The following is a 109,350-nucleotide window of genomic DNA, read 5'->3' as shown; positions in this document are numbered from 1 at the left end:
GGAGGCCCGCGGCGGGGAAATTAGTATAGTGTCCCCGAATTGATGGTCATCATGCGCGCGTTCCGGAGCGGAGCAGATTTATGGCGATCCTCGAAACTTCAGGCAGGCGGGACCAGCCGGGGTTCTTCATCACGTTCGGGTCGTTCAGCCACGGAAGTCTCTGTTCGATCTGTCGCGTGATCGGTGTGTTTTCCGGAACGACGTCCAGGCGCACGCGCCGCAGGGCGTAGCCGGCCCCAAAGACCTCGGCGATCTCATCGATATGAATTCCTATCTCGCGCTCGCCCGCTCCGTCGGCGACCCTGCCTATGGCCCTGCCGTAGACGACCCGCGCCGAGGCGGGATCGGCCGGCCGCTCGAACGTGGCCAGGGACGGGATCTGTTCGACCGCCAGGTCGGCGCCGCCTTGCAGCTTTTTGCCCGAGGCCTGCAGCTTCCGCATCTGCCGGGGGCCTGACGTGTCGGGGAAGAAGACGTCGGCGGGCATAAACCGCTGATCGTAGGCGCCGCTGAGCAGCAGGGGGTGCCCGAGGACCGCGATCATGTGCCGTCCGTCGCCCAGGTCGACGAACACCGCCTCCCCGTCCAGATCCACATCGGCCTGCTGGCCGCCGCCATTGAAGTTATGGGAAACGCCGTAGCGCACCTGCATGACGCTGGAGCCGACGCGAACGCCGCGCGGGGTGTCGATCTCGACCGTCAGGCGGAAGCGATAGAGGCCGATGGTCTCGCCGCACCCGGCCAGGCCCAGCATCGCCAAGCCCGTGGAGAGCCAGAGCAGACCGCGACGCGACATCATCGGGACGGCCCTCGGAGCCGTCGACGCCTAGGCCCAACCGTGTTCACCACGCCCACCGTAAACCTGCCCACCCCGACGCGCGCACGCCAACCGTCCTCGCGGATTTCTATAGGTTGAGCGCCTTGCCACTCACAAGCTATCCAGAATTTCGGGAGAATTTCGGGGACACTATACTAATTTGACTCCCCTACCCCACCAGACCAGGCTCCGCCCATGGCAAGGCTTGCTCGAGTCGTCGCGCCCGGCGTGGCGCATCACGTGACGCAGCGGGGCAACCGCCGCCAGACGACCTTCTTCTCCGACGCCGACTACGCGGTCTATCGCGACCTGCTGGCGGAGGGTTGCCGCGCGGCGGGGGTGGAGGTGTGGGGCTACTGCCTGATGTCCAACCACGTCCACCTGATCCTGGTCCCCGCCAGCGAGGACGGCCTGCGCGCGGCGCTGTCGGAGACGCATCGGCGCTATTCGCGGCGAGTCAATGAGCGCGAGGGCTGGACGGGCTATCTGTGGCAGGGGCGGTTCGCCTCGGTCCCCATGGACGGGGCGCACCTGCTGGCCTGCGCGCGGTATGTGGAGCTCAATCCCGTGCGGGCGGGGCTGGCGGGCGCGGCGGCGGACTGGCCGTGGTCGAGCGCCCGGGCGCACCTGGCGGGGCGAGACGACGGGCTGGTGGCGACGGCGCCGCTGCTGGGCATGGCGCCGGACTGGTGCGAGTTCCTGGGCGCGGGCTTGAGCGAGGTCGAGCATCGGGCCATCCAGCGCGGCGAGCGTACCGGCCGGCCGCTGGGCTCGGCCGAGTTCACGGCGGATCTGGAGCATCGGCTAGGCCGACCCCTGGCGCCTCGGAAGCGCGGGCGGAAGCCGGCGGCCGCGAAATTAGTATAGTGTCCCCGAATTAGTCGAATTGGTCCCGCCGGTGGCCGCTGGAAGGCCCTGGCCGACTTCGCCCCGCGACCTGGAATTGGCGCCGCGCAACTTGGCGTAGGGCGTTGCGCGGTAAGGCCTGGCAGACACCGGTGTCGCCTGCGACAGAACGGCCGAATCGCCCGCGGTTTACGATCGGACAACACTGCCGCTTCAGCGTGGCGGAAACCGGGGGCGTTGCGTTGGGGCCGACTATCACCGAGGGGCAGAGGGCCGTCCGCCAGCTGGTGACGATCGGCGTGGCGGTGATCCTGCTGGTGATCGCCGGGACGGCGGGCCTGCTCACCTTCGCCTCCCACGCGCTCGACGAGCTGCAGGCCAGCGAGGACCGGGCGCTGATCTCCAACACCCTGCATCGCTCGCTGGCCGGGCTGGCGAGCGACGTGACCACGGCCACGGTCTGGGACCAGGCCTATGAGGAGCTGAAGCCCGGCGGCGACCAGGTCTGGGCCGACGAGGAAGTCGGCACCTACTACGCCAACAACCGCGGCCACGACGCGACCCTGGTGCTGGACCGGTCGGACCGGCCCTTCTACGCCTGGACCGCCGGCGAGCGGACGGACGCCGCGAACCTGGCGGCCCTGCAACGCGACGCCGCCCCGCTGCTGCGCCGCGTGCGGGCCTTGGAAGCCTCGCGCAAGCCGCCGTCGCCGAGCCTGCGGGCCACCGATCCGGCCCTGGCCGAGACGGCGAGCGGCGTGGTGCGCTCGCAGGGCGCCTATTACCTGGTGGCGGTCTCGACGGTGACCCCGGAGAACGCCCTGTCGCCGCGCGCGCCCGGACGGGGGACGATCGTGATTTCCGCCCAGCGGATGGATCGCCAGCTGCTGCGCACCCTGGGCGAGATGGGGATCGGCGGCCCCCGCCTGGCGGCGCGCGCGCCGGCGGAGGGGCAGGCCATTCCCCTGACCGATATCGACGGCAAGGCGGTCGGGAGCCTGGCCTGGGACGCCAAGCAGCCGGGGGTGCAGGTCCTGCGGACCGCCGCGCCGCCGCTGCTGCTCGGGTTCGGCCTGCTGTTCATGGCCGCCGGGGGCCTGGCCCTGCTGGTGCGCCGGGTCACCGGGCGGATGGACCTCCACGAGGCCGCCCACCGCCAGGCCATGGGCGAGGTGATCCTGGCGCGCAACCGGGCCGAGGACGCCAACCTCGCCAAGTCGCAGTTCCTGGCCAATATGAGCCACGAGATCCGTACGCCGCTGAACGGGGTGCTGGGCATGGCCGACGTGCTGTCGCGCAGCTCGCTCACGGCCGACCAGCAGGACAAGCTGCATGTGATCCGCGACTCCGGCGAGATCCTGCTGGCGGTGCTGAACGACCTGCTGGACCTGGCCAAGATCGAGGCCGGCCGCCTGGACCTCGACATCCATGATTTCGACCTGGCGGCGGCGGTCAATTCGGCGGTGCGTCCCTTCGCGGGCCTGGCCGCCCAGAAGGATGTCGGCTTCCGTCTGAGCCTCGGCGAGGGCGTCGCGGGGCTCTGGCGCGGCGACGCGGTGCGGCTGCGGCAGGTGCTGGCCAATCTCGCCTCCAACGCCGTGAAGTTCACGTCCGAGGGCGAGGTCGAGCTCTCGGTTTCGGTGGCGGGCGAGGGCCTCGCCTTCGCCGTGCGCGACACCGGTCTGGGGATCCCGGCCGATCGGGTCGGCGACCTGTTCGACAAGTTCACCCAGGCCGACGCCACCACCACCCGCCAGTTCGGCGGCACGGGGCTGGGCCTGGCGATCTGCCGCCAGCTGGTGGAGCTGATGGGCGGGGCGATCTCGGCCATCAGCGAGCTGGGCGTCGGATCAACCTTCAGCTTCCACGTGCCGATTCAGCGGATGGGCGACGTCGCCCAGGCCGCCGACGCGGGCCTGGAGGCGCAGGCCGAGATGGCGCCGCTCCGCGTCCTGGCGGTCGAGGACAACAAGACCAACCAGCTGCTGCTCACCGCCCTGCTCGGCCCCATGGGCCTCGACATCCAGCTGGCCGGGGACGGCAGCGAGGCCGTCGTCCTGTTCGGCGAGGCCGAGTGGGACCTGATCCTGATGGACATCCAGATGCCGCTGATGAACGGGATCGAGGCGACCAAGGCGATCCGGCTGCTGGAGCGCAGCCAGGGTCGTCGGAGGACCCCGATCCTGGCCCTGTCGGCCAATGTGATGCGCGACCAGGTCGGCGAGTATCTCGCCGCCGGCATGGACGGTTTCGTGGCCAAGCCGATCAACGCCGCCGAGCTGATCCGGGCGATGCAGGCGGCGCTCGCGCCGGACGAAGCGGCGCATGCGGCGGGCGTGGGCTAGCCTATAGACCGCTCATCCCGTCGCGCGCTGAGGCAGGGCGAAGTGGCGGATGTAGGCCCAGAGCTCGGCGATCTCCAGGGCGGCGACCGGATCGCCCGCCTCCTCGGCGGAACGGCCGTGCTCCAGCGCGCTCTGATAGACCATGCGCGAGCGGATGAGGGTCGGCGCGATCGGCTGGCCCAGCACCGCCAGGGCGCGCAGGGCGCGGCGGACGGCGGGGGACTCGACACCGTGGCGGGCCGGCGGCGCCTGGTTGACCACCAGCAACACCGGCTTCTTCAGGCGGCGGATGATGGCCACCGACTCGATGGCCGCCGCCAGGTCCAGGAAGGCCGGGCGGACCACCAGGAGGCAGAGGTCGGCGAGCACGATGGCGCTGGCCTGCTCCTCGGTGACGCCGGCGGCGGTGTCGATGACCATGACGTCGGTCCCGCGGCGCACGGCGCTCATCTGCAGGTCGTAGAGCTTGCTGCCGGCGATGGCGACGCGGTCGGGGCCCAGGCCGTGGCGCGAGCGCAGGGCCTCAATGGCGGAACGCTGCGGATCGACGTCGGCCAGCAGGGTGTGCCAGCCGCGCAACCAGGCCGCCAGGGCCAGGTGGACGGCGAGCGTGGTCTTGCCCGAGCCGCCCTTGCGGGCGACCAGCGCGATGGTGAACATCGGGCCCTCCCTCCCTGGGAGGGTCCTGATTAACGGTCGGCGGGGGCGAAGCGTTGCGCTAGGCGGACCGCCGTCCCCTCTACGGCATGATCCGCATCCGCCGCAGGACGAACCAAGCCCCGCCCACGACCGCCAGGCAGAGGGCCGAGGCGACGACGAAGCCCGCGCGGTCGTCGGCGAACGGGATGCCCGGCAGGTTCATTCCGAAGGCCCCGACGATCAGGGTGGGCGGGATCAGCAGGCTCGACATGACGGTGAGCGCGCGCATGCTGCGGTTGGTGGCGCTGGTGATACGGGTGTCGAGCTCCTCGTGCAGCAGGCGGGCGCGCTCCTGCAGGCTGACGGTCTCCCGATCGAGGTCCTCGGCCTCCTGGGCCAGGCGCGAGAGCTGGACGGGGAGGACGGCGACCTTATGGGCCTCGCGCGGGCTCATGGCCCGGTGCAGGGCGCTGCGCAGGCCGAGATATTCCCGATGGTCGCGCGACAGGCCCCTGCGCAGAGGGCCGAGCTTGACCCCGTCCAACTCGCCCGCATCGGCCAGCATGCGGTCCTCGATGCGGTCCAGGGCCTCGGCGGCGGCGTGCAGGCGGGCCTCGGCGACGTCCACATAGCGTTCGACGAGCCGGATCACCGCCTCGGCCGGCGAGGCCAGGCGCCCGCCCCGCTCGAGGTCGCGGCGCACATCGTCGACCACGCAGAGGGCCTGGCGGCGCGCGGTTATCAGCCGCCGCGGCCCCATGGCGAACATCAGCCGGCCGACTCCAATAGCGGCGCCGTCCAGGTCGCGCTCGAAGTCCGGCAGGACGCCATAGGCCCAGTCCCCGGCGAACTGGATCTGCACCCGCTGCTCGGCGCGCAGGATCAGTTCGAGGGCGGCGGCGGGCGGTTCCTTGAGCTGTTCCAGATGGAGCCGGGCGCGCTGGTCGCTGAGCGGGAAATGGGTCCAGACCCAGTCCTGGGCGGCGAGCGCGGGGGCCAGGGCCTGATCGGTCAGCGCAGCGGCCGCGCCGTCGCGGAAGGCATAGGCCCAGAGGAAAGCGCCCGTCTGGGCCATGATCAAGTCCCCCGCCGCATGGCGAAGACCCATCCTGCCGGGGTTCTGTGACGATCCGGCGTCGGACGATAGCGCCGGCGCCGCATGAGGCGCTATGACCGGCGAGTTCAGCGAAAGATCCCGCCATGCACACCGGTTCTTGCCTCTGCCGCGCCGTCCGCTTCGAGGTTGCGGGCGACCTCGCGCCCATCCAGCTCTGCCACTGCGGCGACTGCCGAAAGGCGCAGGGCGGAGCGTTCGCGACCAATATCCCTGTGGCCACGGCGGACTTCACCCTGCTGAGCGGCGAAGGCGAACTTCGCGCCTACGAGTCCTCGCCGGGCAAGGAGCGGGTGTTCTGCGGTCGCTGCGGGGGCCCGGTGTTCAGCCGGCTGGCCAGCAAACCCGAGGTGGTGCGCCTGCGCGCCGGGACCCTGGACGAGCCGGTGGAGGCGGAGATCGGCTTCCACGCCTATGTGGCCTCGAAGGCCAGTTGGTGGCCGATCACCGACGACGCGCCCTGCTACCTCGCCGGCCGGCCGGCCTAGGCGCAACCACCCCGGCGGCTATTTCGACGCCGGACTGAGCCGCGCCGCGCCGCCTTCCGGCAGATGGGCCTCATAGGGGCCGAAGCGCGGATCGGGCCTCATGTAGTCGGTGGAGACGTACTGGGCGCCGGCGGCGAAGGCGGCGTCCTGGCGGCTGCGATCATTGGTCCGCGCCTCGGCGGTGTCGGCGTCGGCGCGCGTGCGGACGATGAGGCCGGCCCTGACCGCCGCGGCGATGCGGTCGGCCTGGTCCTTCGGTTCGTTCAGGGTGATGTAGGCCGCCGCCGGCGAGGTCTCGTCGATATTGACGAACATCACCCGGCCCTCCAGCGACTTGCGCGCGCCGCGATAGATCTCGACCTGCTCGATGGGGGCGTCGAGGGCGAACATCACCTTGCCGCGCCCGGCCTTCAGCTTCGGCCAGGCGTGGGCGAAGGCGGCCTCGCGCAGGGTGGCGCGGCGACCCTGGACCTGGTCGGGAGTGATCAGCTCGCCGGGCTGGAAGACCGAACGGATCTCGGCGTCGACGGCGTCCATGGCCGCGGCGTCGAAGGGCTGGGCCAGGACGGCGCCCGGCAGGTCCAGCTTGCCCTCCTTGAGGTTCAGCAGGATCAGCAGCGGCACATGGTCGGGGTGGGCCTTCGACCAGGCGCGGATCTCCGCCAGGCAGCCGGTGAACAGCGGGCAGTTGGAGCGGTAGTCCAGGTCCTGGACGTGCATGACCTTGAAGCCGGGGCCCTTCAGGGGCGTGAGGTCGTAGGGCAGATCGTCAGCGAATTTCTTGACCAGGGGATCGGCATAGCGCCCGCCCTGCGGGTCGTAGAGGATGTCCAGCTCCAGTTGCCGGGCGCCGGCGGCAAGCTGATCGGTCAGGGGCGGATGGGCGTAGTCGAGGCCGGCGGCCTCCTTCGGATTGGAGCCGCGCAGCAGCTTCATCTGGGCCGGCGAGATCGCCTGCTTGTAGGAGTTGTGGGTGCCGATCGCCTGGATCTGGTTGATCTTCAGCGCATCGACCCGGGCGCGCGTGCAGCCCGGTTCTCCCGAGGGCGCTTCCAGGTCGCAATGGGCGGCGATGGCCAGGGCGGCGGCGAACAGCGATGCGATCATGGAGCGTGCCTAGGTTTCGTGTTCAACACTCTAGCTCGTAGTTCGGTGTCCTTCTCCCCTTGCGGGAGAAGGTGGCAGGCGAAGCCTGACGGATGAGGGGTCGAGAGGCCTATCCGGTTAATGGCGGCGAAGCCGCGAAGGCCCGAGGATAGAGGAACCACAAAGGACACCAAGGACACGAAGGACCACGAAGTTCATGAGGACGCGGATGGCGCGAGGCTCTGACGCGGCCCCTTGGTGCTCCTTTGTGTCCTTGGTGTCCTTCGTGGTTCAATTCGGCTTCGCCGATCTAACCGGCACGTTCTGAGCGACCCCTCATCCGACCGTTCTTCGAACGGCCACCTTCTCCCGCAAGGGGAGAAGGAACGCGAATTAGCGCGTCCTTGCGACAGTCTCGCCTAGGTCTTGACGCGCGTCACGGTGATCTCCAGCGGCGGGTCGGGATAGACCCCCGCGGCGATGCCGGGGAACAGCTCGAGGAAGCGCTCGGGATAGATGCGTTCGGTCAGCCCCGCGAGTTCGACCGGGGTCCACCAGCGGATGTCGTCGATCAGGTCGGTCTCGTAGTCGGCCCAGCCCGCGCGGGAGGGCTCGCCGCCGGGGCAGCGGCCGACAAAGTAGTGCTCCTTGAACAGCACCCGCTCGCCGGTGACCAGGTTCCCGGCCCCGGACCGGGTCCAGACCACCGGGCCGAGGTCGACCTCGGTGAAGCCGGTTTCCTCAGCGACCTCGCGGCGGGCGGCCTCGATCAGGGTTTCGCCGGGATCGACGCCGCCGCCGACCGTGTGCCAGGCCGAACTGCTGGCCGGACGGCCGGGCATCCGGCCACGCAGCAGCAGGATGGCGCCGGCGGGGTCGAACAGCAGCACACGGGATGTCAGGCGCTCGCGCATTGGGCGGGTATAGCGTCAAAGGGTCACGGCTGGCGACAGCAGGGCGATCGCATATGGCGCTTTCACCTCCTCTCCCCATTCATGGGGAGAGGGTAGGGTGAGGGGACGCGGCGCGAAGCGGCGCAATCCGGTCTCTCAACAAGCTCTGTGCGGCGGAGACGCCCCCCTCACCCTACCCTCTCCCCCCGAAGGCGGGTGGAGAGGAGGCCAGCGCCGCAGCCTCCGAGCCATATGCGATAGCCCTACTGGCGACAGGGGGCCGTCCGGGCGTCTCAACGCCAAATTAAGCTCAGTGGTTACAAGATGTTGGTCGCATCTATTGGAGAGTCGCCTTGCAACTCAGTCCGCAGCGTCTGCTCGGCTTCGCGTTCGCCAGCGCGGACCTTCTCCTCGAGATCACCGCCGAAGGCAGGATCGGTTTCGCCATCGGCGCCAGCGAGGCGCTGTCCGGTTCGGCCGAGACCGCCCTGGTCGGCCGCGCCTGGCGCGACTTCATCGATCCCCGCGACCGCCCGATGGTCGAGGCCCTGCTGGGCGGCCTGAACGAAGGCGGGCGTGGCGGGCCGGTGGTGGTGACCCTGGCGGGTTCGGCCGGCGCCAGCGAGCGCGGCGCCTCGTTCACCGCCTTCCGCATGCCGGGCAATGAGGGGGCGATCTCCTGCGCCTTCAGCCGCGCCGCGGCCAAGGTGATGCACGGCCTGCACGACAAGAGCTCCTTCGAGACCGCCACGGCGGCGCTGATCGAGACGGCCAAGGCCACCGGCCAGGAACTGGAAATGGCCCTGGTCGAGCTGGGCGGCCTGGGCGCCCTGCGCAAGCTGCTGGGCCCCGAGGCGTCCAAGGACCTCGACGACCGCCTGGCCGGCGCCCTGCGCGCCCAGTCGCACGGCGGCGGCGCGGCCGCCAACCTCGGATCGGACCGCTTCGCCCTGGTGCGCCCCAAGGGCGACAGCGTGGACGCCCTGGTCCAGCGGCTGATCCAGCTGGTGGCCATCGACCCCAAGCACGGCGTCAAGCCGGACGCGCGGACCATGAGCCTGATGGGCGACGCCTCGCCCGGCCAGATCCTGCGCGCCCTGCGCTACTCGCTCGACAACTTCATCAAGGACGGGATGGACGGCAAGCCGTCCACGACCCTCAACGAGGCGGTCAGCCGCTCGGTGCAGCGCACGCTGGTGGAGGTCGGCGCGCTCGGCGAGGCGGTCAACGAGAAGCGCTTCCGGCTGGTCTACCAGCCGGTGGTGAACCTCAAGGCCAACGCCGCCCTGCACCACCATGAGGTCCTGGTCCGTTTCGGCGACAACGCCAGCCCCTTCCCGATGATCCGCATGGCCGAGGAGCTCGACCTGATCGAGGCCCTCGACATCGCCGTGGTCGAACAGACCATCGCCAAGCTGGCCTCCGATCCGCAGCTGAAGCTGGCGGCCAATATCTCCGGCCGCACCATCACCAGCCCGGCCTTCGTCCAGGCGACCAAGACCATGCTGGCCGGGACTCCCGAGGCCTGCGGCCGGCTGCTGTTCGAGATCACCGAGAGCGCGGCCATCGACGACCTGGCCTTGGCCGACCGCCACCTGAAGGCCCTGCGCTCCGAAGGCTGCATGATCTGCCTCGACGATTTCGGCGCCGGGGCCGCGTCCCTGGCCTACCTGCAGCAACTCACCCTGGACATCGTCAAGATCGACGGTCGCTACATCCGCGAGCTGCAGCACGGCGGCCGCGAGAGCAACTTCATCCGCCAACTGGTGACCATGTGCTCGGAACTGGGGGTCAAGACCCTTGCCGAGATGGTGGAGAACGCCAACGCCGAGGAAGCCGTGCGCCGGGCCGGGGTCGACTTCGCCCAGGGCTGGTTCTACGGCGCGCCCGCCGACACCCCCGAGCAGCCGACAGGGGCCGCCGTCGACACCCTGGCCCACGTGAAGCCCGCGGCGCGGCGGATGGGGTCGGTGGAGGGCTGGGGCTAGGCCCTATGGCGGCGATCCGCGCCTGAGCATGGCGTAGGCCAAGCCCGGGGCGAGGCGAAGGAGGTGGGGCAAGAGGCCGGCCTTTCCCACCGCGATCTCCGATCGTCCGCGACGGACGCCCGCGAGGATTTCGGTCGCGGCCTGCTCGGCGGTGATCTTGCCCCGCCCGCGGCCGGCGGTCATGTCCGTCTCGACCAGCGGCAGCAGCACGTGGTGCACGGCGACCGGAAGACCCGCGTCCTCGAGTTGATAGCGCAAGGCCCGCGAATAGGTCCGCAGGGCCGCCTTGGTGGCGCAGTAGACCGGCGCGCTCGCCTTCGGCGCCAGCGCCAATCCGCTGCCGATATTGACCACCGCGCCATGGGCCTCGACCAGGTGGGGCATCACCGCGGCGGTGAGCGCGACGATGCTCGTCAAGTTGGTGGCGATCTCGTCCTGGGCGGCGGCCAGCACCTCCGCGCCGTTCCCGTCCAGATGGGACATGTTCACCTGCACGCCCGCGTTGTTGATCAACAGGTCCAGGCCGCCAAGTATTTCGACCGCGCGCTCGCCGAGCTCGAGCGCGCCCTCGGGATGGGAGAGATCGCAAGGCGCGGCGACGGCGCCGAGCTGGGCGGCCGCCGCCTCCAACCGCGCGGCGTCGCGACCGCAGATCACCACCTTGGCGCCGGCATCGCAAAGCGCCTGGGCCAGGGCGCGCCCGACGCCCCTGCCCCCTCCGGTCACCAGAGCTCGCATCATGCCTCCTGAGCCTCGAACGCGCGGAAGCCCTCTTCCACGCTCATCACGATTTCGACGACCTCGAAATAGGGCGTGCTGAACAGCCGGGAGTCCCTCAGGCGCTCGACCACGCAGTAATAGGCCCAGATGTCCTCTGTCTCGAAGAGGGCGATGTCGGTGCAGCGTCCGTGGAACGCCTCGGCGTCGAAGTACCGGAAGGCCACGCCCGACCCGGCCAAGGCCCCCGCGAAGGCCGGCGTGGCGATGTCGCGACGCGCCTCGCGCGAAAGCGACAGCCAGGCCGGCGTGGTGCGCAGATGCATGAAGATGGCGTAGCCCATCCTATTTGCCCCCGCCGGCGACCGTCTTCGGCCAATGCGCGCGCCAGGGCCGGGCCCGCTCGAGTTCGAAGGCCAGGTTGAGCAGCGTCGCCTCCTGGCCGAGACCCGCGGTGAACTGGCTGCCGATCGGCAGGCCGACGGAACTGCGGAACAGAGGGACCGACATGGCCGGGACGCCGGCCACGTTCTGCCAGGGCGTGTAGGTCGCGTAGGCCACCATCCGGTCCCACAGCTCGTCGAACGGGACGGTCGGGGCGAGATGGCCGATGGGCACGGACGGCTTCGCCAGAACCGGCGACAGAAGGACGTCGAACTGTCCGAAATAGGCGTGGCAGGCCTGCTCGACGCCGCCCAGATGGGCCAGGGCCGCCGGCAGGCGGTCGGGGGCCTGGGCGGCGAAATACCGGGCGAAAGCAAGCGTGAAGGGTTCCAGCACGGTCTCGTCCGGCTCGCGGCCGGCGCGCGCGCGGTAGCCGGCGACGACGCCCGCGGCGCCGGCGGACCAGACGACCTTGAAGTGGTCGAGAAACGCAGCGCCGCTGAACGGAAGACGGCTCTCGACCACCTCGTGCCCGAGATCGGCGCAGAGCCGGGCTGTCGCCCGGATGGCGCGCGCAACCTCGGGATCGGGTTGGCGGCCCGACATGTCGGTCAGATACCAGCCGATGCGCAGGCGCCGCTTCGACGGCCCCGAGACTAGTCCCACGGACGGCAGGCCCGCGCTCGAACCCACGGCCTCGGTCAAGGCCAGCAGCGTCGCGCTGTCGCGCACCGAGCGGCTGAGGCAGTGCTCGACGGAAAGGTCCGGCGTGCGCGTCTCCCGGCGCGACGGGGGTTGTCGGCCGCGCGACGGCTTCAGTCCAAACAGGCCGCAGCAGGACGCTGGAATGCGGATGGAGCCGCCACCGTCGCTGGCGTGGGCGAAGGCCACCATCCCTGACGCCACGGCCGCCGCGGAGCCCCCGCTGGACCCGCCCGGCGAATAGGCGATGTTCCACGGGTTGCGCGTGGGGGGACCCAGCAGCGGTTCGGTCGTCGGAATGAGCCCGAACTCAGGGGTGGCGGACTTTCCAAGCACGATGAGCCCCGCCGCGTCTGTGCGGGCCATGTAGTCGGAGCGAAAGGAGCTCGCGACCCCCGACGTCATCCGCGACCCGGAGCGATGCGGCAGGCCGGGATATTCCACCAGGTCCTTGATCAGATAGGGCACGCCGCCGAAGGGGCCGGCGATCGACGTCGCCGCCCGCGCCCGGGCCTGGTCGAAGCCCCTGGAGACGACGGCGTTGAGCACCGGATCGAGGCTTTCGATGCGCGCGATCGCGGCCTCCACCAGTTCGGCGGCGGTAACCTCCTTGCGTCGGACAAGGGCGGCCTGGGCGGTGGCGTCCAGGTCGGAGAAGGGCGCGGCCGGCGCCGCGGCGGCGCGCCAGGCTGGCGTGCTCGCCAGGACAGCGCCCGCTCCGAGCGCCAGGCTGCGGCGGGTGACGGCAGGGAACGGCATCGCATCCTCCTCGTACGCCGCGGACGTGGCGGCCCACCGAAGAGATGCGAGATGCACATTTCAGGAAACTCAGATAATTTGAGGTATTCCGTTCGGATTATCTGGAGGACTGTCCGTGCACGCAAACCTCCTGGACCAGCTGCGGATCTTTTCGCTCATCGCCGAGCTGGGCAGTTTTTCGAAAGCCGCGCGCCACCTCGATCGTCCGGTCTCGGCGGTGAGCTACGCCATCGTCACGCTGGAAACCCACCTCGGCCTGAAGCTGTTCGACCGCGCGCCGGCCGGGCGCGGCCTCACCGACGAGGGTCGCACGGTGCTGCAGGACGCCGAGGTGATCCTGCGGCGCGTGGCGCAGTTCGATTCCCGGGTGCGGGCGATGCGCGAGGGCGAGAACACCGACATCGCCCTGGCGGTGGAAACCTCGTTCCCGGACGGGCTGCTGTCGACGGGGCTCGCGGCCTTCTCGTCGCTCTACCCCTTCGTCTCCGTGTCCGTGACCCGGACGACCGCCAAGACAGTCGGGATACGGGTGGCCGAGGGTGAGGGGGTCCTGGGCGTCACCCTGCTGGACGCCGGCCTGCAGGGCGGACGCCTCGACGGGACCCAGATCGCGGCGGATGTGATCGTCATCGTGGCCAGTCCGGCCCACGCCCTGGCTCGGATGGAACGGCCGATCGCCATGCGCGACCTGGACACCCATCGGCAGATCCATCTCCATGACGGACCGCTGGACCGCCGCGACTTCGACTACCGGGTCCATGGGACCGACGTGTGGCTGGTGGACAATCTCGGCGAGCAGGAAGCGTTCGTCCGCCGCGGGATCGGCTGGGCCTTCATGCCGCGCGGCGTGGTCGGACCGGCGCTCGCCGCCGGCGCCTTGGTGACGCTCGACTGCGAGGACGTGCGAACGCCGCCGCTACGCCGGTTCGCCGCGATCTGGCGTCGCGACCAGGCGCCCGGAAAGATCGGGCACGACCTCATCGGCCAGCTGGCGGACACCGCATCGGCCGAGAGCGCGGCGCGACCTGGCTAGGCCCGCGCCACCCATTCTCCCAGGTTCCGCTCCAGCACGGTCAGCGGCATGGAGCCCGAGAGCAGGGCCGCGTCGTGCCAGGCTTTCAGGTCGAACTTCGGGCCCAGCTTGGCCTTGGCCTCCTCGCGCAGGCGGGCCCAGACGGTGTGGCCGACCTTGTAGCTGGTGGCCTGGCCCGGCGAGCAGCAGTAGCGGTCGATCTCGCGCAGGGCGCGCGAGCGCGGATAGCCGGTGACGCTGACCATGTAGTCGGTGGCCTGGTCGCGGGTCCAACGCTTGTGGTGCAGGCCGGTGTCGACCACCAGGCGCGAGGCGCGGAACAGGAAGGACTGCAGGTAACCCGCCTCCCCCCACGGGTCGCCCTCATAGACCCCCATCTCGTTGGCGAGCTGCTCGGCATAGAGCGCCCAGCCCTCGGTGAAGGCCGAGAAGCCGCCGCCGGTGCGCCGGATGATCGGGATCTTCGTGCTCTCCTGGCTGAGCGCGATCTGCAGGTGATGGCCCGGCGTAGCCTCGTGATAGACCAGGGTCGGCAGGTTGTACTTGGGCCATTCGTGGGTGTTCTTCAGGTTGATGAAGAAGGCCGCCGGGCGCGAACCGTCGAGCGCCGCGCTCTGGTAATAGCCGTTGGACGCGCCGTCCTGGATGAAGGCCGGCACGCGCTTGACCGTCACCTCGGCCTTGGGAAGCGTGGCGAAGGCCTGGGGCAGGCGCGCGGCGATGGCGGCCACCTGGACATTAAGGTCGGCGATCAGGGCCGCGCGGCCTTCGTCGGTGTTGGCGTAGAGCTGTTTGGGGTCGGCGTTGAGCGCGGTCAGCCGCTCGGCCACCGTGCCCTTGGTCATGCCCTGGCCCTTGAGGATCACGTCCAGGCGCGCGGTGATGTCGGCCACCTGATCGAGGCCGAGCTTGTGGATCTCCTCGGCGGAGAGGTCGGTGGTGGTCGAGGCCTTCAGGCCCCCGGCGTAGTAGGCCGCCCCGTCCTTCAGCTTCCAGACCCCGGCGTCGGCGGTGGCGATGGCGCGCGCGGCGGTCATGGCGGCGATCTGGCGGTCCAGGGCCGGGAAGATCTCGCCGGCGACGATCTTGGTCGCCGGTCCTGCATAGTCGCCCGGCAGGTTGGCGGCCTTGGCCTTGCCGGCGATGGAGGTGACCATGACGGTCGCCTCGGGCGCCTGGTCGCGCAGGGCCCGCATCTGGCCCAGCGCCAGGTCGCAGATGAAGTCCGGAGGCACGACGCCGGCGGCCAGGTCGGTCTTCATCCGGTCGAGGTCCTGGTCCAGGGCGACGGTGAAGGCCTTGAGGCGGGCCATGTAGGCGTCGGCGTCCGCGGCGGTCACCACCCGGTGCTGGTTGTCCAGGAAGTCCGGGATGTCCTGGTAGACCCCGGTCTGCTGGCTGACCACATAGGGACTGAAGCGACCGCCCACCGAGCCGAACTTGAAGCGCTCCCCGGCCGCGAGCGCGTTCTCCTGGCCGTAGAGCACCGTGTCGAGGTCGACCTTGGAGGCCGGCGACAGGGCGGCCCGCTCGATGGCCTTCAGCTTGGCCACCCGGTCGCGGGTCTTGCCCAGGCGCTTGACGCGGCCGGCCTCGGAATAGTCGTCGAGCTGGCTCTTCAGGGCCGCGCGGGGGCCCTTGTCGAGGCCCAGGCCGGTGGCGCGCTCGGGGCTGTCGTCGACCATCTCCTCGAACATGGCGTCGAGCAGGGCGTTCAGCCGCGCGTCTTCCGACCCCTGGGCCAGGGCGGGCGTGGCCGCGACGAGGGCGCCGGCGGCGGTGGTCGCCAGGAAGGCGCGACGGTCGAACATGGTCATGGATCAGGCCCCGGAGCTACGATGTGACGGGACCCTATGGGGCGGTATGCGAGGGCGGCAAGACGACGCCGTGGCGCGGCGGGTTAATTCGGCGTAATGCAAGCAGAGCGCCGTAATGGGCCTGTCGCAGAACCACCCCAATCTGCGCGTAGCTTTCGCCGCGACCTCATTTCCTGGAAGTTACTCCGACGTGACCGAGACCAAACCCGCCGACTGGAATCGCAAACTCGCCGCCTATAGGCGCCCCGACTGGCGCCGCAGCCTGTTCGAGCTCGTGCTGACCGCCACCGCGCTCGGCGGCCTCTGGACCCTCGGCTGGGTGGCCATGCATTTCGGCCTGTGGTGGCTGGCCTTGGTGCTGACCGTGCCGGCGGCGGCCTTCCTGGTGCGACTGTTCATGATCCAGCACGATTGCGGCCACGGCTCGTTCTTCGCGGCCAAGGCGGCCAATGACTGGGTCGGCCGGGCCATTGGCCTGCTGACGCTCACGCCTTACGAATACTGGCGCCACACCCACGCCATCCACCATGCCACCTCGGGCAATCTGGACCGCCGAAGCCTCGGCGTGATCGAGATGCTGACCGTGGACGAATATCTGGCGCTGAGCCCGCGCCGGCGGCTGGCCTACCGGCTCTACCGCAATCCGGCGGTGATGTTCGGCCTGGGACCGAGCTTCGTGTTCTTCCTGCAGCAGCGCCTGCCCTTCGGCCTGATGAAGGCCGGCTGGAAGCCCTGGCTGTCGACGCTCGGCAACACCGCCATCATCGCCGTCGGGGTGGGCGTGATGATCTGGCTGCTGGGCCTGGCGCCGGTGATGCTGGTCAACTTCACCACCATGGTGATCGCCGCCACCATCGGGGTCTGGCTGTTCTTCGTGCAGCACCAGTACGAGGGCGTGGCCTGGTCGCGGAACAAGGACTGGAAGCGCGGCGAGGCGGCCCTGCTCGGCTCCTCGCACTATGACCTGCCCCAGCCCCTGCGCTGGCTGACCGCCAATATCGGCATCCATCACGTCCACCACCTGTCCAGCCGCATCCCCTTCTATCGCCTGCCCCAGGTGCTGAAGGACCATCCCGAGCTGAAGGACATGAGCCGCATCGGCCTGGTGGAAAGCTTCAAGAACGCCCGCCTGGCCCTGTGGGACGAGGCGAGCCAGCGGCTGGTCTCGTTCCGCGAGATCCACGGCCGGGTCGCGGCGGGCTAGCCACCGAAGATGCTCCCCTTCTGGGGGAGCTGTCGGCCGAATGGCCGACTGAGGGGGACTTTGACTCGCTTCGGCGGGCTTCAACCCCCTCCGTCTCGTCGCGAAGGGGCGACGATCCACCTCCCCCAAATCGCGCTGCGCGCTGGGGGAGGATCTATGACCTTCCGCGCACGTCAACTGCCCTGGCGTCAGGGTTGACCGAGGCGCGGGCCTGACCGCCAACTGGCTCCCACAAAACAAGAAATGTGGGAGGAATCCGGTGACCGCTTGGATCTTCGCCGACGTCTGGGAGGCGATCGCCGCCGCGCAGCCGGAGCGCCCGGCCCTGATCCAGGGCGAGCGTGTGGTGAGCTGGGGCCAGTTCGACGCCCGCGCCGACGCCCTGGCCGCGCATCTTGTCGCGAGCGGGCTCAGCCCCGAGGCCAAGGTCGCGGCCTATCTCTACAACGGTCCCGAATACATGGAGACCTATTACGCGGCCTTCAAAGCCGGCCTGGCGCCGATCAACACCAACTACCGCTATGGCGGCGACGAGCTGACCTACCTGTTCGACAACGCCGACGCCGAGGCGGTGGTGTTCCACGCCAGCTTCGCCGGCATGATCGAGACGATCCGCGGCCACCTGCCGACCGTGAAGCGCTGGGTCGCCGTGGCCGAGCCCGGCTGGCCGGTCCCGGCCTGGGCCGACGACTATGAGAGCGTGGTCGCCAAGGTCCCGGCGCAGCGACCATTCAAGGCGCCCTGGGGCCGCTCGCCCGATGACCTGCTGCTGCTCTATACCGGCGGCACCACCGGCATGCCCAAGGGCGTCATGTGGCGGCAGGACGACCTGTTCAACGTCATCGGGGCCGGCGGCAATGTGCTGCAGGGCGTCCCGCCCCTCACCAACGCCCAGGAGGCCGCCGAGCGGCTGACCGAGGAGCAGCGGCGGACCTTGGTCTGCTGCCCCCTGATGCACGGCACCGGCCAGTTCTCGGCCTTCATCACGCTGAATATGGGCGGCACGGTCGCCACCCTGCCCTCGCGCCAGTTCAACGCCATGGAGCTGTGGGACGAGGCGGTGCGGCTGAAGGCCGACGGGATCGTCATCGTCGGCCTGGCCTTCTCCACTCCCATGCTGGAAGCGCTGGAGGCCGATCCCGGCCGCTGGAACCTCGACCACGTCAAGACCATGAGCTCCTCGGGCTCCATGTGGAGCCAGGAGAACAAGCGCGGCCTGCTGTCCTTCGCCAAGAACGCCATGATCATGGACAGTTTCGGCTCCTCCGAGGCGGTCGGCCTGGGGGCCTCGGCCTCCGCGCCGGGGGCGGAGGCGGCGACGGCGGCCTTCATGCTGGGCCCCAACTGCGCGGTGTTCGCCGAGGACGGCCGCCGGGTGGAGGCGGGCTCCGGCGAGCGCGGCCTGGTGGCGGTCACCGGCTTCCTGCCGGTCGGCTACTACAAGGACCCGGAGAAGAGCGCCAAGACCTTCAAGACCATGGAGGGCCAGCGCTGGAGCGTCCCGGGCGACTGGGCCGAGGTCAATGCCGACGGCACGCTGAAACTGCTGGGCCGCGGCAGCCAGTGCATCAACACCGGCGGCGAGAAGGTCTTCCCCGAAGAGGTCGAGGAAGCGCTGAAGACCCATCCCGGGGTCCGGGACGCGGTGGTGGTGGGCGTTCCCGACTCCCGGTTCGGCGAACGCATCTGCGCGGTGGTCGAGGGCGACGCCGCCGCCCTGACGCTGGAGGCCATGGCGGCCCATGTGAAGTCGAGGCTCGCCGCCTACAAGGCGCCGCGCGAACTGGTGGTGGTCGACTCGATCGGCCGCGCGCCCAACGGCAAGGTCGACTACAAGGCCTCCCGCGACCGGGCCCTGGCGGCGCTGGGCGTCGGGGCGTAAGGCGGCATCGGGCCATCCAATTGCTCCCCCTCTGGGGGAGCTGTCAGCGAAGCTGGCTGAGGGGGACTTTGACTCGCTTCTGCGCGCTTCAACCCCCTCCACCGCTTCGCGGTCCCCCTCCCCCAAATCGCGCTGCGCGCTGGGGGAGGAATTGGCTCGACCAATTCCTTCATGCCGTTGGGCGCAGGGTGCCTCCGAACGAGGAACCACTCGATGGCCGACACGCCCCAGACACCGGAAGCGGTGGCCTACCAGCTCATGCGCGACGTCATGGCCATCGAGGGCGCCTCGGCGGCCCTGCGCGAAAGCGGCGGCCCCGATCGCGCCTGGCTGCTCAGCACCTATGCGGAATGCCTGAAGGTCGTGCGCCCGGACGCCAAGTCCGCGCAGATGCGCAGCTTCTAGCTAGGCCGCCGCGCGGCGCGCACGCGCGCCCAGCCGGCCGGTGATCAAGGAGATGGCGGCCAGGGCCGCCAGCGGCAGGGCGACCTCCGGCCGCGCCAGGACCGTCAGCTCCGCGGCCCGCCCCGCCAGGACCGCCTTGCCCAGGCCGGCGCCCAGATAGCTGTAGATCAACGAATAGGGCACGGCCCCGACCGCCGTGGCGGCGACATATTTGCGCACCGGCGCGCGGGCGACCCCGGCGGCCACATTGACCAGGCCGAAGGGGCTGAGCGGCAGCAGACGCAGGGTCAGCAGGTAGGCGAAGGGGCTCTGCTCGAACCCGGCCATAAGTTTGCCTAGCCGTCCGGCGGCCAGGCGGTTGCGGATCGTCTCCCCGGCGGCGAACCGGGCCGCCAGATAGGCCATCACCGCCCCAAGGGTCGAGCCGACGATGGTGGCCACCGTGCCGGTCAGCGGCCCGAACAGGAAGCCGCCCGCCAGCATGAGCACCAGGCCGACGGGCACGAAGGCGGCGGTGGCGACGGCGTAGAGCCCGGTGAAGACCAGCAGGGCGAGCAGGGGCGTGGCGACGATCTCGGCCCGCAAGCCGATCTCATTGGCCCTGAGATTGCCTAGCGAGATGTCGGTGGCCAGGCCGCTGGCGTAGAGAGCGACCGTGGCGGCGATCAGCAACACCGCCGGCGCCGCACGGCCAAGCAGTTTCAAGCGTCCCCGCAGGGACCCGGCGACCCTATCCGTCATGCGCTCTCGCTTCTCACGACGCGTGCGACCTGGAACGCTCCGGCGAGCGTTCGTATCCAAGGCTAGTCCCGAATTTGCGACGCCGGCAAGGCGCCCCGCGGCTACTTGGCGCGCTGGTCGTTGGACTTCTTCTTCCAGGGCGGCTTGCCGGCCTTTGGTCCGGGCGCGCCGAGCGGAGCCTTGGGAGCGAAGCCCTTGGTCGGCGGCCCCTTGCGGTGCGGCGGCTTGCCGTCGTTCGGAGCGCCCTTGCCGTAGGCCGGTTTGAACTTCGGGCGCGGCGGCGAGGTCGGGCCGCCCGGAGGCCCGGAGGGCTCGATCTTGATCTCTTCGTCGGCCGTGGCCTTCACGGCCTGGGTGAACTTGGCCGCGACGGCGTTGGTGATCTCGAACTTGGTCTCGCGGTCGAAGATCTTGATGGCCCCGATATCGGGTTTTGTGACATGGCCCAGGCGGCAGATCAGCGGGATCAGCCACTTGGGGTCGGCGTTCTTCGAACGGCCCACCGTCACCCGGAACCAGGTGACCTCGTTGGGGTCCAGGCGCTCGGGCTTGCCGAAGGGCCCATCGCGCTCGCCACGCTCGGGACGGTCGCCACGGTCGGACGGGTCATAGGTGCGCTTCGGGCGCCCCTGCTCGCGGACCTGGCTGTCGCGCATGCGCGCGTCGTCATAGAGCTCTTCCGGCGAGGGCAGCCGGGCGCGGTGGATGCGGATCAGGGCCGCGGCCACTTCCTCGGCCGTGCGGTTTTCCAGCACCAGCTTGGCGAGCGCCAAGTCTTCCTCGGCCATGGGCTCGGTGAGGATCGGGTCCTCCAGCAGCCGGACCTGGTCCTTGGCGCGGATCTCGTCGGCGGTGGGCGGGCCCTGCCAGACGGCCTCGATCCCGGCCGAGGCCAGGAGCTGTTCGGCCTTGCGGCGCCGCGTGTGGGAGACCAGGAGGACCGAGGTCCCCTTGCGGCCCGCCCGGCCGGTGCGGCCCGAACGGTGCAGCAGGCCGGCCTTGTTCACCGGGATGTCGGCGTGGATGACCAGGCCCAGTTCCGGCAGGTCCAGGCCACGGGCGGCGACGTCGGTGGCGACGCAGACCCGGGCATGGCCGTCGCGCAGGGCCTGCAGGGCGTCGGTGCGGGCCTTCTGGTCCAGCTCGCCCGACAGGCCGACCACGGCGAAGCCGCGTTCGCGCAGGGCCGCATGCATGTGCCGCACGCCCTCGCGGGTGTTGCAGAACACCAGGGCGCCGGGAGACTCGAAGAACCGCAGCACATTGACCACGGCCAGTTCGATCTCGTTGGGGGCCACCCGGACGGCGCGGTACTCGATGTCGCCGTGCGGCTCGTCGCGGCGGCTGGTGTCGATGCGCAGGGCGTCGCGCTGGTAGCGCTTGGCGAGCGCCACGATCTCGCGGGCCAGGGTGGCCGAGAACAGCAGGGTGCGGCGGCCGACCGGGGCGGAGTCGAGGATCTCCTCCAGGTCTTCGCGGAAGCCCATGTCCAGCATCTCGTCGGCCTCGTCGAGGACGACGACCTGCAGGGCCGACAGGTCGAGATTGCCGCGCTCCAGATGGTCCTTCAGGCGGCCCGGCGTGCCGACCACGATGTGGGCGCCGACATTGAGCGCCCGTTGTTCGCGGCGCGGGTCCATGCCGCCGACGCAGGTCTCCACCCGCGCGCCGGCCGGGGCGTAGAGCCAGGTCAGCTCCTTGGCCACCTGGATGGCCAGCTCGCGGGTCGGCGCGATGACCAGGGCCAGGGGCGAGCCCGGCTGGCCGAATTTCTCGGCCTCGCCCAGCAGGGTCGGCCCGGCCGCCAGGCCGAAGGCGACGGTCTTGCCCGAGCCGGTCTGGGCCGAGACCAGCAGGTCTCGTCCGGCGGCGTCGGGCGCCAGAACGGCGGCCTGGACGGGGGTGGGTTCGGCATAGCCTTGGCTCGCGAGCGCGCGCGCCAGGGCGGGGTGGATTTCGGGGAAGGCCATTTCAGTCCGTTTCGCAAGCCGCAACGAAAAGAAAACGCGCGGTTGCGCCTTAGAGGGCAAGCGGGCCGCCGCCGCAAGCCTTGCGACGTCGATTTTATCCACAGCGCGCACGCGCCGCAGTCGCTCAAGAGGCGAATGGGGCGAAAATCGCCGGTTCTTGGGGGTCAAACGCGCGACGGCTGGCGAAAGTGCGAGGGCCCCGCTAGAGCGCCATCCGCTCCGACAGGGTCGGAGCGGCGCTCTAGTTTCTTGCTTTGTCGCGCTTTCCGACGGCGAACCGGTTTCCACTTCGCCGGAAAGCGCTCTAGCGTCCGCCCATGGAAAAGTCCCCCACCCCGCGCCGCCTGCGCGACCTGCCGGGTATCGCCGAGCTGGAGCGCAAGGCGCTCATGAAGCCGCGCTACGCCGACGTCGACGCCGCCTACGAGTTCCCGGAGATCAACGAGGCCTCGCGGGCCATCTTCGGCCTGACCGCCGAGGAGGCCGACGACGTGGTCCGCCCGGACGGCTGGGACCATATCGACCGCAAGCCCGAGCGCGACCAGGTCATGGCCTTCGAGGCCGAGGGCTGGGACGTGACCGGCGAGAACCGCCGGCCGCTGCGGATGCTGGGGCATTTCAGCCAGCAGCTCTGGCTGGCCCTGCGCGGGGTGGCGGGCGAGCTTCCGTTCGTCCCCGAGGACGACGAGCCCGACCCGATGAAGTCGTCCCTGGCCAAGGAAGCCGCGGCGTTTCGCAGGGACCGGCGGTAGGGGCGAGGCCGATAGCCCTATCCGATTGGCGGCGGCGAAGCCGCGAATGCCCGAAGACAGAGGAACCACAAAGGACACCAAGGACACGAAGGAGCACCAAGAGTCCGCGTCAGGGCCTCGCGCCATCCGCGTCCTCACGAACTTCGTGGTCCTTGGTGTCCTTGGTGTCCTTCGTGGTTCAATTTGGCTTCGCCGATCTAACCGGCGCGTTCTGAGAGACCCCTCATCCGACCTTGCTTCGCAAGGCCACCTTCTCCCGCAAGGGGAGAAGGAACGCGTGCGGCCCGCCAGCACGCTTGAGTTTGTACTCCCCCAAAAAAGAGAGCCGGGCGTCGCCGCCCGGCTCCCAAGGCGGGGGATAAACTAGAAGGTCTTGCGCAGGCTGACGAAGACCTGGCGGGGGGCGCCCGCCAGCAGGGTCTGGCTGTCACCGCGCAGGGGGAAGCCGTTGGAGTTGATCGTCGAGATATAATCCTCGTCGAACAGGTTGGTGACGTTGAGCTGCAGCTCCAGCCCCTCCAGCAGGGGCGTTCCCGAGAACCGATAGCCGACGGCGAGCTCGGCCAGGGTCTGGGACGGCACGCTCTGGTCGTTCTCATAGGTGAAGAAGCGGCTGCTCAGATACGAGAGCGAGGCGCGGCCGAACAGGGCGCCGTTGTCGTAGGAGATCTCGGCCTTGAGCAGGTTCTCGGGCGTGTCGACCGTGGTCTTGCCCGCGGTCCGGGCCACGACCACGCCGTTGCCGTCCACCGTGTCGTCGTCATAGGTCGAGTCGTTGTAGGCGTAGGAGGCGAACAGCGACCAGTCGGGGGCGAAGTCCCAGGACCCTGCGGCCTCGAAACCCTGGGCGGTCACGCCGCCGACATTGGACAAGGCCGAGGGGTTGCCGACGATCCCGGAGCCCACCGGCACGCCGAACAGCCGGTCCTTGAACTTGACGTGGTAGACGGCGAGCACGCCCTGGAAGTCCGGGGTCTTGTAGCGCCAGCCGGCCTCGAAGGTGTCGGATATCTCCGGCTTCAGCTTGCCCTTGATGGCGTCGAAGCCGGCCTGCGAGGCCGAGAACGGCCCCGAGGTGCCCGAACTCGGGAAGGCGCGCATGCTGCGGGCGAAGGAGGCGAAGAGCTGGCTGTCTTCGCTCAAGTCGAAGCGGACACCGGCCTGGGGCAGGAACTCCTCCTTGGCTTCGATCTTGCCGGACTTGTTGGCGCCGATCAGGGTCTTGGCCTCGTTCTCCACCGACAGCGACTTGAAGCCGAAATTGACCGCCAGGACGTCACTGACCGTCCAGGTGTCCTGGACGTGGAACTGCCAGGTGGTGGTGGTGAAGTCGTATTCCCACTGAGTGAAGAAGGCGCCCGATTGCATCTTCAGGCTGTCGCGCTGCGGAGCGGCGCGGTTCAGGCCATAGAAGCGGCGGGCCTGGTTGAAGCTGTTGTCCTCGTACCAGACCCCGGCGTTGATCGCGTGGCCGCCGAGGGTCAGCGTCCCGCCGGCCACCACGCCGTAGCGCTGCAGATCGTATTCCGTCGTGCGGATGGAGATCGGCGCGTCGTTGCTGGTCGCGCCGGCCACCCCGTAGTTCGGCGACGGCACATAGGGCGTGTACCACAGGCCCTGTCCCTTGTTGTCGTGGCCGTAGACCGTGGCCTTGACGTCGAAGGCCTCGCTCACGGGAAGGGCTAGGGTGATCGCCCCGATCAGGTCGTCGCGCAGGCCCGAGGCGTTGAAATAGGCGTCATCGACCGAGGTGATCGGCGCCGGATAGGTCGTGCCGAACGACGGGAAGCGCGGCGGGACCCCGGTGTCGCCGCGGTTATTGCCGATCTCGGCGATCTGCACGGCCTGGGCCCAATTGCCGGAATTGTTGTCCCAGTCCGAGCCCAGGCGCTGGATCATGCCGAGCGACAGGTCCTGGTAGTCGTTCTCGCGGCGCTTGGACCAGTTGGCCCAGCCGGTCAGCGAGCCCTCGCCGATGGGTTGGACGACCTTGAAATTGATCTGCTGCTGGCGCTGCTCGCCCACACCCTTCCACTTGTCTGCGGTGTTGTAGGAATAGCTGAGATAGCCGCGCGCGCCGCTGGGCAGGGCGCCGCTCTCGAGCCGCAGGAAGCCGCGATAGGTGCTGTCGGAACCGGCGGTGACCGCCGCCAGGCCGCCGAACTCGGCCAGCGGATCGCGGGAGATGAACTTCAGCGTGCCGCCCAGATTGTTGGCCGAGGCGGTCTCCAGGGCGCCGGCCCCCTGGGCCAGCTCCACCTGACCGACATTCTCCCCGGCGATGGCGCGCGAGATGTGCAGGCCGTTGTGGTTGCCGTAGGTCATGTCGCCCAGCGGCACGTCGTCCAGGGTGAAGCCCAGCTGGTTCTGGTTGAAGCTGCGGATGGTGATCCGCGCGGACCACTCATAGGCGCCGAACGGGTCGGCGGACTGCAGGTTCACATTGGGCAGTTTCTCGACCAGCTTCAGCGGGCTGGCGCCGGCCACCTCCAGCTGCAGTTCCTCGCCGCCCACCGTCTGGACCTGACGGGTCTCGCCGCGGCCGAACACCACGAGCTCGTCGACCGACGAGGCGTCGGCCAGGGCCGCCGAACCGGTCGCCGCCGTCTGCGCGCCCGCCGCGCTCGCCCAGGCCAGAGTCAGCACTCCAAGCGCCACGCCAGTGAGAAGATGGATCTTCATGATTATGCCCCCGGGTCCGGCGCCGCCCCTCGCGGTCGCCCGACCGGGGCGTGGGGTAGCAGCGCTCCTTGAAGGCTAGGCCAAGCTTTCATGACGACTTGCCGACACGGAGCACGGGCAAGGCGGCGATTTACCCACGGCTCATAAAGTGGGCGTAGAAAGCTAGGCCATGGACCGCCGCACAGAACTCCCGCCCGCCGAACGACTGGCCGAACTCGACCGCCAGATCGCCGAGGGCCGCGACACCACCGGACTGCTGACGCGACTCCGACGCGTCACCGAGGCCCAGGTGGAAACCATGAAGATCGTCGGCCGCCGGGCCGAGGATAAGGCCTGACGCCTATCTAGCCGGGGGCTCGAACAGCTCGATCGGGTTGCCCGAGGGATCCTCGATGAGGATCTGCTTGCCGCCATTGCCCTGCACGATCTCGTTGCGGAAACGGCCTCCCGCGGCCTTGAGCCGCTCGACCTCGGCGGCGAGGTCCCCGACGTCGAGCTGGATGCGGTTCCAGCCGCCCGGCGCGGGCGCCTCGCCGTTCGGCATGCTCTGACCCGCGCCGCCGGCGCCGGGGCGGTTCAGCAACAGCCGCAGCGGCCCACGGCTGAGCATCGCGAAGCCCGGCCCCGCCTGCATGTCGATCTTGAAGCCCAGCAGGTCGCGATAGAAGGCGACCGCGGCGTCCACGTCGGCCACGATGTAACGCACGCTTACGGTATCCATCGGCTTCTCCGGTTCAGTCTTCCCCCCGAGGGAGGGACTCGACATGGGCCTGCTCGCGGTCGAGCAGCAGGCTCAGGGTGACGACATGGTCGTCGCGCCGCTCGACGGTGGCGAAGGGGGTCTGGTGGAAGGTCTGGATCGTCGCGCCCTTGCGCTCGGCCAGGGTGACGGTGACCAGCGTCTCCGCCTCGCTGGCGGGGCCCAAGTCCCAGGCCATGGTGAAGACGATCCGCCTGTCGCGTTCGATCTCGCGATAGACGCCCCCCTGCCACTGCTCGCCGTACTGGGTCGAGCTAATGCAGGCGCGCCAGGCGCCGCCCTCGCGGAACTCATGGGCGAAATGGGTGCAGGTGGATGCGCCCGGCCCCCACCAGGGGGCGCGATGGGCCGGGTCCTCCCAGAGGCGGAAGACCAGGGCGACCGGCGCGGCGAAGGCGCGGACGATGTAGATTTCGTCGTCGGCCAGCGGAGCGCCGTGCGCCGGGCGGCCGATCTCAGTGCTTGCGGCCATCGGGCTTTCCCGTGGTGAGCTTGGCCAGGTAGGCGTCCATCTTGTTGAAGCTGCCCTCCCAGAAGCGGCGGTAGTGTTCGAGCCAGCCGGCGACGTCCTTCAAGGGCCCCGCCTCCAGCCGGGCGGGCCGCCACTGGGCCTCGCGACCGCGCGAGATCAGGCCCGCGGTCTCCAGGACCTTCAGGTGCTGCGACACGGCCGGCAGGCTGATGTCGAACGGTTCGGCGAGCTGGCCGACCGTGGCCTCGCCTTCCGCCAGCCGCGCCAGGATCGCCCGGCGGGTGGGGTCGGCCAGGGCCGAGAGCGTCGCACTCAACGGGTCGGTCGCCGGCCTCATTTAATGATATCCTTAATTAAGTCATCGATTAAATAAGCCCGAGTGCGAGGCCCGTCAAGCCAGGTCAGCCGAGCGTCCGATTTCCGAGAGAAGAACGGTCGCACCTAACCCCGCAGGCGGCGGACCAGGTTGCGCCGCGGCTTGCGGGCCGGGGCGGCGGGCTTGAGCTTCGCCTTGGGGGTGGGCGGCAGCGGCGTGTCGGCGCCGTCGGCCAACAGGCGGGCGGCCAGCATCAGGTCGGCCTTGACCACCGCATAGTCCTCGCGCTCGACCCAGGCGCGGACCACGGCCTCGACGAAGGCCTCGGACATGCCCAGCACCTCGGCCATCGGGGCGGGGTCGGGCAGCACCAGGGGATTGGCCTCGGCGCGGGCCTTGAGCCCGGCCAGCAGGGCCGGCACGTCGCGCTTGGTGTCGACGCGGAAGATCGCGTCCACGCGGCGCCTGGGGTGGTGGCTGGTGTTGACGATCACGTCGCCGAACACCTTGGCGTTGGGCATGACCACCTTGATGTTGTCGGGGGTGGCCAGTTCGGTGACGAACAGGTCCAACGCCTTGACCGTGCCGGTGCGCCCGGCGATCTCGACCACGTCACCGACCCGGTAGGGTCTAAACAGCAGCAGCATGACCCCGGCCGCCACATTGCTGAGCGTGCCCTGCAGGGCCAGGCCGATGGCGAGCGAAGCCGCCCCCACGACCGCCAGGATCGAGGTGGTCTGGACCCCGACCTGTTGCAGCACCGCGATCAGGCCGACGATGACGACCACATAACGGGCCGCCGAGCCGCCGAAGGTCTGCAGGGTGACATCGGGCGGCCCGTCGCGGTGGACCCTTCCGATCAGGCGGCGCACCAGGCGCGAGGCCCAGCCGGCCGCCCAGAACGTGACCACCAGGATGATGGCGGCCACGACCAGGTTCACGGCCAGGTCGCCGGCGGCGTCGATGAACTTGTGGATCACGTCCTCGTCGGCGGCGATGGTGTCGCTCAGCCGGCGGCTGACCTCGCGTTCAAATCCCTGCATGCGCTCCATTGCAGGCAGGCCCTCAGGCCGCCTTCTGCAATTCCTGCTTCACCCGTTCGGCGAGCATCTTGATATCGATGGGTTTGGGCAGGAATGAGATGTTCTCCTCGCCCTCGAGCAGGTTGGAGAACTCCGCCTCGGCATAGCCCGAGATGAACATCACCGGCGCGCCGCACAGGAAGACGCGGGCCTGCTTCAGGAGGTCGGGGCCCTGCATGCCCGGCATGACCACGTCGGAGATCATCAGGTCGATGGAACCCGCGTGCTGCTCGGCCAGTTCCAGGGCTTCCTCGCCGGAGGCCGCCTCGATCACCTCGTAACCGCGGGCGCGCAGCAGTTTGGCGGCCACCCCGCGCACGGCGTCCTCGTCCTCGACGAACAGGATGCGCCCGGCGCCGGAGAGGTCGCGGGCCTTGGGCGGGGCCTTGACCACCGGCGCCAGGGCCGGGGCGGCGGCCGAGGGCACGTGGACCGGCAGGAAGATGCGGAACGCCGCGCCCTCCCCCGGCTTGGAATCGACGCTGATCCAGCCGTCGGACTGCTTGACGATGCCGTAGACCGTGGCGAGGCCCAGGCCGGTTCCCTCGCCCACCGGCTTGGTGGTGAAGAAGGGGTCGAAGATCTTGTCCATCACGTCGGGGGGGATGCCGGGGCCGTCGTCGGACACCTCGATCAGGGCCTGGTCGCCCTTGGCGTCGGGATAGCCGAGGCCGGCGGCCTCCTCCTGCGTCACCCGGGCCAGCCGGATGGTGACCACGCCGCCGCCATGGGCGCGCACGGCGTCGCGGGCGTTGACGGCCAGGTTCATGACCGCGGTCTCGATCTGGCTGCGGTCGGCCCGGACGTGCGGCAGGTTGCGGCCGTATTCGGTCTCGAGTTTCACGTCCTCGTAGAGCACCCGGCGCAGCAGCACCTCGGACTCGCTGATCAGCTCGCCCAGGTCCAGGGTCTCGCGCTGGACGGTCTGTTTGCGCGAGAAGGCCAACAGCTTGCGCACCAGGTCGGCGGCGCGCGCCGAGGTCGACTTGATCTCGTTCAGACCCTCATAGGACGGGTCGCCCACCGGGTGGCGGGTAGCCAGCACGTCGAGCTGCATGAAGATGGCGGTCAGCAGGTTGTTGAAGTCGTGGGCCACACCGCCGGCCAGCTGGCCGATGGCTTGCATCTTCTGGCTCTGGGAGAGCTGCAGCTCGATCTGCTTCTGCTCGGAGACGTCGACCAGATAGGCCACCCAGCGGCCGTCGCTCTTCGAGAGATAGAGGTGAGCGATCTTGGCCGCGTCGCGGGCCAACCGGACCTCCAGCGCGCCCACATGGCCGTCCTTCAGCTTCTGGGCCGCGTCGATCCGCGACGACGGCTCAATCAGCTCGCCGAACACCTCGCCGGCCCGGCCGCCGCCGGCCACGGCCGCCAGGCTGTGATTGGCCTCGACGATGGTGGCGGCGAAGGGGTCCTCGCCCTCCAGCAGGGCCGCGCCGAACGGCGAGGCCGCGGCGAAGGCGTCCAGCACCTTGGGCGGCGGGGGCTTGGCGGCGTTGAAGGCGGTCAGCACCTCCATGGCGCCGGCCGGCAGGGCCAGGGTCTCCGTCGGCCGGTCGTCGAGGCGCACCAGGAAGCGGCGCTCGCCCAGCGGCGAGACGGTGGCGGCATGCTCCGAGCCGTTGGTGCGGATGGCCGCCCGGCCGGTCTCGCCCCGCCGCGCGGCGGTGAGCGCCGAGAACAGGCTGGCGGCGGAGGGTCCGCCCTTGGGCAGGCGCTGGGCCGCGCCGAGCGCCGCGCGCCATGGCGCATTGGCCGCGTGGATGCGGCCGTCGGCCGCGGCGATGGCGGCGGGTTCGGGCAAGGCGTCGATCAGGGTGTCGACGCCGGGTTCGCTCTCCGGGTTCGCCTCGACGGCGTTGCGCAGCGCGAAGAGGCCCAGGCACGCCACGCCGAAGAGGCCGACCAGCAGCATCACGCCCGCCCGGGTGGAAGCCCCGGCGTTGAAGGCCGGCACCGCGGCGAAGCCCACGGCCGCGAGGAAGCAGACGGCCGCGAACCCCATCAAGGGGTCGAAGCGGCGCCGCGCACCTTCGCGGGTCGTTGACTTGGCCATGGGGCGGCCCCGGTTGACTGAGGAGGCCAGGGCCTCCGACGAATCACTCACAGCGATACTCTCACGAATCCGTAGTGTTTTTTCGGGGTTAGGCCGCGCCGGCGGCGCGCCGTCCCGTCTGCATGATGAAGCCAATCAGCTTGGCCACGGCTTCGTAGTGGGTGGCGGGAATGAAGTCGTCGAGCTCGACGGCGGCGTAGAGCGCGCGCGCCAGGGGCGCGTCCTCGATGACCGGCACGCCGGCGTCCTCGGCGAGCGCGCGAATCTTGAGCGCCACGGCGTCCATGCCCTTGGCGACGCATTGCGGGGCGGCGGTCTCGCCGGGTTCGTACTTGAGCGCCACGGCGTAGTGGGTCGGGTTCATGATCACCATGGTGGCCGTCGGCACCGCGGCCATCATCCGGCGACGCGAGCGCTGGATCTGGATCTGCCGGCGCTTGGCCTTGATATGGGGGTCGCCCTCGGTGTTCTTGAACTCCTCCTTCAGCTCCTCCTTGGTCATCATCATCTTCTTCATGAAGCGCTGGCGCTGCCAGAACCAGTCGAAGCCCGCGATGACCAGCATCAGCCCGGCCACGGCGAAGACCAGCTTGCGGAGGATCTCGATGACGAAGGGCAGGATCGCCGCCGGGTCCATGGCCGACAGGCCCTGCATCGGGGCGACATAGGGCTTGACCACGACATAGCCGACCCAGGCGACGATGATGATCTTCACCAGCGATTTGAAGAACTGCATCAGGCCGTCCGGACCCAGCATCCGCTTCAGTCCGCCCATCGGCGAGACCTTCTTCCAGTCGGGCTTGAGCTTGTCGGGGCTGTACATGAACCCGGTCTGGATCAGGTTGCCGCCGGTCCCCAGCAGGGCCGCCACCACCAGCACACTCAGCAGGATCGGGGCGGCGGCCAGCATGGCGTGCCGGGCGATCTCCACGCCGCCGCCGTTCTCCAGGCTCATGTTCTGCGGATGGGCGATGAAGGGCAGCAGGGCGTTGGCCAGGTTGTTCGACATCCAGCCGCCGGCGATGGCCAGCACGCTGGCGGCCCCCGCGAACGAGGCCAGCAAGGCGAGATCCGGCGTCTTGACGACGTCGCCCTTCTCGCGGGCCTTCTGAAGCTTGCCGGGTGTCGGCTCTTCTGTTTTCGAGGCTGCGTCGTTCTCTTCGGCCATGTCAGCCCGCCGCGAACAGGCTGATCAGCTCGCGATAGCGGCTGACCCAGACCATGCCGATGGTGCCCAGGCTGAGCGCGAAGATCGACAGGCCGAACAGCACCATCAGGGGCGTGGCCACGAAGAACACCTGGAACTGCGGCATCACCCGGCCGACCAGGCCCGCGGCGATGTTGAAGATCAGCGAGAACACCACCACCGGAGCGGCGAGCTGCAGGCCCAGGCGGAACGATCCTGACACCGTCTCGATGGCCAGCTGGGCGGCGTCGGCCACCGGCACGTCGCGGGAGAACGGGAACAGGGTGTAGGAACGCACGATCCCGGCCAAGAACATGTGGTGCAGGTCGGTGGTCATGATCAGGACGATGCCGATCAGCCCCAGGAAGGTGCCGAGCGTCGTCGACGGCGCGGCCTGGCCGGGCGCGGCGGTCTGGGCGAAGGCGAGCGTGGTCTGGATCGAGACGATCTCGCCGGCGGCCGCCAGGGACGACATGAACAGCCGCAGGATGGCGCCGATCATCAGCCCGATCAGCACTTCCTTGATCACCGCCGTCCCGACCCCCGACACCGTGCCCGGCACCGGCAGGCCCTTGGCGATCACCGGCATCAGCATCAGCGCCATCAGGAAGGCGAAGGACAGCCGGATGCGCGGCGGCACGGTGGTGTCGCCGAACCCGGGCAGCAGCATGATCATCGCCCCGATGCGGGCGAAGATCAGGCCTCCGGCATAGACCTGGGACGCGACGGCGTAGTGCTCCATCGGCCCCCGGCTACATCGCCGCGATGCGGGCGGCGATCTGGCGCATGAAGCCGCTCATCAAGGCGCCCATCAGCGGCAGGAAGACCAGCAGCGAGATGAAGATCGCCACGATCTTCGGCGCATAGACCAGGGTGGCTTCCTGGATCTGGGTGAGCGCCTGCATCAGGCCGATGCCGACGCCGACCACCAGGCCGACGATGAGCACGGGGGCCGACAGCTGGATGGTGAGCCAGATGGCGTCGCGGCCGACGTCCAGAACTTCGGCGCCGTTCATCGGGGGCCTCTTGGGGTACGCGTGGAGCAAGGTTGGAAGCTAGGCGGATTTTGCCCAGCTATGGTTAACGAAGGGAGAATCTGGGGCCGGTTGCCACGGTCGAAGTAGCCTGCACTTGGCACGTGACCCCGTAGGCAGGGTCTGCGGTTTGGGAGTTGGCAGACCGCTGCACTGATCGGCTTGCGAGAAGAGAATAAACGCGCCTAAGTTGTCCCCCTGCGCCAGCGACAGTCGGCTTGCTGACTTTAACCTACACCTGGGACGGAATGGTCCATGACCCTACTATCCTCGCCAATAACGCTGCAAACTGCATTTGCGGACTACGAGATCGACAGCATACTGGGCGAGGGTGGGGCCGGACGCGTCTATGGCGGCGTCAGCGCAGATGGAGAGCAAGTCGCAATAAAGCTGCTGACCCAGTCCTCGTCCGACAAACGGCGTCGTTTCAAGAATGAAATTTCATTCCTAACAAAGACCAGGCACGCCAATTTGGTGGTCGTTTCTGATCATGGGATGGCTAACGCTGGAAAACTAAAGGGGCCGTTTTACGTTATGCCCCGATATGAAAGCAGTCTCCGCAGTATCATGACTGCAAAGGTATCACCGGAGCGGGTGATGCCCCTGTTCAGTCAAATCTTGGATGGTGTGGAAGCAGCCCACCTACTTGGCGTCACACACCGCGATCTCAAGCCAGAGAACGTGCTCGTTGCGAAGGGCGGCGCGGCCCTGGCTGTCGCAGATTTCGGTATCGCTAGCTTTACTGCTGAGCAGCTCGTCACCCTCGTCGAAACTGGTCCAACGCAGCGACTGGCAAACTTTCTGTACGCAGCGCCAGAGCAGCGCACCGTCGGAACGAAAATAGGCACTTCGGCCGACATATATGCGCTCGGATTGTTGCTAAACGAGTTGTTCACGGGCGCGGTGCCGCACGGCACCTCATACAGGCAAATTGCAAGCGCCTCTCAAGACCACGCTTACCTGGATAAGCTGGTCTCTGAAATGATCGCTCAGTCCCCGGACGCACGCCCGAAGTCCATCGTGGAAGTGAAATCTCACATCCAGAAGTATCATGCAGAAGCAGTCAGCCTTCAGCGCCTGAGGGAACTTGATCAGGTAGTGATTCCGGCCGGTGAGGTGGACGATCCGCTAGCGCATCAACCCCCAACGCTTGTCGGCGCCAATTGGGCAGATGGACGCCTGACTCTGACCTTGGATCGACCCGTGAACGAAGGTTGGAGTCAAGTATTGCGATTTCGCCTCGGGAGCCATTCAGCTGTCATGAACGCTGGTCCGGAACAATTCCAATTTTCGGGAAATATTGCCACGATTCACGTGCAGGAAAACTCCGCGCAGAGTGCGATCGACCATTTTAAGCGGTGGCTGCCACAAGCGACGAATGTATATAGGTATGAACTAGAGACAGCGACAAAACAGAGAGAAACGAGAAGACTAGAAGAATTGCGGCAACAGAGAGCAGCGGAAGAACAACGACTACGGGTGAATAGTAATTTGAGAATTTAGGCGTCGTGCCTTGCGGTTCCCGCGCGCGCGCGTCTGGGCGAGAGTTGCCCCTCGACCAAAGGCTGGAGCCCCGCGAACGCCGCCAATCATGGCCTTGGTTCGCCAAGCTCTGGCAGTGACGAAGCCTGTTGCTCCAGCGCCCGCGCCGCCTCGGCCGGGGTCGCCTTGCCGCTGTCGCGGTCGACGCTGTAGTTGGCCGCGCGCATGGCCTCGACGCTGATCTTGCCGACCAGGGGCCGCAGGGCCTCGATCAGGCGTGTGTCCCCTGCCCGCCTGGGCGAGATCAGGATCACCGCGTCATAGGGCGGCAGGGCGCCCTTGGGGTCGGTCAGCACCACCAGCCGGTCGGCGGCGATGCGGCCGTCCGAGGAGAAGGCCGAGATCACGTCGGCCTCGCCGCCTGACAGCGCCCGGTACATGAAGGTGGGCTGGAAGGACCGCTCGGCCTTGAAGTTGAAGCCGTAGGCGGCGTCGACGCCCTTCCACTCCGGCCGCGACAGGAACTCCAGGTCGGAGCCCAGGGTCAGGCGCGGCGCTTCGCGAGCCAGATCGGCCAGGCTGGTCACACCCAGGGCGCGGGCGCGGTCGGCGCGCATGGCGAAGGCGTAGGCGTTCTCGAAGCCGAGCGAACCCAGCACGACCACCCCGTCGCGGCGTTTCAGCTCCGTGGTCAGCTCGGCCAGCACCGCCGCGCGGCCGGGATTGTCCTCCCGCTTCAGGACGTTGGTCCAAAGCGTCCCGGAATAGTCGACATAGACATCGAGCTCGCCGGCCGCGAGCGCGCGGTAGGCCACGGCGGAGCCCAGGTCCTCCTTGCGGGTGACCTGCCCGCCCGCGCTTTCGAGCCGTTCGGCCATCAGCTCGGCCAGGATGTACTGCTCGGAGAAGTTCTTGGCGCCGACCACGTAGCTGGCCGGCCTGCCGAAGCTGGCGAGCGGCAGCAGGGCCGCGGCGACGCCCACCGCAAGCAGGGCGGCGCCGGCCACGATCAGGCCGCGCTTGCGCCGCGCGGCGCCGGTCTCGATCAGGCCCAGGAGCTGGTCGGCGACGAGGGCGAGCCCCGCCGAGGCCGCGCAGCCGAACAGGACGAAGACCCAGTTCTCGGTCTGCAGCCCCGCGAAGATGTAGTTGCCGAGGCTGGTCTGGCCGACCGGGGTGGAGAGGGTCGCGGCCCCGATGGTCCAGACCGCGGCGGTGCGCACCCCGGCCATGATCACCGGCATGGCCAGCGGCAGCTCGACCTGCAGCAGGCGCTGGCGGGCGGTCATGCCCACCCCGTCGGCGGCCTCGCGCACCGCCGGATCGACGCCGAGGATCCCCGCCGTGGCGGTGCGCAGGATCGGCAGCATCGAATAGAGGGTCAGCGCCAGCAGCGAGGGCAGGAAACCCAGCGCCGAAAAGCCCTGGCCGAAGGTCGCCAGGCTGAGCGCCGAGAGCGCCAGCAGCAGCGGATAGAAGAGGGCCAGCAGGGCCAGGCTGGGGATGGTCTGGATCAGGCCGGCCAGGGCCAGGACCGGCCAGCGCAGACGCGGGCTGCGGCTGGCGGCCACCGCCAGCGGCAGGCTGATCAGCAGGCCGAGCGCGAGCGCGCTGGCGCTGAGCAGCACGTGCCAGCCGAGATATTCCGGCAGCAGGGCGAAGGCGTCCGCCACGCGAGGACTCACGAGGCGGTCTCCAGCCGGGCGCGCAGCCGCTCGGCCTGGCGCCGCGGCGCCTCCAGCAGCGCTAGGACGTCGGGGTCCCGGCTGGTGGCCAGCAGATGTCCCGGGGCCCCGTCGGCGACGATGCGCCCGGCCTTCAGCACCACGATCCGGTCGGCCAGCAGCACGGCCTCGGTCATGTCGTGGGTGACCATGACGGTGGTCAGGGACAGCTTCTCGTGCAGGGCGCGGTAGTCGGAGCCGAGCTCCTCGCGGGTGACCGGGTCCAGGGCCCCGAAGGGCTCGTCCATCAGCAGTATGGCCGGCTGGGCGGCCAGGGCCCGGGCGACGCCGACCCTCTGCCTCTGGCCGCCGGAAAGGGCGGCGGGCAGCCGGGCGGCGACCTGGCGCGGCAGGGCGACGAGGTCGAGCAGCTCATCGACACGAGCGGCCATCCTGGCCCTGTCCCAGCCGAGCAGCTTGGGCGTGATGGCGATGTTCTCGCCCACCGTCAGGTGCGGGAAGAGGCCAATCTCCTGGAACACATAGCCGATCCGCCGTCGCAGTTCGTAGGGCGCGCGGCCCGCGGTGAGCTCCCCGGTGACACGCACGGTCCCGGCGTCGGGCCAGGCCAGGCCGTTGATGGTCTTGAGCAGGGTGGTCTTGCCCGAGCCCGAGGCGCCGACCAGGGCCACGAACTCTCCAGGGCCGACCGAAAGGCTGACGCCGTCCAGCGCCGCGTGGGCGCCGTAGCGCTTTTCGATGTCGACGAGCTCGATCGCGGGAACGGCCATGGTCGAGCCGTAACACAGGGCCGCGGAAGATGGAGCCCTTCAGCGGGTCTGGATCGCCAGTCGGCGACGACCGCGGATCATGGCGCCGATCGCCCCGAAGCCCAGAACCATCATCGCCCAGGTCTCCGGCTCGGGGACCTTGGCCGGAAGCTCCGAGGCGCCCCGGATGATCTGGCCGGCATAGATCTTCGGATCGCCGGGCTTGCTGTAGCTGATGTCAACGACCGCCCCGGTGGCCTTGCTGGACAGGCCGGCGCTATGCTCCTGGCCGTCCAGCGGGTCGATGTAGGAGAGGGTCCCGGTTCGCGCGGCCGAGTCATAGGAGATCTTGGTCACCGTGACGTAGTGACCGGCGAAGCCCGCATCGCTGAAGCCGAGCAGAATCTCCACGTCGGCGCCCTTCTTCAGGTAGCTGGCCAACCAGTCGGCGCCGGGCCTGTTGCGTTCGGTGGACCGGGTCACCCCCGGCGCCTTGTCCTGCAGGTACTTCGTCTTGCCGGTGTAGAAGTTCGTCCAGGTCGTGCCGCTCGGCGGGGTGGTCGCCATGTAGCCGGCCGCGCCCAGCGTGTTGCCGACCGCTATCTCTCCGCCGTCGGGCACCAGCAGGCCGCCATAGGCCAGTGGAAAGCGCTTCTGCAGATAGACGAACGAGTTCACCGCCGCAGCCGGGCCGCAGGCCAGCGTGCCGCCCGCCGGCAGCTTGCAGACGGCCAGATCGTCCTGGTCGAGATGGCCCATCTTGGAAGCGTCGACCCCAGCCTTGATATCGTCGGCATAGGCCGCCGAAGGGGTGAGGATGCAGGCGCAGAGCGCCAGGGTTTGCAGGGTTCGAGCCATCGGGACCTCCCCAGTCGGGAAGGCGCGTTCCGGACCTGGAACGGCCGACCGGAAGGTGGTCATTCTGCGCCGCCGCAACTCGCCTGAGAAGCGACTATCAGGCGACGTAGATCAACCTTAGATCGGCATCCGCATGATTTCCTGGTAGGCGTTGATCACCTGGTCGCGGACAGCCATCACCGTCTCCAGGCTGGCCTCAGCGGCGGAGATGGCGGTGACCACGTCGATCAGCTCGGCCTTGCCGGCCACGTTGGCGGCGATCTGGGTCTCGGCGGTCTTGGTCGCCGTCATGGCGTCCTGCATGGCCGACTTGACCATGGCGCCGAAGTCGAGGCCGCCGTCCTCCTGGGCGCCCGAGGGCGCCTTGATCCCGCTGTTCTGGGCGGCGGCGTAGGCCTTGGCGGCGGCGAGGGCGGTCATCATCGGTCAGCGCCCTATTTCTTGAGCATGTCGAGGGTGCGCATCTCCATGGCGCGCGCCGTCTCGATCACGTTGAGGTTGGCTTCGTAGGCCCGCTGGGCCTCCTTCATGTCGAGCGCCTCGATCAGGGTGTCGACATTGGGCAGCTTCACATAGCCCTTGGTGTCCGCCGACGGATGGCCGGGATCGTAGACACTGCGGAAGTCCTTCGGGTCGGGGGCGACCTTGCTCATGCGCACGCCTTGGCCGGCGTCGGTTTTCATCGGTTCGAACACCGGCACCTGGCGGCGGTAGGGATCGCCGCCGGCCTGGCGGGCCACGGAGTTCGCGTTGGCCATGTTCTCGGCGATGATCCGCATCCGCGCCTGCTGGGCGCGAAGGGCGGTGGTGGCGATCGCCTGGGGCGCGCCGGAGACCGGCTTGATGTTGGGCATCTAGGCCTCCCCTAGCCGCGGCCGGGGGCGCGGGTGGCCATGCGCAACAGGCCGAGCGACTTCTGGTAGAAGCCGATGGCCGCGTCATAGCTCATGCGCGCCTCGGCCATCTTCATCATCTCTTCTTCCAGGACCACCGAATTGCCGTCCAGGGTGGTCTCGGAGTCGCGGGCTTTCACGGCCTTGAACTGGCTGCCCAGGCCCTTGCGAACGCCGGGCGCGGCCATGTGGCCGGGCTGGGTCACGGTCTGGACCGGGGTCAGGACCACGCCCTTCACCTGGGCCGCGAAGCTGTAGGGTTTCACGTCCGAGGGCGTGTAGCCGGGCGTGTCGGAATTGGCCACGTTCTGAGAGACCACCCTCTGGCGCTCGCTCAGGTGGCCCAGCCGGCCGCGCAGCATGGAGAACAGCGGGATTTCGGCGAGATTCATGGCCGTTATGGTGAACAAACAGGGTTAACCGGCCCTTAAGGAGCCTTGGGGCACACCCTTGAGCCGACACGCTCTCCTCGTCTTCGGACCCGCCCTCCCCGATGGAATTCGCCGACTTCGTCCGCGCGGTCTTCGCGCTCGTCCTGACCCTGGGGCTGGTGGGCATGGCCGCCGTGGCGCTGCGGCGCTTCGGGCCTGACGCCCTCGCGCGGTTCTCACCGACCCGCAAGGCGCGGCGGCTGGCCATCGTGGAGAGCCTGGTGCTCGACCCCTCCCGACGGCTGGTGGTGGTCTCCTTCGACGGCCAGGAGCGCCTGCTGCTGCTGGGCGAGGGCCAAGTGCTGACGCCGGGTCCCGCCCCGCGCAAACCCAAGACGATCGCCTGATGCCCAGACTGTTCTCCGCCATTTTCCACCTCGAGGCCGCCGACTGGCGTCGCGCCGCGGGCCTGTCGGTGCTGGCGACCCTGGCCGCGCTGATCTTCCCGGCCGCGGCGGCCGCCCAGGCGGTGAACATCGACCTCGGCACCGGCGCCGGCCTCACCGAGCGGGTGGTCCAGCTCATGGGCCTGCTGACGGTGCTGTCCCTGGCCCCGTCGATCGTCATCATGACCACCTCCTTCGTGCGGATCGTGGTGGTGCTGGGCCTGCTGCGCACGGCGCTGGGCCTGCAGCAGAGCCCGCCCAACGCCGTGCTGATCAGCCTGGCCCTGTTCCTGACGGCCATCGTCATGGGCCCGACCCTGCAGCGATCCTATGACGAGGGGATCAAGCCGCTGATGGACCAGCAGATGGAGATCCCGGCGGCCTTCGACGCGGCCAGCGCGCCGGTGAAGACCTTCATGCTGAGCCAAGTGGACCGCGAGGACCTGGCCCTGTTCATCCGCCTGTCCAAGATCGAGCGCCCGGCCACCATCGCCGAGACCCCGCTGCAGGTGGTGACGCCGGCCTTCATGATCTCGGAGCTGAAGCGCGCCTTCGAGATCGGCTTCCTGCTGTTCATCCCCTTCCTGGTCATCGACCTGGTGGTGGCCAGCGTGCTGATGAGCATGGGTATGATGATGCTGCCGCCGGTGGTGGTGTCCCTGCCCTTCAAGCTGATCTTCTTCGTCCTGGTGGACGGCTGGCGGCTGGTGGCGGGGAGCCTGGTCGAGAGCTTCCAGCGGGGAGCCGGCGGGGGATAGGGCGCCTCTTTTCCCTCCCCTTTATGGGGAGGGACGGCGGCGAAGCCGCCAGGGTGGGGTAACCGGCCGTCTGCTCGGAAGCTTCAGAAAGCCCCACCCTCGACCGCTACGCGGTCTGCCCTCCCCACAAGGAGGAGGGAAAAGGACCTTAGCCCTTGGCCGCCGTGGTCGCCGCCGCCTGCTTGGCGGCGGGCTTGGCGCCACCCGTGGGACCGGGCTTCTGACGGAACTTCACCTTCATCTTGTCGACCCAGCCCGAGAAGGCCTCGTTGTCTGCGGTCACCCGGCCGAAGTCGGCGACATTCAGGCGGCCCGACTGCACGCCGGTCAGGGCCACGCGCAGGGCCTCGGGATTGCGGGCCTGGTCGTAGAAGCCGCCGTAGCGCTGGTTCAGGCGGTCGAGCGCGGCCTCGTCCCCGGCCAGACTGAAGGCGACGCCGGCGCGCAGCAGCTTGCCCTCCTCCTCGCTGGTGAGGGCGCCGGGCTGTTTCCAGCGGTCGCCCAGGCTTTTCTCGAACTGGCCGCCGGCGGCGGGCCAGTCCTTCTGCTTCCAGATCACCTCGGCGCGCAGGTCGTTGGCCTCGCGCGAGGCGTCGCGCTCGATCACCTCCAGGGCGTGGTCGAGACGGCCCAGGCTCATCAGGGCGCGGGCTTCCACCAGGCGGCGTTCGTTGTTGAGCGAGGTCGGCAGGATGGTGATGCGTGAGCCGTTGATGGCCTGCATGGCCTTTTCGGGCTTGCGGTCCATCAGGTAGATGAGGGCCAGGTCGGTGGCCACCTGGGCGCGGGGCACGCCGTCCAGGCGGTTTTCGGCCTGATAGCTGAGCAGCTGGGCGGCCTGATCCAGCAGATCGACGTCGACCAGCCGGCGGACCAGTTTGCGGACCATGAGGTCGCCGTCGGCGCCCAGCGGCGTCAGCTCCTTGAAATCGAAGAACAGGGCCAGGGCCTGGATCGGCTCCAGCCCGTCGGCGGCGCCGTCCAGGAACAGGGCGCGGAAGGCCGCGGCCAGGTCGGACTGCAGCTGCAGGGCGGCCGGCAGGTCGGGCAGCCGCTGGCCCGCCGAGCGCAGCGCCTCCAGAGCTTCGCGATAGCGGCCCTGGTTCAGATAGAGCTGGCCGAGCGCGCGGATGGTCTCCAGCTCCGTGGCGTCGCCGCGCCAGCGGTAGCGCAGGCCGTCGAACACGTTGGCCGCCTGCAGCGGGGTGATCTTGCCGGTGTCGAGGCGGATCTGGGTGGCGTGCAGCAGGGCCGGCGCCGACAGGCTTTCGATCGGCGCGCCGGCGACGGCCGCGTAGATTCGCAATGCGCGCTCGGTGTGGCCGAGCGCCTCGACCACCTGGGCCTGGACCAGGCGGGTGGCCAGCTCCTCCAGAGGCTCGGTCTTGTCCATCAGGGCCAGTCGGATGCGGCCCTCGGCGCCGTTGAGGTCGCCAAGCTGCAGCGCGGCCTGGGCGTCGGAGCGGGCGAAGCGCGCCTTCCAGGTCGGAGAGAACTGGTTGAAGGCCTCGGCGCCGGAGGAGAACTGGGCGCGCGCCTCCGGCCACTGGGCGAGCTGGGCGGCGATATAGGCGCGCCAGAGCGCGCTGGAGGGATCGTCGGAGAGGATCGGGGCTGAGAAGTCGGCCTGGGCCTCCTTGTAGCGCCGCGCCATCACCCGGGCGATGCCGCGCAGGCCGCGGAACTCGGGATCGTCAGCCAGGGCGGGATGGCGGCGCACCGCGTCGTTGAGCACCCCGATGGCCTCGAAGGACAGCTCCGAGCCGACCAGGAAACGGGCGAGGGCCATGCGCGCGGCCAACGGGGCGTCGGTCCCCTTGGCGGCCTCCTCATTGGACGCCGAGAGCAGGGCGTTGTACCGGGCCAGGAAGCCGCCGGAGCCGGTCTTGCTCCAGGTGGCGTCGATCAGGCCGGGCATGCTGGCCTGCTGCGGCGCGCCCATCACGGACTCGACGCGCTCGGCCCCGGCCGCGGCCGGCGACAGGGTCAGGCCCTGGGGACGGCCGATATGGATCAGGTCGCCGCTGCGGCTGACCGACAGGTCCTCGACGTAGGATTCCACCGCCAGGCCCTGGGCCGAGGGCAGCAGGGCCATCTGCACGAACTCGCGGCGCGAGGGCAGACCCTTGGTGGGGCCGAGCGCGGTCACCACCTGCAGGCTGTCGCCGACCACCGGATCGGCCACCACCAGGGTCCCGGTGATCCCGGCCACAGCGGCCTTCAGGCCCGCCGGGCCGCCGGCCTGGTCGCGGGCGATGCGCACCAGGCTGGCCTGCTGGCCCTGGGCGCCGGGACCGAGGGTGACGGTCCAGACCGCCCCCTGGCTGGCGGCGAAGAACGGGGTTGAGGCCGGGGTGGCGATGCGCACCGCCGAATAGCTGGTCCCGGTCATGGCCTGCATGCCGGTGAAGTGGCGCAGGCCGCGCGGCGCGCTGGAGACATCCAGCTTGGCCGGGGCGTCGAACACCACCCAGATCGCGTCGCCACGACGGAACACCGCCGCGCCGTTGGGATTGGCCCAGGGGAAGCTGAAGCTCACCTGGCCGTTGGCGACCTTGGCCTCCATGCGAACCACGCCGCCGGCCGGGACCGGGTTGGCGCGGGGCGGCTCGGGCGGCGCCTCGGCCTCGGCGACCTCGGCCGGGGCGGCCTCGGCCACCGGGGCGGGCGGCTTCTCGAACAGGTTGACGTAGGTGGCGCCGCCGTCGACGCCGACCTTGGCGTCGGCGTTGTCGGCCAGGGTCAGCACCAGCTCCAGGCCGCCGCCGGCCGAGCGCCTGGCCTCGGCGGTCTTCAGCCAGCGCGGCGGATCGACCCGCAGGCGGGCGATATCCGGATTGGCGTCACGGTTGAACTTGAGGATCAGCTTCTGGCCGTCGCGGCGGCTGACCGCGCGGGCGCCGCCCGACCAGTGGAACTCGATGCGCGAGAAGTCCCGCGCCTGGGCCACGTGCACCTCCAGCGGCCCACGCGGAGCCGCGGCCTTGGCCGGCGCCGCCGCCAAGCCCGGAGGCGCGACGACGCCCGCGATGGCGATCGCCGCCACCGTCGAGCGAAGGGCGTGGCGCAGATCCACGGCTCTATCCGGCCTTGGGCGCCGGCGCGGCGGCCTTGGGAGCCGCGGCCTGGGCGACGGGCCTGGCGGGGGGCGCCTTGGCGGCGGCCGCGTCGGCGGTGGCGTTGGCGGCCTCGGCCACCTTCTTCACGTCGCTGAAGCGGCGGGCCAGAAGTTCGGTCAGCTTGCGCGCCTCGGCCGGCGGCATGGCGGCCAGGATGGGCGCCAGCGAGCGCTCCTTCATCTTGGCGGCGATGGGCACCCGCACGGCGTCGTCCAGCCCCACCATGCGCGGCGCGGCGTCCTTGGCCTTCATGGTCTCGAACACCTTCACCAGGCGGTCGATCTCGGCCTGCTCCTTGCCGTTGGCCTGAACCATCAGGCCCTGGATGTCGCCCTTCAGTCCGGTCAGGGCCTTCATCTTGGCGTCGAGCTTGGCCTCGGCGGCGGCCATCAGGGCCAGTTGCACGTCGAATTCCTGCTCGCGCTTGTCGAGCTGGCCGCGGCGCGCGCCCAGGCTTTGCAGCACCTGCAGTTCGGCGGGCGAGAGGCCGGCCTCCTTGGCCAGTTCCGCGGCGGTGGGCGCGCAGACGGCCGGGGGCTTGGCGGCGGGCGGCAGGGCCACCTTGCCCGCGGCGTCCTTGGCCAGGCCGGTCTCGGCCTTCATCTCGTCTTTGGACGGCTTTTCCTTGGGGCCCTTGGCGGCTTCCTCCGCGAAGGCGCGCGCGCCGGACACCAGGTCCGGCAGCGACTGGGCGCCCGCCAGGGCGTTCAGACCCATGACCCCGGCGATGGTGACGCCGATCAGGGGCAGGATGCGCGGCATGTTCCTCATCGACGGCCTCCGGCGCGCATCGGCTCGTCAGCCATGTCGAACAGGTCATCGTCGAAGCGGGAGCGCTCGCGCGCCGGCGTCAGCTCACGGCGGGCGGCGCGTTCGGGCCGCGGTTCGCGAGCGGCGGAGAGCAGCGACCCCAGCCGGTGGGTGACGCGCTCCACATCGCCCAGTTCCAGGTCCTCGCGTTCACGCTCGCGGCCCCGCATCGGCTCGACGCGGGCCGAGGCCTGCGAGGCGCCCTGGAGCTGACGATCCAGCTTGGCGGTCAGCTCGCGGGCCTTGGCGATGCGGTCGGCCAGCGCGTCGTGCGCCTCGTCGGTGGCGGCGCGCAGGTCGGCCAGGCCCTGCTCGGCGCGGGCGGCGGCGGCGTCCAGCTCGCCCACGGCCTTGGCGAAGCCGTCATGGCTGTCGCGCAGGGCCTTCAGGCGGCCGTTCAGCCGGTAGCCCATCAGCAGGGCCGCGGTCAGCAGACCGGCCAGCATCAGGTTCATGCCGATGGCGATGATGCTCATTTGACCCTCGAGATGGCTTTCTTGGCGTGGGGCGACAGCGGACTGTCGACGCGGACGGCGATGTGATGGTTGCGGCGGCCCATGCGGCCGCGGGTCAGCGGGATCGAACCGGCGCGCAGCTCGATCTGACTGTCGGGCGTGGCGTTCAGCATGAGGGTGTCGCCGACCTTGAAATCGAGGACCTCGCGCAGGCTGAGCTGCTGTTCGTCGAGCACGGCGCGGACCTCCATCTGGGTGGTCCAGAGCTCGGTGGCCAGGTGGCCTTCCCAGATGTTGTCGCGACCGAACTTCTCGCCCATGAACTGCTGCAGCAGCATCTTGCGGATGGGCTCGAGGGTGGCGTAGGGCAGCAGCAGCTCGATGCGCCCGCCGCGGTCTTCCATGTCGATCCGCAGCTTCACCAGGATGGCCGCGTTGGCCGGACGGGCGATGGCGGCGAAGCGGGGATTGGTCTCCAGCCGGTCGAGGGTGAAGGTCACCGGAGTCAGGGGCTCGAAGGCCTGCTTGGCGTCGGCCAGCACGACCTCGACCATCCGCTGGACCAGCACGCGTTCGATGGTGGTGTAGGGGCGGCCCTCGATGCGCATGGCCGCGGTGCCGCGACGGCCGCCCAACAGCACGTCGACGATCGAATAGATCAGGTTGGAGTCGACCGTCAGCAGGCCGTAGTTCTCCAACTCCTCGGCCTTGAACACCGAGAGGATGGCCGGCAGCGGGATCGAGTTCAGGTAGTCGCCGAAGCGGATCGACGAGATATTGTCGAGGCTGACCTCGACGTTGTCGGAGGTGAAGTTCCGCAGGCTGGTGGTCATCAACCGCACCAGGCGGTCGAAGACGATCTCCAGCATCGGCAGGCGCTCGTAGGAGACCAGGGCCGAGTTGATGATCGCTCGGATGCCCGAGCGCTCGGCGGCCTCCTCGTCGGAGAGGTCGAAGCCCAGCAGGCTGTCGATCTCGTCCTGGTTCAGGATCCGCTCGGCGCCGATCAGGCCTTCGACCTGGGCGTCGGGGTTCTCCCACGTCGAGGGATCGTCGGGGTTTATCCCGCCCTGCATGCCCCCGATGATTTGCGGTTCTTCGTCCATGGTTACGCGTCGACCAGGCCTGCGGGGCCTAGTTGATCAGCATCTCCTCGATCAGGACCGCGTTCACCTTCGACGGCGCGATGACCAGGTTCACCCGGCGCTGGATCTCCATGCGCAGCTGGTAGGAGCCCTGGGACCCCTGCAGGTCCTCGGGACGCAACTCGCGCAGGAAGGTCTGGAACATGTCCTGCAGCCTGGGCATGTTCGGCTCCAACAGGTCGACCGTCTCCTGGTCAGGCACTTCCAGGGTGAGCTTCAGCTTCAGGAAGGTGGCGCGGCCGTCGGCGGTCTGCATGTTCACCACCACATTGGGCATGGTGTAGAACAGGATGCCGTCAGGTCCTTCGCGGACCTCGCCCGCGAGCTTCTCGCCTTCCTTCTTCTCGCCCTTCTTTTCCTTCTTCTTTTCGTGTCCGCCCTTCTTCTCGCCGTGAGCCTCGTCGGGCTTGGGCTTGAGCAGCATGAATCCGGCGGTCCCGCCGCCGCCCAGGACCAGCACCGCGGCCACGCCGCCGATGATCAGGAGCTTAAGCGGGATCTTCTTCTTGGCAGGCGCGCCCTCGCCATCTTCGCCTTCGGCGACGTCCCCTTCGGGGGCTTCCTTGACCTTGTCCTTGGCCACGCGTGCGCGCTCCTTAGAATCTTATCCCCGTCTCATCGCCCGACCATGGTTAAGGATCGGTTTTTAACCGGTGTTAACGCCCCACGAATCCTGCCCGGCAGAATCCGCCGATCGGCCCGCGTTAACTTTGTTTCTCATTGAAATTACTTAGCTTTCGGGTTGGCCCGAAGTTTGCAGCGAAATGGCTGGGAAAAGTGACGCAGGTTAAGGCCCGCTTTCGATGGATAACGCCCTCTACGTCGGACTATCGCGACAGATGACGCTGCGCCGCGAAATGGACATCGTGGCCAACAATATCGCCAACGCCGACACCACCGGTTTCAAGGTCGAGAGCCTGCTGGTGGAGACCGAGCCCATGTCGCCGGCGGTGACCGCCCAAGGTCCCCGTCCCGTGAAGTTCGTGCTGGACCGCGGCGTGGGTCGCGACTTCCGCCAGGGGACCCTGCGGATGACCGGCGGGACCTTCGATCTCGGCGTCGAGGGCGACGGGTTCTTCAAGGTCTCCACCGCCGAGGGCGAGCAATATACCCGCGACGGCCGCTTCCGCCTGGACGAGGCCGGCAAGCTGGTCACCCAGGACGGCCTGGCCGTGCTGGGCGATGGCGGCGAACTGGTGATCGATCCGAAGAAGGGGGCTGTCACCATCGCCCCCGACGGCACGGTCAGCCAGGGCGAGGAGATCGTCGGCAAGGTGGGCGTGGCCCGCTTCGACCAGCTCTCGGTGCTCGAGAAGGTTGGCGACAACCTCTACCGCAACACCTCCAACGACCAGCCCCAGGCCGCTCCGGACGCCCGCGTCCGTCAGGGCATGCTGGAGGGCTCGAACGTCAAGCCGATCACCGAGATCACCCGGATGATCGAGGTCACCCGGGCCTATGAGTCGATGGCCAAGATGATGGACGCCAATGCTGAACTCTCCCGCCGCTCGATCGAGCGGATGGGCAAGCTGAACTAAAGAAAGTCTAGTCGATGCAAGCGCTTCGCACCGCCGCCACCGGCATGGCCGCCCAACAGCTGAATGTTGAGGTCATCTCCAACAACATCGCCAACATGAACACCGTGGGCTTCAAGAAGCAGCGCGCGGAGTTCCAGGACCTACTCTACCAGACGCTGGAGCGGGCCGGCGCCCAGTCGTCCGACCAGGGCAATATCGTGCCCACCGGCGTGCAGGTCGGCGGCGGCGTCAAGGCCGGTTCGGTCTACCGGATCACCGAGCAGGGCACGATGACCGCCACGGGCAACAAGCTCGACATCGCCATCTCCGGCCGCGGCTATTTCCAGGTGTTGATGCCGGCGGGCGAGACCGCCTACACCCGCGCCGGCAACCTCTCGACCAACGACCAGGGCCAGCTGGTCACCGAGGACGGCTACCTGATCCAGCCGGCGATCACGATCCCCGGCGACGCCACCGACATCTCGATCTCCAAGAGCGGCCAGGTCCAGGCGATCCGCGCCGGCCAGACCTCGCCCGAGGTGATCGGCAATATCGAGTTGGCGACCTTCGTCAACGAGGGCGGCCTGGACGCCATCGGCGACAACCTGCTGCTGGAGACCGCCGCCTCGGGCGCGGCCACCACCGGCACGCCGGGCAATGACGGCATCGGCACGCTCAGCCAGGGCTATACCGAGGCCTCCAATGTCGACGCGGTGAGCGAGATCACCGCCCTGATCGTCGCCCAGCGGGCCTATGAGATGAACTCCAAGGTCATCACCTCGGCCGACGAGATGCTGCGCACCGCCAGCAACATCCGGTCCTGATCATGACCCGCGCCCTGCTCATCTCCGCTTCCGCCGCCTGGCTGATCGCCGGCCCGGTGCTGGCCGCCACCAGCGTCACCTTGCGGGCCGAGGTCCTGGACGACGACGGCATGGTCACCCTGGGCGACCTGTTCGAAGGCGCCGGCGCGGCCGGCAAGGTCCAGGTCGCGGCCAAGCCCGGCGCCTCCACGGTGCTGGACGCCGGCGCGGTGCAAGGCCTGGCGCGGCGCAACGGCCTGGCCTGGGCCAACGCCGAGGGCATCCGCCGCATCGTGGTCCGTGGCGGCGCCCCGGGCGCGACCGCGTCGGCCATGCGAAGCAATGTCGAGGTCCTGACCTATGCCCGCAGCCTCTCGGCCGGCGAGATCGTCCAGCCGCAGGACCTGGTCTGGGGCAAGGCCGCCGCGGCCCCCAACGACGCGCCCAGCGACGCCGAGGCGATCATCGGCCTGGCCGCCAAGCGCCCCCTGCGGGCCGGGGCGGCGGTCTCCGCCCGCGACGTCTCGGCGCCGCAGGTGATCAAGGCCGGCGAGTTGATCACCGTGCTCTACGAGAACGACGGCGTCTCGCTCGCCCTGCAGGGCAAGGCGATGACCGCCGCCAGCCGGGGCGAGGCCCTGAGCGTCCAGAACACCACCTCCAAGAAGCTGATCCAGGCCGTAGCCAGCGGGCCCGGCCAGGCCCTCGTCGGCCCTGGCGCCGACCAGCTTCGCTCCGCCCGCCGCACCCAGATCGCGCTTCGTTAGTGAGAAGACATCCCATGCGCTTCCCCGTCCTCGCCCTCATCGCCCTGGCTCCGCTGGCCGCCTGCTCCACCGTGGTGGAGGCCGTGAAAGGCCCCGAGCTGGCCCCGGTCGGCTATCCGTCCCAACTGGTCGGGCGCGAGCAGCCCACCTTCGTCTCGGCCACCCAGCCCATGCCCCAGGCGGCCTCGGCCAATTCCCTGTGGCGCACGGGGGCCCGCGCGTTCTTCATCGACCAGCGGGCCAACCGCGTGGGCGACATCCTGACCGTCCAGATCGACATCAACGACTCGGCCCAGACCTCCAACGCCAGCAACAGCTCGCGGACCTCGGGCATGAGCGCCGGAGTGGACAATCTCCTGGGCCTGGAATCGAGCCTCGGCCGGTTCCTGCCGGGCGGCTTCGATCCGGCCAACGCCATCAACACCAATTCCACCACCAACAACCAGGGGACCGGGGCGGTGACCCGCTCGGAGAAGATCTCCCTGACGGTGGCCGCGGTGGTGACCAATGTCCTGCCCAACGGGAACATGGTGATCCAGGGCACCCAGGAGGTGCGCACCAACGCTGAGCTGCGCCAGCTCACCGTCGCCGGGATCGTGCGGCCCGAGGACATCACCTCGGCCAACACCATCCGCCACTCCCAGATCGCCGAAGCCCGGATCAGCTATGGCGGCCGCGGCGACATCAGCCGCGTCCAGAAGACCCCCGCCGGCCAGTCGCTGGTGGAGCGCTTCACCCCGTTCTGACCCTTAAAACGGATCGTTTCGGTCCGGGGCGACGTTCCCTCTGCAAAGGGAGCGTCGTCATGCGTCGCCGTACGATCGCCGGACTGGGACTTTTCTGCCTACTGGCCGCCTGCGCGCAGCAGGCCGGGTCGCCGACCGCGCCGGCCATGGCCTGGTCGCTGAACCACGCCGAGGGTGAGGGCGCGAAGCTGGCCTTCGGCGAACCCGACAGCGACAACCTGCTGCTGATGATGACCTGCCAGGCGCGCTCGGGCGAGGTCATGGTCACCGTGGCCGCGCCGGAGAACCGCCCGGCCCACGCCATCGAGCTCAAGTCGAACGACCGCACCACCCGCCTGCCCGGCCAGATCGTCCCGGCCATGGCCGAGGGCGAGGCGCTGATCGAGGCTCAGACCCCGGCCACCAACCCCACCCTGGCCAATTTCGCCAGGACCGGCGACCTCTCGATCCGCGGCGACGGCTCCACCGCCAAGCTGCCGGTTCGCACCGGCGAGCGGCAGGTGGTCCGCAACTTCCTCGCCACCTGCCGCGCCGCCTAGATGCGGCCCCGGACGCGGTGCTAGCTTCGCTGGATGAAGCTCGCGACGATCCTGATCTCCGCCCTCACAGCCACCGCCGCCCAGGCCCAGGACACCCGCGTCTGGAGCGTCGATACGCCGAAGGAGGCTGACGCCTGGCTGCGCTACGGCACGCTACAGAGCGACGACCAACCGCTGGCCTTCACCTGCGTTCGCAAGTCCGGTCAGGTGGAGCTGGGCGTGGTGATCCACAAGCCGGTGAACTCGCCCCAGCCCGCTAGCGTGACCGTCGCCTCGGAGGCCGCAGCCGTCACCTTGCGTGGCAGGGCCGAGCCCCTGCGTGACGGCGCCCTGGCAGGCGCCGAGTTCTCGACACTCGCGCCCGTGGCGGCGGCGTTCAGGAAGACCGGTCTGGTCACGGTGACCGCGTTGGGTGAGTCGGTCAGCCCGCCGCCCGCGCCCAAGGGGGCGGTGCGCAAGTTCTTCGGCGCCTGCAAGTAGCTAGGCCCGCCGGCCCGCGGCGGAGACGTTGTCGACGCCCAAAGCCGCCAGCGCGCCGCGGACGATGCCCTCGGCGTCGAGGCCGGCCTCGGCGTACATGGCGTCGGGCTTGTCGTGATCCTGGAAGATGTCGGGCAGGTTCAGGGTGCGGACCTTGAGGCCGCGATCCAGGGCCCCGTGCTCGGCCAGGGCCTGCAGCACGAAGGCGCCGAAGCCGCCCATGGCGCCTTCCTCGACCGTGATCAGGGCCTCGTGCTCGCGGGCGAGGCGCAGGATCAGTTCGATATCCAGGGGCTTGGCGAAGCGGGCGTCGCAGACCGTGGCCGACAGGCCGCGCGCGGCCAGCAGGTCAGCGGCCTTGAGGCTCTCGGCCAGGCGGGCGCCGAAGGAGATGATGGCGACCGCCGTGCCCTCGCGCACGATGCGGCCCTTGCCGATCTCCAGGGGCTCCGCGATCTCGGGCAGGGTCAGGCCCAGACCCTCGCCGCGCGGATAGCGGAAGGCGCTCGGCCGGTCGTCGATGACCGCGGCGGTGGCGACCATGCGGGCCAGCTCGACCTCGTCGGCGGCGGCCATCAGGATCATGCCGGGCAGCGCGCCCATGAAGCCGATGTCGAAGGAGCCGGCATGGGTGGCGCCGTCAGCGCCGACCAGGCCCGCTCGGTCCATGGCGAAGCGCACCGGAAGGCGCTGGATAGCCACGTCGTGGACCACCTGGTCGTAACCGCGCTGCAGGAAGGTCGAATAGATGGCGCAGAACGGCTTCATGCCGTCGGCGGCGAGGCCCGCGGCGAAGGTCACCGCATGCTGCTCGGCGATGCCCACGTCGAAGGTGCGCTCGGGGAAGCGCTTGGCGAACAGGTCCAGGCCCGTGCCGGAATCCATGGCCGCGGTGATGGCCACGATCTTGTCGTCGCGCTCGGCCTGCTTGATCAGCTCCTGGGCGAAGACCTTGGTGTAGTGCGGCGCGACCGGGACAGCCTTGGCCTGCAGGCCGGTGACCACGTCGAACTTGACCACGGCGTGCAGCTTGTCGTCGGCGCTCTCGGCCGGGGCGTAGCCCTTGCCCTTCTGGGTCACCACGTGGACCAGCACGGGCTTGTCCTTGATTTCACGCACGTTCTTGAGAATCGGCACCAGGGCGTCCAGGTCGTGCCCGTCGATAGGACCGACATAGTAGAAGCCCAGCTCCTCGAACAGGGTGCCGCCGGTGACCATGCCGCGGGCGTATTCCTCGGCCTTGCGGGCGGCCTCGCGCATGGGGCGCGGCAGCACCTTGGCCACCGATTTGCCCAGGTTGCGCAGCGACTGGTAGCCGCCGCCCGAAACCACGCGGGCCAGGTAGGCGCTCATCCCGCCCACCGGCGGGGCGATCGACATGTCGTTGTCGTTGAGGATGACGGTCAGCTGGCCGGTGGTCTCGCAGGCGTTGTTCATGGCCTCATAGGCCATGCCCGCGCTCATCGAGCCGTCGCCGATCACGGCCACGACGCTGTTGTGCTTGCCGTGCGCGTCGCGGGCCGCGCAAAAGCCCAGGGCCGCGGAGATGGAGGTGGCCGCGTGGGCCGCGCCAAACGGGTCGTACTCGCTCTCGCTGCGCCGGGTGAAGCCCGACAGCCCCCCGCCCTGGCGCAGGGTGCGGATGCGGTCGCGGCGGCCGGTGAGAATCTTGTGCGGATAGGCCTGGTGGCCGACATCCCAGATCAGGATGTCTTCCGGGGTCTCATAAACGTGGTGCAGGGCGACGGTCAGCTCGACCACCCCCAGGCCCGCGCCGAAGTGGCCGCCGGTCTGGGAGACGGCGTCGATCATCTCGGCGCGCAGCTCGTCCGCGAGCTGCCGAAGCTCGGCCGCGTTGAACCCGCGAGTGTCCTTGGGGAACTGGACCTTGTCGAGCAGAGGCGTGACTGGCGGCATGTTTTACAGGAGACGCTGCAATGAAATCAGTTCCGGCGCTCTAGCACGAAATCCACGCTGGCCCGCAGGAATTCGGCCCGCGGACCGAAGGGGTCGAGGTGCGCTTTCGTCTGTTCCGCCAACAGGGTCAGCCGTTCGCGGGCCGCCTCGGCGCCCAGCAGGGTCACGTAGTTGGCCTTGCCCATGGCCGCGTCCTTGCCGGCTTTCTTGCCCAGGGTGGCGCTCTCGCCCTCGGCGTCCAGCAGATCGTCGACGATCTGGTAGGCCAGGCCCAGATCCTGGGCGAAGGCCATCAGGGCGTGGCGTTCGCCGTCTCCGGAATGGGCCATGATCAGCGGCAGCTCGAAGGCCACGGCGATCAGGGCGCCGGTCTTCAGCCGCTGCATGCGCGCGACCGCCCCCAGGTCATCGCGCACCCCCAGCATGTCGATCATCTGACCGCCGCACATGCCGCGCGCGCCCGCCGCCTGGGCCAGCTTCAGAACCATCTCGGCGCGGACATTGCCGTCCTTGTGGGTGTCGGGATGGGCCAGGATCTCGAAGGCGACGGTTTGCAGGGCGTCGCCGGCCAGGATGGCGGTGGCCTCGTCATAGGCCTTGTGCACGGTCGGCCGGCCGCGGCGCACGTCGTCGTCGTCCATGGCCGGCAGGTCGTCATGGATCAGGCTGTAGGCCTGGACGCATTCCAGGGCGCAGGCCGCGCGCAGCACCGGCCGGTCGGCCAGGTCGAACATCTTGCCGGTCTCGATGGCGAAATAGGTGCGCAGCCGCTTGCCGGGCCCGAGCGCCGCATAGCGCATGGCCTCGGTCAGCCGCGATTCCGGGCCGTCGGCGCGGGGCAGCAGCTCGTCCAACGCCACGGTGACGAGATCCGCCGCCTCGGCCACGCGTTGGGCCAGGGACATCCTAGTTGAACTCGGCCGGTTCGACGCTCGCCTGACCGCCCGCGCCCACCACGATCTTCTCGACCTGCAGGCGCGCGGCCTCCAGCCGCTTCTCGCAATGGGCCTTCAGGGCCGCGCCGCGTTCGTAGAGCTTCACCGACTCCTCGAGCGGCGCCTGGCCGGACTCCAGCTGGCCGACGATCCGCTCCAGCTCGGCGAGCGCCTGCTCGAACGATAGCCCATCGATGTCGGCGGCTTCGGCCATTCCAAATCCCTTGAGGAACTCTGCAACCTAGTAAGGGCGGAGGAACCCCGCAACGGCGATGATCTCAGGGCCGCTCGTAGCGCCGTGTCGACCAGTATTTCCAGCCCTGGTTTGCGGTCATCTTCCAGCCTCGCCGGCGCAGGGCGCGGCCGACCATGAAGTTGAAGAAGCCGTGGGCCAGGACCACCACGTCGCGGCCGTCGGCGGCCAGGGCCTCGATCCGCGAGGCGGCCTGATCGGCGCGGGCCTCAGCCTGGCGACGAGTCTCGCCGCCCTCATGGTGATCGAAGAACCACCACCAGAACCGCGCGAGGAAGCCCCAGGTCCTGGGGGCCAGCTTGACGAAGCCCGGCCAGTTGGGCGGCGGCAGCGGGGCCTCGACGAACATCTCGTCGCGGACGAAGTCGCGACCGCGGCAGAGGGCGACGGCGCTCTCGACCGAGCGGGTGCGCACCGAGGAGATCACCGCCCCGGCCGCGGCGATCTGGTCCATCAACGCCGCCGGCGGAGCCTGGCCGGGACGCAGGCCGCCCGCCTCGTACTTGGCCCAGAATTCGCGGTAGCCGACGGCGGTCAGGACCACGTCGCGCGACAGGGCGGGTTCGCCGTGGCGGGCCAGGATGATGGCGCCGGGACGTTTCGCGGACAGGGATCGGGGGTCGGCGGTCAAAGCGTCGGCCATGTCATCTGAAAGCCCCTGTCCGCGCAATGCGCGACCCGGCTCCGCCCTTCACCCCAAAGACAGGGCACGAACATGCGCGAGCGCAGAGCGGCCCAGAGCCTCAAGGTCGTAGCCGCCCTCGAGCGAGGACACAACCCGGCCTTTCGCGTGGGCGTTGGCGACCGAGATTATGGCCCTGGTGGCCCAATCGAAATCCTCGGCTTCCAGGTTCTGCGTCGAATCGCCGATCGGGTCGCGGGCGTGGGCGTCGAAGCCGGCGGAGACCAGAATCAGGTCCGGCGCGAAGGCGTCCACATGGCTCATCAGCCCCTCGAACTGCTGGCGCCAGGCCTCCCGCGAGGCGCCCGGCGGGACCACGGCGTTGCGGATATTGTCCGGGACGGTTTCCGAAGGGTGGCCGGTGCCGGGCCACATGGGCCATTGCTGGACGGAGACGAAGAACGTGTCGTCCACCCCGCCCAGCGCGGCCTGGGTGCCGTTGCCGTGGTGGACGTCGAAATCGACCACCGCCACGCGCTTCAAGCCCGCGGCCTGGGCCACGCGGGCGGCCACCGCGACATTGGAGAAGATGCAGAAACCCATCGGCAGGTGCGGCTCGGCGTGATGGCCGGGCGGGCGCACGGCGCAGAAGGCGCGCTGCAGGTCGCCGGCGGCCACGTCGCGCACGGTGCTGGCCACCGCGCCGGCCGCGCGTCGCGCCGCCGCCAGGCTGCCGGGGGACATGAAGGTGTCGCCGTCCAGCATCAGTCGCCCCGTGACGGGCGCGGAGGCGACGATGGCGTCCACATAGTCGGCCAGGTGCACCCGGGCGAGGTCGGCGGCCTCCACCAGCGGAGCCTCGCGGCGATCGAGGCGAAGGTCGCTGGCGTCGTCCAGGGCGTCGACCACCGCGCTCAACCGCTCGGGCCGCTCATAGTGGCCCTCGCCCGGACGGTGGTCGAGCATGTCGAGATGGGTGTAGAGCCCAACGGTCATAGACGACTCATCCTTCCCCGCAGATCGCAGCGAGCAGCATGCAGGAACCCATAATCCGCCGCGCCCGTCCCGACGAGGCCGAGATTGTCGCGGCCATCGGCGCCCGCACCTTCAGCGAGACCTTCGGCCACCTCTATCCGGCCCACGAACTGGCCGCCTTCCTCACCGAGGTCTACGACGTGGAGCGGGCCCGCGCCGACCTGGCCGATCCCGCCAAGGCCACCTGGCTGGTCGAGGTCGACGGCGAGGTCGTGGGCCATGCTTTGGTCGGCCCCTGCGGCCTACCCCACCCCGAGGTCACCCCCGCCTGCGGCGAGCTGAAGCGCCTCTATCTGCTCAAGCCCTGGCAGAACGGCGGGACCGGACGTCGGCTGTTCGCGCAGGCCATCGACTGGCTGTTGGCCGACGGACCGCGCGACCTATGGATCGGGGTCTGGTCGGAGAACCACGGCGCGCAGCGATTCTACGAGCGGCACGGTTTCGCCCGGGCCGGTGAATACGGCTTCCAGGTCGGTTCGACCACCGATCGTGAATTCATCCTGCGCCGGCCCGCGCATGGTTCGGCCTCCTAGGCACACCGGCGCGCCTCGAACTTGCCAGAATTTCTCACCAAACCCTGGCGGATGAAGAAATATTGCTTCGATTTAACATAGCTGTCTTTGACGCCGGGGACCGGGTTTGCGACCTTCGGCTTAATCATCGCAGAGCTGACACGGGCGACGGTGGGATGTTGAAAATCGGGTATGTACGGCTGCGCGACGCGCGGTCGTCGGATGACACGGCGGTACTGAAGGAACTGGGGTGCCATGTGGTCCGGGCCGAGGAGCCGACTGGCCCGATGGCCGACGACTCCGCGGTGCTGGCGTCGATCCTCGACTTCATCGGCGCGGGCGACCAGCTGGTGGTCACCCGCCTAAACCACCTGGCGCCCTCCAGCCGCGGACTGCTCGAAGTCCTTGGCCGGCTCGAGGACCGCGGCGCCCACCTGTTCGTGGTCGAGTCCAGCATCTCCTCCGAGGGCGAAGGCGGCCGGGCCCTGCGCGCGGCGCTTCAGGCCGTGGCCTCGGTGGAGCCGCCCTGGATCGACCGCCGCCGCCGCGGCGCCCCCGCCGACGACATCCGCGCCCTGCAGGCCGCCGGCGTCGGGCCGGTGGAGATCGCGCGGCGCCTGGGCGTTTCGCGCATGACCGTCTGGCGCAAGCTGCGCGAGATGCCGGCCTAGGTCGGGGTCGTTCGCAGGTCGTTGAACTGCTGCCCCACGATGGAATAGCACTCGCAGGCGTGACGCAGCAGCGTCGTGCGGTCGAGTATCCTGACCGTCCCGCGCGCATAGTCGATCACGCCGGCCTTCTTCAGCGCGCTGGCCATGATGCTGACCGTGCTGCGCTGAACCCCGGTCATCACCGCCATATATTCCTGGGTCAGGGGAAAGGTGTCGGCGCCCACGCGGTCCTGGGTCATCAGCAGCCACCGGGCAAGCCGGCCGTGGACGTCGTGGGCGACGTTGCAGGCCACACCCTGCTCGGCCTGCAGGGCGTTGGCCCGCGCATGCAGCAGGGTCAGCTTGAGCAGGGCGGGACTCTCCCGCAGTCGGGCCCGATAGGTCGACGACGACGCCCGCATCGCGCTGCCTCCCACCTGGACGAAAACCCTTCCGCGGGCTGGCTGATCGGTGATGGCGTCCATCAGGCCGACGGCGCTCTCGCGGCCCACGGTCGAGGTCTCGACCGCCTTGCCGTCGCTCAGCACGGTGACCAGCGAAACGCAGGCGCTTCCGGGGAAGTAGATCGAATCGACGGCGTCGCCCGGTTCGAAAAGCACCTGTCCGGGACTGAGGCTCACCTCGGCAAGACCAGGACTCAAGGCCGCCAGATCATCCGGTCGCAAGGCGGACAGGAAGAAATTGAGCAGTTGCACCGGGTCTCCCGTCTGGCAGGAGCGCGCCCCGCACAGACGTCATGCGGCCGATCCGCACGATCTCAAAGCTCATTCGCCCGAAATCGAAACTTGATGACAGAATTCAGGTTCTTATTTCTGGACCCGGAAATCCAATGTATTATTTCGACATAAACACAGGTTCTCAGGCTTTGATGCGGCGCAGTTGAATTCATAGGCCAGTGCGAACTGGAGCCTGCCGCTCCTGTCGACGCGCCCTTGGATATCGAACGGGCCCGCGCCAGGATCGTATTCATCGGCCCTGGCTCGATCGCGTTCTCAATGACGACCGAGGCGGCCGTGGAGACCTTGCACCGCCTGCTGTGGCTGTTGGACGCCGCGGCGCCCGACGGCGGGGGCTGAAGCGGCTCGGTCCGCGCCCGCACGGCATGCTGGACATCGGCGTCCGGGGGCTCCATCTTCCGGAGTCAAACGATTGTTCGTCCCCCTATTCGGGAAGCCTGCCCATGTTCATGCGTTTCTTCACCGAGCTCCGCGAGGCCAAGGTGCCCGTGACGCTCAAAGAGTACCTCATGCTGATGGAGGCGCTCGACAAGGTGGTCATCGAGCGCAACGTCGACGACTTCTACTACCTGTCGCGCTCGGCCCTGGTGAAGGACGAGAAGAACCTCGACAAGTTCGACCAGGTGTTCAGCCACGTGTTCAAGGGGCTGGAGAAGGTCGACGGGATCGGCGTGGCCGACATCCCCGCCGAGTGGCTGAAGCGCATCTCCGACAAGTTCCTCACCGACGAGGAGAAGGCCCAGATCGAGGCCATGGGCGGCTTCGACAAGCTGATGGAAGCCCTGGCCGAGCAGATGCGCAAGCAGCGCGAAGAGGGCGACGGGGACGGCGAGGGCAAGGGTCAGAACGGCCAGAAGGGCGACGGCAGCTCGCCGTTCGGCGCCAACGGCTATCACCCGGAAGGCATCCGCATCGGCCAGGACAAGGGCCGCCATGGCAAGGCGGTCAAGGTCTGGGACAAGCGCGAATACAAGAACCTCGACGACTCGGTCGAGCTGGGCACCCGCAACATCAAGGTCGCCCTGCGCCGCCTGCGTAAATGGGTCCGCGAGGGCGCCGCCGAAGAACTGGACATGAACGCCACGATCAAGGGAACGGCCGAGAAGGGCTACCTTGACATCAACATGCGTCCCGAGCGCCGCAACAAGATCAGCGTGCTGATCTTCTTCGACATCGGCGGCTCGATGGACAGCCACATCCGCATCTGTGAGGAGCTGTTCTCCGCGGCGCGGACCGAGTTCAAGAACATGGAGTTCTACTACTTCCACAACTGCCTCTATGAGAGCGTGTGGAAGGACAACCGGCGCCGTCACGCCGAGAAGCTGAACACCTATGACGTGCTCCACAAATTCTCCAGCGATTACAAAGTGATCTTCGTCGGAGACGCCACGATGAGCCCCTATGAGATTACCTATCCGGGCGGCTCGGTGGAGCACTGGAACGAGGAGGCCGGAGCCATCTGGATGGACCGCGTGGCCAACATCTACGAGAGCATGGTCTGGCTGAACCCGACCGCCGAACGGCACTGGGACTACACCCCCTCGATCGAGGTGATGAAGCAGCTGGTCGGCGACCGGATGTTTCCGCTGACCATCGAGGGTCTGGACAAGGCCATGCGGGAGCTGGCGCGCTAATCATCAGGTCGCTTTTCGCGGCCATTCCATTCAACCGGGCCAGTTCCTTGCCGAAGATCGCGTTGTCTCAGTCAAAATCCGTCGAGAAGGTCGCATCGCCCTCCGCGTCTCGCCTGCTAAGGTGGAGCTGCACGTGAAGGATTCGCCCGTGGACTCCGCCCCGGCCAACGACATCGCCGAGCCCAATGAGGCCGCCACCAAGGCCGCGGTCTTCTGCGCCGCGGAGCGCCTGTTCGCCCTGCACGGCTTCCAGAACGTCTCGGTGCGCGACATCACCGCTGACGCCGGGGTCAACCTCGCCTCGGTGAACTATCATTTCGGGTCCAAGGACGCCCTGCTGTTCGAGATCTTCCGCCGGCGCACGGCGGAGCTGAACCGCGAACGCGCCCGGATGCTGCACGAGGCCACCGACCGCCACCAGGGCAAGCCCCCGGTTCGCGACATCCTGGAGGCCCTGTTCGCCCCGCCGCTGCGCTGGGCCTCGCCCGAGAACGACCGGCGCATCTCGGTCCAGTTCATCATCCGCTCGCGCAGCGAGGGCACCGAGGAGATGCGCGAGGCCTTGACCAGGGACGTCAGCCACCTGGCCCGGTTCGCCGACGCCCTGATCGCCGCCTGCCCTAACCTGCCGCGCGAGAGCGTCTATTGGCGGCTGCACTTCTGCCTGGGCATGGTCCACAACAACCGCTTCGCCGAGTTCGACCGCCTGCACGTCCTGTCGGACGGCGCCACGCGGGAGGGCGACATCGAGGCGCTGTTGAAGAGGATGCTCGACTTCGCCGAGGCCGGCTTCCTGGCCTAGGGCGTGACAGCTTCAAGTGGATACCGGTTGAAGCGACCGTCACGCTCTAAACTTTTGAAAATAGACCCTTTTTGTCCGTTTCAGATGATTCCCTCTGAAACGGAAAGGGTCTAGGGCCGTGGCCCCGTTTCAGCGTCTGCTCGCCGCGGCCTGCGCGTTCAAGTTCTTCGACGGCTTCCTGGTGATCTATCCGCTCTATGCGGTGATGTTCGTCGACCACGGCCTGACCCCCTGGCAGGTCTCCGTCACCCTGATCGCCTGGTCGACCACGGCCTTCGTGTTGCAGATGCCCTCAGGCCTGCTCGCCGACCGCTTTTCGCGCCGCTGGTTGCTGTGCGGCGCCCAGCTCGTCCGCGGCCTGGGCTTTCTCGCCTGGCTGCTGTTCCCAGGTTTCGCCGGCTTCCTGATCGGCCTGATGCTGTGGGGGGCCAAGAGCGCCTTCACCAACGGGACCTTCGAGGCCCTGGTCTATGACGAGCTGCGCGAAGTCGGCCGCGCCGAGGACTATGCCCGGGTGATCGGCCGCGCCCAGGGCTTCCTCTTCGCCGCCATCCTGCTGTCCTCCGTCGCCGCGGCCTATGCGGTGCGCTTCGGCTATTCTGCGGCCCTGATCGCCAGCGTCGCCGCCGCCGTGGCCGCGGCCGGGTCCGCACTGGCCTTGCCCAGGGCGACGCGGACCCTGGCGCTCGGCAGGGCGGATTATCTCGGCCATCTGAAGCGAGGCTTCGCCTATGCCGCCGGCCACCCCGTGATCCCCGGCGTCATCCTGCTGCTGGCGCTGAGCCAGGCTTTCGGCGGCGGGCTGGAGGGCTTCTGGCCTGTCTTCGGGCGCGAGGTCGGGTTCGACGCCTCCCAGGCGGCGCTGCTCGCCGCGGCGGTCGGCGCGGCCCAGGGCGCCGGCGCGGCCACGGCCCATCGCTTCCGGCGCATGCCCGAGCCCGGCTTCCTGGCGCTGTTCGCCGGCATCGGCGTGCTCCTGGCCTTGGCCGCCGCGGTCTTCCAGGTCTGGACCGTCGCCCTGGTCGCGACCCTTGCGGGCCTCTTCAAGGTGATCGACATCAATTTCGACGCCCGCCTGCACGACGCCATTCCGACCGAGATGCGGGCCACCCTGGCGGCGACCCGCAACTTCGCCGGCCTGACGGCGCTCACCGTCATGCTGCTGGGCTTCGGTCCCCTAGCGGACACCACCTCCTACCGCATCGCCTTCCTGGGCGCGGGCGGGGCGATGGTGGTCATTGGGCTGGCCCTGCTGACCTGGCGAATCGCGCGGCGATCAGGCCGGGCATAGGGCCTGCCGGACGCCTTTGGCGGGGTGGGAACCGACCTGCGCCGCGACGTGTTCCGAGCTTGCCATGACCCGCCTGACGATCCGCCACGAGACCCGGTACGACTATGAAAAGCCGGTGGGATTCGGACCACACCGGCTGCTGGTGCGGCCGCGCGACAGCCACGCCACACGCATCATCCACGCCTCGCTCAGCTTCTCCCCGGCCGGCGAGACCCGCTGGCGGTACGACGCCCTCGGCAACTGCCTGTGCCTGCTGACCCCGCATGGCGAAGCGACGGCGCTTTCCATCGTCAGCGAACTGGTGATCGAGCGCTTCCCCGCCCCGCTGTCGCCGCTGCGGATCGACGATCCGCAGACCGCCACGCCCATCGTCTATGACCGCTGTGACCGCCTGGTTCTCGACCCGTTCATCGACCCGGCCACCGAGGACCCGGACGACCTGCTGCTCAACTGGGTGCTCCGCCACATCCCGCGGCCCGACGAGCCGGCGCTGGATCTGGTGATGCGACTCAACGCCAGCATCCACGAGGCGTTCGACTACAGCGAAAGGCCGCACGGGGACGCCCAGAGCCCCGCCCATACCGTCGCCACGGGCTCGGGCGCCTGCCGCGACCTGGCCTGGCTGATGGTCGAGAGCCTGAGGCGGCTGGGCTACGCGGCGCGGTTCGTCACCGGCTATCTCTATTCGCCCGCCCGGTCGGGTATCCGCGGCGCGGGCGCGACCCACGCCTGGTGCGAGGTCTTCCTGCCCGACCTGGGTTGGACCGAGTTCGACCCCACCAACGGCCTGGCGGAGTCCTCGGCCCTTATCCCGGTGGCGGTCAGCCGGACGCCCGAGGAAGCCTCGCCGGTCGGCGGGTCGATCCGAGGCGATCCCGGCGCCTCAACCCTGACCGTGCGGGTGGACGTGCGCCCCACCGAACCCGTGAAGGCCGCCGCATGAGCAGCCGGGCAAGGAAATCGTCGGAGGAAAGGCCCATGACCCTGAGATTCCAGCAGCAGGACCAGACGGACCGCCCCAGCCCGCCCAAGTCGGCGGCCACGCCGCAGCACGGTCAGAAGGCCGACAAGCCGGAGGGCAAGGTCAAGGAGCCCCGTTCCTTCCAGCCGCGCCCCGGCCATTGAACGGAACGGTCTCGACGGCGGCCGCCCGGTGACCCAAGTTCCGCTGGCGGCGCCTCGTCCGCGCCGCCGCGGATGCGCCGATGGACCTGCTGGACCCTTTCGCCCTGGCGACGCCGCGGTTCGCCACCCGCCTGAAATCGGGGGCGCCGCACCAGGTGTTTTCGGGCTTCCTCTACCACCTGCGGGCCGACCGCTACCTGGTCCTGACCGCTCTGCACTGCCTGCTGAAGCCCAACACCTTCTACTTCCAGAACCGCGGGACCGAGGCGACCTGGAGCGAGCTGTATGGCCACGCCCTGACCTGCGAGGCGCTCGGGCTGGATGTCCCGCTCTATGACGGGACCCGGCCGCTGTTCGCCTGGCATGGCGACCCGGACGACGCCGCCCTCGACATCGCCGCCGTGCCCGTCCGGCTGAAGGGTGAGCCTCAGGCGATCAATATGCTGGGCCGGTTCGGGGACTACCAGGTGACGCGCCAAGGCCTGGCGCTCACGGCCGGCTCGCACGGCCTGATCTACGGCTATCCCGGCGGGGCGGCCATCCTGCGCGACGCACCGATCGCGCGGGGTTTCACCCTGGCGTCGGACTATCGGATCAATCCCTACAGCTTCCACGTGGACGGGATCGGCGGAGCCGGCTGCTCCGGCGGACCCGTGGCCCTGCGGGCCGAGGCCGGCGAAACCACGCTGCTGCAGTGGATCGGAATCTATGTCGCCACCCACGAGGCGGAGCGCCTGGGCCGTTGCATCCCCCTGGAGCGGGTATTGGAGGTGGTGGCCGAGTTCGACGACGACCTGGACGACGACGGCTGGGGCTCTGGGGCATAGGCCGCGGCGCCACGATCTCCGAGTTCTTGCGCCTGGTATGAGGCCCACGGGCCTTTCGGGCTTTCCCCGCCCTGGGACTCTGCTAGACCGGGATCATTGAATTAAGTCGATAAGCATTAGGGAGAGCCGGCGCGGCTTTCATTCCCTGCACGCGCGGGCGCGACGCTGTTGGAATCAAGATTCGAGGAAGAGGGCGAGGCTGCGGCCGCGCCCGAAGTGACGACCACGGAACCCAGCCTGGCGGAAAAGGAAACCGCCTACGAGAAGTTCGTCTGGGACAATCTGAAGCGCAACTATGTCGCCCACTACCTGCACGGCATGCTGGGCATGACGGGCTTCCGGCTGATCAATGCGCCGACCTTCCTGCCGGCCTATCTGCACATGCTGTCGGGCTCCAACCTGGTGGTCGGCCTGGGCCTGGGCCTGCAGCAGCTGGGTGGGGTGATCAGCCCCATCGTCGGCGCCAACCAGATCGAGCACCGCACCAAGGTCATGCCCGCGGCGTTGTGGATGGGCGGTCTGGCGCGGCTGCAGATCATCGGCATGGCGCTCGCCGGCTGGTTCCTGTCGGGCCAGTCGCAGGTCGTCGCCATCATCGGCTTCATGTTCCTGTTCGGCCTGTTCATGGGCACTCAGCGGGTGGTGTTCTCGATGCTGCTGGCCAAGGTGATCCCGATCAGCCGCCGGGGCCGGCTGCAGGCCTGGCGCAACGCCACGGGCGGAGTGATCGCCGCGGGCCTGGCCTATCTCGCCGGCCGCTACTTCATCGACGCCAACCTGTTCGGGAACGGCTATTCGACCACCTTCCTGTTCGCCTTCTTCCTGACCAGCCTGGGCCTGACGGCCCTGCGCCTGCTGATGGTCGAGCCCGAGCCGCCGACCGTGCGGGCGCAGTCGCGCCTGCGCGACCGGTTCAAGGACTTCCCAGCCCTGTTGGCCGAGCGCGGCTTCATGTTCTTCATGGTCGTGCAGATGCTGACCATCGCCGCGCGCATGGCCGTGCCGTTCTACGTGATCTTCGCCGCCTCGACGATCGAGATGAGCGGCAAGAACCTCGGCCTGCTGTCCCTGGCCTTCCTCGGCGCCGACACCCTGTCGAACCTGGTCTGGGGCTATTTGGGCGACAAGACCGGCTTCCGGCTGATCATGCTGCTGTCGCTGATCCTCTGGGTCGGCGCGACCGTGGTGCTGATGACCGGCCACGACTTCCTGGCCATCTTCATCGCCTTCTTCGGCCTGGGCGCGGCGCAGTCCGGCTACATGATGAGCGCGGGCACCATGATCCTGGAGTTCGGCGAGCGCGACGAAATGCCCATGCGGATCGCCTTCTCGGCCACGGCCGAGGGGATCATGGGGTCGCTGGGCCCCCTGCTGGGTGGCCTGATCTCGTCGACCCTCGGCTATGGTCCGATGTTCTCGATCTCCATCGCCTTCCTGATCGCCGCGCTCATCGTGCTGGTGCTCCGGGTCAAGGAACCCCGGACCTCGCGGCTCGCCTAGGGCCTTTAGGTTCAGGTGAAACCTGAGCCCAAAGGGCTCTAATTCAAAAGTCTGGGGCGTGATCGCCGCTGAAACCGGCGTCCACGTTCGGCTATCACGCTCCAGGCCCGTTCAACTCTTCCGAGCGCGTCTTGGCGTCTCCGCGGCGATCTCCTAAGCATGGGACAAGGTCCGCATAGGGATGGCCATGTCCGACCAGCGCCCAGGTGGGGTCGCGAACTTTCTCGAGGGCGGCGGCGACATGGGCGCCCGCATCCGCGCTCACGACTGGTCGGCCACCCCGCTGGGGCCGCCGGCGACCTGGTCCCAGCCCCTGAAGTTCGCGGTGCGGACGATTCTGGCCGCCCGCCAACCCATGCTGGTCCTCTGGGGCGACGAGCTCATCCAGTTCTACAACGACCCCTGCCGCGCGGCCCTGGGCCCGGAACGGCACCCTAGCTATCTGGGACAACCCGCCCGCCTCTGCTGGAACGAGAACTGGGAGATCTTCCGGCCACAGCTCGAGCAGGTGATGACCGGGGGCGACGGAACCTGGCGCGAGGACGAGCGCATGGCCATCGTGCGCGATGGCCGGCTCCAGGAGGTCTATTGGACCTACAGCTTCACGCCGGTTCACGACGACGACAGGCCAAGCGGGATCGGCGGGGTGCTGGCCCTGTTCAATGAGGTCACCGCCCAGCACGTGGCCGCCCAGATCGACAACGCCCGGGCGGCGCGGATCCTGGGCGCCATGAGCGAAGGGTTCATGATCCTCGATTCGGAGTTCCGGATCGTGGAGGTCAATTCCGAGGGTCTGAGGCTCGCGGACATGGCCAAGGCGGCGATGGTCGGCTCCACCCCCTGGGAGATCTGGCCGCAGATGCTGGGTGGGCGGATCGAGGCGGCCTATCGCCAGGCGATGGACGAACGCGCGCCGCTCGCCCTGCAGCACCGATACAACGACCTGTGGCTAGACCTGCGGCTCTATCCGATGGAGGACGGCCTGGCCGCCTTCTATCGCGACATCACCGCCGCCAAGCAGGCCGAGGAGGCGTTGCGCGGGAACGAGTCGCGGCTGCGCATCGCCCAGCAGGCCGGCGGCATCGGGACCTATGAGTGGGATCTGGCGACCGGAGAACTCTACGCGTCCGACGTCGCCCGCAGCCTGTGGGGCGTCGATCCGCACATCGAGTTCACCATGGCCATGGCCGTGCAGATGATCCACTCCGAGGATCGCCCCTACGCCCTGCCCGTCTCCGACCGGCCGATGGAGGATCTGGTGGGCGGCAGCGAATACCGGATCATCCGCGCCGACACCGGCGAGGTCCGCTGGATGGCCCGCCACGTGGAGATCGTCCGCGACCCGACCGGCGCGCCCAGCCGGGTGATCGGCGCCTTCCGCGACATCACCCAGAGCAAACGTTTCGAGGAGCATCAGCAGCTGCTCATCAATGAGCTGAACCACCGGGTGAAGAACACCCTGGCCACGGTCCAATATATCTCGGCCCAGACCCTGCGGGTCTCGTCCTCCATCGAGGAGGCGGGCCTGGCCTTCGAGGATCGGCTGTTGTCGCTGTCGCGGGCCCACAATGTCCTGACCCGCGCCAATTGGGAGAGCGCGGGGCTGCGAGAGATCGTCGCCGAGGCCATGGCGCCCTATCGCTCGATCGTCGAGCAGCGCCTGGGCATGGCCGGCCCCGACGTGCGCCTGGCGCCCCACACGGCCCTCGCCATCGCCATGGCCCTGCAGGAACTGGCCACCAACGCCACCAAGTACGGCAGCCTGTCCACCGAGGCCGGGCGGATCGACATCGACTGGACCATCGTCCCCGCCGCCCGGGGCGCCATGCTGCGCCTGGTCTGGGCGGAGTCCGGCGGACCGCCGGTGGCGCCGCCCACCCGCCGCGGCTTCGGCAGCCGGCTGTTGGAGCGCGGCCTGGCCCGCGAAATCGGCGGCGACGTGCGCCTAGCCTTCGCCGCCGGCGGGGTGGTCTGCACCATGGAGGGGCCGGTCGATTCCGGGCCGGAAATCGGCGGCCGCATGTCACGCGACGAGGGTCCGACCCGTCCTATGCCTTAGAAGCCGCCGCCCCGGCGCCCACAAGGAATCCCCACATGACCGGTCGTATCAATCCCTACATCGTCGCGCCCGACGTCGTCCGTCCCCTGATCGATCTCGAGGCCTCGGTGGCCGACAGCGGCCTGGAGCACAGCCTGATCAAGCTGGTGAAGACCCGCGCCTCGCAGATCAACGGCTGCGGCTACTGCATCCACATGCACACCCGCGAGGCCCGCGGGGCGGGCGAAAGCGAGGAGCGGCTCTACATGCTGAGCGCCTGGCGTGAATCCTCGCTCTACACCGACCGCGAGCGCGCCGCGCTCGCCTGGACCGAGGCCCTGACCCTGCTGGCCCAGACCGGGGCGCCGGACGCCGACTACGACGGCCTGAAGCCGCATTTCAGCGACGAGGAGATCGTCAAGCTGACCCTGCTGATCGGCACGATCAATGTCTGGAACCGCATCGCCGTGGGCTTCCGCTCACAACATCCGAAGACCTGGAAGCCGATGACGGCGGCGGCTTAGGCCGCCAGCCGCTCGGCCGCCGCCTGGGCGATGCGGGCCTTGGCCATTTCATTGGCCACCTCGTGGGTCGGGCGGCCTTCGGCGAGGGCGCGGTCGAGCACTTCTTCCAGGGTGACCATCAGCCGGTCGAGCTTGGCCGCCACCCAGGCCGGGTCGAAGGCCTCGCCGCGTTCCAGGCCGCGGATCTCGGCGGCCACGTTGATGATGCCGCCGCCGTTGATCACGTAGTCGGGGGCGTAGAGCATGCCGCGCTCGAACACCTCGCGGCCGATCTCGGGATCGGCGAGCTGGTTGTTGGCGCCGCCGGCGATGATCCTGGCCTTCAGGCGCGGCAGGGTGGAGGCGTTGATCGCGCCACCCAGGGCGCAGGGGGCGAAGACCTCGGCCTCGGCGTCGAAGATGGCGCCCGGCGCCACGACCGCGGCGTTGGTGCGAGCGGCGACCTCGGCCAGGGCCTGCTCGTTGACGTCGGTGAGGATCAGCTTGGCCCCGGCCGCGTGCAGCTTCTCGGCCAGATAGGCGCCGACGTGGCCCACGCCCTGGACGGCGACGGTGACGCCGTCGAGGTCGCGCTTCAGCGCCCGCTTCACCGCCAGACGCACGCCGCGGAACACGCCCTCGGCGGTGACGGGCGAGGGATCGCCCGAGGCCGCCGCGTGGCCTTCCAGACCGGCCACGTAGCGGGTCGCCCTGCGGGCGCTCATCAGGTCCGCCGGAGAGACCCCGACGTCCTCGGCGGTCCAGTACTTGCCGCCCAGGGTGTCGACCGCGCGGCCGAAAGCCTCGAACAGGGCCGGGGTTTTCTGGGTGCGGGAGTCGCCGATGATCACGGCCTTGCCGCCGCCCAGTTCCAGGTCGGCCATGGCGTTCTTGTAGGACATGGCCCGCGACAGCCGCAGGGCGTCCTCCAGGGCGGCCTCGGCGCTGGCATAGGGCCACATGCGGCAACCGCCCGCGGCGGGACCCCGGGCCGTCGAGTGCACGGCGATGATGCTCTTCAGACCGGTTTTTTCGTCGAAGAACGAATGGACGCCCTCATGTCCCTCGAAAGAAGGGGAATCGAACAAGGTCATGCCGGGTCGTCGCCTGTACGTGGAAGGTATTGCCGCAGCCCATACGCCGATGGCCGGCGGTTCACAACCCCGCCCGGGCCATTGTCGCAGAGTCCGCCGCGACCGCCCCGTTGGGAAGGGTCGGGGCGCCCGGTATCGGCGGCGCGCCCGATGGCAACGGCGCGGCGGGATCCTTGATGAAGGCGAGCAGGTCGGCGATGACCGTCGGCCCCTGGCGGTCGCGGGTCATCAGGTGCCAACCCCGGTCATAGAAGGCCGAGCGGTCCGTTGACTTGAGCTGCCTGGCCGCCTGCAGCGAGGGCTTGCGGGGAATGATCTCGTCATTGGCGCCGTAGACGTAGAGCACCGGGACCTTGACCATCGCCACCTGCCGCCAGGCCCGCTCCATCATCCTCACCAGGCCATAGAGGGTGTCGGACCGCGCGCCCCAGACCATCAGCGGATCGCGGCCCATGGCGATCAGCTCGTCGCGGTTGTCGGTCGGCTGGACGCGCTCGGTGAGCCAGCGCGGCGGCGTATATATCTTGCCGGGCGTCACCCGCGCGGCGAGCCACAGGGTGGTCTTGTAGGGCAAGGGCTGGTTCGACCAGCCCCACACCGCCGGCGCCATCAGGATCAACCGATCGGCCGGCGGCGGGCGGTCCGAGGCGAAGGCCTGGATGGCCACCGCCCCGCCCATGCTCTCGCCGGCCACGATCACCGGGACGCCCGGCCGCTCGGCCCGGACCAGGGCGACCATGGTCCTCAGGTCCTCGACCATCAGCTCGTCGCCGCCCCAGACGCCGCGATTGGGCGAGCGGCCGAAGCCACGCTGGTCATAGGCGTAGGTGGTGACACCGTCGGCCGCCCAGCGCGGCGCGGCCAGGTGGAAGGCGTTGGCATAGTCGTTCATGCCATGGACCGCGACCACGATCGCCCTGGGCTCGCCCACGGCGTCCCAGCGGGTCAGGCCCAGGCGCGAGCCGTCGAAGCTGACAAAGACGTCGCCCTCCAGCCGCGGTCCCTGGAATCCCACGGGCGGCTGAGCGGCCTGCTGCACGCTCATGGTCGCGCAGGCGCTGAGCAGCAGGGCGGCGAGGATGACGGCGATCAGTCTCATGAGGCCAGAATGCCCTGCACCCTTTGGCGAAGATAGGGCGCCACCTCGGCCTCGAACCATGGATTGCGCTTCAGCCAGCCGGTGTTGCGCCAGGACGGATGCGGCATTGGGAGGACGTGCGGCAGGTACTCGCGCCAGGCCCGCACGGTCTGCGTCATGTTGGACTTGGCCCGATCGCCCAGCGCCCAGGCCTGGGCGTGGCCGCCGACCAGCAGGGTCAGCTCCATCTCCGGCAGGGCGGCCAGCAGGCGCGGACGCCAAAGCTGGGCGCAGCGCTTCGGCGGCGGATAGTCGCCGCCCTTGGGATCGGTGCCGGGAAAGCAGAAGGCCATGGCCGCCACCCCGATCTCCGGGCGGCCGTAGAAGACCTTCGCGTCGATGCCCATCCAGCCGCGCAGCCGCTCTCCGGAGGGATCGGTGAAGGGCATGCCGCTCTCGTGGACGCGGCGGCCCGGCGCCTGGCCGCAGATCAGCAGCCGGGTCTGAGGCGCGACCATGACCACCGGCCGCGGCTCGTGCGGGAGCTCGCCCGCGCACGCCCGGCAGGCGGCGATCTCGGCGAGGACGGCGGGCAGGCTCATGGGGCGCAAGATAGTCATCCCTCCTCCTTGTGGGGAGGCGGATGCTGATTGGCCGCAGGCCTCCTCTCCTCCCGAAGACGGGTCGAGAGGAGGCGACCGGGGGCGCCGTCGCGGGGCGCTAGAACCTACGCCGCGAACATCGCCTTCTCGGCCTCGACCCACTTGGCGTAGGACGGGCGGGCCAGGACCTTCTGGATGTAGGCGGTCGCGCGCGGATGCCGCTCGGCGTTGGGCTTCCACTGCAGGTGGCTGAGGTTCACGAACACGCTGGCCACGGCGATGTCGGCCAGGGTGATGCGGTCCTCCACCAGCCAGCCGCTCTCCGGCAGCACGTTCTCCAGATAGTCGAGGATCGGCGGCAGGGTCTCGGTCTCGGCCTTGGCCGCGGCGGCTTCGTCGCCGGGGCGGCCCAGGAATTTCGGCGCGACAATGCGGTTGAAGAACATCGTCCCAGCCGCGGCGATCAGGATGGTGTCAGCGAATTCCTCGTACCAGATCGCCCGGGCGCGGGCCTTGGGCTCCAGCGGGATCAGGTTCGGCTCGGGTTGGAGCGCCTCCAGATAGGTGATGATCGCGGTCGAGTCGCACAGCAGGAAGTCGCCGTCCTTGAAGCCGGGCATCTTGCCGAAGGGGCTGGCCAGCTTGAACTCGGGCGGGCCGCCGCCCATTCCGGCCTGCTGCAGCTCCAGCTCCATGCCCTTCTCGGTCGCGAAGGCCAGGGTCTTGCGCACGAAGGGCGAGAGGGACGAGCCATAGAGGATCATTGGTCAGCTCCTTGGGGTGTGGCGGTCTCGCCGGGCAGCGGCAGGCGCAGCCGGTAGACGCCCTTGAAGGTCTCAGGATCGGCGGGCTTGCCGTGCCGGGTGATGACGATCCTACCCTGGCGGGCCAGGCCCCGGGCGGTGTTTCGCACGTGGCCAGTGAGCTTGCGCCAGTTCTCGTTGTCGGCGGCGCGGGCCACCTCTTCCGAGGAGGCCGACTTGCCGGCCGGCAGCTTGCCGAGGATCTCCAGGATCACGGCCTCCATATCGACGCTCATATTCAGCCGCCCCGCTTCAGGGTCTCGCGGGCGATGACCACCTGCTGCACCTGGCTGGTGCCCTCATAGATGCGGAAGATGCGCACGTCGCGATAGAACCGCTCGATCCCGTGGTCGGCGACATAGCCGGCCCCGCCGAAGATCTGCACCGCCCGGTCGGCGACCTTGCCCACCATCTCGGAGGCGAAGTACTTGGCCGCGGCGGCTTCCATGGTGACGCTCTGGCCGGCGTCGCGCTTGCGGGCGGTCTCCATGGTGAGCGCCTTGGCCGCCAGGCTCTCGGTCTTTGAGTCGGCGATCATCCCCTGGATGAGCTGGAAGTTGGAGATGGCCTGGCCGAACTGTTTGCGCTCGGTGGCGTAGGCGACACTGTCGGCGATCAGCCGCTCGGCCACGCCGATACAGACCGCCGAGATGTGCAGCCGGCCGCGGTCCAGGACCTGCATGGCCACCTTGAACCCCTCGCCCTCGCGGCCCAGGCGGTTTTCCACCGGCACCCGGACATTGTCGAAGTTCACGTCGCAGATGTGGGCGCCCTGCTGGCCCATCTTCTTCTCGGGCTTGCCCACCGACAGGCCCGGCAGGTCGCGCTCCACCAGGAAGGCCGAAACCCCGCCGGCGCCCGGCTTGGACGGGTCGGTCCGGGTCATCACCGTGAACAGGTGGGCCTTGTTGGCGTTGGTGATGAACCGCTTCACGCCGTTCAGGACATAGTGATCCCCGTCGCGCACCGCCTTGGTCTGGACATTGGCGCTGTCGGACCCCGCCTCCGGCTCGGTGAGCGCGAAGGAGGTGATGATCTCGCCCGAGGCGATGCCGGGCAAGTACTTGGCCTTCTGTTCCTCGGTGCCGAACATCACCAAGCCCTGGCTGCCGATGCCGACATTGGTGCCAAAGGCCGAGCGGAAGGCCGGGCTGGTGCGGCCCAGCTCCACGGCCACCAGGCATTCGTCCTCCATGGAGAGATCCAGGCCGCCGAACTCCTCGGGGATCGACAGGCCGTAGAGGCCCAGCTCGCGCATCTCGGCCAGCACCTCGTCGGGGATGGCGTCATCCTCCGAGACCTTGGCCTCCAACGGCCGCAGCCGCTCGGTGACGAACCGGCGCACCGTATCGATGAGCTGCTCGCGGGTTTCGAGGTCGAGGGCCATGGGTGTTTCTCGTTAGCTGCAGGGGGTCGCGTCGCGGGGCGCCAGGGCGACCTTGGACACGGTGACGGCGATGATCGGATCTGGCCAGGACTGGCTGTGCACGCCGCCGGCGGGGACGGCGCAGCCCTCCAGCTTGCGGCGCATGAGTTGGCCGCTCCGGATCGCCGCCAGCTCGAGTTCGAAGGTGACCGGGCGGGCCAGGCCGTTCCAGACCTTCATGTAGGACTGCTTCTTCACGGGCGAGGCGTCGAGCGCCAGGCCGACGCGGCCCGCCCCGGAGCCCCTATAGGTCTCGGCCTGCCCTTCCGGCTGGGCGACGCCCAGTTTGCCCGCATCGATGCCGTCGAGCACCGGAGCGGCCTTGGCGTCCAGGTGGAACAGGGCCCGCTGGCCTTGCATGACCTGCACGCTTGCGCCCTCGACCTTGGTCTTGGGATCGAAGCCCGCGGCCGTCAGGGCCTCGATCAGGGTCTTGGGCTTCGGCCTCTCGGGCGGGGTGGTCTCCGCAGGCGGGGGCTCGGCCGAAGGCGTTTCAGCGGGCGCCTCAGCCTTCGGCTCCGGCTTCAGGAAGTCGTCGAGGGTCATCGGCTGCGTCGGCTCCTGGGCCCGGGCGGCACCGGCCAGCAGCAGGCTGAGCAGCAGTCCGGTGCGCACGGTCACGCCTTGGCGAGCGCCAGAGCCGACCCCTGCCCGACGCCGACGCACATGGTGGCGAGCGCCCGCTCCCCGCCGCGCTCCTTGAGGGCCCGCGCCGCGGTCAGGGCCAGGCGCGCGCCGGAGGCGCCCAGCGGATGGCCGATGGCGATGGCGCCGCCGTTGGGATTCACATGCTCGGCGGCGTCGTCCAGCCCCCAGGCGCGGGTGCAGGCCAGGGCCTGGGCGGCGAAGGCCTCGTTCAACTCGATGACGTCGAAGTCGCGGGCGGTGATCCCCAGGCGGGCGACCAGCTTGGCCACCGCCGGCACCGGACCGACCCCCATGACCCGCGGCGCGACGCCGCCCGAGGCGCCGCCCTCAATGCGGGCGAGCGGCTCCAGGCCCAGCTTCTGGACCATCTCGGCCGAGGCCAGCAGCAGGGCCGCCGCCCCGTCGTTGACCCCCGAGGCGTTGCCGGCCGTCACCGTGCCGTCCTCGCGGACGATCGGCCGCAGCGCGCTGAGCGCCTCCAGGGTCGTGTCGGGACGGGGATGCTCATCCTGGCTCACCACGATGTCGCCCTTGCGGTCCTTGATCGTGAGGGCCGCGATCTCGCCGTCGAAGAAGCCGCGCGCGCGGGCCGCGCCGACGCGGGCCTGGCTGCGCTGGGCGAAGGCGTCCTGGTCGGCGCGGTTGATCTGGTAGTCCGTCGCCACGTTCTCCGCCGTCTCCGGCATGGCGTCGACGCCGTACTGCTTCTTGAGCGCCGGATTGACGAACCGCCATCCGATGGTGGTGTCATACATCTCCGGGGTGCGGGAGAAGGCGCTGTCCGGCTTGGCCATGACATAGGGCGCTCGGCTCATGCTCTCCACGCCGCCGGCGATGATCAGGTCGGCCTCGCCCGCGGCGATGGTCCGGGCCCCGGCGATCACCGCGTCCAGGCCCGAGGCGCAGAGGCGGTTCACGGTCAGGCCCGGCGTGGTCTGCGGCAGGCCGGCCAGCAGCAGGGCCATGCGCGCCACATTGCGGTTGTCCTCACCCGCCTGGTTGACGTTTCCGTAGATGACCTCGTCGACCAACTCCCAGTCCAGGTTCGGATAGGCGGCCATCAGGGCCTTCAGCGGATGGGCCGCCAAGTCGTCGGCCCGCACCTTGGAAAGCGCGCCCGCATAGCGGCCGATGGGGCTGCGTAGTCCGCCGCAGAGATAGACAGTCCGGCCTTGCATGTGGGGTCCCCGCCGCCTAGGTCGCTTGTGATTGTTGGCGGCAAACTAGTGTTTGAACACGCGGCGGGCAAACCTCGCGTGGGGGCTTGGCGAGGAATTTCATGGACGGCGGCGAACAGCAGACCACGGCCTGGCGGCACGAGCTCATCGAGACGGGCGAATGGGCCGGCTGGTACGCCTATGGCAACGACCCGTTCGAGGATCTCGCCGGCCCCTTCTACTACCGCAAGGACGAAGACGGCCGCCCGATCTGCGCCGTGCGGGCCGAGCCTCGGCACATGAACGGCGGCGGCTTCATGCACGGCGGGGCGCTGATGACCTTCGCCGACTACTGCCTGTTCGTGATCGCCCGCGAGGCGCTGGCCGAGAGCCGCAGCGTGACGGCCACCTTCAACAGCGAGTTCGTCGGCGCGGTGGCCCTGGGCTCGATGGTGGAATGCACGGGCGAGGTGGTGAAGGCCGGTCGCAGCATGGTCTTCGTCCGCGGCCTGATGACCGCCGGCGGCGAACCGGTGATGAGCTTCTCCGCCGTGCTCAAGAAGACCACCATCAGGACCTGATCCGTGCTGGTCGAGCTCACCCCCGCCGACATCCCCGAGTGCATGCGCATCGAACGCCTGCCCGGCTACGAGGCCTTCATCGGCCAGTGGACGGCGGAGGAGCACGGGCAGGAGATGGCCTCCCCGGCCGCCCGCTATCTCGGCTGGCGCACGGACGCGGGCCTGACCGGTTTCGTGATCTTCCAGCGCTATCTCGACCCGGTGGTGCGGCTGCGGCGGATCGCGGTGACGGAGCCGGGCGGCGGGACCGGAACCAGGCTGCTGCTGGCGGTCATCGACTGGCTGTTCGAACGCAACTCGGCGATCGCCGTTGACCTGCACGTCCGGCCCGCCAATGCGCGCGCCATCAAGGTCTATGAGCGCGAGGGCTTCGCGATGGCCGATCCGGAAGACGACAACGCCGAGACCATGATCCTGACCCGCGAGCGGCGGGCGCAACGAAAGGCCGCCACATGAAGCCCCTGGACGCCGCGAAGCTGAAGAAGGCCGCGCCGGGCGCGGCCCTGGTGCTGCTGGCCGGACCGGTCTTCCTGTTCCTGGCCATGGACCTGCTGCTGTTCGTCGTGCTCTCGGGCGGCAAGGCCATGCGGCCGGAGCAGGTCGGGACCCTGGCGAGCGAAGTCGTCTTCGGCCTGTTCGCCGGCTTGCTGGCGTCCTATGGCGTGCGCATGGTCCGCCGGGCCCTGAAGGACTAGGCGTGAGCTTCACGCTTTCCGTCCTCGACCTCTCGCCCGTCAGCGGGGACGGGGCCCAGGCCCAGGCGGTCCGCGACACCATAGAGGTGGCCAAGGCCGCCGAGCGGCTCGGCTATCACCGGTTCTGGGTCGCCGAGCACCACAATATCGGCACGCTCTCGTCCCCCGCCCCGGAGATCCTGATCGCCGCCCTGACCCAGGTGACCCGGACCATCCGCCTGGGGTCGGGCGGCGTCATGTTGGTAAATTACTCGCCGCTGAAGGTCGCCGAGGTGTTCATGGAGCTGGAGGCGCTCGCCCCTGGCCGCATCGACCTCGGCGTCGGCCGGGCGCTCGGCACGGACGGCCGCACCGGCGGGGCGTTGCGTTCGGCGGGCTCGGAGGCCTTCCCGCAGTATTTCGCCCTGCTGAACGCCTGGCTGCTGGACGCCTCCGGCCGCGAGCCGATCACCGAGGCTCACCCCGCCCACGACATCCACGCCAACCCTTCGGGGCCGAGCCATCCCGACCTCTTCATGCTGACCTCCTCGCCCGACAGCGCCGACTTCGCCGGCCGCGCGGGGGTGGGCATGGTGTTCGCCGAGTTCATCGCCCGGACCGACGGGACGCCCTCGGTGGAGGCTTACCGGGCGGCCTTCGAGCCCTCGGTGTTCCGCCAGGCGCCCTGGGCCGGGATCGCCACGATCGCGCTCGCCGCCGAGACCAACGAGGAAGCCCAGCGCCTGGCCGCGCCCATGCGCGCCTCCAACCTCGCCACCCTGTTCAACCAACCCCGCCGCTTCCGCTCCATCCCCGAGGCCCAGGCCTTCTTGGCCGAACACGCGGGCGACTCACGGCTGGGGGGCGTCATGGCCCGCGGGATCGTGGGCGACGCCGAGACCGTGCGCGCCGGCCTGGCGGCGAAGGCTAAGAGCACCGGCGCCGACGAACTCTTCGTCATGGCGGTCGGCCCGACGCTCGAGACCCGGATCCGGTCGCTGGAATTGATCAAACCCGACTAGTGAGCGTGGTCCATGGCTGGCGCGGGCTTCGCCGCCGGCGCGTCGGACAGCCGCGCCTCGATGCGGGTCACGCCGAAGACGCTGCGCCAGCGCTTCTTGTCGCCGGAGACCGCCAGCCGCCAGGGCCCCTCCTTGGCAGGCAGGGCCTGGCCGTCGACCTTGTCGCCCAGCACCACCGTCCCGTCGTGGTAGTCCTTGTCCAGCTCGGCCAGCGAGAACACCGCCTGGAAACCGTCGGCGCCGGTGACGATCACGAAGGCGCGCAGGGGGTCGCCATGCAGCCGCGGCCCGACCGGCAGGCCGCCGGCGCGCAGGACGTAGGCCAGGATCGGGCCTTCATAGGTCTTGGATCCCTTGTCCTGCGGCACGGCCACTTCGGCGCGCGGGAACCCCGCGAAGTCGGCGGCCTTCAGCACCTTGGCCTTGCCGTCGAGGCCGACGACGGTCAGCTCCTGGGCGGCGGCGGGAAAGGCCAGGGCCAGGGTCGCGACGAGGGCGAGGATCCTGATCATCCTAGCGCCCGAACAGTTCGTGCGGCATGGCGCCGACCAGGGCGGCGGTCATGCAGGTGGCCAGGAAGCCGGCGACCAGCGCCTTCCACACCATGCCGATGATCTCGTTGCGCCGCTCCGGCATCAGGACCCCGATGCCCGAGACGGTGATCCCCACCGACCCCACATTGGCGAAGCCGCAGAGCGCATAGGTCATGATCATCCGCGTGCGCTCGCTCATCTCGCCGGCCGGGACGGCGCCCAGTTGGATGAAGGCGATGAACTCGGTGAGCATCAGCTTGACGCCCAGCAGGTAGCCCGCCTTGAGCGCCTCGTCCCAGTGGACGCCCATGGCCCAGGCCAGCGGCGCGAAGAACACGCCCAGCACCCGTTCGATGGTCAGGGGCTCGCCATAGACCGGCGGGAAGACCGAGAGCAGTCCATTGCCGATGGCCACCAGGGCCACGAAGACGATCAGGATGGCGGAGATGTTCAGCACCACCGACAGCCCGTCCATGGTGCCCTTGCTGATGGCGTCGATGGCGGAGTCGTATTTCAGCAGCGAGGTGTAATCGGCATAGGCGCCGCCCAGGCCCTGCTTCTCCGGCACCACGATCCGCGCCAGCAGCACCCCGGCCGGGGCGGAGATGATCGAGGCGACCAGCACGTGCGCGGCCGCATTGGGCAGGCTGGCCTTGAGGATGGTCGCATAGGCCACCATGGTCGAGCCGGCGACCGTGGCCAGGCCCACCACCATCATCAGGAACAGCTCCGAGCGGGTCAGCCGGTCCAGATAGGCGCGGATGACGATCGGGCTCTCGATCATGCCCAGGAAGATGTTGGCCGCCACCGCGAGCGCCGAGGCGCCGCCCAGGCCCATGGTGCGCTGGAACAGAATGCCGAAAATCCGGATCACCCACTTCAGCACGTGCCAGTGCCACAGCAGGGCCGAGAGCGCCGAGATCACCAGGATCAGCGGCAGGACCTGGAAGGCGAAGGTGAAGAGGGCCCCGCTATTGGTCACCTGATAGGGCTGGTCGCCGCCGCCCATGTAGCCGAACACGAAGCGGGTGCCCTGGGCTGTGGCCGCGCCCAGGCCATCGACCCCGTTGTTGATCGTCTGGATCACCGCCTGCGACCCCGGCAGGCCGAACAGCAGCAGGATGAGCACGATCTGGACGAAGATGGCTCCCGCCGCCAGCTTCCACGGGAAGGTCCTGCGGTTCTCCGACATCGCCCAGCAGACGACCAGGATAAAGGCCAGGCCAGCGAGGCTCTGAGCGTTTTCAGGACGGAACATAGATGGCCCCCGGCCTGCGGATTCGCAGGCCTAATACGCCCCTATTGACTACGGAGGCCTACGCCTAAGCAAGCGCATGCGGAACCGCGCCCTTGACGTATGGCCGGATCAGTTTATTTGATTGTGTACAATTTAATTGGAGACAATCAAATGTCAGCTCTCTACGCCACCCAAGCCCGGGCCGTCGGCGGCCGCGCCGGTCATGTCGAAACCCTGGACGGCCTGCTCAGCGTCGATCTCGCCCTGCCCAAGGAGATGGGCGGCCGCGGCGGCGCCACCAATCCGGAGCAACTGTTCGCCGCCGGCTACGCGGCCTGTTTCGAGAACGCCGTGCGCTTCCTCGCCGGCCAGCAGAAGATCCCGCTGAAAGGCGCGGCGGTCACCGCCCAGGTGGAGCTGCATCCCCGCGCCGAGGGCGGCTTCAAACTGGCCGTGGCGCTCGACGCCGAGACCCAAGGCCTCGACCAGGCCGCCGCCGAGGCCCTGGTGGACGCGGCCCACCAGGTCTGTCCCTATTCCAACGCCATTCGCGGCAATGTCGATGTTGCGATAACCGTTCGGGCGGAATGACTAAGAGCGCGACCCAGACCCCCAAGACCGGACCGGCCGCCCGCGGGGCGGCCGGCGAGGCCCTGCGCCTCGACAACCAGCTCTGCTTCGCCCTCTACGCGGCGAGCGGGCTGGTCACCCGCGCCTACCGGCCCCTGCTGGAGCCCTTGGGCCTGACCTATCCGCAGTACCTGGTGATGATGGCGCTTTGGGAGCGCGCGCCGCGCACGGTCAAGGAACTCGGCCAAGCCCTGGACCTGGACTCAGGGACCCTGACCCCGCTGCTGAAGCGCCTGGAGACCGCCGGCTTCGTCGTCCGCCGGCGCGATTCGGTGGACGAACGCCGGGTGCAGATCGAATTGACGGAAGCTGGTCATGCGCTGCGCGACCGCGCCGCCGAGGTGCCGGCCGCCCTGGCCTGCCAGCTGCACCTGCCGCTCGACGAGATCGTCGGCCTGCGCGCCACCCTGCAGGACCTGGCGCGCAAGCTGCGTTAGCGCGCGCCCAGCCGCATCAGCACCTCGCGCGGAATGCCGTAGTGGGCGATGGCCGGCTTCTGGTCGCGGATGCCGCAGGCTTCGCGCTGGATGAAATAGTACCAGACCGCCGTGGCCGCGGCCTTCACCAGGGCCGCTCGATCACCCGCCGCGCCGTCATTGGCGTCGAAGGCCTTCAGCTCGGCGAGGGTGTTTTCGACCCGCTGGCCGGCGCGACCGAGGGACGCGCCCTTCTCGGCCATGATCTCGGCTTCGATGGCGTCGGCGCCGGTCTCGAACGAGAACCGGTGGCCCAGCGGGAGGCGGAGGTTCGACATGCCGCCCAATATGGCGGCCACCTCCACTCGCTGTCATCCCGGAAAGCCGCGAATGCGGCTTGTCCGGGACCCATACGCGCGGGAAGCCTCCAGTTGGCGAGGCCTCTCCGCATCCTGCGCGAGCGATGTCTATGGGTCCCAGACAGCCGCTGCGCGCCTTCCGGGATGACATCCAGGGCTATTTCCCGGTCAGTTCCTTCACCAGGTTGGTCGCGCCATAGACCTTGGCCAGGGCCTCGGTGGCCGCGGCGGTGGCCACGACCACCGTGCGGTTGATGGTCCCGTCATAGCCATAGGCGCCGCCCAGCGAGTGGATGTTGCCGTCGAAGGCCGCGCCCAGCACCTCGCCCCTGGCGCTCACCACCGGCGAGCCGGAATTGCCGCCGATGATGTCGTTGGTGGTGACGAAGTTGTAGACCGTGTCCGGATTGACCTTGTCCTTGGCCTCGATCCAGCGCGGCGCGAGTTCGAAGGGCTCGGCGCCTGTGGCCCGCTCGTAGAGACCGGCGAAGTTGGTCGTGGCCGGGATGGTGGTCCCGCGATAGGTCCAGCCGGCGACCTTCCCGTAGGAGAGCCGCAGGGTGAAGGTGGCGTCGGGATAGACCGCGTCGCCATAGACGGCGAACTTGGCCCGGGCGATGCGCTCGGCGGCGCGGTCAACGGGGCCGGCGACGTCGGTCTCCCAGACCTTGCGCACGGCGCGCGCGGCCGGATCGTTGCGCAGGAACAGCTGGATGATCGGATCGTCGGAGGCCTCGATCGCCGCCAGGCCGCCGTCCCACAGGGCCTTGCGTACGGCCGGATCAGCGAGCTTGGACCCCTTCACGGCGCGGGCCGCCAGACCCTCGGGGCTTTCCTTGCCCAGCACCGCCTTCACCGCCGCGTCGTCGGTGGTCAGATACTCGCGGGTCTTCGACAGCCAGAAGCCGAGATAGACCTCCTCCAGTTCCGCATCGATCGGCTTGTGGTCCAGGAGCTGCTTCTCGATCAGGGGCAGGCGGACATCGGCGTATTCAGCCAACCGCTCGGCCGCCGGCTTGCTGCGCTCCTGGGCGGCGCGGACCAGGGTCTCGGCGTAGTCGTAGAGGTTGGAATAGGTCGCCCCGGCCTCAATCTGGCGATAGCGCAGGTAGTTGTTCGCATAGGCCTCCTGGGCCTTGGCGATCTCGCCCCAGGGGTCGCCGATGTCGGCCGAGAGCGCCGCGTCGGCGGCGACCTTGGACTTCAGCTCGGCCTCCTGGGCGCGCTTGGCGTCCATGAAGCTCTTGTCGTTCAGCACGAACTGGCGGCCGAAGAACACCTTGAACGAGTTCTCGACCCCGAACAGCGGATCGGTGGCGATGCGCTTGTGCTCAGGCCCCTCCTCGGAGAAGCGGGCCAGCCGGCCGCGGATCTCGGAACGCTGCAGCTGGCCGACGGGGATCGTCAGGTCGCGCAAGGTCTCGAGCTGGGCCACGGTCTGCAGGCGGTCGGTGGAGCCGGGATTTCCGGAGACGAAGGTCGGCTCGCCTTCCTTCGGCGCGCGGGTCGCCCAGGTCAGGTGCTGGGGCGTCACCACCGGCTTGTTGTCCTGGTAGAGCCGCAGGAAGCCGATATCGAGGTTGTAGCGGGGGAAGTTGAAATTGTCGGGGTCGCCGCCGAAGAAGGCCGTGGCGAACTCCGGCGCGAAGACCAGGCGGACGTCGGCGTACTTGCGGAACTTGTAGAGCTTGAACTGGCCGCCCCGGTACAGGCTGACCACCTGGCAGCGGAGCAGCGGGTCGGTCCCGCACCCGGTCTGTTCGGCCGCCGCCATGGCGGCGTCGCGCGCCTTGACGAAGTCCTGGCCGGTCTTTCCGGCGGTCGCGGCCCTGATGTCCTTGGTCAGGTCAGTGATCGAGGTCAGGATCTCGGCCTGCATGCCGGGGCACTTGCGCTCCTCGGCCTGGTTCACCGCGGCGAAGCCCGCCTTCACGAAGTCGGTCTTCTCCGAGGACAGGTCCTGCACGCACTCGACCACGCAGTGGTGGTTGGTGAGCACCAGGCCCGACTTGGAGACCACCGAGGCCGAGCAGCCGGAGGTGAGCCGCACGGAGGCCGCCTGCACCCGGTCCAACCACTTCTGGTCGAGCTTCAGGCCGTAGGCGGCGTTGACCTTGGCGGTGGGGAAGTTGTCGAACGTCCACATGCCCTCGTCGGCGAGCGCGGGCGACGTGGCGGCGAGAAGGCCGACACAGGCCAGCAGGCCGGTGGTTGCGCGCAGACCACCGGTGATTACACCGAATTTAGGTAGGGTCATTCGTATCGCACCTGAGTGACGCGGGCCCTGACGGGGCCTGGGATTGGGCGGGCTGTGTAACAATGGCGGCGACCTGTGACCAGCCTCCGGACGCCCGCCTTACCGTGATTTAACTTGGTTCGCCCCCTACGCGACGTCACACCCTGAGGTCCCTGGGAGGGACCCATGTCGCTGGCTCTGGCCACCTTGATCTACGAATGGCGCCGCTATCTGGCCGCCGTGATCGCGCTCGCTTTTTCGGGCCTGCTAATCCTGGCCCAGGTGGGGATGTTCACCGGCATCGTGCAAGCCGCGACGGCCACCATCGACCGCTCGCGCGCCGACCTGATGATCATGCCGGCCAAGTCCGAGAGCCTGATCAACTCGGGACCCTCCAGCCTGCCGCGCCGCATCGGCCCCCAGCTCTACCTGCACCCGCAGGTGGCGGAAGTCGCCAGCTTCGACGGCGGCGGCGGCCGCTGGATCAACCAGCCCACCGGCAAGCAGAAGCAGATCACCACCTTCGTGCAGGTGAACATGGTCGACACCGAGGTGGGCGCGCTCACCCTGCCCGTCGACTACCCCGAGAGCGTGCGGGTCGCGCTGATGGAGCCCAACGCCATCGCCATCGACCGCTCGGCGCTGGGCCGCCTGGGCGTGAAACTGGGCGACTCCGCCTCCCTGAACGGCAAGACGGTATGGGTGCGCGCGCTGCTGGACGGCTATCCCGACATCAACCAGGCCTCGGTGGTGGTCTCCCGCGACACCCTTCGTCGCCTGGGCATGATGGAGAAGGGCGAGAAGACCGGGCCGCTGATGGTCCGGGTCAAGAACCCCGCCCAGGCCGAACTGGTCCGCGACCAGCTCAACGCCGACGCCAAGGGCGCCTATCGCGCCTGGACCCGCGCCGAGCTCGCCGAAGCCAATGAGGGCGCGCTGATGAAGGAACAGATCATCGGCATCTTCATCGGCTTCTCGGTGTTCCTGGGCTTCCTGATCGGAGTGGGCATCACCTCCCAGACCCTGCGCGGCGCGATCCTGGCCAATATCAAGGAGTTCGCCTCCCTGAGGGCGCTGGGCGTCTCCATGGGGTCGCTGCGGCTGATCGTGCTGGAGCTGTCGTTCTGGGTCGGCTGCGTCGGCCTGGCGGCCACCGGCCTCTTCACCTTCCTGGTCGCCCTGCTGGCCAAGAACGGCGGCCTGCCCATGGGCTTCCCGGTCCCCTGGGTGATCGGCGTCGGAGTCCTACTGATGATCATCTCGCTCGCCTCCGGCCTGATGGCCCTGGGCATCCTGAAAAAGAGCCAACCCGCGGACCTGCTGCGATGAACGACCCCCATACCGTCGCCATCCAGGGGACCGGCCTGGTCAAGCGCTTCAAGACCGGCCGGACCCATATCGAGGTGCTGAAGTCGGTCGACTTCGAGGCCCGCCACGGCGAGATGACCATGGTCATGGGCCCCTCGGGGTCTGGCAAGTCGACCCTGGTCGCCGCCCTCTCCGGCCTGCTGAAGCCCGACGCCGGCAAGGTGACCGCCATGGGCGAGGACCTCTGGTCCCTGCGCCCCGGCAAGATCGACAAGTTCCGCCTCGACCACTGCGGCTTCATCTTCCAGGGCTTCAACCTGTTCGGGGCGCTCTCGGCCCTGCAGCAGGTGACGACGATCCTCAAGTACAAGGGCTTCTCCCCCGAGGAGGCCCGCGACCGCGCCGCCGTGGCGCTCACCGAGGTGGGCCTGGGCGCGCGCCTCAACCAGCGCCCGGCTGAGCTTTCCGGCGGCGAGAAGCAGCGGGTGGCCATCGCCCGGGCGCTCGCCAAGGAGCCGCGCCTGCTGTTCGCCGACGAGCCCACCAGCGCGCTCGACGGCGAGAACGGCCAGATCGTCATCAAGCTCCTGCAGCGCGCGGCCAAGCAGCACGGCGCGGCGGTGATCTGCGTGACCCACGACCCGCGGCTGGAAGCCTATGCCGACCGCATCATCCACATCGAGGACGGCCTGATCCTGGACGACCGGCGCACCGACCATGCGTCCGCCCAGACCCCCGACCGTCAACCCGAGCTCATCGGAGCCTGAGACCATGTTCGCCTTCCTCAAGTCCCATCGCATCAAGTTGATCGTCTTCGTCCTCGCGGCGGTGCTGGGCGGCGGCGGTTTCGTCTATTCCAGCCAGGCCAAGGCCAAGAAGGAAGAAGCCGCCAAGGCCGCCGCGGCCAAGGCGCCCAAGAGCCCCTATGTGGCCATCGCCAACGGCAAGGCCGACGTGGAAGGCGGCATCATCCAGGTCGCCGCCCGCCGCGCCGGCATCGTGCGCGAGGTCCTCGTCCAGGAAGGCGACCGCGTCGTGAAGGGCCAGATTCTCGCCCGCCAGGAAGACGACGAGCCGCGCCTGGCCGCCGCCCACGCCGCGGCGGCGGTCCACCAGGCCCAAGCCCAGATCTCCATGCTCAACGTCCAGCTCACCACCGCCCAGCGCGAGCACGCGCGCCTGCAGGGCCTGGTCTCCACCAACTTCGTGGCCGGCCAGCGCATGGACCAGGCCGCCGACAAGATCCGCGAGGCCCAGGCCAATCTCGAGGCCCAGCGCGCCGCCGTCCTCACCGCCCAGGCCTCGCTGGAAGAGGCCCGCTACAACCAGGAACTGACCATCATCCGCGCCCCGGCCGACGGCCGCATCGCGCGGCGCTACGCCAATCCCGGCGCCGGCGCCTCGACGCTGAACGTCTCCAACATGTTCGATCTGGAGCCCTCGGCCCCGCGCATCGTCCGCGCGGAGATCGCCGAGAGTTCGCTCAGCCACGTGGCCATCGGCCAGGCCGTGGAGATCTCGCCGGAGTCCGACCCCAAGAAGGTCTTCACCGGCAAGGTGATGCGCCGCGCCGCCGTCTTCGGCGCCCGCAAGCTGCAGTCCGACGACCCCAGCGAACGTACCGACGACCGCGTGGTCGAGGTGGTGGTCAGCGCCGACTCGGCGCCCTTCTTGATCGGCCAACGCGTGCTGGTGAAGTTCATGCGCCCGGGCGCGACGACCCTGGCAGCGCGGTAGGTCGTCCTTTTCCCTCCTCTTCATGGGGAGGGCAGGCCGCGTAGCGGTCGAGGGTGGGGCTTTCTGAAGCTCTCCCGAAGATTGCCGGACTTCCCCACCCTGGCGGCTCCGCCGCCGTCCCTCCCCATAAAGAGGAGGGAAAAGGTCTGTTGACGTCCCTCTCGCCGCGCCGCACAACCCGGGCCGATTTTCAAACCCCTGTTCGGACGGGAGACTTCGATGGCGGACATCCGCTTTGACGGCAAGGTGGCGATCGTCACGGGCGCGGGCGGCGGTCTCGGCCGGCAGCACGCCCTGGAATTGGCGCGGCGCGGCGCCAAGGTCGTCGTGAACGACCTGGGCGGCTCGATGGACGGTTCGGGCGGCTCCTCGGCCGCGGCCGACGCGGTGGTCGCCGAGATCAAGGCCTTCGGCGGCGAAGCCATCTCCAACGGCTCCTCGGTCACCGACGACGCCGGCGTCGCCCTGATGGTCAAGCAGGCCATGGACGCCTGGGGCCGCATCGACATCCTGATCGCCAACGCCGGCATCCTGCGCGACAAGTCGTTCGCCAAGATGGAGATGGCCGACTTCGAGCTGGTGCTCAACGTCCACCTGATGGGCACCGTGAAGCCCACCAAGGCCGTCTGGGAGATCATGCGCGAGCAGAACTACGGCCGCATCGTGGTGACCACCTCGTCCAGCGGCATGTACGGCAACTTCGGCCAGGCCAACTACGGCGCGGCCAAGCTCGGCATCATCGGCTTCATGAACACCATCAAGCTCGAGGGCCAGAAGAACAACATCCACATCAACGCCATCAGCCCGGTGGCCGCGACCCGGATGACCGAGAACCTGATGCCCCCCGCGGTGCTGGAAAAGCTGAAGCCGGAATACGTCACCCCCGGCGTGGTCTACCTGGCCTCCGAGGAAGCGCCCACCGGCGCCATCCTGACCGCCGGCGCCGGCGCCTTCGCCATGACCCGCCTCTACGAGACCGAGGGCGTCTATCTCGGCGAGGGCGGCCTGTCGGTGGAAGAGGTCCGCGACAACTGGGCCAAGATCTCCGACCCGACCGGCCAGCAGGCCTATGTCAACGGCGGCGAGCAGAGCGGCAAGTTCTTCCGCAAGATGCAGGGCGGCTAAGTCCGGCTCCAGATTGTGCTTTCGGCGGGCGGCGGCTTCGAAGGAGGCCGCCGCCCGTTTTGTTTCACGAAATTCACTTGCGGGCTCCCAACTAATCGCGCGTAACCTAGCGGCATTGGACGCCCGCCAGAGGCGACGCATTACGGGAGCAGCGATATTGTCTAAGGCCTCTTCGGCGGGTCGAACCGGTCGGCTGCCCCTGTCCACCGCCCTGGCCTTCGCGGCCACCAGCCTGCCCATTTCCGCCGTGGCCATCGCGGTCTCGGTCTATCTGCCCCGCCACTACGCCAGCCATCTCGGCGTCGACCTGGCCCTGGTCGGGGCCGCCTTCTTCATCGTGCGCATGATCGACATCCCCATCGACGGCCTGCTCGGCTGGACGATGGACAAGACGCGCACGGCCTGGGGCCGCTACCGGGTCTGGACGATCCTGGGCGCGCCCGTCCTGATGGGCGGCATCTTCCTGCTGTTCATGCCGCCGGATGGGGTCGGCCGCGGCTACCTGATCTTCTGGTTGCTGGTCATGTACCTGGGCAACTCGATCCTGACCCTGTCCCACGTGGCCTGGGCCGCGACGCTCGCGCCGCACTACAACGACCGCTCCCGCCTGTTCGGGATCATGACCGGGATCGGCGTCCTGGGCGCCGCCTCCGTCCTCGCCATCCCGATCATCAACGAAGCGATCGGAGCCTCGGACGCCGGCAACGTGGCGACCATGGGCTGGTTCATCTTCCTGCTGACCCCCATCGCCGCGGCCCTGGTGGTCTGGCGCACGCCCGAGAAGATCGCCCCGGAGGTCGAGGGCCACGCATTCCGCCTGCGCGACTACGGCGCCCTGATCATGCGGCCGTCCTTCGCCCGAATCCTGCTGGCCGACCTCTGCCTGTCGCTCGGTCCCGGCTGGATGAGCGCCCTCTATCTGTTCTTCTTCACCGACAGCCGCGGCTTCACCACAGGCCAGGCCAGCATCCTGCTGGCCGTCTACATCCTGGCGGGCTTCGTCGGCGCGCCGCTGATGGGCCGGCTGGCCACCATGGTCTCCAAGCACCGCGCGACCATGGTCGCCACCACCGGCTACTCGCTGACCCTGGTCTCCCTGATGGCCATCCCGCAGGGCAACATGGCCATCGGCGTGATCCCGATGTTCGTGGCCGGCTTCTTCGCCGCGGGCTTCAACGTCCTGACCCGGGCCATGACCGCCGACGTGGCCGACGAGGTTCGGCTGGAACAGGGCAAGGAGCGCGCGGGCCTGCTCTACGCCATGACCGTCATGACCACCAAGATCGCCGGCGCCTTCTCCATCGGCCTGACCTTCTTCGTGCTCGACAAGGTGGGCTACATCGCCAAGGAGGGCGTGGAGAACACCCCCGCGGCGGTCCACAATCTGGAACTCGCCTACCTGATCGGCCCGGTGGTCTTCGTCATGCTGGGAGGCGCCTGCATGATCGGCTACAAGCTGGGCGCCGTGCGTCACGCCGACATCCGCCGCCAGCTCGACGAACGCGACGCCCTCTATGACGAGGCGCCGATCATCGAGAGCGTGACCGCCGAGGCCGCCACGGTGACTCCCGCCGGACGAACCTGACTATTTCCTTTTCCGCGGTCCTGGGGAAACCTGGGATCGTTATTTGACGACTCGGCGCGGCGTCGCCGCCCGACACTTTTTCTCTCCGGCCCGGACCATTTTTCTCGGGCGAACCATTTGAGGCGTTCATGGCGACTTCCGCCGACAGCCGCCGGCTGTCCCTGCCCGTGGTCATGGCTTTCGCCTCGACCGCCCTCCCGATCGCCGCCATCGGCCTGGTGATGGGGGTCTACCTGCCCCGCTTCTTCGCCGGCCAGATCGGCCTGTCCCTGGCCGCGGTCGGCGGCGCCTTCACGATCGTGCGGCTGCTGGACATGGCCCTCGATCCGTTGCTCGGCATGGCCATGGACCGTACGCGCTCGCGGCTCGGACGCTACCGACCCTGGCTCATCCTCGGCGCCCCCATCGTCATGCTGGCGGTCTACATGCTGTTCATGGCGCAGCCGGGGATCACCGAGTTCTACCTGATCGGCTGGCTGCTGGTGCTCTATATCGGCATCTCGATCCTGACCCTGTCCCAGGCCGCCTGGGCCGCCTCTCTCGCCACCGACTACCACGACCGCTCGCGGGTCTATGGGGTGATCCAGGCCGTGGGCGTGATCGGCGCCATCCTCATCCTGCTGCTGCCGCTGGCCATGGGTCCCAAGGCGGCCGGCGCGGGCGGGGTCCACGCCATGGGCTGGTTCTGCATCTTCGCCCTCCCGGTCACCCTGGCGCTCTGCACGCTGATCACGCCGGAGCGGGTCAATCCCGAGACCGCCAGGGACCGGGTGACCCTGGCCGACTACTGGGCGCTGGTGAAGCGGCCGGAGATGGCGCGGCTGATCTTCGCCGACCTGTTCATGGCGCTCGGCCCCGGCACCACCGCGGCGCTCTACCTGTTCTTCTTCCACGACGCGCGCGGCTACAGCGCGCAGCAGACCGGCGTCCTGCTGGTGTTCTTCATCGCCGCGGGCCTGCTCGGCTCGGCCTTCTGGGGCTGGCTGGCGCAGAAGATCGGCAAGCACCGGGCCCTGATCACCGCGACCCTGGCCTACGCCGTCACCCAGTCGGCCCTCATGCTGATCCCGCCGGCCACCATGGCGCTGGCCATCCCGGGCATGATGTCGGTGGGCTTCGTCTCGGCCTCCTTCATCCTCATCGTGCGGGCCATGGTCGCCGACGTGGCCGACGAGGTGCGTCTGGAGACCGGCAAGGAGCGGGTCGGCCTGCTCTACGCCCTGGTCACCACGACCCAGAAGATCGGCACGGCGATCACCGTCGGCATCAGCTTCACCGTCCTCGACGTGGTCGGCTACAACGCCGCCGAGGGCGCGGTGAACACGCCGGCGGCCATCCGCGGCCTGGAGATCTGCTACGTCTTCGCCCCGGTGATCTTCGTCTTCTTCGGCGGCGCGGCATTCATCGGCTGGAAGCTCGACGCCAAACGGCACGGCGAAATCCGCCGCCAGCTCGACGAACGCGACGCCCTCTATGACGAGGCGGCGATCATCGAGAGCGTGAGCAACAGGCCCGCGACCGTCACCCCGGCGGGCGGCGGCTAGGCCCCGACGATCAGCGCACCCCGGCCACCGGCGTGGTCTCGAAGCGGTGGCCGAAGCCGGCGATGATCGGACGCGCCTTGGCGATGGCGGCCTGGACGGCGGGCAGCTTCAGCGAGGCGGCATGGCTCTCCTTGCCGTCCCAGACTTCGGTGATCCAGATCGCGTCGGGGTTCTCGCCATCGGTGGCGACAACGTAGCTGTGGCAACCCGGCATGGCGTCCGTGCCCTCCGCGAGGATCGCGACCAGGGCGTCGCGGTCGCCCGGCGTGGCCATCATCTGGCCGATCAGTCCGTACATGGGCGTGGTTTCCTTTGCCGCGAGCGGGAACGGGGCGGCCGCCAGCGCGATGGCCGCGCCCGTCAGGGTCACGATGTCGCGGCGGTTGGGGGTCATGTCTTGCGTCATATGGGTTGAATCCCGCCTAGGCAGACAGCGCCTTGGCCGCCGCCAGGAAGGCCTGGGCCGCGGCGCTGTCGGGCGCCGTCGCCACCAGGGGCCTGCCGTCGTCGCAGGCCTGGCGCAGGGCGATCTCCAGGGGGATCTCCGCCAGCAGCGGCACGCCCAGCCGGCCCGCCTCCGCCCGCGCTCCGCCCGCCCCGAAGATCGGGATCGGCGCGCCCCCGGCCGGGTCGGCGAACCAGGCCATGTTCTCGATCACGCCCAGGATCGGGGTGGCCGTCTTCTGGAACATGGCCACGGCGCGGCGCGCGTCGATAAGGGCGATCTCCTGCGGCGTGGAGACGATCACCACGCCGTCGGTCTTCAGCTTCTGGATCATGGTCAGCTGGATGTCGCCGGTGCCCGGCGGTAGGTCGACCACCAGCACGTCCAGCGGCTCTGCCTCCGAGCCCCAGGCCACGTCGTGCATCATCTGGCGCACCGCCGAGGACGCCATCGGCCCGCGCCAGATCATCGGCGCCCCCTCGTCCACCAGGAAGCCGATCGACATCACCTTCATGCCCCAGGCCTCCAGCGGCTGCAGCTTGCCGTCCATGAAGGCGGGCTCGCCGTCGATCCCCAGCATGCGCGGGGCCGAGGGGCCATAGACGTCAGCGTCCAGCAGGCCCACGCGCAGCCCCCGGGCGACGAAGGCCGCCGCCAGGTTGACCGCGATGGTCGATTTTCCCACCCCGCCCTTGCCGCTGGCCACGGCGATCACCCGGCGGACATGGTCGGGACGCGCGGCGTCGACGGGCGGACCGGGTGCGGCCTGCGGATCGCTGGAGAGCCGAGCGCCCTTGCGCACCCGGGTGACGCCGGCGGCGGGCGGGGCCGGCGCCTCTGCCTCGGCGGTCAGCACCACCTGGGCCTTCAGCACGCCGGGTACGGCCGATAGCGCGGCCTGGGCGGCGTCGCGCACCGGGGCGTAGAGCGCCGTCTGGGAGAGCGGCACCTCCAGCATGAAACCCGCGCGGTCGGGGCCGATGGACAGTCCCCGCACCAGGCCTGCCGCCGCCAAGCCCTTGCCGGACTTCGGATCGGTGATCCGATCGAGTGCGGCCAGCACGGCGCCACGTTCCGGAGCTTGCGGCTTCATATCGCCCTTTGGCTTGCTTTAACCTGCGTTGGGCCACATATCCGGCTGACAGCGCTGGTTTACAAGCCCGAGCACGGGCGAGACGACGCGGCCGCGCCGAGACGAAAGCAAGACGACGCGACCATGCCTTGGAATGACAACGCCAACCCCGGTCCCTGGGGCGCTCCGCCGCCCAATGACGGCGGCGACGGCAAGAAGCCACCAGGCCCCCGCAGACCCCTCGGCGGCGGCGGCCCGCGCGGACCGCGCCGGCCCGACGGCCCCGAACTGAACGCCGCCCTGGAACGCCTGCAGCGCCAGATCCGCGACTTCTTCGGCGGCCCCGGCGGCCAGGGAATCCGTCCGAGCGCCGTGGCGGCCGTGGCCGGCGTCGGCTTCGGCCTCTGGGCGCTCTCGGGCGTCTATATCGTCCAGCCCAACGAACAGGCGGTGGTGACCACCTTCGGCGCCTATTCCCGTTCGGAAGGCCCCGGCATCCGCTATCACCTGCCCGCGCCGGTCGAACAGGCCGAGAAGGTCGCCGTGACCTCGCTCAACCGCCTCGACATCGGCGGCGTCGGCGAGAGCGACGTTCCCGAGGAAAGCCTGATGCTCACGGGCGACGAGAACATCGTCGACCTGGATTTCAGCGTCACTTGGCGCGTGGCCGACGCCAGCAGGTACGTCTTCACGCTTCGCGATCCCGACGTGTCGGTGAAGGCCGCCGCCGAGAGCGCCATGCGCGAAGTCATCGGCAAGTCGCAGCTTCAGCCGATCCTGACCACCGGCCGCGGCCGGGTGCAGGTCCAGACCGCCGAGCTGATGCAACGGACCCTGGACTCCTGGGGCGCCGGCATCAGCGTCGTCGAGGTCCAGATCCGCTCCGCCAATCCTCCGAAGGAAGTGGCCGCGGCGTTCCGCGATGTGAACAGCGCCGGCCAGGACCAGGAATCGGCCCGCAACGAGGCCAACACCTACCGCAACCGGGTGATCAATGAGGCCAAGGGCGACGCCGCGCGGCTCATCCAGTCGGCCCAGGGCTATCGCGAGCAGTCCGTGCGCGAGGCCACCGGCGACGTGGCCCGCTTCGACCAGATCTATACCGAGTATCGCCGCGCCCCCGGCGTGACCAAGGAGCGCCTGTACATCGAGACCATGCAGCGCGTGCTCGCCAATTCGAACAAGGTGGTGATCGACGGCAAGGGCGCCAGCGCCCCCATCATCCTGCCGCCCGATGTCTTCCGTCCGCGCAGCAGCGCGGCGCGTGCGGCTCCCGCGGAAGTCGCGGCCCCGCCCCCGGTCGTCGCCGTTCCGGGAGCGACCCGATGAACCGCAGCCTCACCGTCCTGGGCGCGATCGCCTTCGCCGCCCTGATCACCCTGTCCCAGACCTTCTTCATCGTCGATCAGCGCAAGCAGGCGGTGATCGTGCGCCTGGGTGAGCCCGTGCGGGTCATCAACGCGCCTGGTTCGCCCGCCCCTGGCCTGAAGATCAAGGTCCCGTTCGCCGAGAACGTGGTGCTGTTCGAGAAGCGCAACCTCGCCATCGAGGCCGCCCAGGAAGAGATCACCGCCTCCGACCAGAACCGCCTGGTGGTGGACGCCTTCGTTCGCTACCGGATTTCCAATCCCCTGCTCTACTACCGCACCCTGCGCGACGAGCAGACCGCCAGCGACCGCATCGAGCGGCTGGTGAACTCCTCCCTGCGCCAGGTGCTCGGCTCGGCCACCGCCCCCGAGATCATCTCGGGTCGCCGCGGCGCCCTGATGGCCCAGACCAAGGCCGATGTCGCCACGCGCGCCAGATCCTCGCGGCTGGGTATCGAGATCATCGACGTGCGCATCAAGCGCGCCGACCTGCCCCCGCAAATCCAGGAGTCGGTCTACCGGCGGATGCAGACCAGCCGCCAGCAGGAGGCCGCTCGCATCCGCTCCCAGGGCGAGCAGGAAAAGCGTGAGATCATCGCCGGCGCCGACAAGGAAGTGGCCATCACGCTCGCCACCGCCCGCCAGGAGGCCGAGACCACCCGAGGCGAGGGCGACGCCCTGCGCACCCGGCTGTTCGCCCAGAGCTATGGCAGGGACCCCGCCTTCGCGGCCTTCTACCGTTCCATGCAGGCCTATGAGGCCTCGCTCGGCCAGGGCGACACCACCATGGTCCTGTCCCCCGACAGCGCCTTCTTCAAGTATTTCGAGCGTGGCCCCAACGCTCGCTGAGGCGACCCTCGTCGCCCCCGCGCTCGCCTATATGCCCTCGTTCATCGATGCGATGCGCGAGGGCTTTTCGCGCGACACCCTGCGGCCGGAGACGCCGGAGACCATCGCCGCCGTGGCGGCCGATCCCGGCGCCTATGTGGCCAGCTTCACCAATCCGCCCAGCCACATCACCCTGCCCGACGGCAGCCAGGGCGAGATGGTTCCCGCCACCACCCTCTGGCGCGTCGAGGGCGAGACCTTCCTGGGCTCGGTGGGGATCCGCCACCGGCTGAACGCCAACCTGGAGCGGGTGGGCGGCCACGTGGGCTACGCCGTGCGCCCCTCGGCCCGTGGCCGGGGCCTGGCCAGCGCCATGCTCGCCGAAACCCTGGTCTGGATCGGCGCCAACCTGCCGTTGAAACGGGTCCTGCTTACGGTCAACGCCCAGAACCTCGCCTCCGTCCGGGTCATCGAGAAGAACGGCGGGGTGCTGAGCGGTTCCGTCCCGCACCTCTGGCATCCGGGCGAGACCGCCCTGCACTACTGGATCGAGATCTAACTCGACCGAGCGATCCAATTCCACGTTCCCGCTCGTCATGGCCGGGCGTAGGTCCCGGCCATCCATGGACACAGTGGATCGACGTGCTGGCGCGGCGTCTATGGATCCCCGACACGCGCTTCGCACGGTCGAGGATGACGAGCACGGGGGTGCGGGCGTTCACGACGGGAATTCCGCTTGAGGGGAACCAAGCTGCAGCTTGAGGCGCTTTGGCGGGAGCCAAACCGTCCGGAGTATCCCCGATGCGTACCCAACAACTTCTCCTCGCCGCCGCGGGCGCCATCGGCCTGGTCATCCTCGTCCTGGTGATCGTCGCCTTTTCGCGCGGCGGCGGTGATGGCGGCGGCGACCGCGTGAAGCCCGGCGTGGGCTTCGTGAGCGCCGTCGAAAAGGCCCAGGCGGCCACGGTGATGCTGAGCGTCTCCGGCGGCGGGGAAGCCATGCCCATGGGGTCGGGCTTCGTGGTCACCACCGACGGCCTGATCGTCACCGCAGCCCATGTCACCGGCGGCATGCCGGTGGTCAACGCCGTGTTCGCCGACGGCAGCGTCGCCCGCGCCGAACTGGTCGGGGCGGACGACACCGTCGATGTGGCGGTGTTCCGCACCACCCCCGGCAAGCCGATGAAGGCGCTCTCCTTCGCCGACAGCAACCTGGTCCGCGCCGGGCAGCCGGTGGTGCTGATCGGCGCGCCCTTCGGCCTGGCCGGCACCGCCACCTCCGGGATCGTCTCGGCGGTCAACCGGCAGATCGGACGCCCAGCCAGCCCGGTGGGCGAGGCGCGGTTCGCCGACGGCGCCCTGCGTGGACCCGTGGTGGCCTATATCCAGACGGACGCGGCCCTGACCTCGGGCGGCTCGGGCGGTCCGCTGCTCAATGCGGCAGGCGAGGTGATCGGCCTGGCCACTTCCCGCGAGAGCCGCGGCGATCCCGGGGCGGGCCTCTCCTTCGCCATCCCGTCGAACGTCGTGAAGGCGGTGGTCGAACGGTTCAAGGCGCCGCCGGCGCCGGCCGCCTAGCGCGAGGCCCGCACCAGGGCCTCGACCTCATGCAGGTCGCGGGCGATGCGGACGCAGAGGGTCTCGATCTCCGCGGTGGGGTCGAGCAGGTCGGGCACCATGATGGTCATCATCCCCGCCGAGGACGCCGCGCGCACCCCGTTGTGGCTGTCCTCCAGGGCCAGGCAGAGCTCGGGCGCGACGCCCAGCCGCTGGGCGGCGGTCAGGAACGGGTCGGGATTTGGCTTGCCCCGCGCATAGTCGCCACGGGCGACGATGGTGTCGAAACGCGGAATGACGCCGCTGCGGCCCAGATGGGCCTCGACCGCCCGGTGGCTGGACGAGGTGGCGATGGCCCGCGGCAGGCCGATCTCGTCGAGATGGTCCAGCAGTTCGATCACCCCGGCCTTCAGCGCGATCCCCGCCACGCAGGCGGCGTCGACCAGCTCCCTCACCCGGCTGTTGAACGTCAGGATCGGGAAGTCGGCGCCGAAGTGATCCAGCACCTTCTGATCGCTGGACGGTCCGGGCAGGCCGATCATGCTCTGGAACAGGCTGAGCGGCATATCGTGGCCGTGCTCGATCGCCACAGCCATCATGGCGTCGCGATAGACCACCTCGGTGTCGCAGAGCAGGCCGTCCATGTCGAATACGACGGCCTTGGGGGCGCGGGGTAAGCTCATGGCCCTCCCCTAACGGACTTCGCCCGCCGCGGTGAAATCAAACCCGGCTTCAGTCCGTAACGAACTCGTCGGCTCGATAGCCCTGGAAATGCAGCAGGGCCGTCAGGTCGGCGTGGTCGATCTTCGCGTCGGCCTGGGCCGCCACGATCGGCTTGGCGCGATAGGCCACCCCCAGGCCGGCGGCCTCGATCATCGCCAGGTCGTTGGCCCCGTCGCCAATGGCCAGGGTCGCCGACATGTCGAGGCCCAGCGTCGCGGCCTCCTCCCGCAGCGCCGCCAGCTTCGCCTCGCGCCCCAGGATCGGCTCTCCCACCGTGCCGGCCAGGAGGTCGCCGGCCTCGACCAGGGTGTTTGCGCGATTGGCCTGGAAGCCCGCCGCCTGCGCCACCCGCGAGGTGAAGAAGTTGAACCCGCCCGAGACCAGGAAGGCCTTGGCCCCGTTCGCCGTCATGGTCCGCACCAGGGTCCGCGCCCCCGGATTGAGCCGCACGCGCTCGTCATAGGCGCGCTGCAGGTCGGCCAGGGGCAGGCCCTTCAGCATGGCCACCCGCTCGCGCAGGGCCGCCTCGAAGTCCAGCTCGCCGCGCATGGCCCGCTCGGTGATGGCCGAGACCTGATCCTTCACCCCGGCGAAGTCGGCAAGCTCGTCGATGCACTCGCAGCCGATGATGGTCGAATCCATGTCGGCGATCAGCAGGCGCTTCTTTCGGCCGTTCCAGGGCTGGACGCAGATGTCGATGAGCCGGTCGGCGAGCACCGCCTCGGCGGCGGCGCGGACCGGAGCGATGGCCTCGGCCTCCACCAGCAGGTCCACGGCGCCCGGGCCCAGGATCCTGGGCTCCTTGACGCGAGCCTGCGCGCCTGCGAGCGCTGGGGTCAAGGTGGCGACGGCGAGCGAGGCCGCGTCTGGGTCGGGACTGACGAGGGTAAGGGCGATCTGCATGGAGCCCCGCATCTGGCTGATCGCCGGGCCCACCGCAAGCGGCAAGTCGGCGCTCGCCCTGCGCCTGGCCGAAACGATCGGCGGCGAGATCATCAACGCCGACGCCCTGCAGCTCTATGCCGACCTGCGCGTCCTCAGCGCCCGCCCCTCGCCCGAGGAAGAGGCCCAGGCCCCCCACCACCTGTTCGGCGTCGCCGACGCCGGGGACGGCTGGTCGGTCGGCCGCTGGGTCCGCGCGGCGACAGGGGTGCTGAACGAGATCGCCGGGCGCGGGCGCCCCGCCGTCGTGGTCGGCGGCACCGGGCTCTGTTTCAGCGCCCTGACCCTGGGCCTGGCCGATATCCCCGCCGTGCCCCGCGAGACCCGCGACCAGGCCCAGGCCGAGTTCGAGGGCCTGGGCGAGAACGCCTTCCGCGCCCGGCTGGCGGACCGCGATCCCGCCGCCGCGGCCCGCATCGCGCCTGGCGACCGCCAGCGCCTGGTCCGCGCCTGGGAGGTGTTCGCCGCCACCGGGACGGCGCTCAGCGACTGGCAGGGCCAGACCAGGCCCGTCCTGGCCGCCGAGGCCTGGCGCGCCGTCGCCCTGGAGCCGCCGCGCGAGGCGCTCTACGCCCGCTGCGACGCGCGGCTGGCGGCCATGATCGGCCAGGGCGCGCTCGACGAGGTGGCCGCCCTCGCGGCCCGGAACCTGTCCCCCGACCTGCCGGCCATGAAGGCCGTGGGCTACCGCGAACTGGCCGCCCACCTGCGCGGCGAGACCAGCCTTGAGACGGCGATCACCGCCGCCCAGCGCGAAACCCGCCGCTACGCCAAGCGCCAATCGACCTGGCTGCGCGGCCAGATGACCGCCTGGCCGCGCATCGACGCCGTAGAGCCGGAAGACCAATGGAGGCAGTTTCTTGCGCTCCACCCCGTCTTGACGCCCTGACGGGGGCATGTCATGACGCCGTCCAATCCTTTCGGAGAACGCGCGTGCGCGAGATTCTTGTACTCCCCGAGCGACCCGTAGCGGCCTGACCTCGTCGTCAGCCCGTCAAAGGTCGCTTGCACCAGGCCCCTCGCGGGCCTTTTTTAATGGCCCAACCAAGGTCCCGCCGAAATGACCGCCCACCAGACCATCGAAGCCGAAACCACCGTCGAGACCCTGACCGGCGCGGAGATCGTCGTCCGCTCGCTCATCGATCAGGGCGTGGAGGTGCTTTTCGGCTACCCGGGCGGCGCGGTCCTGCCGATCTATGACGCGCTCTTCTCCGAACCGCGCCTGCAGCACGTCCTGGTCCGCCACGAGCAGGGCGCGACCCATGCGGCGGAGGGCTACGCCCGCTCCACCGGCAAGCCCGGCGTGGTCCTGGTCACCTCCGGCCCCGGCGCGACCAACGCGGTCACCGGCATCGTCGACGCCCTGATGGACTCCATTCCGCTGATCGTCATCACCGGCCAGGTCGCCACCCACCTGATCGGCACCGACGCCTTCCAGGAATGCGACACCATCGGCATCACCCGGCCGATCACCAAGCACAACTACCTGGTCAAGGACGTGGCCGACCTGCCGCGGATCATGCACGAGGCCTTCCATATCGCCACTTCGGGCCGCCCGGGGCCGGTGGTCATCGACATCCCCAAGGACGTCCAGTTCTCCAAGGGCGCCTATCAGGGGCCGAACGACGTCGTCCACGCACACAACTACCGCCCGCGCACCAAGGGCGACCCCGTCCGCATCGCCGAGGCCGCGGCCATGATCGCCGGCGCCAAGCGGCCGATCCTCTACACCGGCGGTGGCGTCATCAACGCCGGTCCCCGCGCGGCCGAGTTGCTGGCCGAGTTCGCCAGGCTGACCGGAGCGCCGGTCACCTCCACCCTGATGGGCCTGGGCGCCTTCCCGGCGTCCGATCCGGCCTGGCTGGGCATGTTGGGCATGCACGGGTCGTTCGAGGCCAATAACGCCATGCACGACTGCGACGTCATGATCGCGATCGGCGCGCGGTTCGACGATCGGGTGACCGGCCGCCTGGACGCCTTCGCGCCCACCTCGAAGAAGATCCACATCGACATCGACGCCTCGTCGATCTCCAAGAACGTCCGCGCCGACATCGGCATCGTCGGCGACGCCGGCAGCGTGCTGGAAGACCTGATCGCCGCCTGGAAGAGCCGCAACCTCGCCACCGACAAGACGGCCATGGACGACTGGTGGCGGCAGATCGAGGCGTGGCGCGCGCGCCAGTCGTTCCGCTACAAGCCCGACGCCAACCTGATCAAGCCACAGCACGCCATCGAGCGGCTGTACGAGCTGACCAAGCACCGCGAGACCTTCATCACCACCGAGGTCGGCCAGCATCAGATGTGGGCGGCCCAGTACTACCACTTCGACAAGCCCAACCACTGGATGACCTCCGGGGGCCTCGGGACCATGGGCTACGGCTTGCCCGCCGCCGTCGGCGTGCAGATGGCCCACCGCGACGCCCTGGTCATCGACATCGCCGGCGACGCCAGCGTCCAGATGACCATGCAGGAGATGTCGACGGCGGTTCAGCACGGCCTGCCGATCAAGATCTTCATCTTGAACAACGAGTGGATGGGCATGGTCCGCCAATGGCAGCAACTGCTGCACGGCGAGCGCTACAGCCATTCCTATTCGTCCAGCCTGCCAGACTTCGTGAAGATGGCCGAGGCCTTCGGCTGCCTGGGCCTGCGCGCCGAGCATCCCGACGAGCTGGACGCCAAGATCGTCGAGATGGTCGAGTACGACGGCCCCGTCCTGTTCGACTGCCGGGTGACCAAGGAAGAGAACTGCTTCCCCATGATCCCCTCGGGCAAGGCCCACAACGAGATGATCATGGCCGAGGAAGCCCGCGACCTGGGCTCGATCATCGACGACGCGGGCAAGCGGTTGGTCTGATCCGGTCATCGTTCAGAGAACTCTGATCCGTCGGCTCTGCTTGTCGGGCGACGAATCTCGACGTCCTAATCCTTGCGCGCAAATCGCCGAGGGACTGGGATGTCGAACGAACAGGTGGGCTCCGGCCTGATTTCCAGCCGCCGCGCGCTGCTGGCCGGCGGAACCGCGGCCGCGCTGTTCGCGCCCGGCCTGACCTTCGCCGCTAGCGGCGATCTGGCCGCCATCCGCAAGGCGGCCGAGACCGGCTACGACGCCTCGGTCAAGCGCATCCAGGAATGGATCGCCCTGCCCTCCATCGCGGCGGAGAACCGCGACATGGACAAGGGCGCCGACTACATGATGGCCCTGGCCAAGGACGCCGGCTTCCAGCACATCGAGAAGGTCCCCACCGACGGCCATCCGGGCGTCTTCGCCACCCTGGACGTGGGCGCCAAGCGCACCATCGGCATCTACTTCATGTACGACGTGAAGCAGTTCGACCCGGCGGAGTGGAGCTCGCCGCCGCTGGAGGCGCGGGTCGTCGACAAGCCGGGCTTCGGCAAGGTGATCGTCGGCCGGGGCGCCGTGAACCAGAAGGGGCCGGAGGCCACCTTCCTGGCCGGGCTGCACGCTATCCGCGCCGCCGGCAAGAAGCCGCCGGTGAACATCGTCCTGGTCTGCGAGGGCGAGGAGGAGATCGGCAGCCCGAACTTCCGCCAGATCGTCACCAAGCCCCATGTCCTGGCGGCGCTGAAGAGGTGCGAGGGCGTGGTGATCCCGGCCGGCTGGCAGAGCCCGAGCAATGGCGGGGTCAGCGTCAATCTGGGCGCCAAGGGCATAGCCGAGCTGGAGCTGGTCGCCAGCGGGGCGAAGTGGGGTCGCGGGCCCAAGGGCGACATCCATTCCAGCGAGAAGGCCCGGGTGGACAGTCCGGCCTGGCGGCTGGTCCAGGCCCTGCAGACCCTAGTCACTCCCGACGGCAACACGCCCGCGGTGGACGGCTATTTCGAGAAGGTCCGGCCGCTCACCGCCCGCGAGAAGGAACTGCTGGCCATGGCGGCCCAGCAGCTCAACGAGGCCGACGCCAAGAAGGCGCTGGGGGTCGACCACTGGATCGACGACCTGGCCTGGGACAAGACCCTGGAGCGCCTGGCCTCCCAGCCGACCATCAATATCGAGGGACTGGTCTCGGGCTATACCGGCCCCGGCGGCAAGACCATCCTGCCCGGCCGGGCGGTGGCCAAGATCGACACCCGGCTGGTGCCCAACCAGACCATGGCCGACTCGGTGGCCAAGATCCGCGCCCACCTGGACAAGCGCGGCTTCCAGGACATCGAGGTCAATGTCACCGGCGGCTACGACCCCACCGAGACCGACGAGAACAGCCGGCTGATCAAGGCCGAGATCGCCACCTACAAGCGCCTGGGCGCGGCGGTGACCGTCTATCCGCGCCTGGCGGGATCCTGGCCGGGGGCGGTGTTCACCTCGGCCCCGGTCAGCCTGCCGGCCGGCCAGTTCGGCCTGGGCCACGGCAGCGGCGCCCACGCGCCCAACGAGTACTACGTGATCGAGTCCAGCAATCCCAAGGTCGAGGGCCTGGTGGGCGCGACCATGAGCTATGTGGACTTCCTCTACGAGATCGCCGCGATCAGATAGGGAGCGGCTCAGGCCTTGAGCCGCAGCTTGCCCATATAGTCGCGCTTGCCGAGCGGCACGCCCTTCGACCGCAGGATGTCGTAGGCCGTGGTGGCGTGGAAGTAGAAGTTGGGCAGGGAAAACGAGAGCAGGAAGCCCTCGGCGGTGAACGGCATCGACCGGTCACCGAACTTGAAGGCCATGTCGGCGCCCTCGAACGCGTTCACCTCGGCGGGATCCAGGGCCCGCAACGCGTCGGTAGCGTCGGCCACCCGCTTCTGGAGGTCGGCATAGCTCAACGGCGTGGTCGGCATGGCCGGCGAGAATTCGCCCGTCTTCACCCCCGCCATCGCGCCCTGGCTGTGATGCGCGACGGACGAAATCTGATACCAGAAGGGCAGCATGTCGGGCGCCAGGCGCGTCTCGACGATCTCTTGCGGATCGATCCCATTGTCCTGGCAGTGGGCCAGGCCACGGTCCAGGAAGCCTGACACGCCGCCCAGAGTCTGCAGGAATGAGACGACGGTCGCGTCGTAGAGTGAGATCGCCATGTGTGCTCCCAGGGTTTCGACCTTTTGGTTGATGCCGAGATAGCGGGAAACGGCTTGCGCCGCGAAGGGAAAACGCCGCTGGCGAGGAACCGCCCAATTGCCTTCGGGCGCGTCTCGCCTACATCGTAGGGACGCCCTACGGGGCTCCGCGTTGAAGTCGAACGGTCGTGATGCCCGAGGTTGCCGTCGAGACCCTGCTCCGATCGTCCTCCGTCACGATCCGGGACATCCGCTGCCGCGGCGCCTGCCGCCACCAGAGCCCGGAAGAGTGCGCGACCGCCACCGAGCTCGTGTTCCCGTATCGCGGCGTCTACGCCCGCCACCTCGGACGCAACCAGGCGATCGCCGAGGCCAACCAGGTCCTGTTCTTCAACGCCGGCGACGGCTATCGCGTCAGCCATCCGGTCGCCGGCGGCGACGCCTGCCTGTCGCTGGCCCTCGACGAGGATTTGCTCCGCGAGTTCGCCCCCAACGCCCTCCTGCGGGAGGGGCCGGGCCTCGCCTTCCACCACCATCGCCTGCGGATCGATCCGGGGGCCCAGGCCCTGGTCGCGCGCCTTCGACAGGGCCTGCGCACGCACGCCGCCGAGCCGCTGGAAGCTGAGAGCCTAGCCATGGCGCTGGTGGCGCGCGCGCTGGGCCCCCGAACCACGCGGGCGCCCGGCGGCTCGGCCGGACGACAGCGGCTTGCCGATCGCGTCAAGCTCGTCCTGGCGGGCGACCTTGGTCGGCGCTGGACCCTCGGCCAAGTCGCCGCCGAGGTGGGGATGTCGCCGGTCTACCTCACCCAGGTGTTTAAGGAGGTCGAGGGCCTTCCTCTCTACCGCTACCAACTGCGGCTACGCTTGGCGCGCGCCCTGGATCTACTGGACGGTTACGACGACCTGACGGCGCTCAGCCTGGATCTCGGCTTTTCGAGCCATAGTCATTTCAGCGCCGCGTTCCGGACGGCCTACGGGCGTTCCCCGTCGGCGTTCCGGCGCCCGTCCCGCTAGGGACGCCGAAGCTCAGGCTGGAGAAGACGGTTTCGAAGTCGGCGTCCGCCGACGACGTCAAAGGTTTGGTCCACACGACGTTCAGCAGCCAGCGCCCGTGCGTCGGCATGGTGAAGCTCGCCCGGCCCGCCTGGTCGGTTCGACGGATCTCGAACGGCGCCGCGTCACGGTCGAGGTCGGTGAGCTTGATCAGAGCCCCCGCAAGCGGCCGGCCCTCGTAGATCGCCCGCACCGGCAGGATCGCGGCCCGTGGCTCGGCATAGGGACTTACCTCTGGCACGATCTCCAGGGCCAGGCCCACCGCGCGCGTCGCCGCCGCGTGGGCGCCCACCCCCGGATCGCCCACCATCACGATCGACTTGGCGATGCGGCTGTAGCGCTCGGAGATCTCGACGTTCGCCGGTCTGAGCCTGCCCGCAGCCGGCGTCAGCCCCTCCTCTCGGGCATAGGCGTCGAAGCGGTTCGCCGATAGGCGGCTTCGGGCGCGGTTGTCCGTCGCCAGGGCCAGCACATGGACGCCCGGCGCTTGAAGGCTCAGGACGCCGTCGGCCTCGGCGCCGCCCAGGCGCAGCGAGGGACGCAGGTCGATGGTCGCGCCGCTCGGGGCCACCGCCACGAAGCGCGTGATCCGGCCCAAGTGGATCGCCGACCGCTGCCGCTCCGCCCCGTGTCCGACCTGCAGGATCAGCGACGTTCCCGCGTCAGGCGCGAGCCAGAAGGCGTCCGGCTGGACCCAGAAGTCGTGGGCCAGGGCGGGTTGGCCCAGGGCCAGGGTGAGCAAGGCCCACGAGATCGCTGCGCGGCTCACGGCGCAGGCGCGGGCGCGGGCGCGGGCGGGGCCAGGAAGGGGAACGCCTCCAACGAATGCTCGCGGTCATCCCGGTCGACGCCGTCGTCGACACCCGAGGCGGCGCCGTTCACCAGCAGGGAGCGATAGACGTCCACGGCGTCGTGGTTGGGCGTGCGGCCCCCGCAGTCGCCGCGCAGGGCGCTCCGCCCCGCCAGCTCGGCGAGCTCCACCGCGAAGAACTGCGTGCAGCGGCTCGACTTGGTGTTGATCCAGAGCCGATCGTCCGCCAGCAGGATCGCCATGGGCAGATAGCGCGACGTCGACGGCGGCGGCCCCGATGGATCGGCCAGGAGCTGGTCGCCGCAGCGGCCGTCGAGCCCGTCATAAAGCCCGAGCGACTTCTCAATCTCCGGGATGAAGGTGTCGGACGTCGCCGGGGTCGCCCGGTTATAGCGTTCCTTGAGGTCGTCGCTCACCTCGCCGGGTCCGAGGGTGGCCAGCAGGGCGTTGCCGGTGAGCGGGCGGCCCATGCGGTCGATCCGCTGGCCGCCAACCGTGGTGTCGGCCCAGACTGCCAGCATCCCGCCGCCTCGGTTGACCACATCGAGGTCGACCGAGATCACCAGGGAGGCCGGCGTCCAGCCCGCCAGCAGGTTCTTGGCGGGCCCACCCTCGGTCATTCGCCACCGCTCCAGGATCGTCCGGGACGTGGCCGCCTCGAACCCGGGACAGCCGGCCGCGTCGACCGCGGCGCCCTGCTTGATGGCGTCCGCGGCGACGTTATAGGCGTCGCGGGTCCCCCTCACATTGTTGAAGAATGGGTCGTCCCGCAGGCCGGCGAACACTCGGAACCGGCGGTTGCGTCCTTCCAGGCCAGCCGGCCGGCTGGCGTCTCCGCGCAGGGAATCCGTCTGGCCCGCCTCACATCGCGTCTCGGCGCCCGCGAACCCGCAGGTGATCGACGTCGTCGCCTTGGTCTCGCCGAACCGGGGGCCGCTATCAATGTGGAACCGGTATTGGTGCTTGTCCGAGAAACTGTGGCCGACAATCGTCATCACGAGGTTCAACTGTTGGCCGTCCGGCGACGTCCAGGCAAAGATGTCGCCGATATCGGCCCGCGGGTCGGCGATGACGCTGGGCGTATCGAGGTGATCCGAAGCGCGCGCGGCCGGGGAGCCTCCAAGCGCAAGCGCCGCCGCCAAGCCCGCCCCGGCCACGATCCGTCTCACCGATTTCGAACTTCGCACGACGCTTCCTTCCCAGAACCACTTCGGGAAGGCAGCTAGCCCGGGGCGGACGCGGCGCGCTGTCAGAACCTTTAGCGATCGCCGCCGACCTAGGCGCCGTAGAAGAACCGCTCCTCGACGATCTTGCCGTCGCGAACCGAATAGACCCCGACCTCGTCCATGGTCATGCGATTGCCGCTGGCCTTCTGGGTCAGGTCCATCTTGAAGCGGACCGCGAACTGGTCGCCGTTGACGTAGGGGCCCTCGACCTCCGAGGAATGGACCTCGTGGTTGGCGGTCCACCACTCGCCCTTGCCGCGCACGCCGTCCTTGCCGCGGACCTCGGCCATGTCGCCGGGCATGGCCTCGTAGCTGGCCACGTCGTCGGCCCAGTACTTCTCACCGGCCTCGTCGAACTTGCCCTCCTTGCAGAGCGCGACCAGGTCGTTGGCGATGTCTTGGGTGCTCATTTTCGGCCTCCTGGAGATGGATCGGGAACGGCGGCGTCGCGTGCGCGAGGCCGCCGGGAAATCATTGTTCGCGCCGATCGGCGGCGGCTGCAAGTGAAATGTTGCTGTTTTGTTCTTGTCACATACCGGCGTCCAAACACGCCTTCGCCTTGCCGCAGGGCCACGCATGTGAGACGTCGTCGGCGACCCGAACGAGACGCAAAGCCATGACCACCGACACCCAGCCCGCCTCCGTCTACGACCTCGCCCATGAGGAAGAGGCCGAGAACCTCGCCACCTTCGCCATCCTGGTGGATAACGAACCCGGGGTCCTGCACCGGCTGGTCGGGCTGTTCGCCGCGCGCGGCTACAATATCGAGAGCCTGACGGTGGCCGAGACCGACCGCCGCGCCCACACCAGCCGCGTCACCATCGTCACCCGCGGCGCGCCGCACGTGCTGATGCAGATCGAGGCCCAGCTCGAGAAGATGGTCGCCACCCGCCACGTCCAGGACGTGACCCGCGACCCCAACGGGCTGGAGCGCGAACTGGCCCTGGTGAAGGTCAAGGGATCCGGCGCCGAGCGGGTCGAGGCCCTGCGGGTCTCCGACATCTTCCGGGCCAAGGTGATCGACACCACCCATGAGAGCTTTGTGTTCGAGCTGACCGGGGCGCCGTCGAAGATCGACAGCTTCGTGGACCTGATGCGCCCGCTGGGCCTGGTGGAACTCTCCCGGACCGGCGTGCTTTCCATCACCAGGGGCGCGCAAGCCATGTGAGGAGGGCTGGATGGTCCGACCGACCGCTCTGCTCTTCCTGCTGCTGACGATCATGGCCTCGCCGGCCCTGGCCCAGGACACGCCAGCGCCCGGCGCCGACTGGCCCTATCCGCCGCCCGACCCCAAGACCTGGTGGGACGACAAGCGGCCGGAGCTCCCCGAGGCCGCCGATCCCCTGGCCGGCCGCCGGCTCGGCCGCGGCGACCGGCTGGTCGCGGTCGACAACGGCTATGACCCCCTGCTCTACCGCCTCTGGGGCCTGCAGCCCCTGCAGAACCAGATCCTGTTCGGCGGCGAGATGATCCTGGAGGTCGCGGTCCGGCCCACCTCCTCCCCCCGACAGACCCTGATCCGCGTCACGGTGCGCCGCACCGGCGACGTCTTCGTCCAGGGCCGGGCCGGGCTGGGCTGCTGTGAGGCCGGCATCGCGCGGCGGGTCGGCTTCGACGCCCAGGCGCCGGCGGACGCCGCGGCGCGCCTGCTGGCGCTGCGCGACCATCCGATCTGGAACGCGCCGCGCGAGGTGCGGGTCGACGACGGCTCCGGCGCGGCCGACGCCCTGTGCGTCGACGGCACCTCCTACGACCTGACCCTGGTGGTCCCGGGACGCTCGCGCGCCATCCGCCGCGCCTGCGACAACGCCGAGGTGGGCGAGGCCGCCGACCTCCTGGAGGCCGTGTTCGGCCTGGCGCTGGGCCACGAGCCGCGCTTCGACGTGATCTGGCCTGGCGGGGCGGACTTCTCCGCCGCGCGCCGGGCCTATCAGGGGCTGATCGCCGACGGCGGGCGGCTGAAGCCCGCGCCCAACGCCCGACCCCAGCCCCCGGCCTTCGAACCTGGGCCTAGCGCAGCACCTTGAAGCGGTAGAGCAGCGCGCCCAGCACCGCGCCCGCGGCTGGGGCCACGAAGAACAGCCAGAGCTGCGACAAGGCCTGGCCGCCGACCAGCACCGCCGGTCCGAAGCTGCGGGCGGGGTTGACCGAGACCCCGGTCACCTGGATGCCGACGATATGGATGACCGCCAGGGTGATGCCGATGGCCAGGCCCGCGAAGCCGGCCGGCGCGCCCTCGGAGGTCGAGCCCAGGATGACGATGACGAACAGGGCGGTCATCACCACCTCGAAGATCAGCGCCGCCTGCATGGAATATTCCCCGAGATAGCCCGGGCCCCAGCCGTTCTGTCCGAGGCCGCCCGCCAGTCCGGCGATGGCCGCGAGGATTCCCGCTCCCGCCAGTGCGCCGAGGAACTGGGCGATCCAATAGAGCACCATGTCGCGCAGACCCATGCGGCCGGCGACGAAGGCCGCCAGGCTGACCGCAGGATTGACGTGGCAACCCGAGATCGGGCCGATCCCGTAGGCCATGGCGACGATGGCGAAGCCGAAGGCCAGCGCGATCCCGAGTTGCCCGACATTGTCGGCCCCGAGGACCGCCGCCCCGCAACCGAATAGCACGAGCGTAAGCGTACCGATGAACTCAGCGACGAACTTCTGCATGGGTTAGCCTCCCCTGGTTGTGTGCGGAAGCTAACCCATGGTTGCGACCACTCCTAGTGCGCCGGTTCGAGGGCCGGGGCGCCCGACAGGACGTGGCGACGGGCGATGTGGCGGAACAGCAGATACTGGCCGGCGAACAGCACGATCTTCGAGATCGGCGACCACGCCGCCATGACGCCGGCCACGGTCTTGGGGTCGAGGGTGAGGGCCAGGACCAGGTTGAGCGCGGCGCTCACGAACATCAGTCCGGCCCAGGCATAGCCCGCGCCGATCACCAGCCTGGCGGGGATCCGGCCGACGGAGATCGGCGGCATGTAGCGGTTCATCCAGCCCCGCTGCAGCATGGCCGCGCCGATCACCGCATAGATGATGGTCGGCTTGATCAGGATGAAGCGCGCGTCCCGGGTGAGGAGGGTGGCCCCGCCCATGACCAGGACAAGGCCCAGGCTCGCCCACTGCATGGCGCTGATGGGCGTTCGGCGCAGCTTGAGGACCGCCACCTGGGCGATCCCCAGGGCCACGCCCAGCGCGGTGGCCAGCATCACGTTTCCGGTGGCGGCGAGCACGCCGTAGAACAGGAAGGTGGCGGCCAGGTCGATCAGGACGGGGCGGGCGGCGTGCAGTAGCGGGCTCATGTCGGGATCCTCTTGGGGCGTGAAAACGTCGCCCAGAGGCTAGCGGAAGGCCTTATCCGGCCCCGAATCCGTTCGCGAAGGCCGCGCGGCGGCCGGCGAAATCGCCGCGTCCGTCCGCGCTTCGCGAACGGCGGAATTCCATATGTTCTTCAAAACCTAACCCATCGACCCTATATTGGGCCTGTCGGGCTTCGGCCCGACTATGGAGATAAACGCGCACGTAATAAGCGGACTGGACCCGGGTGCGATTCCCGGCGGCTCCACCAATCTTCCCCCGGGGTTATCGCCGGAAAGTGCGGGGCCGATCAGCATCGACAGACGTGTAAAGGTGTTGCTTTCTCTCGGCGTGGCTCACCGTTTCGGGCCTTTAAACTAAATGCGAACGATAACTTCGCTGAAGAAGTCCGTCTGGCCGCGTAAGCGGTTCGATAGATTTCGACATAAACTCCTAGCGTCTTAGCAGCGTTAGGCGGGGCCGGGAGGGGGCCTTGCAACAGAACCCCTCCACCTTCTCTTTCCCGCATTTGCCGATTCTCGCACTTCGACGCCCGCCTATGGCGCGAGCCGCCTTGCGCCACAGCGCCGAAGCGCTACCCTCTGCGCCACAAGTGATTTCCGGAGATCCCATGGCTCAGGAGCCGCCGGCCCAAGACCAGATGCACTACGAGGCCATGGCCCAAGAGGCCCTGCGCGGCGTGGTGAAGACGGCGCTGCGCCGCGCTGCGGCGCCGGACGGCCTGCCCGGCGCGCACCACTTCTACATCACCTTCAAGACCGAGGCCCCGGGCGTCTCCGGCCCCAACGATCTGCTCGGCAAGTACCCGGATGAAATGACCATCGTCCTGCAGCACCAGTACTGGGACCTGGCGCCGGGCGAGACCTTCTTCTCCGTCACCCTGAAGTTCGGCGGCCAGCCCAAGCGTCTATCGGTGCCCTATGCGGCGGTGACCCGCTTCTACGACCCCAGCGTCCAGTTCCTGCTGCAGTTCGAGGCGCCGGCGGGCGTCGCGGCGAGCGAAACCCCTGCGGTCGCGCGCGAGGCCGGCAAGCCGGCCGACGCCTCCAATGTCGAGGTCGACCCCGACGCGCCCAACGTCGTCTCTCTCGACACCTTCCGGAAGAAGTAGACCGCATGACCGACGTCGCCGCCGAGCCCGAGGCGCTTACCGACGAGGCTATCCTCGCGCGTTTCCAGCGCACCAAGAACCAGCCCACCGGCTCCCAGACCCTGGGCTTCCGGCTGGTGGCGGTGAGCCAGGCCGAGCGCTCGGTGGAGGTAGAGTTCGACGCCAAGGCGGAACTGCTGCTCAACCCCATGCGCCAGATCCAGGGCGGCTATATGTGCGCCATGCTGGACGAAGCCATGTCGGTGGCCTGCATGGTCGCCTCGGGCATGACCCATGTGGCGCCGACCGCGGAAATGAAAACGAGCTTCTTCCGCCCCGGCGCGCCCGGAAAGCTGAAGGGGATCGGTCGGGTCGCCAAGTGGGGGCGGACCATCGCCTTCACCGAGGGCGAGCTCTACGACGCCGAGGGCCGGCTGCTGGCCAAGGCCACGGGGACGGCGGTGCCCACCCCCTTCCAGCAGTACAAGAAATAGGATGTCACCGCGCGCGGGCCTGGCCAGCGCGTTTGCAGCCCTGCTGCTGCTGGGCTGGGCCGCGCCGGCGCTCGCCGCCGCCAACCCGTTCGCAGATTGGGCCGCCGTGGTGGTGGCCGGCGACTATCACGGCAGCGGCGGCGGCCCCACCGAGGCCTTCGACAACGCTCGGCGCGACGTCTCCAAGGAACTTCGGCGGATCGGGTTCGCCCAGGGCAACCTGCGCACCTTCTCGGTGCGGCCGGACCGCTACAAGGACAGTCCGCAGAAGTCCGATCCGCGCGCCATCTACAAGGCCCTGGAGGAGCTGTCGGGCAAGGCCAAGACCGGTTGCCTGATCTATTTCACCTCGCACGGGGCGCCCCAGGGCGTGGTCATCGACCAGCAGATCCTCAGCCCCGGAATCCTGAACGCGATGCTGGACGCCACCTGCGCGCAGCGGCCGACCATCGTGGTGGTGTCGGCCTGTTTCTCCGGGGTCTTCGTGCGGCCCTTGGCCGCGCCGAACCGCATGATCCTGACCGCCGCCCGGCCCGACCGGACCTCGTTCGGCTGCGGCGAGGACAGCGTCTATCCGTTCTTCGACGACTGCGTGTTGAAGACCAGCCCCCTCGCCAAGGACTTCGCCGCCCTGGCCTCGTCGGTGAAGAGCTGTGTCGCCCTTCGCGAAATCCAGGAGGGCATGAAGCCGCCCTCCGAACCGCAGCTGTCGATCGGGGCGGAACTGCGGCCAATGCTGCCGCTCTATGCCTTCCCCAGCGGACCGCCGGGCGCCGACTAGCGCTGTACTGAGAGGGCGCCTACAAGGGGACTTACCTGCATGAACCGGTGGGCGGAAATTCTTACATGCGTTTGACGATCAAGGCCGTTTTGGCGGCCCTCCTCTCCCTGTGCGCCAGCGCGACCCTGGCGCAGGACCAGGCCGCCCCCCCGGCGCCAATCCCCGCGGGGCCGGTTCCCTACACCAGCCTGCAGCGCCCGCCCCGCCAGCTCCAGCTGCCGGTTAGCCCGTCTTGCATCCTGCTCCTCGCGCCGGAACATGAGCTCGTCCTGGCGTTCCACTGCGTCGATCCGCTGCTCCAGGGTGGCCGAGTGCTCCTTCAGGGACTGATAGAGGCGCGCGTTCTCGATGGCGATCGCAGCGTGCGCGGCAAAGATGCGGAGGAAAGAGCGCGTCTCCTCCTGGATGGGCCGCCGGGTCTCCGGGTTGCCGGCGGCGATGACGCCAATCGCCTCCCCCCGGGCCACCAGGGGGATGTTCGCGAAGATGCGGGCCCGCAGGGGCTTTAGGTGGGCGTAGGGGGAATGCAGGCGGAGCCCCTCCGGGACCGGCCCCTCGCCGTTCCAGCACACGTCCGTCTTCTCCAGGAACGCGCGGGCCAGGCCGCCCCCGGCCGGGCCCAGGGGGACGGTCAGCGCCTCGAGCGGCTCCTC

Annotated in this window: 116 protein-coding genes and 1 other RNA gene; 57 read left to right on the top strand and 60 right to left on the bottom strand. The window is 69.0% G+C overall.

The features are described 5' to 3' along the window. Positions 1-49: 49 nt before the first annotated feature. A complete protein-coding gene (locus V6M51_RS15395) occupies positions 50-796 on the bottom strand; it encodes a hypothetical protein (RefSeq protein WP_332768544.1) in 747 nt (248 codons plus the stop codon). A gap of 261 nt (positions 797-1,057) precedes the next feature. Here V6M51_RS15395 and V6M51_RS15390 point away from each other — a divergent pair, with 261 nt between their 5' ends. Further along, entirely contained in the window at positions 1,058-1,684 is a 627-nt protein-coding gene (locus V6M51_RS15390; RefSeq protein ID WP_332768542.1) for a transposase, read from the top strand. 221 nt (positions 1,685-1,905) lie between these two features. Continuing rightward, a complete protein-coding gene (locus V6M51_RS15385; protein ID WP_332768541.1) occupies positions 1,906-4,008 on the top strand; it encodes an ATP-binding protein in 2,103 nt (700 codons plus the stop codon). 12 nt (positions 4,009-4,020) lie between these two features. On the opposite strand, the gene V6M51_RS15380 is transcribed toward V6M51_RS15385, so the two are convergent. Both V6M51_RS15380 and V6M51_RS15375 read right to left on the bottom strand, forming a co-directional pair. Continuing rightward, positions 4,021-4,668: a nucleotide-binding protein gene (locus V6M51_RS15380; RefSeq protein WP_332768540.1), complete on the bottom strand. Its 648-nt coding sequence runs from the start codon at positions 4,666-4,668 to the stop codon at positions 4,021-4,023. Between the two features lie 79 nt (positions 4,669-4,747). Then, complete coding sequence (locus tag V6M51_RS15375; RefSeq protein ID WP_332768539.1) at positions 4,748-5,722, bottom strand: CorA family divalent cation transporter; 975 nt, start codon at positions 5,720-5,722, stop codon at positions 4,748-4,750. A 125-nt stretch (positions 5,723-5,847) separates the two neighbouring features. Here V6M51_RS15375 and V6M51_RS15370 point away from each other — a divergent pair, with 125 nt between their 5' ends. Continuing rightward, positions 5,848-6,249 (top strand): GFA family protein, encoded by a 402-nt coding sequence (locus tag V6M51_RS15370; protein ID WP_332768538.1) that lies wholly within the window; start codon positions 5,848-5,850, stop codon positions 6,247-6,249. A gap of 18 nt (positions 6,250-6,267) precedes the next feature. Here the strand turns inward: V6M51_RS15370 and V6M51_RS15365 are convergent, their stop codons facing one another. After that, positions 6,268-7,356: a phosphatidylinositol-specific phospholipase C1-like protein gene (locus V6M51_RS15365; protein WP_332768536.1), complete on the bottom strand. Its 1,089-nt coding sequence runs from the start codon at positions 7,354-7,356 to the stop codon at positions 6,268-6,270. Between the two features lie 398 nt (positions 7,357-7,754). Next, positions 7,755-8,249, bottom strand: a complete 495-nt coding sequence (locus tag V6M51_RS15360) for an NUDIX hydrolase (protein WP_332768534.1) — start codon at positions 8,247-8,249, stop codon at positions 7,755-7,757. 332 nt (positions 8,250-8,581) lie between these two features. On the opposite strand from V6M51_RS15360, the gene V6M51_RS15355 reads away from it, so the two are divergent. Next, on the top strand, positions 8,582-10,216 hold the full coding sequence (locus V6M51_RS15355; RefSeq protein ID WP_332768533.1) for an EAL domain-containing protein: 1,635 nt from the start codon (positions 8,582-8,584) through the stop codon (positions 10,214-10,216). Between the two features lie 3 nt (positions 10,217-10,219). Here the strand turns inward: V6M51_RS15355 and V6M51_RS15350 are convergent, their stop codons facing one another. From V6M51_RS15350 to V6M51_RS15340, 3 genes are read right to left on the bottom strand one after another with little or no spacing between them, the layout of a single operon-like run. Beyond that, on the bottom strand, positions 10,220-10,954 hold the full coding sequence (locus V6M51_RS15350; RefSeq protein WP_332768531.1) for an SDR family NAD(P)-dependent oxidoreductase: 735 nt from the start codon (positions 10,952-10,954) through the stop codon (positions 10,220-10,222). Beyond that, entirely contained in the window at positions 10,954-11,277 is a 324-nt protein-coding gene (locus V6M51_RS15345; RefSeq protein ID WP_332768529.1) for a darcynin family protein, read from the bottom strand. Before V6M51_RS15345 ends, V6M51_RS15350 begins: the two co-directional genes overlap by 1 nt. A gap of 1 nt (position 11,278) precedes the next feature. After that, complete coding sequence (locus V6M51_RS15340; RefSeq protein ID WP_332768528.1) at positions 11,279-12,778, bottom strand: amidase; 1,500 nt, start codon at positions 12,776-12,778, stop codon at positions 11,279-11,281. Between the two features lie 115 nt (positions 12,779-12,893). Between V6M51_RS15340 and V6M51_RS15335 the strand changes: the two genes are divergently transcribed. Continuing rightward, positions 12,894-13,811, top strand: a complete 918-nt coding sequence (locus V6M51_RS15335) for a LysR family transcriptional regulator (protein WP_332768526.1) — start codon at positions 12,894-12,896, stop codon at positions 13,809-13,811. On the opposite strand, the gene V6M51_RS15330 is transcribed toward V6M51_RS15335, so the two are convergent. After that, positions 13,808-15,628, bottom strand: coding sequence for a DUF885 domain-containing protein (locus V6M51_RS15330; RefSeq protein WP_332768524.1), 1,821 nt, complete (start codon positions 15,626-15,628; stop codon positions 13,808-13,810). The genes V6M51_RS15335 and V6M51_RS15330 overlap by 4 nt on opposite strands. Before the next feature lie 190 nt (positions 15,629-15,818). On the opposite strand from V6M51_RS15330, the gene V6M51_RS15325 reads away from it, so the two are divergent. From V6M51_RS15325 to V6M51_RS15315, 3 genes are all read left to right on the top strand, one after another. After that, a complete protein-coding gene (locus V6M51_RS15325) occupies positions 15,819-16,832 on the top strand; it encodes a fatty acid desaturase (protein WP_332768522.1) in 1,014 nt (337 codons plus the stop codon). 259 nt (positions 16,833-17,091) lie between these two features. Next, positions 17,092-18,714, top strand: a complete 1,623-nt coding sequence (locus tag V6M51_RS15320) for an acyl-CoA synthetase (protein WP_332768520.1) — start codon at positions 17,092-17,094, stop codon at positions 18,712-18,714. Positions 18,715-18,927: 213 nt separating this feature from the next. Next, positions 18,928-19,119 carry a hypothetical protein gene (locus V6M51_RS15315; protein WP_332768518.1) on the top strand — a complete coding sequence of 64 codons (192 nt, stop codon included), beginning with the start codon at positions 18,928-18,930 and terminating at the stop codon, positions 19,117-19,119. Here V6M51_RS15315 and V6M51_RS15310 read toward each other — a convergent pair whose 3' ends face one another. Both V6M51_RS15310 and V6M51_RS15305 read right to left on the bottom strand, forming a co-directional pair. Next, positions 19,120-19,860 (bottom strand): TVP38/TMEM64 family protein, encoded by a 741-nt coding sequence (locus tag V6M51_RS15310; protein WP_332768517.1) that lies wholly within the window; start codon positions 19,858-19,860, stop codon positions 19,120-19,122. Between the two features lie 101 nt (positions 19,861-19,961). Continuing rightward, positions 19,962-21,830 (bottom strand): DEAD/DEAH box helicase, encoded by a 1,869-nt coding sequence (locus V6M51_RS15305; RefSeq protein ID WP_332768515.1) that lies wholly within the window; start codon positions 21,828-21,830, stop codon positions 19,962-19,964. 317 nt (positions 21,831-22,147) lie between these two features. Between V6M51_RS15305 and V6M51_RS15300 the strand changes: the two genes are divergently transcribed. Then, positions 22,148-22,582 carry a hypothetical protein gene (locus V6M51_RS15300; protein ID WP_332768514.1) on the top strand — a complete coding sequence of 145 codons (435 nt, stop codon included), beginning with the start codon at positions 22,148-22,150 and terminating at the stop codon, positions 22,580-22,582. 363 nt (positions 22,583-22,945) lie between these two features. Here V6M51_RS15300 and V6M51_RS15295 read toward each other — a convergent pair whose 3' ends face one another. Continuing rightward, a complete protein-coding gene (locus V6M51_RS15295; RefSeq protein WP_332768513.1) occupies positions 22,946-25,264 on the bottom strand; it encodes a TonB-dependent receptor in 2,319 nt (772 codons plus the stop codon). A 169-nt stretch (positions 25,265-25,433) separates the two neighbouring features. Between V6M51_RS15295 and V6M51_RS15290 the strand changes: the two genes are divergently transcribed. Beyond that, the gene (locus V6M51_RS15290) at positions 25,434-25,601 is read left to right on the top strand and encodes a hypothetical protein (RefSeq protein WP_332768512.1); all 168 of its coding nucleotides are present in this window, start codon (positions 25,434-25,436) and stop codon (positions 25,599-25,601) included. Positions 25,602-25,604: 3 nt separating this feature from the next. On the opposite strand, the gene V6M51_RS15285 is transcribed toward V6M51_RS15290, so the two are convergent. The 8 genes from V6M51_RS15285 to fliQ form a co-directional block, all read right to left on the bottom strand. Further along, positions 25,605-25,985, bottom strand: a complete 381-nt coding sequence (locus V6M51_RS15285; protein WP_332768511.1) for a VOC family protein — start codon at positions 25,983-25,985, stop codon at positions 25,605-25,607. A 13-nt stretch (positions 25,986-25,998) separates the two neighbouring features. Continuing rightward, positions 25,999-26,496 (bottom strand): SRPBCC family protein, encoded by a 498-nt coding sequence (locus V6M51_RS15280; RefSeq protein ID WP_332768510.1) that lies wholly within the window; start codon positions 26,494-26,496, stop codon positions 25,999-26,001. Next, positions 26,480-26,833 carry an ArsR/SmtB family transcription factor gene (locus V6M51_RS15275; protein ID WP_332768508.1) on the bottom strand — a complete coding sequence of 118 codons (354 nt, stop codon included), beginning with the start codon at positions 26,831-26,833 and terminating at the stop codon, positions 26,480-26,482. The genes V6M51_RS15280 and V6M51_RS15275 overlap by 17 nt, the downstream gene beginning before the upstream one ends. A 104-nt stretch (positions 26,834-26,937) precedes the next feature. Further along, positions 26,938-27,855, bottom strand: a complete 918-nt coding sequence (locus V6M51_RS15270) for a mechanosensitive ion channel family protein (protein ID WP_332768506.1) — start codon at positions 27,853-27,855, stop codon at positions 26,938-26,940. Positions 27,856-27,877: 22 nt separating this feature from the next. Then, entirely contained in the window at positions 27,878-29,950 is a 2,073-nt protein-coding gene (cckA, locus tag V6M51_RS15265; RefSeq protein WP_332768504.1) for a cell cycle histidine kinase CckA, read from the bottom strand. 88 nt (positions 29,951-30,038) lie between these two features. Beyond that, on the bottom strand, positions 30,039-31,118 hold the full coding sequence (gene flhB / locus V6M51_RS15260) for a flagellar biosynthesis protein FlhB (protein WP_332768502.1): 1,080 nt from the start codon (positions 31,116-31,118) through the stop codon (positions 30,039-30,041). Between the two features lies 1 nt (position 31,119). Then, complete coding sequence (gene fliR / locus V6M51_RS15255) at positions 31,120-31,878, bottom strand: flagellar biosynthetic protein FliR (RefSeq protein WP_332768501.1); 759 nt, start codon at positions 31,876-31,878, stop codon at positions 31,120-31,122. A 10-nt stretch (positions 31,879-31,888) separates the two neighbouring features. Continuing rightward, complete coding sequence (fliQ, locus tag V6M51_RS15250) at positions 31,889-32,152, bottom strand: flagellar biosynthesis protein FliQ (RefSeq protein WP_254836300.1); 264 nt, start codon at positions 32,150-32,152, stop codon at positions 31,889-31,891. 273 nt (positions 32,153-32,425) lie between these two features. Here fliQ and V6M51_RS15245 point away from each other — a divergent pair, with 273 nt between their 5' ends. After that, the gene (locus V6M51_RS15245; RefSeq protein WP_332768499.1) at positions 32,426-33,673 is read left to right on the top strand and encodes a serine/threonine-protein kinase; all 1,248 of its coding nucleotides are present in this window, start codon (positions 32,426-32,428) and stop codon (positions 33,671-33,673) included. 86 nt (positions 33,674-33,759) lie between these two features. On the opposite strand, the gene V6M51_RS15240 is transcribed toward V6M51_RS15245, so the two are convergent. From V6M51_RS15240 to V6M51_RS15215, 6 genes are all read right to left on the bottom strand, one after another. Next, entirely contained in the window at positions 33,760-35,337 is a 1,578-nt protein-coding gene (locus V6M51_RS15240; RefSeq protein WP_332768497.1) for a glycine betaine ABC transporter substrate-binding protein, read from the bottom strand. Further along, positions 35,334-36,107 (bottom strand): ABC transporter ATP-binding protein, encoded by a 774-nt coding sequence (locus V6M51_RS15235; protein ID WP_332768495.1) that lies wholly within the window; start codon positions 36,105-36,107, stop codon positions 35,334-35,336. The genes V6M51_RS15240 and V6M51_RS15235 overlap by 4 nt, the downstream gene beginning before the upstream one ends. A gap of 39 nt (positions 36,108-36,146) precedes the next feature. Beyond that, positions 36,147-36,944, bottom strand: a complete 798-nt coding sequence (locus V6M51_RS15230) for a PEPxxWA-CTERM sorting domain-containing protein (protein ID WP_332768493.1) — start codon at positions 36,942-36,944, stop codon at positions 36,147-36,149. A gap of 117 nt (positions 36,945-37,061) precedes the next feature. After that, positions 37,062-37,367 carry a flagellar hook-basal body complex protein FliE gene (locus V6M51_RS15225; RefSeq protein WP_332768492.1) on the bottom strand — a complete coding sequence of 102 codons (306 nt, stop codon included), beginning with the start codon at positions 37,365-37,367 and terminating at the stop codon, positions 37,062-37,064. Positions 37,368-37,378: 11 nt separating this feature from the next. Further along, positions 37,379-37,798, bottom strand: a complete 420-nt coding sequence (gene flgC / locus V6M51_RS15220) for a flagellar basal body rod protein FlgC (RefSeq protein ID WP_332768490.1) — start codon at positions 37,796-37,798, stop codon at positions 37,379-37,381. Positions 37,799-37,809: 11 nt separating this feature from the next. Then, complete coding sequence (locus V6M51_RS15215) at positions 37,810-38,229, bottom strand: flagellar basal body protein (RefSeq protein WP_332768488.1); 420 nt, start codon at positions 38,227-38,229, stop codon at positions 37,810-37,812. Between the two features lie 101 nt (positions 38,230-38,330). On the opposite strand from V6M51_RS15215, the gene V6M51_RS15210 reads away from it, so the two are divergent. Further along, positions 38,331-38,615 (top strand): flagellar biosynthetic protein FliO, encoded by a 285-nt coding sequence (locus V6M51_RS15210; RefSeq protein ID WP_332768486.1) that lies wholly within the window; start codon positions 38,331-38,333, stop codon positions 38,613-38,615. Next, the gene (gene fliP, locus V6M51_RS15205; protein ID WP_442957692.1) at positions 38,615-39,412 is read left to right on the top strand and encodes a flagellar type III secretion system pore protein FliP; all 798 of its coding nucleotides are present in this window, start codon (positions 38,615-38,617) and stop codon (positions 39,410-39,412) included. Before V6M51_RS15210 ends, fliP begins: the two co-directional genes overlap by 1 nt. Positions 39,413-39,560: 148 nt before the next feature. On the opposite strand, the gene V6M51_RS15200 is transcribed toward fliP, so the two are convergent. From V6M51_RS15200 to V6M51_RS15180, 5 genes are read right to left on the bottom strand one after another with little or no spacing between them, the layout of a single operon-like run. Further along, complete coding sequence (locus V6M51_RS15200; protein WP_332768484.1) at positions 39,561-42,488, bottom strand: endoglucanase; 2,928 nt, start codon at positions 42,486-42,488, stop codon at positions 39,561-39,563. A gap of 4 nt (positions 42,489-42,492) precedes the next feature. Beyond that, positions 42,493-43,302, bottom strand: coding sequence for a MotE family protein (locus tag V6M51_RS15195; protein ID WP_332768482.1), 810 nt, complete (start codon positions 43,300-43,302; stop codon positions 42,493-42,495). Continuing rightward, positions 43,299-43,817, bottom strand: coding sequence for a DUF6468 domain-containing protein (locus tag V6M51_RS15190; protein ID WP_332768480.1), 519 nt, complete (start codon positions 43,815-43,817; stop codon positions 43,299-43,301). The genes V6M51_RS15195 and V6M51_RS15190 overlap by 4 nt, the downstream gene beginning before the upstream one ends. Beyond that, positions 43,814-44,902 (bottom strand): flagellar motor switch protein FliM, encoded by a 1,089-nt coding sequence (gene fliM / locus V6M51_RS15185; RefSeq protein ID WP_371129874.1) that lies wholly within the window; start codon positions 44,900-44,902, stop codon positions 43,814-43,816. The genes V6M51_RS15190 and fliM overlap by 4 nt, the downstream gene beginning before the upstream one ends. A gap of 28 nt (positions 44,903-44,930) precedes the next feature. Continuing rightward, entirely contained in the window at positions 44,931-45,524 is a 594-nt protein-coding gene (locus tag V6M51_RS15180; RefSeq protein ID WP_332768478.1) for a flagellar basal body-associated FliL family protein, read from the bottom strand. A gap of 220 nt (positions 45,525-45,744) precedes the next feature. Here V6M51_RS15180 and flgF point away from each other — a divergent pair, with 220 nt between their 5' ends. Genes flgF through V6M51_RS15150 form a run of 6 tightly spaced genes read left to right on the top strand, consistent with a single transcriptional unit; the run spans position 45,745 to position 49,793 of the window. Next, on the top strand, positions 45,745-46,479 hold the full coding sequence (flgF, locus tag V6M51_RS15175; RefSeq protein ID WP_305676568.1) for a flagellar basal-body rod protein FlgF: 735 nt from the start codon (positions 45,745-45,747) through the stop codon (positions 46,477-46,479). A gap of 14 nt (positions 46,480-46,493) precedes the next feature. Beyond that, positions 46,494-47,282, top strand: a complete 789-nt coding sequence (gene flgG, locus V6M51_RS15170) for a flagellar basal-body rod protein FlgG (protein ID WP_332768475.1) — start codon at positions 46,494-46,496, stop codon at positions 47,280-47,282. A 2-nt stretch (positions 47,283-47,284) separates the two neighbouring features. Next, positions 47,285-48,028, top strand: a complete 744-nt coding sequence (gene flgA / locus V6M51_RS15165; RefSeq protein WP_332768473.1) for a flagellar basal body P-ring formation chaperone FlgA — start codon at positions 47,285-47,287, stop codon at positions 48,026-48,028. Positions 48,029-48,042: 14 nt separating this feature from the next. Next, entirely contained in the window at positions 48,043-48,774 is a 732-nt protein-coding gene (flgH, locus tag V6M51_RS15160) for a flagellar basal body L-ring protein FlgH (protein WP_332768472.1), read from the top strand. A gap of 59 nt (positions 48,775-48,833) precedes the next feature. Continuing rightward, positions 48,834-49,313, top strand: a complete 480-nt coding sequence (locus V6M51_RS15155; protein ID WP_332768470.1) for a hypothetical protein — start codon at positions 48,834-48,836, stop codon at positions 49,311-49,313. 33 nt (positions 49,314-49,346) lie between these two features. After that, positions 49,347-49,793 (top strand): hypothetical protein, encoded by a 447-nt coding sequence (locus V6M51_RS15150; protein WP_332768468.1) that lies wholly within the window; start codon positions 49,347-49,349, stop codon positions 49,791-49,793. Here the strand turns inward: V6M51_RS15150 and dxs are convergent, their stop codons facing one another. The 5 genes from dxs to V6M51_RS15125 all read right to left on the bottom strand — a co-directional run bounded on the left by dxs (position 49,794) and on the right by V6M51_RS15125 (position 54,516). Beyond that, positions 49,794-51,710 carry a 1-deoxy-D-xylulose-5-phosphate synthase gene (gene dxs / locus V6M51_RS15145; protein ID WP_332768466.1) on the bottom strand — a complete coding sequence of 639 codons (1,917 nt, stop codon included), beginning with the start codon at positions 51,708-51,710 and terminating at the stop codon, positions 49,794-49,796. A gap of 26 nt (positions 51,711-51,736) precedes the next feature. Then, on the bottom strand, positions 51,737-52,615 hold the full coding sequence (locus V6M51_RS15140) for a polyprenyl synthetase family protein (protein ID WP_332768464.1): 879 nt from the start codon (positions 52,613-52,615) through the stop codon (positions 51,737-51,739). 1 nt (position 52,616) lies between these two features. After that, the gene (locus V6M51_RS15135) at positions 52,617-52,859 is read right to left on the bottom strand and encodes an exodeoxyribonuclease VII small subunit (protein ID WP_305676560.1); all 243 of its coding nucleotides are present in this window, start codon (positions 52,857-52,859) and stop codon (positions 52,617-52,619) included. Between the two features lie 64 nt (positions 52,860-52,923). Then, the gene (locus V6M51_RS15130) at positions 52,924-53,541 is read right to left on the bottom strand and encodes a histidine phosphatase family protein (protein ID WP_332768462.1); all 618 of its coding nucleotides are present in this window, start codon (positions 53,539-53,541) and stop codon (positions 52,924-52,926) included. 48 nt (positions 53,542-53,589) lie between these two features. After that, positions 53,590-54,516: a histone deacetylase family protein gene (locus V6M51_RS15125; RefSeq protein ID WP_332768461.1), complete on the bottom strand. Its 927-nt coding sequence runs from the start codon at positions 54,514-54,516 to the stop codon at positions 53,590-53,592. Between the two features lie 38 nt (positions 54,517-54,554). Here V6M51_RS15125 and V6M51_RS15120 point away from each other — a divergent pair, with 38 nt between their 5' ends. Together V6M51_RS15120 and V6M51_RS15115 are read left to right on the top strand one after the other, a co-directional pair. Continuing rightward, positions 54,555-55,088: a GNAT family N-acetyltransferase gene (locus V6M51_RS15120; RefSeq protein ID WP_332768459.1), complete on the top strand. Its 534-nt coding sequence runs from the start codon at positions 54,555-54,557 to the stop codon at positions 55,086-55,088. Between the two features lie 155 nt (positions 55,089-55,243). Beyond that, complete coding sequence (locus V6M51_RS15115; RefSeq protein WP_332768457.1) at positions 55,244-55,738, top strand: recombinase family protein; 495 nt, start codon at positions 55,244-55,246, stop codon at positions 55,736-55,738. Here V6M51_RS15115 and V6M51_RS15110 read toward each other — a convergent pair. Further along, the gene (locus V6M51_RS15110) at positions 55,735-56,433 is read right to left on the bottom strand and encodes a Crp/Fnr family transcriptional regulator (RefSeq protein WP_332768455.1); all 699 of its coding nucleotides are present in this window, start codon (positions 56,431-56,433) and stop codon (positions 55,735-55,737) included. The genes V6M51_RS15115 and V6M51_RS15110 overlap by 4 nt on opposite strands. A gap of 237 nt (positions 56,434-56,670) precedes the next feature. On the opposite strand from V6M51_RS15110, the gene V6M51_RS15105 reads away from it, so the two are divergent. The 10 genes from V6M51_RS15105 to V6M51_RS15060 all read left to right on the top strand — a co-directional run bounded on the left by V6M51_RS15105 (position 56,671) and on the right by V6M51_RS15060 (position 66,216). After that, the gene (locus V6M51_RS15105) at positions 56,671-56,814 is read left to right on the top strand and encodes a hypothetical protein (protein WP_332768454.1); all 144 of its coding nucleotides are present in this window, start codon (positions 56,671-56,673) and stop codon (positions 56,812-56,814) included. Positions 56,815-56,918: 104 nt separating this feature from the next. Beyond that, on the top strand, positions 56,919-58,109 hold the full coding sequence (locus V6M51_RS15100; RefSeq protein ID WP_332768452.1) for a vWA domain-containing protein: 1,191 nt from the start codon (positions 56,919-56,921) through the stop codon (positions 58,107-58,109). Between the two features lie 133 nt (positions 58,110-58,242). Next, a complete protein-coding gene (locus tag V6M51_RS15095; RefSeq protein WP_332768450.1) occupies positions 58,243-58,911 on the top strand; it encodes a TetR/AcrR family transcriptional regulator in 669 nt (222 codons plus the stop codon). 118 nt (positions 58,912-59,029) lie between these two features. Then, a complete protein-coding gene (locus V6M51_RS15090; RefSeq protein WP_332768448.1) occupies positions 59,030-60,202 on the top strand; it encodes an MFS transporter in 1,173 nt (390 codons plus the stop codon). Positions 60,203-60,266: 64 nt separating this feature from the next. Further along, a complete protein-coding gene (locus V6M51_RS15085) occupies positions 60,267-61,145 on the top strand; it encodes a transglutaminase family protein (protein WP_332768446.1) in 879 nt (292 codons plus the stop codon). A gap of 35 nt (positions 61,146-61,180) precedes the next feature. After that, positions 61,181-61,327 carry a hypothetical protein gene (locus V6M51_RS15080; protein ID WP_332768445.1) on the top strand — a complete coding sequence of 49 codons (147 nt, stop codon included), beginning with the start codon at positions 61,181-61,183 and terminating at the stop codon, positions 61,325-61,327. An 80-nt stretch (positions 61,328-61,407) separates the two neighbouring features. Then, positions 61,408-62,154 carry a hypothetical protein gene (locus V6M51_RS15075; RefSeq protein WP_332768443.1) on the top strand — a complete coding sequence of 249 codons (747 nt, stop codon included), beginning with the start codon at positions 61,408-61,410 and terminating at the stop codon, positions 62,152-62,154. Positions 62,155-62,322: 168 nt separating this feature from the next. Beyond that, complete coding sequence (locus V6M51_RS15070; RefSeq protein WP_332768442.1) at positions 62,323-63,654, top strand: MFS transporter; 1,332 nt, start codon at positions 62,323-62,325, stop codon at positions 63,652-63,654. Positions 63,655-63,841: 187 nt separating this feature from the next. Then, entirely contained in the window at positions 63,842-65,713 is a 1,872-nt protein-coding gene (locus tag V6M51_RS15065; RefSeq protein ID WP_332768441.1) for a sensor histidine kinase, read from the top strand. 35 nt (positions 65,714-65,748) lie between these two features. Further along, the gene (locus tag V6M51_RS15060) at positions 65,749-66,216 is read left to right on the top strand and encodes a carboxymuconolactone decarboxylase family protein (protein ID WP_332768439.1); all 468 of its coding nucleotides are present in this window, start codon (positions 65,749-65,751) and stop codon (positions 66,214-66,216) included. Here V6M51_RS15060 and V6M51_RS15055 read toward each other — a convergent pair. The 8 genes from V6M51_RS15055 to pcaF form a co-directional block, all read right to left on the bottom strand. Further along, positions 66,213-67,289, bottom strand: a complete 1,077-nt coding sequence (locus tag V6M51_RS15055) for a Glu/Leu/Phe/Val dehydrogenase dimerization domain-containing protein (RefSeq protein WP_332768437.1) — start codon at positions 67,287-67,289, stop codon at positions 66,213-66,215. The genes V6M51_RS15060 and V6M51_RS15055 overlap by 4 nt on opposite strands. A 61-nt stretch (positions 67,290-67,350) precedes the next feature. Beyond that, positions 67,351-68,388 carry an alpha/beta hydrolase gene (locus tag V6M51_RS15050; protein ID WP_332768435.1) on the bottom strand — a complete coding sequence of 346 codons (1,038 nt, stop codon included), beginning with the start codon at positions 68,386-68,388 and terminating at the stop codon, positions 67,351-67,353. Next, positions 68,385-68,969 (bottom strand): uracil-DNA glycosylase family protein, encoded by a 585-nt coding sequence (locus V6M51_RS15045; RefSeq protein ID WP_332768738.1) that lies wholly within the window; start codon positions 68,967-68,969, stop codon positions 68,385-68,387. Before V6M51_RS15045 ends, V6M51_RS15050 begins: the two co-directional genes overlap by 4 nt. 125 nt (positions 68,970-69,094) lie before the next feature. Beyond that, a complete protein-coding gene (locus V6M51_RS15040) occupies positions 69,095-69,733 on the bottom strand; it encodes a glutathione S-transferase family protein (protein ID WP_332768433.1) in 639 nt (212 codons plus the stop codon). Next, positions 69,730-70,008, bottom strand: a complete 279-nt coding sequence (locus tag V6M51_RS15035) for a DUF3253 domain-containing protein (RefSeq protein ID WP_332768431.1) — start codon at positions 70,006-70,008, stop codon at positions 69,730-69,732. Before V6M51_RS15035 ends, V6M51_RS15040 begins: the two co-directional genes overlap by 4 nt. A gap of 2 nt (positions 70,009-70,010) precedes the next feature. Next, the gene (locus V6M51_RS15030) at positions 70,011-71,159 is read right to left on the bottom strand and encodes an acyl-CoA dehydrogenase family protein (RefSeq protein WP_332768429.1); all 1,149 of its coding nucleotides are present in this window, start codon (positions 71,157-71,159) and stop codon (positions 70,011-70,013) included. A 12-nt stretch (positions 71,160-71,171) separates the two neighbouring features. Beyond that, positions 71,172-71,819 carry a hypothetical protein gene (locus V6M51_RS15025; protein WP_332768427.1) on the bottom strand — a complete coding sequence of 216 codons (648 nt, stop codon included), beginning with the start codon at positions 71,817-71,819 and terminating at the stop codon, positions 71,172-71,174. After that, a complete protein-coding gene (gene pcaF, locus V6M51_RS15020) occupies positions 71,816-73,024 on the bottom strand; it encodes a 3-oxoadipyl-CoA thiolase (protein ID WP_332768425.1) in 1,209 nt (402 codons plus the stop codon). The genes V6M51_RS15025 and pcaF overlap by 4 nt, the downstream gene beginning before the upstream one ends. Positions 73,025-73,125: 101 nt before the next feature. Here pcaF and V6M51_RS15015 point away from each other — a divergent pair, with 101 nt between their 5' ends. Genes V6M51_RS15015 through V6M51_RS15000 form a run of 4 tightly spaced genes read left to right on the top strand, consistent with a single transcriptional unit; the run spans position 73,126 to position 75,280 of the window. Further along, positions 73,126-73,584, top strand: coding sequence for a PaaI family thioesterase (locus V6M51_RS15015; protein WP_332768423.1), 459 nt, complete (start codon positions 73,126-73,128; stop codon positions 73,582-73,584). A 3-nt stretch (positions 73,585-73,587) separates the two neighbouring features. Beyond that, on the top strand, positions 73,588-74,040 hold the full coding sequence (locus V6M51_RS15010) for a GNAT family N-acetyltransferase (RefSeq protein ID WP_332768422.1): 453 nt from the start codon (positions 73,588-73,590) through the stop codon (positions 74,038-74,040). After that, positions 74,037-74,279, top strand: coding sequence for a hypothetical protein (locus V6M51_RS15005; protein WP_332768420.1), 243 nt, complete (start codon positions 74,037-74,039; stop codon positions 74,277-74,279). The genes V6M51_RS15010 and V6M51_RS15005 overlap by 4 nt, the downstream gene beginning before the upstream one ends. Positions 74,280-74,281: 2 nt before the next feature. Beyond that, positions 74,282-75,280, top strand: a complete 999-nt coding sequence (locus tag V6M51_RS15000; protein ID WP_332768418.1) for an LLM class flavin-dependent oxidoreductase — start codon at positions 74,282-74,284, stop codon at positions 75,278-75,280. Here V6M51_RS15000 and V6M51_RS14995 read toward each other — a convergent pair. Both V6M51_RS14995 and V6M51_RS14990 read right to left on the bottom strand, forming a co-directional pair. Beyond that, positions 75,277-75,792 (bottom strand): molybdopterin-dependent oxidoreductase, encoded by a 516-nt coding sequence (locus tag V6M51_RS14995; protein ID WP_332768416.1) that lies wholly within the window; start codon positions 75,790-75,792, stop codon positions 75,277-75,279. The genes V6M51_RS15000 and V6M51_RS14995 overlap by 4 nt on opposite strands. A 1-nt stretch (position 75,793) precedes the next feature. Further along, entirely contained in the window at positions 75,794-77,071 is a 1,278-nt protein-coding gene (locus V6M51_RS14990; protein WP_332768414.1) for a NupC/NupG family nucleoside CNT transporter, read from the bottom strand. Between the two features lie 150 nt (positions 77,072-77,221). Between V6M51_RS14990 and V6M51_RS14985 the strand changes: the two genes are divergently transcribed. Continuing rightward, positions 77,222-77,641, top strand: coding sequence for an organic hydroperoxide resistance protein (locus V6M51_RS14985; protein ID WP_332768413.1), 420 nt, complete (start codon positions 77,222-77,224; stop codon positions 77,639-77,641). Continuing rightward, positions 77,638-78,117 carry a MarR family winged helix-turn-helix transcriptional regulator gene (locus V6M51_RS14980; protein ID WP_332768412.1) on the top strand — a complete coding sequence of 160 codons (480 nt, stop codon included), beginning with the start codon at positions 77,638-77,640 and terminating at the stop codon, positions 78,115-78,117. Before V6M51_RS14985 ends, V6M51_RS14980 begins: the two co-directional genes overlap by 4 nt. Here V6M51_RS14980 and V6M51_RS14975 read toward each other — a convergent pair. Both V6M51_RS14975 and V6M51_RS14970 read right to left on the bottom strand, forming a co-directional pair. Then, the gene (locus V6M51_RS14975; RefSeq protein ID WP_332768411.1) at positions 78,114-78,455 is read right to left on the bottom strand and encodes a DUF6665 family protein; all 342 of its coding nucleotides are present in this window, start codon (positions 78,453-78,455) and stop codon (positions 78,114-78,116) included. The genes V6M51_RS14980 and V6M51_RS14975 overlap by 4 nt on opposite strands. Before the next feature lie 157 nt (positions 78,456-78,612). Continuing rightward, positions 78,613-80,712, bottom strand: coding sequence for a S46 family peptidase (locus V6M51_RS14970; protein WP_332768409.1), 2,100 nt, complete (start codon positions 80,710-80,712; stop codon positions 78,613-78,615). Positions 80,713-80,877: 165 nt separating this feature from the next. Here V6M51_RS14970 and V6M51_RS14965 point away from each other — a divergent pair, with 165 nt between their 5' ends. The 6 genes from V6M51_RS14965 to V6M51_RS14940 all read left to right on the top strand — a co-directional run bounded on the left by V6M51_RS14965 (position 80,878) and on the right by V6M51_RS14940 (position 87,990). Next, positions 80,878-82,020: an ABC transporter permease gene (locus tag V6M51_RS14965; RefSeq protein WP_332768407.1), complete on the top strand. Its 1,143-nt coding sequence runs from the start codon at positions 80,878-80,880 to the stop codon at positions 82,018-82,020. Next, positions 82,017-82,766 (top strand): ABC transporter ATP-binding protein, encoded by a 750-nt coding sequence (locus tag V6M51_RS14960; RefSeq protein WP_332768406.1) that lies wholly within the window; start codon positions 82,017-82,019, stop codon positions 82,764-82,766. Before V6M51_RS14965 ends, V6M51_RS14960 begins: the two co-directional genes overlap by 4 nt. 4 nt (positions 82,767-82,770) lie before the next feature. Next, on the top strand, positions 82,771-83,736 hold the full coding sequence (locus V6M51_RS14955) for an HlyD family secretion protein (RefSeq protein ID WP_332768405.1): 966 nt from the start codon (positions 82,771-82,773) through the stop codon (positions 83,734-83,736). Positions 83,737-83,955: 219 nt separating this feature from the next. Next, the gene (locus V6M51_RS14950; RefSeq protein WP_305676518.1) at positions 83,956-84,861 is read left to right on the top strand and encodes an SDR family NAD(P)-dependent oxidoreductase; all 906 of its coding nucleotides are present in this window, start codon (positions 83,956-83,958) and stop codon (positions 84,859-84,861) included. Between the two features lie 157 nt (positions 84,862-85,018). Beyond that, entirely contained in the window at positions 85,019-86,446 is a 1,428-nt protein-coding gene (locus tag V6M51_RS14945) for an MFS transporter (protein ID WP_332768403.1), read from the top strand. 128 nt (positions 86,447-86,574) lie between these two features. Then, entirely contained in the window at positions 86,575-87,990 is a 1,416-nt protein-coding gene (locus tag V6M51_RS14940; protein WP_332768401.1) for an MFS transporter, read from the top strand. A gap of 10 nt (positions 87,991-88,000) precedes the next feature. Here V6M51_RS14940 and V6M51_RS14935 read toward each other — a convergent pair whose 3' ends face one another. Both V6M51_RS14935 and V6M51_RS14930 read right to left on the bottom strand, forming a co-directional pair. Beyond that, positions 88,001-88,396, bottom strand: coding sequence for a putative quinol monooxygenase (locus V6M51_RS14935; RefSeq protein ID WP_332768399.1), 396 nt, complete (start codon positions 88,394-88,396; stop codon positions 88,001-88,003). A 16-nt stretch (positions 88,397-88,412) separates the two neighbouring features. Then, positions 88,413-89,528, bottom strand: a complete 1,116-nt coding sequence (locus tag V6M51_RS14930; protein ID WP_332768397.1) for an Mrp/NBP35 family ATP-binding protein — start codon at positions 89,526-89,528, stop codon at positions 88,413-88,415. A gap of 123 nt (positions 89,529-89,651) precedes the next feature. Here V6M51_RS14930 and hflK point away from each other — a divergent pair, with 123 nt between their 5' ends. The 4 genes from hflK (at position 89,652) to V6M51_RS14910 (ending at position 93,280) form a co-directional block, all read left to right on the top strand. Next, positions 89,652-90,836: an FtsH protease activity modulator HflK gene (hflK, locus tag V6M51_RS14925; protein WP_332768395.1), complete on the top strand. Its 1,185-nt coding sequence runs from the start codon at positions 89,652-89,654 to the stop codon at positions 90,834-90,836. Further along, positions 90,833-91,723, top strand: a complete 891-nt coding sequence (hflC, locus tag V6M51_RS14920) for a protease modulator HflC (RefSeq protein WP_332768394.1) — start codon at positions 90,833-90,835, stop codon at positions 91,721-91,723. Before hflK ends, hflC begins: the two co-directional genes overlap by 4 nt. After that, a complete protein-coding gene (locus V6M51_RS14915) occupies positions 91,704-92,261 on the top strand; it encodes a GNAT family N-acetyltransferase (RefSeq protein WP_332768392.1) in 558 nt (185 codons plus the stop codon). Before hflC ends, V6M51_RS14915 begins: the two co-directional genes overlap by 20 nt. A gap of 242 nt (positions 92,262-92,503) precedes the next feature. Next, positions 92,504-93,280, top strand: coding sequence for a S1C family serine protease (locus V6M51_RS14910; protein WP_332768390.1), 777 nt, complete (start codon positions 92,504-92,506; stop codon positions 93,278-93,280). On the opposite strand, the gene V6M51_RS14905 is transcribed toward V6M51_RS14910, so the two are convergent. Together V6M51_RS14905 and serB are read right to left on the bottom strand one after the other, a co-directional pair. Then, positions 93,277-93,942 (bottom strand): HAD family hydrolase, encoded by a 666-nt coding sequence (locus tag V6M51_RS14905; protein ID WP_332768389.1) that lies wholly within the window; start codon positions 93,940-93,942, stop codon positions 93,277-93,279. The two genes, V6M51_RS14910 and V6M51_RS14905, sit on opposite strands and share 4 nt — an antisense overlap. 49 nt (positions 93,943-93,991) lie before the next feature. Beyond that, positions 93,992-94,885: a phosphoserine phosphatase SerB gene (serB, locus tag V6M51_RS14900; protein ID WP_332768388.1), complete on the bottom strand. Its 894-nt coding sequence runs from the start codon at positions 94,883-94,885 to the stop codon at positions 93,992-93,994. On the opposite strand from serB, the gene miaA reads away from it, so the two are divergent. From miaA to V6M51_RS14885, 3 genes are all read left to right on the top strand, one after another. Further along, the gene (gene miaA / locus V6M51_RS14895) at positions 94,884-95,813 is read left to right on the top strand and encodes a tRNA (adenosine(37)-N6)-dimethylallyltransferase MiaA (protein ID WP_332768387.1); all 930 of its coding nucleotides are present in this window, start codon (positions 94,884-94,886) and stop codon (positions 95,811-95,813) included. The genes serB and miaA overlap by 2 nt on opposite strands. A gap of 171 nt (positions 95,814-95,984) precedes the next feature. After that, positions 95,985-97,781: an acetolactate synthase 3 large subunit gene (locus V6M51_RS14890; RefSeq protein WP_332768386.1), complete on the top strand. Its 1,797-nt coding sequence runs from the start codon at positions 95,985-95,987 to the stop codon at positions 97,779-97,781. A 99-nt stretch (positions 97,782-97,880) separates the two neighbouring features. Next, positions 97,881-99,416, top strand: coding sequence for a M20/M25/M40 family metallo-hydrolase (locus V6M51_RS14885; RefSeq protein WP_332768384.1), 1,536 nt, complete (start codon positions 97,881-97,883; stop codon positions 99,414-99,416). Between the two features lie 8 nt (positions 99,417-99,424). Here V6M51_RS14885 and V6M51_RS14880 read toward each other — a convergent pair whose 3' ends face one another. Then, positions 99,425-99,946: a DUF1993 domain-containing protein gene (locus V6M51_RS14880; RefSeq protein WP_332768383.1), complete on the bottom strand. Its 522-nt coding sequence runs from the start codon at positions 99,944-99,946 to the stop codon at positions 99,425-99,427. Between the two features lie 170 nt (positions 99,947-100,116). On the opposite strand from V6M51_RS14880, the gene V6M51_RS14875 reads away from it, so the two are divergent. Further along, positions 100,117-100,941: a helix-turn-helix transcriptional regulator gene (locus V6M51_RS14875; protein WP_332768381.1), complete on the top strand. Its 825-nt coding sequence runs from the start codon at positions 100,117-100,119 to the stop codon at positions 100,939-100,941. On the opposite strand, the gene V6M51_RS14870 is transcribed toward V6M51_RS14875, so the two are convergent. From V6M51_RS14870 to V6M51_RS14860, 3 genes are all read right to left on the bottom strand, one after another. After that, on the bottom strand, positions 100,877-101,749 hold the full coding sequence (locus V6M51_RS14870) for a DUF4198 domain-containing protein (protein WP_332768379.1): 873 nt from the start codon (positions 101,747-101,749) through the stop codon (positions 100,877-100,879). The genes V6M51_RS14875 and V6M51_RS14870 overlap by 65 nt on opposite strands. Continuing rightward, positions 101,746-102,978, bottom strand: coding sequence for a DUF4331 family protein (locus V6M51_RS14865; protein ID WP_332768377.1), 1,233 nt, complete (start codon positions 102,976-102,978; stop codon positions 101,746-101,748). Before V6M51_RS14865 ends, V6M51_RS14870 begins: the two co-directional genes overlap by 4 nt. Positions 102,979-103,067: 89 nt before the next feature. Further along, positions 103,068-103,427, bottom strand: a complete 360-nt coding sequence (locus V6M51_RS14860; RefSeq protein ID WP_332768375.1) for a SnoaL-like domain-containing protein — start codon at positions 103,425-103,427, stop codon at positions 103,068-103,070. Positions 103,428-103,633: 206 nt separating this feature from the next. On the opposite strand from V6M51_RS14860, the gene ilvN reads away from it, so the two are divergent. Together ilvN and V6M51_RS14850 are read left to right on the top strand one after the other, a co-directional pair. Then, entirely contained in the window at positions 103,634-104,185 is a 552-nt protein-coding gene (ilvN, locus tag V6M51_RS14855; RefSeq protein ID WP_332768373.1) for an acetolactate synthase small subunit, read from the top strand. Between the two features lie 10 nt (positions 104,186-104,195). Continuing rightward, positions 104,196-105,044 carry a hypothetical protein gene (locus V6M51_RS14850; RefSeq protein ID WP_332768371.1) on the top strand — a complete coding sequence of 283 codons (849 nt, stop codon included), beginning with the start codon at positions 104,196-104,198 and terminating at the stop codon, positions 105,042-105,044. On the opposite strand, the gene V6M51_RS14845 is transcribed toward V6M51_RS14850, so the two are convergent. Then, a complete protein-coding gene (locus V6M51_RS14845) occupies positions 105,028-105,681 on the bottom strand; it encodes an aquaporin (RefSeq protein ID WP_332768369.1) in 654 nt (217 codons plus the stop codon). The two genes, V6M51_RS14850 and V6M51_RS14845, sit on opposite strands and share 17 nt — an antisense overlap. 53 nt (positions 105,682-105,734) lie before the next feature. Then, positions 105,735-106,316 carry an inner membrane-spanning protein YciB gene (locus V6M51_RS14840; RefSeq protein WP_332768367.1) on the bottom strand — a complete coding sequence of 194 codons (582 nt, stop codon included), beginning with the start codon at positions 106,314-106,316 and terminating at the stop codon, positions 105,735-105,737. Positions 106,317-106,460: 144 nt separating this feature from the next. Here V6M51_RS14840 and ssrA point away from each other — a divergent pair. The 4 genes from ssrA to V6M51_RS14820 all read left to right on the top strand — a co-directional run bounded on the left by ssrA (position 106,461) and on the right by V6M51_RS14820 (position 108,697). Then, positions 106,461-106,825, top strand: a transfer-messenger RNA (tmRNA) gene (gene ssrA, locus V6M51_RS14835). A gap of 117 nt (positions 106,826-106,942) precedes the next feature. After that, the gene (locus V6M51_RS14830; RefSeq protein WP_332768365.1) at positions 106,943-107,443 is read left to right on the top strand and encodes an SspB family protein; all 501 of its coding nucleotides are present in this window, start codon (positions 106,943-106,945) and stop codon (positions 107,441-107,443) included. Positions 107,444-107,448: 5 nt separating this feature from the next. Further along, a complete protein-coding gene (locus V6M51_RS14825; protein WP_305677209.1) occupies positions 107,449-107,916 on the top strand; it encodes a PaaI family thioesterase in 468 nt (155 codons plus the stop codon). Between the two features lies 1 nt (position 107,917). Beyond that, entirely contained in the window at positions 107,918-108,697 is a 780-nt protein-coding gene (locus V6M51_RS14820) for a C13 family peptidase (RefSeq protein WP_332768363.1), read from the top strand. On the opposite strand, the gene V6M51_RS14815 is transcribed toward V6M51_RS14820, so the two are convergent. Continuing rightward, positions 108,694-109,350, bottom strand: a 657-nt coding sequence (locus V6M51_RS14815; protein WP_332768361.1) for a GAF domain-containing protein, incomplete at its 5' end; no start/stop codon positions are given. The two genes, V6M51_RS14820 and V6M51_RS14815, sit on opposite strands and share 4 nt — an antisense overlap.

Source organism: Phenylobacterium sp. (genome assembly GCF_036677185.1).
Lineage (GTDB): Bacteria > Pseudomonadota > Alphaproteobacteria > Caulobacterales > Caulobacteraceae > Phenylobacterium.
The sequence above is the reverse complement of the archived record's forward strand: the minus strand, read 5'-3'. Positions and strand labels throughout refer to the sequence as shown.

Excerpts from the sequence above, each read along its gene's own strand:
- V6M51_RS15360 (WP_332768534.1), bottom strand. The coding sequence starts at position 8,249 with ATGCGCGAGCGCCTGACATCCCGTGTGCTGCTGTTCGACCCCGCCGGC.
- V6M51_RS15305 (WP_332768515.1), bottom strand. The coding sequence starts at position 21,830 with ATGGCCTTCCCCGAAATCCACCCCGCCCTGGCGCGCGCGCTCGCGAGC.
- V6M51_RS14875 (WP_332768381.1), top strand. The coding sequence starts at position 100,117 with ATGCCCGAGGTTGCCGTCGAGACCCTGCTCCGATCGTCCTCCGTCACG.
- fliP (WP_442957692.1), top strand. The coding sequence starts at position 38,615 with ATGCCCAGACTGTTCTCCGCCATTTTCCACCTCGAGGCCGCCGACTGG.
- V6M51_RS15235 (WP_332768495.1), bottom strand. The coding sequence starts at position 36,107 with ATGGCCGTTCCCGCGATCGAGCTCGTCGACATCGAAAAGCGCTACGGC.
- hflC (WP_332768394.1), top strand. The coding sequence starts at position 90,833 with ATGAACCGCAGCCTCACCGTCCTGGGCGCGATCGCCTTCGCCGCCCTG.
- V6M51_RS15065 (WP_332768441.1), top strand. The coding sequence starts at position 63,842 with ATGTCCGACCAGCGCCCAGGTGGGGTCGCGAACTTTCTCGAGGGCGGC.
- V6M51_RS15310 (WP_332768517.1), bottom strand. The coding sequence starts at position 19,860 with ATGACGGATAGGGTCGCCGGGTCCCTGCGGGGACGCTTGAAACTGCTT.
- serB (WP_332768388.1), bottom strand. The coding sequence starts at position 94,885 with ATGCAGATCGCCCTTACCCTCGTCAGTCCCGACCCAGACGCGGCCTCG.
- V6M51_RS15150 (WP_332768468.1), top strand. The coding sequence starts at position 49,347 with ATGAAGCTCGCGACGATCCTGATCTCCGCCCTCACAGCCACCGCCGCC.
- ilvN (WP_332768373.1), top strand. The coding sequence starts at position 103,634 with ATGACCACCGACACCCAGCCCGCCTCCGTCTACGACCTCGCCCATGAG.
- V6M51_RS15210 (WP_332768486.1), top strand. The coding sequence starts at position 38,331 with ATGGAATTCGCCGACTTCGTCCGCGCGGTCTTCGCGCTCGTCCTGACC.
- V6M51_RS15100 (WP_332768452.1), top strand. The coding sequence starts at position 56,919 with ATGTTCATGCGTTTCTTCACCGAGCTCCGCGAGGCCAAGGTGCCCGTG.
- flgH (WP_332768472.1), top strand. The coding sequence starts at position 48,043 with ATGCGCTTCCCCGTCCTCGCCCTCATCGCCCTGGCTCCGCTGGCCGCC.
- V6M51_RS14840 (WP_332768367.1), bottom strand. The coding sequence starts at position 106,316 with ATGAGCCCGCTACTGCACGCCGCCCGCCCCGTCCTGATCGACCTGGCC.
- V6M51_RS15005 (WP_332768420.1), top strand. The coding sequence starts at position 74,037 with ATGAAGCCCCTGGACGCCGCGAAGCTGAAGAAGGCCGCGCCGGGCGCG.
- V6M51_RS15115 (WP_332768457.1), top strand. The coding sequence starts at position 55,244 with ATGTTGAAAATCGGGTATGTACGGCTGCGCGACGCGCGGTCGTCGGAT.
- V6M51_RS14830 (WP_332768365.1), top strand. The coding sequence starts at position 106,943 with ATGGCTCAGGAGCCGCCGGCCCAAGACCAGATGCACTACGAGGCCATG.
- V6M51_RS14950 (WP_305676518.1), top strand. The coding sequence starts at position 83,956 with ATGGCGGACATCCGCTTTGACGGCAAGGTGGCGATCGTCACGGGCGCG.
- V6M51_RS15230 (WP_332768493.1), bottom strand. The coding sequence starts at position 36,944 with ATGGCTCGAACCCTGCAAACCCTGGCGCTCTGCGCCTGCATCCTCACC.
- V6M51_RS15380 (WP_332768540.1), bottom strand. The coding sequence starts at position 4,668 with ATGTTCACCATCGCGCTGGTCGCCCGCAAGGGCGGCTCGGGCAAGACC.
- V6M51_RS15015 (WP_332768423.1), top strand. The coding sequence starts at position 73,126 with ATGGACGGCGGCGAACAGCAGACCACGGCCTGGCGGCACGAGCTCATC.
- V6M51_RS15045 (WP_332768738.1), bottom strand. The coding sequence starts at position 68,969 with ATGAGCCTGCCCGCCGTCCTCGCCGAGATCGCCGCCTGCCGGGCGTGC.
- V6M51_RS15030 (WP_332768429.1), bottom strand. The coding sequence starts at position 71,159 with ATGGCCCTCGACCTCGAAACCCGCGAGCAGCTCATCGATACGGTGCGC.
- V6M51_RS14820 (WP_332768363.1), top strand. The coding sequence starts at position 107,918 with ATGTCACCGCGCGCGGGCCTGGCCAGCGCGTTTGCAGCCCTGCTGCTG.
- V6M51_RS15285 (WP_332768511.1), bottom strand. The coding sequence starts at position 25,985 with ATGGATACCGTAAGCGTGCGTTACATCGTGGCCGACGTGGACGCCGCG.
- V6M51_RS15085 (WP_332768446.1), top strand. The coding sequence starts at position 60,267 with ATGACCCGCCTGACGATCCGCCACGAGACCCGGTACGACTATGAAAAG.
- V6M51_RS14935 (WP_332768399.1), bottom strand. The coding sequence starts at position 88,396 with ATGACGCAAGACATGACCCCCAACCGCCGCGACATCGTGACCCTGACG.
- fliQ (WP_254836300.1), bottom strand. The coding sequence starts at position 32,152 with ATGAACGGCGCCGAAGTTCTGGACGTCGGCCGCGACGCCATCTGGCTC.
- fliM (WP_371129874.1), bottom strand. The coding sequence starts at position 44,902 with ATGGACGAAGAACCGCAAATCATCGGGGGCATGCAGGGCGGGATAAAC.
- V6M51_RS15130 (WP_332768462.1), bottom strand. The coding sequence starts at position 53,541 with ATGGCCGACGCTTTGACCGCCGACCCCCGATCCCTGTCCGCGAAACGT.
- V6M51_RS15295 (WP_332768513.1), bottom strand. The coding sequence starts at position 25,264 with ATGAAGATCCATCTTCTCACTGGCGTGGCGCTTGGAGTGCTGACTCTG.
- V6M51_RS15050 (WP_332768435.1), bottom strand. The coding sequence starts at position 68,388 with ATGAGACTGATCGCCGTCATCCTCGCCGCCCTGCTGCTCAGCGCCTGC.
- V6M51_RS15125 (WP_332768461.1), bottom strand. The coding sequence starts at position 54,516 with ATGACCGTTGGGCTCTACACCCATCTCGACATGCTCGACCACCGTCCG.
- miaA (WP_332768387.1), top strand. The coding sequence starts at position 94,884 with ATGGAGCCCCGCATCTGGCTGATCGCCGGGCCCACCGCAAGCGGCAAG.
- V6M51_RS14960 (WP_332768406.1), top strand. The coding sequence starts at position 82,017 with ATGAACGACCCCCATACCGTCGCCATCCAGGGGACCGGCCTGGTCAAG.
- V6M51_RS14970 (WP_332768409.1), bottom strand. The coding sequence starts at position 80,712 with ATGACCCTACCTAAATTCGGTGTAATCACCGGTGGTCTGCGCGCAACC.
- cckA (WP_332768504.1), bottom strand. The coding sequence starts at position 29,950 with ATGGCCAAGTCAACGACCCGCGAAGGTGCGCGGCGCCGCTTCGACCCC.
- V6M51_RS15140 (WP_332768464.1), bottom strand. The coding sequence starts at position 52,615 with ATGTCCCTGGCCCAACGCGTGGCCGAGGCGGCGGATCTCGTCACCGTG.
- pcaF (WP_332768425.1), bottom strand. The coding sequence starts at position 73,024 with ATGCAAGGCCGGACTGTCTATCTCTGCGGCGGACTACGCAGCCCCATC.
- V6M51_RS15055 (WP_332768437.1), bottom strand. The coding sequence starts at position 67,289 with ATGACCTTGTTCGATTCCCCTTCTTTCGAGGGACATGAGGGCGTCCAT.
- V6M51_RS15190 (WP_332768480.1), bottom strand. The coding sequence starts at position 43,817 with ATGAGCATCATCGCCATCGGCATGAACCTGATGCTGGCCGGTCTGCTG.
- V6M51_RS14990 (WP_332768414.1), bottom strand. The coding sequence starts at position 77,071 with ATGTTCCGTCCTGAAAACGCTCAGAGCCTCGCTGGCCTGGCCTTTATC.
- V6M51_RS15060 (WP_332768439.1), top strand. The coding sequence starts at position 65,749 with ATGACCGGTCGTATCAATCCCTACATCGTCGCGCCCGACGTCGTCCGT.
- V6M51_RS15345 (WP_332768529.1), bottom strand. The coding sequence starts at position 11,277 with ATGGGCTACGCCATCTTCATGCATCTGCGCACCACGCCGGCCTGGCTG.
- hflK (WP_332768395.1), top strand. The coding sequence starts at position 89,652 with ATGCCTTGGAATGACAACGCCAACCCCGGTCCCTGGGGCGCTCCGCCG.
- V6M51_RS14885 (WP_332768384.1), top strand. The coding sequence starts at position 97,881 with ATGTCGAACGAACAGGTGGGCTCCGGCCTGATTTCCAGCCGCCGCGCG.
- V6M51_RS14910 (WP_332768390.1), top strand. The coding sequence starts at position 92,504 with ATGCGTACCCAACAACTTCTCCTCGCCGCCGCGGGCGCCATCGGCCTG.
- fliR (WP_332768501.1), bottom strand. The coding sequence starts at position 31,878 with ATGGAGCACTACGCCGTCGCGTCCCAGGTCTATGCCGGAGGCCTGATC.
- V6M51_RS14825 (WP_305677209.1), top strand. The coding sequence starts at position 107,449 with ATGACCGACGTCGCCGCCGAGCCCGAGGCGCTTACCGACGAGGCTATC.
- V6M51_RS14985 (WP_332768413.1), top strand. The coding sequence starts at position 77,222 with ATGTCAGCTCTCTACGCCACCCAAGCCCGGGCCGTCGGCGGCCGCGCC.
- V6M51_RS15300 (WP_332768514.1), top strand. The coding sequence starts at position 22,148 with ATGGAAAAGTCCCCCACCCCGCGCCGCCTGCGCGACCTGCCGGGTATC.
- V6M51_RS15350 (WP_332768531.1), bottom strand. The coding sequence starts at position 10,954 with ATGCGAGCTCTGGTGACCGGAGGGGGCAGGGGCGTCGGGCGCGCCCTG.
- V6M51_RS15290 (WP_332768512.1), top strand. The coding sequence starts at position 25,434 with ATGGACCGCCGCACAGAACTCCCGCCCGCCGAACGACTGGCCGAACTC.
- V6M51_RS15245 (WP_332768499.1), top strand. The coding sequence starts at position 32,426 with ATGACCCTACTATCCTCGCCAATAACGCTGCAAACTGCATTTGCGGAC.
- V6M51_RS14940 (WP_332768401.1), top strand. The coding sequence starts at position 86,575 with ATGGCGACTTCCGCCGACAGCCGCCGGCTGTCCCTGCCCGTGGTCATG.
- V6M51_RS14850 (WP_332768371.1), top strand. The coding sequence starts at position 104,196 with ATGGTCCGACCGACCGCTCTGCTCTTCCTGCTGCTGACGATCATGGCC.
- V6M51_RS15395 (WP_332768544.1), bottom strand. The coding sequence starts at position 796 with ATGTCGCGTCGCGGTCTGCTCTGGCTCTCCACGGGCTTGGCGATGCTG.
- V6M51_RS15330 (WP_332768524.1), bottom strand. The coding sequence starts at position 15,628 with ATGACCATGTTCGACCGTCGCGCCTTCCTGGCGACCACCGCCGCCGGC.
- V6M51_RS15075 (WP_332768443.1), top strand. The coding sequence starts at position 61,408 with ATGGACCTGCTGGACCCTTTCGCCCTGGCGACGCCGCGGTTCGCCACC.
- V6M51_RS14845 (WP_332768369.1), bottom strand. The coding sequence starts at position 105,681 with ATGCAGAAGTTCGTCGCTGAGTTCATCGGTACGCTTACGCTCGTGCTA.
- V6M51_RS15275 (WP_332768508.1), bottom strand. The coding sequence starts at position 26,833 with ATGAGGCCGGCGACCGACCCGTTGAGTGCGACGCTCTCGGCCCTGGCC.
- V6M51_RS15155 (WP_332768470.1), top strand. The coding sequence starts at position 48,834 with ATGCGTCGCCGTACGATCGCCGGACTGGGACTTTTCTGCCTACTGGCC.
- V6M51_RS15195 (WP_332768482.1), bottom strand. The coding sequence starts at position 43,302 with ATGAGGAACATGCCGCGCATCCTGCCCCTGATCGGCGTCACCATCGCC.
- V6M51_RS15120 (WP_332768459.1), top strand. The coding sequence starts at position 54,555 with ATGCAGGAACCCATAATCCGCCGCGCCCGTCCCGACGAGGCCGAGATT.
- V6M51_RS15035 (WP_332768431.1), bottom strand. The coding sequence starts at position 70,008 with ATGAGCGTCGATATGGAGGCCGTGATCCTGGAGATCCTCGGCAAGCTG.
- V6M51_RS14995 (WP_332768416.1), bottom strand. The coding sequence starts at position 75,792 with ATGATCAGGATCCTCGCCCTCGTCGCGACCCTGGCCCTGGCCTTTCCC.
- flgC (WP_332768490.1), bottom strand. The coding sequence starts at position 37,798 with ATGCCCAACATCAAGCCGGTCTCCGGCGCGCCCCAGGCGATCGCCACC.
- flgA (WP_332768473.1), top strand. The coding sequence starts at position 47,285 with ATGACCCGCGCCCTGCTCATCTCCGCTTCCGCCGCCTGGCTGATCGCC.
- flgF (WP_305676568.1), top strand. The coding sequence starts at position 45,745 with ATGGATAACGCCCTCTACGTCGGACTATCGCGACAGATGACGCTGCGC.
- V6M51_RS14890 (WP_332768386.1), top strand. The coding sequence starts at position 95,985 with ATGACCGCCCACCAGACCATCGAAGCCGAAACCACCGTCGAGACCCTG.
- flgG (WP_332768475.1), top strand. The coding sequence starts at position 46,494 with ATGCAAGCGCTTCGCACCGCCGCCACCGGCATGGCCGCCCAACAGCTG.
- V6M51_RS15365 (WP_332768536.1), bottom strand. The coding sequence starts at position 7,356 with ATGATCGCATCGCTGTTCGCCGCCGCCCTGGCCATCGCCGCCCATTGC.
- V6M51_RS15315 (WP_332768518.1), top strand. The coding sequence starts at position 18,928 with ATGGCCGACACGCCCCAGACACCGGAAGCGGTGGCCTACCAGCTCATG.
- V6M51_RS15040 (WP_332768433.1), bottom strand. The coding sequence starts at position 69,733 with ATGATCCTCTATGGCTCGTCCCTCTCGCCCTTCGTGCGCAAGACCCTG.
- V6M51_RS15280 (WP_332768510.1), bottom strand. The coding sequence starts at position 26,496 with ATGGCCGCAAGCACTGAGATCGGCCGCCCGGCGCACGGCGCTCCGCTG.
- V6M51_RS14980 (WP_332768412.1), top strand. The coding sequence starts at position 77,638 with ATGACTAAGAGCGCGACCCAGACCCCCAAGACCGGACCGGCCGCCCGC.
- V6M51_RS15080 (WP_332768445.1), top strand. The coding sequence starts at position 61,181 with ATGACCCTGAGATTCCAGCAGCAGGACCAGACGGACCGCCCCAGCCCG.
- flhB (WP_332768502.1), bottom strand. The coding sequence starts at position 31,118 with ATGGCCGAAGAGAACGACGCAGCCTCGAAAACAGAAGAGCCGACACCC.
- V6M51_RS14905 (WP_332768389.1), bottom strand. The coding sequence starts at position 93,942 with ATGAGCTTACCCCGCGCCCCCAAGGCCGTCGTATTCGACATGGACGGC.
- dxs (WP_332768466.1), bottom strand. The coding sequence starts at position 51,710 with ATGCCGCCAGTCACGCCTCTGCTCGACAAGGTCCAGTTCCCCAAGGAC.
- V6M51_RS15270 (WP_332768506.1), bottom strand. The coding sequence starts at position 27,855 with ATGCAGGGATTTGAACGCGAGGTCAGCCGCCGGCTGAGCGACACCATC.
- V6M51_RS14955 (WP_332768405.1), top strand. The coding sequence starts at position 82,771 with ATGTTCGCCTTCCTCAAGTCCCATCGCATCAAGTTGATCGTCTTCGTC.
- V6M51_RS14880 (WP_332768383.1), bottom strand. The coding sequence starts at position 99,946 with ATGGCGATCTCACTCTACGACGCGACCGTCGTCTCATTCCTGCAGACT.
- V6M51_RS15375 (WP_332768539.1), bottom strand. The coding sequence starts at position 5,722 with ATGGCCCAGACGGGCGCTTTCCTCTGGGCCTATGCCTTCCGCGACGGC.
- V6M51_RS14965 (WP_332768407.1), top strand. The coding sequence starts at position 80,878 with ATGTCGCTGGCTCTGGCCACCTTGATCTACGAATGGCGCCGCTATCTG.
- V6M51_RS14860 (WP_332768375.1), bottom strand. The coding sequence starts at position 103,427 with ATGAGCACCCAAGACATCGCCAACGACCTGGTCGCGCTCTGCAAGGAG.
- V6M51_RS15370 (WP_332768538.1), top strand. The coding sequence starts at position 5,848 with ATGCACACCGGTTCTTGCCTCTGCCGCGCCGTCCGCTTCGAGGTTGCG.
- V6M51_RS15340 (WP_332768528.1), bottom strand. The coding sequence starts at position 12,778 with ATGCCGTTCCCTGCCGTCACCCGCCGCAGCCTGGCGCTCGGAGCGGGC.
- V6M51_RS15215 (WP_332768488.1), bottom strand. The coding sequence starts at position 38,229 with ATGAATCTCGCCGAAATCCCGCTGTTCTCCATGCTGCGCGGCCGGCTG.
- V6M51_RS14930 (WP_332768397.1), bottom strand. The coding sequence starts at position 89,528 with ATGAAGCCGCAAGCTCCGGAACGTGGCGCCGTGCTGGCCGCACTCGAT.
- V6M51_RS15135 (WP_305676560.1), bottom strand. The coding sequence starts at position 52,859 with ATGGCCGAAGCCGCCGACATCGATGGGCTATCGTTCGAGCAGGCGCTC.
- V6M51_RS15225 (WP_332768492.1), bottom strand. The coding sequence starts at position 37,367 with ATGATGACCGCCCTCGCCGCCGCCAAGGCCTACGCCGCCGCCCAGAAC.